Origin of the sequence: Geodermatophilus dictyosporus, assembly GCF_900115505.1 — a bacterium.
GTDB classification, from domain to species: Bacteria; Actinomycetota; Actinomycetes; order Mycobacteriales; family Geodermatophilaceae; genus Geodermatophilus; species Geodermatophilus dictyosporus.
The window spans coordinates 171,456-283,154 of sequence record NZ_FOWQ01000002.1 but is presented as its reverse complement, the minus strand read 5'-3'; the positions used below and the strand labels follow the sequence as shown (position 1 = coordinate 283,154).

The 111,699-nt window shown below is 75.2% G+C and carries 118 protein-coding genes and 2 tRNA genes (2 of these 120 running past the window's edge); 65 read left to right on the top strand and 55 right to left on the bottom strand.

Translation table 11 applies throughout. The annotated features are described in order from the left end of the window. Together BMZ33_RS04920 and BMZ33_RS04915 are read right to left on the bottom strand one after the other, a co-directional pair. Window positions 1-369 carry the 5' end (the start) of a DUF4386 domain-containing protein gene (locus BMZ33_RS04920; RefSeq protein ID WP_091108437.1) on the bottom strand. Its footprint begins 435 nt before the window's first position, so only the first 369 of its 804 coding nucleotides appear in the window; its start codon is at window positions 367-369; its stop codon lies off the left edge, out of view. A 76-nt stretch (window positions 370-445) separates the two neighbouring features. Then, window positions 446-1,252, bottom strand: coding sequence for a DUF4389 domain-containing protein (locus tag BMZ33_RS04915; RefSeq protein ID WP_091108435.1), 807 nt, complete (start codon window positions 1,250-1,252; stop codon window positions 446-448). Window positions 1,253-1,550: 298 nt separating this feature from the next. Here BMZ33_RS04915 and BMZ33_RS04910 point away from each other — a divergent pair, with 298 nt between their 5' ends. Beyond that, a complete protein-coding gene (locus BMZ33_RS04910) occupies window positions 1,551-2,168 on the top strand; it encodes a TetR/AcrR family transcriptional regulator (RefSeq protein WP_169063901.1) in 618 nt (205 codons plus the stop codon). 75 nt (window positions 2,169-2,243) lie between these two features. On the opposite strand, the gene BMZ33_RS04905 is transcribed toward BMZ33_RS04910, so the two are convergent. Next, window positions 2,244-2,810: a hemerythrin domain-containing protein gene (locus tag BMZ33_RS04905; protein WP_091108431.1), complete on the bottom strand. Its 567-nt coding sequence runs from the start codon at window positions 2,808-2,810 to the stop codon at window positions 2,244-2,246. 142 nt (window positions 2,811-2,952) lie between these two features. Here BMZ33_RS04905 and BMZ33_RS04900 point away from each other — a divergent pair. The 4 genes from BMZ33_RS04900 (at window position 2,953) to BMZ33_RS04885 (ending at window position 5,490) form a co-directional block, all read left to right on the top strand. Then, window positions 2,953-3,026 (top strand) — tRNA-Met (locus BMZ33_RS04900). Window positions 3,027-3,129: 103 nt separating this feature from the next. Continuing rightward, window positions 3,130-3,417, top strand: a complete 288-nt coding sequence (locus BMZ33_RS04895; RefSeq protein ID WP_091108428.1) for a GNAT family N-acetyltransferase — start codon at window positions 3,130-3,132, stop codon at window positions 3,415-3,417. 604 nt (window positions 3,418-4,021) lie between these two features. Then, window positions 4,022-5,299 carry a cytochrome P450 gene (locus BMZ33_RS04890; RefSeq protein ID WP_091108426.1) on the top strand — a complete coding sequence of 426 codons (1,278 nt, stop codon included), beginning with the start codon at window positions 4,022-4,024 and terminating at the stop codon, window positions 5,297-5,299. Then, a complete protein-coding gene (locus BMZ33_RS04885) occupies window positions 5,299-5,490 on the top strand; it encodes a ferredoxin (protein ID WP_091108424.1) in 192 nt (63 codons plus the stop codon). Before BMZ33_RS04890 ends, BMZ33_RS04885 begins: the two co-directional genes overlap by 1 nt. Here the strand turns inward: BMZ33_RS04885 and BMZ33_RS04880 are convergent. Both BMZ33_RS04880 and BMZ33_RS04875 read right to left on the bottom strand, forming a co-directional pair. Further along, window positions 5,487-6,626, bottom strand: a complete 1,140-nt coding sequence (locus tag BMZ33_RS04880; RefSeq protein ID WP_091108422.1) for a cystathionine gamma-synthase — start codon at window positions 6,624-6,626, stop codon at window positions 5,487-5,489. The genes BMZ33_RS04885 and BMZ33_RS04880 overlap by 4 nt on opposite strands. Then, window positions 6,623-8,008: a cystathionine beta-synthase gene (locus BMZ33_RS04875; protein ID WP_091108420.1), complete on the bottom strand. Its 1,386-nt coding sequence runs from the start codon at window positions 8,006-8,008 to the stop codon at window positions 6,623-6,625. The genes BMZ33_RS04880 and BMZ33_RS04875 overlap by 4 nt, the downstream gene beginning before the upstream one ends. Before the next feature lie 246 nt (window positions 8,009-8,254). On the opposite strand from BMZ33_RS04875, the gene BMZ33_RS23060 reads away from it, so the two are divergent. Both BMZ33_RS23060 and BMZ33_RS23055 read left to right on the top strand, forming a co-directional pair. After that, window positions 8,255-8,563, top strand: coding sequence for an aldo/keto reductase (locus BMZ33_RS23060; protein ID WP_169063900.1), 309 nt, complete (start codon window positions 8,255-8,257; stop codon window positions 8,561-8,563). Beyond that, the gene (locus BMZ33_RS23055) at window positions 8,560-8,883 is read left to right on the top strand and encodes an aldo/keto reductase (RefSeq protein WP_169063899.1); all 324 of its coding nucleotides are present in this window, start codon (window positions 8,560-8,562) and stop codon (window positions 8,881-8,883) included. Before BMZ33_RS23060 ends, BMZ33_RS23055 begins: the two co-directional genes overlap by 4 nt. Here BMZ33_RS23055 and BMZ33_RS04865 read toward each other — a convergent pair. Then, complete coding sequence (locus BMZ33_RS04865; protein ID WP_169063898.1) at window positions 8,880-9,380, bottom strand: hypothetical protein; 501 nt, start codon at window positions 9,378-9,380, stop codon at window positions 8,880-8,882. The genes BMZ33_RS23055 and BMZ33_RS04865 overlap by 4 nt on opposite strands. A gap of 97 nt (window positions 9,381-9,477) precedes the next feature. Here BMZ33_RS04865 and BMZ33_RS04860 point away from each other — a divergent pair, with 97 nt between their 5' ends. The 4 genes from BMZ33_RS04860 to BMZ33_RS04845 are packed head-to-tail and all read left to right on the top strand — an operon-like array spanning window position 9,478 to window position 13,152. After that, on the top strand, window positions 9,478-10,500 hold the full coding sequence (locus BMZ33_RS04860) for an aldo/keto reductase (RefSeq protein WP_091108419.1): 1,023 nt from the start codon (window positions 9,478-9,480) through the stop codon (window positions 10,498-10,500). Beyond that, entirely contained in the window at window positions 10,497-11,288 is a 792-nt protein-coding gene (locus tag BMZ33_RS04855) for an alpha/beta fold hydrolase (RefSeq protein WP_091108418.1), read from the top strand. The genes BMZ33_RS04860 and BMZ33_RS04855 overlap by 4 nt, the downstream gene beginning before the upstream one ends. Next, window positions 11,285-11,791, top strand: a complete 507-nt coding sequence (locus BMZ33_RS04850) for an XdhC family protein (RefSeq protein WP_091108417.1) — start codon at window positions 11,285-11,287, stop codon at window positions 11,789-11,791. The genes BMZ33_RS04855 and BMZ33_RS04850 overlap by 4 nt, the downstream gene beginning before the upstream one ends. Beyond that, a complete protein-coding gene (locus BMZ33_RS04845; protein ID WP_091108416.1) occupies window positions 11,788-13,152 on the top strand; it encodes an FGGY family carbohydrate kinase in 1,365 nt (454 codons plus the stop codon). Before BMZ33_RS04850 ends, BMZ33_RS04845 begins: the two co-directional genes overlap by 4 nt. Window positions 13,153-13,333: 181 nt before the next feature. On the opposite strand, the gene BMZ33_RS04840 is transcribed toward BMZ33_RS04845, so the two are convergent. Both BMZ33_RS04840 and BMZ33_RS04835 read right to left on the bottom strand, forming a co-directional pair. Beyond that, a complete protein-coding gene (locus BMZ33_RS04840) occupies window positions 13,334-14,140 on the bottom strand; it encodes an inositol monophosphatase family protein (RefSeq protein WP_091108415.1) in 807 nt (268 codons plus the stop codon). A 22-nt stretch (window positions 14,141-14,162) separates the two neighbouring features. Beyond that, window positions 14,163-14,339, bottom strand: coding sequence for a DUF2795 domain-containing protein (locus tag BMZ33_RS04835; RefSeq protein ID WP_091108414.1), 177 nt, complete (start codon window positions 14,337-14,339; stop codon window positions 14,163-14,165). 54 nt (window positions 14,340-14,393) lie between these two features. On the opposite strand from BMZ33_RS04835, the gene BMZ33_RS04830 reads away from it, so the two are divergent. Together BMZ33_RS04830 and BMZ33_RS04825 are read left to right on the top strand one after the other, a co-directional pair. Next, window positions 14,394-14,930 carry a DUF2087 domain-containing protein gene (locus BMZ33_RS04830; protein WP_091108412.1) on the top strand — a complete coding sequence of 179 codons (537 nt, stop codon included), beginning with the start codon at window positions 14,394-14,396 and terminating at the stop codon, window positions 14,928-14,930. A gap of 101 nt (window positions 14,931-15,031) precedes the next feature. Next, a complete protein-coding gene (locus BMZ33_RS04825; protein ID WP_091108410.1) occupies window positions 15,032-15,670 on the top strand; it encodes a hypothetical protein in 639 nt (212 codons plus the stop codon). Here BMZ33_RS04825 and BMZ33_RS04820 read toward each other — a convergent pair. From BMZ33_RS04820 to BMZ33_RS04805, 4 genes are all read right to left on the bottom strand, one after another. Further along, on the bottom strand, window positions 15,667-16,098 hold the full coding sequence (locus tag BMZ33_RS04820; protein WP_091108408.1) for a VOC family protein: 432 nt from the start codon (window positions 16,096-16,098) through the stop codon (window positions 15,667-15,669). The genes BMZ33_RS04825 and BMZ33_RS04820 overlap by 4 nt on opposite strands. A gap of 8 nt (window positions 16,099-16,106) precedes the next feature. Beyond that, entirely contained in the window at window positions 16,107-17,030 is a 924-nt protein-coding gene (gene rsgA, locus BMZ33_RS04815; RefSeq protein ID WP_169063897.1) for a ribosome small subunit-dependent GTPase A, read from the bottom strand. An 89-nt stretch (window positions 17,031-17,119) separates the two neighbouring features. Next, complete coding sequence (gene aroA / locus BMZ33_RS04810) at window positions 17,120-18,400, bottom strand: 3-phosphoshikimate 1-carboxyvinyltransferase (RefSeq protein ID WP_091108407.1); 1,281 nt, start codon at window positions 18,398-18,400, stop codon at window positions 17,120-17,122. 42 nt (window positions 18,401-18,442) lie between these two features. Continuing rightward, window positions 18,443-19,906: an NAD-dependent succinate-semialdehyde dehydrogenase gene (locus BMZ33_RS04805; protein WP_091108405.1), complete on the bottom strand. Its 1,464-nt coding sequence runs from the start codon at window positions 19,904-19,906 to the stop codon at window positions 18,443-18,445. A gap of 162 nt (window positions 19,907-20,068) precedes the next feature. Here BMZ33_RS04805 and BMZ33_RS04800 point away from each other — a divergent pair, with 162 nt between their 5' ends. Both BMZ33_RS04800 and BMZ33_RS04795 read left to right on the top strand, forming a co-directional pair. Further along, window positions 20,069-20,815 (top strand): SOS response-associated peptidase, encoded by a 747-nt coding sequence (locus tag BMZ33_RS04800; RefSeq protein WP_091108403.1) that lies wholly within the window; start codon window positions 20,069-20,071, stop codon window positions 20,813-20,815. 74 nt (window positions 20,816-20,889) lie between these two features. Continuing rightward, entirely contained in the window at window positions 20,890-22,371 is a 1,482-nt protein-coding gene (locus BMZ33_RS04795) for a fused MFS/spermidine synthase (RefSeq protein ID WP_169063896.1), read from the top strand. Here BMZ33_RS04795 and ybaK read toward each other — a convergent pair. Beyond that, window positions 22,368-22,841, bottom strand: a complete 474-nt coding sequence (gene ybaK / locus BMZ33_RS04790; protein ID WP_091108401.1) for a Cys-tRNA(Pro) deacylase — start codon at window positions 22,839-22,841, stop codon at window positions 22,368-22,370. The two genes, BMZ33_RS04795 and ybaK, sit on opposite strands and share 4 nt — an antisense overlap. A 219-nt stretch (window positions 22,842-23,060) precedes the next feature. Between ybaK and BMZ33_RS04785 the strand changes: the two genes are divergently transcribed. Both BMZ33_RS04785 and rsrA read left to right on the top strand, forming a co-directional pair. Next, window positions 23,061-23,771: a sigma-70 family RNA polymerase sigma factor gene (locus BMZ33_RS04785; RefSeq protein WP_169063895.1), complete on the top strand. Its 711-nt coding sequence runs from the start codon at window positions 23,061-23,063 to the stop codon at window positions 23,769-23,771. Next, window positions 23,768-24,106 carry a mycothiol system anti-sigma-R factor gene (gene rsrA / locus BMZ33_RS04780; RefSeq protein ID WP_091108395.1) on the top strand — a complete coding sequence of 113 codons (339 nt, stop codon included), beginning with the start codon at window positions 23,768-23,770 and terminating at the stop codon, window positions 24,104-24,106. The genes BMZ33_RS04785 and rsrA overlap by 4 nt, the downstream gene beginning before the upstream one ends. 131 nt (window positions 24,107-24,237) lie before the next feature. Here the strand turns inward: rsrA and BMZ33_RS24630 are convergent, their stop codons facing one another. Beyond that, the gene (locus BMZ33_RS24630; RefSeq protein ID WP_014377707.1) at window positions 24,238-24,312 is read right to left on the bottom strand and encodes a 50S ribosomal protein bL37; all 75 of its coding nucleotides are present in this window, start codon (window positions 24,310-24,312) and stop codon (window positions 24,238-24,240) included. A gap of 122 nt (window positions 24,313-24,434) precedes the next feature. Between BMZ33_RS24630 and BMZ33_RS04775 the strand changes: the two genes are divergently transcribed. Then, window positions 24,435-25,535 (top strand): biotin carboxylase N-terminal domain-containing protein, encoded by a 1,101-nt coding sequence (locus BMZ33_RS04775; protein WP_169063894.1) that lies wholly within the window; start codon window positions 24,435-24,437, stop codon window positions 25,533-25,535. Window positions 25,536-25,593: 58 nt separating this feature from the next. Then, window positions 25,594-25,818, top strand: coding sequence for a biotin/lipoyl-binding carrier protein (locus BMZ33_RS04770; RefSeq protein ID WP_091108393.1), 225 nt, complete (start codon window positions 25,594-25,596; stop codon window positions 25,816-25,818). A gap of 13 nt (window positions 25,819-25,831) precedes the next feature. On the opposite strand, the gene BMZ33_RS04765 is transcribed toward BMZ33_RS04770, so the two are convergent. After that, a complete protein-coding gene (locus BMZ33_RS04765; RefSeq protein ID WP_169063893.1) occupies window positions 25,832-26,632 on the bottom strand; it encodes an esterase/lipase family protein in 801 nt (266 codons plus the stop codon). 134 nt (window positions 26,633-26,766) lie between these two features. Between BMZ33_RS04765 and BMZ33_RS04760 the strand changes: the two genes are divergently transcribed. After that, window positions 26,767-28,287: a WS/DGAT/MGAT family O-acyltransferase gene (locus BMZ33_RS04760; RefSeq protein ID WP_169063892.1), complete on the top strand. Its 1,521-nt coding sequence runs from the start codon at window positions 26,767-26,769 to the stop codon at window positions 28,285-28,287. Here BMZ33_RS04760 and BMZ33_RS04755 read toward each other — a convergent pair. Continuing rightward, window positions 28,262-28,720 carry a GNAT family N-acetyltransferase gene (locus BMZ33_RS04755; protein WP_169063891.1) on the bottom strand — a complete coding sequence of 153 codons (459 nt, stop codon included), beginning with the start codon at window positions 28,718-28,720 and terminating at the stop codon, window positions 28,262-28,264. The genes BMZ33_RS04760 and BMZ33_RS04755 overlap by 26 nt on opposite strands. A 122-nt stretch (window positions 28,721-28,842) precedes the next feature. On the opposite strand from BMZ33_RS04755, the gene BMZ33_RS04750 reads away from it, so the two are divergent. Further along, window positions 28,843-30,348: a sensor histidine kinase gene (locus BMZ33_RS04750; RefSeq protein ID WP_091108386.1), complete on the top strand. Its 1,506-nt coding sequence runs from the start codon at window positions 28,843-28,845 to the stop codon at window positions 30,346-30,348. An 86-nt stretch (window positions 30,349-30,434) separates the two neighbouring features. Here the strand turns inward: BMZ33_RS04750 and BMZ33_RS04745 are convergent, their stop codons facing one another. Together BMZ33_RS04745 and BMZ33_RS04740 are read right to left on the bottom strand one after the other, a co-directional pair. Continuing rightward, entirely contained in the window at window positions 30,435-30,683 is a 249-nt protein-coding gene (locus tag BMZ33_RS04745) for a WhiB family transcriptional regulator (RefSeq protein ID WP_091108384.1), read from the bottom strand. A 302-nt stretch (window positions 30,684-30,985) separates the two neighbouring features. Then, window positions 30,986-32,008 (bottom strand): diacylglycerol/lipid kinase family protein, encoded by a 1,023-nt coding sequence (locus tag BMZ33_RS04740; RefSeq protein WP_091108382.1) that lies wholly within the window; start codon window positions 32,006-32,008, stop codon window positions 30,986-30,988. A gap of 71 nt (window positions 32,009-32,079) precedes the next feature. On the opposite strand from BMZ33_RS04740, the gene BMZ33_RS04735 reads away from it, so the two are divergent. Beyond that, complete coding sequence (locus tag BMZ33_RS04735) at window positions 32,080-32,553, top strand: hypothetical protein (protein ID WP_091108380.1); 474 nt, start codon at window positions 32,080-32,082, stop codon at window positions 32,551-32,553. 14 nt (window positions 32,554-32,567) lie between these two features. Here BMZ33_RS04735 and BMZ33_RS04730 read toward each other — a convergent pair whose 3' ends face one another. From BMZ33_RS04730 to sodN, 6 genes are all read right to left on the bottom strand, one after another. Further along, a complete protein-coding gene (locus BMZ33_RS04730; protein ID WP_169063890.1) occupies window positions 32,568-33,350 on the bottom strand; it encodes an HAD-IIA family hydrolase in 783 nt (260 codons plus the stop codon). Window positions 33,351-33,354: 4 nt separating this feature from the next. Next, window positions 33,355-33,846: a GNAT family N-acetyltransferase gene (locus BMZ33_RS04725; RefSeq protein WP_091108378.1), complete on the bottom strand. Its 492-nt coding sequence runs from the start codon at window positions 33,844-33,846 to the stop codon at window positions 33,355-33,357. Next, the gene (gene pssA, locus BMZ33_RS04720) at window positions 33,843-34,670 is read right to left on the bottom strand and encodes a CDP-diacylglycerol--serine O-phosphatidyltransferase (protein ID WP_091108376.1); all 828 of its coding nucleotides are present in this window, start codon (window positions 34,668-34,670) and stop codon (window positions 33,843-33,845) included. Before pssA ends, BMZ33_RS04725 begins: the two co-directional genes overlap by 4 nt. Before the next feature lie 10 nt (window positions 34,671-34,680). Further along, on the bottom strand, window positions 34,681-35,370 hold the full coding sequence (locus BMZ33_RS04715; RefSeq protein ID WP_091108374.1) for a phosphatidylserine decarboxylase: 690 nt from the start codon (window positions 35,368-35,370) through the stop codon (window positions 34,681-34,683). A 73-nt stretch (window positions 35,371-35,443) separates the two neighbouring features. After that, complete coding sequence (locus BMZ33_RS04710; RefSeq protein ID WP_091108371.1) at window positions 35,444-35,872, bottom strand: VOC family protein; 429 nt, start codon at window positions 35,870-35,872, stop codon at window positions 35,444-35,446. Window positions 35,873-36,008: 136 nt separating this feature from the next. After that, on the bottom strand, window positions 36,009-36,413 hold the full coding sequence (gene sodN / locus BMZ33_RS04705; RefSeq protein ID WP_091108369.1) for a superoxide dismutase, Ni: 405 nt from the start codon (window positions 36,411-36,413) through the stop codon (window positions 36,009-36,011). A 51-nt stretch (window positions 36,414-36,464) separates the two neighbouring features. On the opposite strand from sodN, the gene BMZ33_RS04700 reads away from it, so the two are divergent. Next, entirely contained in the window at window positions 36,465-36,866 is a 402-nt protein-coding gene (locus BMZ33_RS04700; RefSeq protein WP_169063889.1) for a S26 family signal peptidase, read from the top strand. Here the strand turns inward: BMZ33_RS04700 and BMZ33_RS04695 are convergent. Continuing rightward, on the bottom strand, window positions 36,833-37,444 hold the full coding sequence (locus tag BMZ33_RS04695) for a dTDP-4-dehydrorhamnose 3,5-epimerase family protein (protein ID WP_091108367.1): 612 nt from the start codon (window positions 37,442-37,444) through the stop codon (window positions 36,833-36,835). The two genes, BMZ33_RS04700 and BMZ33_RS04695, sit on opposite strands and share 34 nt — an antisense overlap. 84 nt (window positions 37,445-37,528) lie before the next feature. Between BMZ33_RS04695 and BMZ33_RS04690 the strand changes: the two genes are divergently transcribed. Further along, window positions 37,529-38,749 carry an NAD(P)-dependent malic enzyme gene (locus BMZ33_RS04690; protein WP_091108365.1) on the top strand — a complete coding sequence of 407 codons (1,221 nt, stop codon included), beginning with the start codon at window positions 37,529-37,531 and terminating at the stop codon, window positions 38,747-38,749. Window positions 38,750-38,975: 226 nt separating this feature from the next. Beyond that, on the top strand, window positions 38,976-39,278 hold the full coding sequence (locus tag BMZ33_RS04685) for a hypothetical protein (protein WP_169063888.1): 303 nt from the start codon (window positions 38,976-38,978) through the stop codon (window positions 39,276-39,278). A 16-nt stretch (window positions 39,279-39,294) separates the two neighbouring features. On the opposite strand, the gene BMZ33_RS04680 is transcribed toward BMZ33_RS04685, so the two are convergent. The 6 genes from BMZ33_RS04680 to BMZ33_RS04655 all read right to left on the bottom strand — a co-directional run bounded on the left by BMZ33_RS04680 (window position 39,295) and on the right by BMZ33_RS04655 (window position 46,927). Then, a complete protein-coding gene (locus tag BMZ33_RS04680) occupies window positions 39,295-40,008 on the bottom strand; it encodes a metal-dependent hydrolase (protein ID WP_091108363.1) in 714 nt (237 codons plus the stop codon). A gap of 113 nt (window positions 40,009-40,121) precedes the next feature. Next, entirely contained in the window at window positions 40,122-40,307 is a 186-nt protein-coding gene (locus BMZ33_RS04675; protein ID WP_091108360.1) for a DUF6104 family protein, read from the bottom strand. A 6-nt stretch (window positions 40,308-40,313) separates the two neighbouring features. Beyond that, a complete protein-coding gene (locus tag BMZ33_RS04670; protein ID WP_091108359.1) occupies window positions 40,314-44,267 on the bottom strand; it encodes a multifunctional oxoglutarate decarboxylase/oxoglutarate dehydrogenase thiamine pyrophosphate-binding subunit/dihydrolipoyllysine-residue succinyltransferase subunit in 3,954 nt (1,317 codons plus the stop codon). Window positions 44,268-44,396: 129 nt separating this feature from the next. After that, window positions 44,397-45,197, bottom strand: coding sequence for an ankyrin repeat domain-containing protein (locus BMZ33_RS04665; RefSeq protein ID WP_091108356.1), 801 nt, complete (start codon window positions 45,195-45,197; stop codon window positions 44,397-44,399). A gap of 42 nt (window positions 45,198-45,239) precedes the next feature. Continuing rightward, window positions 45,240-46,007, bottom strand: coding sequence for an ABC transporter permease (locus BMZ33_RS04660; RefSeq protein WP_091108354.1), 768 nt, complete (start codon window positions 46,005-46,007; stop codon window positions 45,240-45,242). After that, on the bottom strand, window positions 46,004-46,927 hold the full coding sequence (locus BMZ33_RS04655; RefSeq protein WP_169063886.1) for an ABC transporter ATP-binding protein: 924 nt from the start codon (window positions 46,925-46,927) through the stop codon (window positions 46,004-46,006). The genes BMZ33_RS04660 and BMZ33_RS04655 overlap by 4 nt, the downstream gene beginning before the upstream one ends. Before the next feature lie 275 nt (window positions 46,928-47,202). On the opposite strand from BMZ33_RS04655, the gene BMZ33_RS04650 reads away from it, so the two are divergent. Further along, window positions 47,203-48,318, top strand: a complete 1,116-nt coding sequence (locus BMZ33_RS04650; protein ID WP_169063885.1) for an adenylate/guanylate cyclase domain-containing protein — start codon at window positions 47,203-47,205, stop codon at window positions 48,316-48,318. 82 nt (window positions 48,319-48,400) lie between these two features. Next, window positions 48,401-50,038, top strand: a complete 1,638-nt coding sequence (locus tag BMZ33_RS04645) for an ABC-F family ATP-binding cassette domain-containing protein (RefSeq protein WP_091108352.1) — start codon at window positions 48,401-48,403, stop codon at window positions 50,036-50,038. 94 nt (window positions 50,039-50,132) lie between these two features. On the opposite strand, the gene BMZ33_RS04640 is transcribed toward BMZ33_RS04645, so the two are convergent. The 3 genes from BMZ33_RS04640 to BMZ33_RS04630 are packed head-to-tail and all read right to left on the bottom strand — an operon-like array spanning window position 50,133 to window position 52,115. Continuing rightward, window positions 50,133-50,690: a GNAT family N-acetyltransferase gene (locus BMZ33_RS04640; RefSeq protein WP_091108350.1), complete on the bottom strand. Its 558-nt coding sequence runs from the start codon at window positions 50,688-50,690 to the stop codon at window positions 50,133-50,135. A 2-nt stretch (window positions 50,691-50,692) separates the two neighbouring features. Then, window positions 50,693-51,781 (bottom strand): alpha/beta fold hydrolase, encoded by a 1,089-nt coding sequence (locus BMZ33_RS04635; RefSeq protein WP_091108348.1) that lies wholly within the window; start codon window positions 51,779-51,781, stop codon window positions 50,693-50,695. Next, entirely contained in the window at window positions 51,702-52,115 is a 414-nt protein-coding gene (locus BMZ33_RS04630) for a hypothetical protein (RefSeq protein WP_091108346.1), read from the bottom strand. Before BMZ33_RS04630 ends, BMZ33_RS04635 begins: the two co-directional genes overlap by 80 nt. 127 nt (window positions 52,116-52,242) lie before the next feature. Here BMZ33_RS04630 and BMZ33_RS04625 point away from each other — a divergent pair, with 127 nt between their 5' ends. Beyond that, entirely contained in the window at window positions 52,243-53,013 is a 771-nt protein-coding gene (locus BMZ33_RS04625; RefSeq protein ID WP_169063883.1) for an SDR family NAD(P)-dependent oxidoreductase, read from the top strand. A 39-nt stretch (window positions 53,014-53,052) separates the two neighbouring features. On the opposite strand, the gene BMZ33_RS04620 is transcribed toward BMZ33_RS04625, so the two are convergent. The 3 genes from BMZ33_RS04620 to BMZ33_RS04610 all read right to left on the bottom strand — a co-directional run bounded on the left by BMZ33_RS04620 (window position 53,053) and on the right by BMZ33_RS04610 (window position 56,807). Further along, window positions 53,053-53,946, bottom strand: coding sequence for an alpha/beta fold hydrolase (locus tag BMZ33_RS04620; RefSeq protein ID WP_091108344.1), 894 nt, complete (start codon window positions 53,944-53,946; stop codon window positions 53,053-53,055). A gap of 78 nt (window positions 53,947-54,024) precedes the next feature. Further along, window positions 54,025-56,208, bottom strand: coding sequence for an MMPL family transporter (locus tag BMZ33_RS04615; RefSeq protein ID WP_091108342.1), 2,184 nt, complete (start codon window positions 56,206-56,208; stop codon window positions 54,025-54,027). A 5-nt stretch (window positions 56,209-56,213) separates the two neighbouring features. After that, window positions 56,214-56,807 (bottom strand): TetR/AcrR family transcriptional regulator, encoded by a 594-nt coding sequence (locus tag BMZ33_RS04610; protein WP_091108862.1) that lies wholly within the window; start codon window positions 56,805-56,807, stop codon window positions 56,214-56,216. 168 nt (window positions 56,808-56,975) lie between these two features. Here BMZ33_RS04610 and BMZ33_RS04605 point away from each other — a divergent pair, with 168 nt between their 5' ends. The 3 genes from BMZ33_RS04605 to BMZ33_RS04595 all read left to right on the top strand — a co-directional run bounded on the left by BMZ33_RS04605 (window position 56,976) and on the right by BMZ33_RS04595 (window position 59,923). Next, window positions 56,976-58,577, top strand: a complete 1,602-nt coding sequence (locus tag BMZ33_RS04605; protein WP_091108340.1) for a multicopper oxidase family protein — start codon at window positions 56,976-56,978, stop codon at window positions 58,575-58,577. A 34-nt stretch (window positions 58,578-58,611) separates the two neighbouring features. Further along, window positions 58,612-59,052, top strand: a complete 441-nt coding sequence (locus BMZ33_RS04600) for a VOC family protein (protein ID WP_091108339.1) — start codon at window positions 58,612-58,614, stop codon at window positions 59,050-59,052. Between the two features lie 196 nt (window positions 59,053-59,248). Then, the gene (locus BMZ33_RS04595; protein ID WP_136697193.1) at window positions 59,249-59,923 is read left to right on the top strand and encodes a hypothetical protein; all 675 of its coding nucleotides are present in this window, start codon (window positions 59,249-59,251) and stop codon (window positions 59,921-59,923) included. A 160-nt stretch (window positions 59,924-60,083) separates the two neighbouring features. Here the strand turns inward: BMZ33_RS04595 and BMZ33_RS04590 are convergent. The 3 genes from BMZ33_RS04590 to BMZ33_RS04580 form a co-directional block, all read right to left on the bottom strand. Next, a tRNA-Arg gene (locus tag BMZ33_RS04590) sits at window positions 60,084-60,155 on the bottom strand. Window positions 60,156-60,206: 51 nt separating this feature from the next. After that, window positions 60,207-60,908 carry a DUF305 domain-containing protein gene (locus tag BMZ33_RS04585; protein ID WP_091108337.1) on the bottom strand — a complete coding sequence of 234 codons (702 nt, stop codon included), beginning with the start codon at window positions 60,906-60,908 and terminating at the stop codon, window positions 60,207-60,209. 10 nt (window positions 60,909-60,918) lie between these two features. Continuing rightward, window positions 60,919-61,707 (bottom strand): thioredoxin-like domain-containing protein, encoded by a 789-nt coding sequence (locus BMZ33_RS04580; RefSeq protein ID WP_091108336.1) that lies wholly within the window; start codon window positions 61,705-61,707, stop codon window positions 60,919-60,921. 221 nt (window positions 61,708-61,928) lie between these two features. Between BMZ33_RS04580 and argS the strand changes: the two genes are divergently transcribed. The 23 genes from argS (at window position 61,929) to BMZ33_RS04465 (ending at window position 84,595) form a co-directional block, all read left to right on the top strand. Next, a complete protein-coding gene (gene argS, locus BMZ33_RS04575; RefSeq protein ID WP_091108335.1) occupies window positions 61,929-63,590 on the top strand; it encodes an arginine--tRNA ligase in 1,662 nt (553 codons plus the stop codon). Window positions 63,591-63,622: 32 nt separating this feature from the next. Beyond that, entirely contained in the window at window positions 63,623-65,077 is a 1,455-nt protein-coding gene (gene lysA / locus BMZ33_RS04570; RefSeq protein WP_169063882.1) for a diaminopimelate decarboxylase, read from the top strand. Beyond that, a complete protein-coding gene (locus BMZ33_RS04565; protein ID WP_091108330.1) occupies window positions 65,074-66,363 on the top strand; it encodes a homoserine dehydrogenase in 1,290 nt (429 codons plus the stop codon). The genes lysA and BMZ33_RS04565 overlap by 4 nt, the downstream gene beginning before the upstream one ends. Continuing rightward, complete coding sequence (gene thrC / locus BMZ33_RS04560) at window positions 66,360-67,439, top strand: threonine synthase (RefSeq protein WP_091108328.1); 1,080 nt, start codon at window positions 66,360-66,362, stop codon at window positions 67,437-67,439. Before BMZ33_RS04565 ends, thrC begins: the two co-directional genes overlap by 4 nt. Beyond that, window positions 67,436-68,359 (top strand): homoserine kinase, encoded by a 924-nt coding sequence (thrB, locus tag BMZ33_RS04555; protein WP_091108326.1) that lies wholly within the window; start codon window positions 67,436-67,438, stop codon window positions 68,357-68,359. Before thrC ends, thrB begins: the two co-directional genes overlap by 4 nt. A gap of 248 nt (window positions 68,360-68,607) precedes the next feature. Further along, window positions 68,608-70,875, top strand: coding sequence for a transcription termination factor Rho (rho, locus tag BMZ33_RS04550; protein WP_091108324.1), 2,268 nt, complete (start codon window positions 68,608-68,610; stop codon window positions 70,873-70,875). A 201-nt stretch (window positions 70,876-71,076) separates the two neighbouring features. Continuing rightward, the gene (rpmE, locus tag BMZ33_RS04545; protein WP_091108322.1) at window positions 71,077-71,301 is read left to right on the top strand and encodes a 50S ribosomal protein L31; all 225 of its coding nucleotides are present in this window, start codon (window positions 71,077-71,079) and stop codon (window positions 71,299-71,301) included. A gap of 117 nt (window positions 71,302-71,418) precedes the next feature. Beyond that, on the top strand, window positions 71,419-72,498 hold the full coding sequence (gene prfA, locus BMZ33_RS04540) for a peptide chain release factor 1 (protein ID WP_091108320.1): 1,080 nt from the start codon (window positions 71,419-71,421) through the stop codon (window positions 72,496-72,498). Then, complete coding sequence (gene prmC / locus BMZ33_RS04535; protein WP_091108861.1) at window positions 72,495-73,358, top strand: peptide chain release factor N(5)-glutamine methyltransferase; 864 nt, start codon at window positions 72,495-72,497, stop codon at window positions 73,356-73,358. The genes prfA and prmC overlap by 4 nt, the downstream gene beginning before the upstream one ends. A 6-nt stretch (window positions 73,359-73,364) precedes the next feature. Beyond that, window positions 73,365-74,006, top strand: a complete 642-nt coding sequence (locus BMZ33_RS04530; protein ID WP_091108318.1) for an L-threonylcarbamoyladenylate synthase — start codon at window positions 73,365-73,367, stop codon at window positions 74,004-74,006. A 134-nt stretch (window positions 74,007-74,140) separates the two neighbouring features. Further along, window positions 74,141-75,472 carry a glycosyltransferase family 4 protein gene (locus tag BMZ33_RS04525; protein WP_169063880.1) on the top strand — a complete coding sequence of 444 codons (1,332 nt, stop codon included), beginning with the start codon at window positions 74,141-74,143 and terminating at the stop codon, window positions 75,470-75,472. Between the two features lie 89 nt (window positions 75,473-75,561). Continuing rightward, entirely contained in the window at window positions 75,562-76,008 is a 447-nt protein-coding gene (locus BMZ33_RS04520) for a Cg1360 family ATP-synthase-associated protein (RefSeq protein WP_091108316.1), read from the top strand. Further along, window positions 76,005-76,328 carry a hypothetical protein gene (locus tag BMZ33_RS04515; protein WP_091108314.1) on the top strand — a complete coding sequence of 108 codons (324 nt, stop codon included), beginning with the start codon at window positions 76,005-76,007 and terminating at the stop codon, window positions 76,326-76,328. The genes BMZ33_RS04520 and BMZ33_RS04515 overlap by 4 nt, the downstream gene beginning before the upstream one ends. Window positions 76,329-76,425: 97 nt before the next feature. Next, window positions 76,426-77,199: a F0F1 ATP synthase subunit A gene (gene atpB, locus BMZ33_RS04510; RefSeq protein ID WP_091108860.1), complete on the top strand. Its 774-nt coding sequence runs from the start codon at window positions 76,426-76,428 to the stop codon at window positions 77,197-77,199. Window positions 77,200-77,286: 87 nt separating this feature from the next. Beyond that, window positions 77,287-77,493, top strand: coding sequence for an ATP synthase F0 subunit C (locus BMZ33_RS04505; RefSeq protein ID WP_091108312.1), 207 nt, complete (start codon window positions 77,287-77,289; stop codon window positions 77,491-77,493). A gap of 23 nt (window positions 77,494-77,516) precedes the next feature. Then, on the top strand, window positions 77,517-78,137 hold the full coding sequence (locus BMZ33_RS04500; protein ID WP_091108309.1) for a F0F1 ATP synthase subunit B: 621 nt from the start codon (window positions 77,517-77,519) through the stop codon (window positions 78,135-78,137). Next, window positions 78,137-78,955 carry a F0F1 ATP synthase subunit delta gene (locus BMZ33_RS04495; RefSeq protein WP_091108308.1) on the top strand — a complete coding sequence of 273 codons (819 nt, stop codon included), beginning with the start codon at window positions 78,137-78,139 and terminating at the stop codon, window positions 78,953-78,955. Before BMZ33_RS04500 ends, BMZ33_RS04495 begins: the two co-directional genes overlap by 1 nt. Window positions 78,956-79,017: 62 nt before the next feature. Next, window positions 79,018-80,646: a F0F1 ATP synthase subunit alpha gene (gene atpA / locus BMZ33_RS04490; protein ID WP_091108306.1), complete on the top strand. Its 1,629-nt coding sequence runs from the start codon at window positions 79,018-79,020 to the stop codon at window positions 80,644-80,646. Window positions 80,647-80,650: 4 nt separating this feature from the next. Then, complete coding sequence (locus BMZ33_RS04485; protein WP_091108304.1) at window positions 80,651-81,622, top strand: F0F1 ATP synthase subunit gamma; 972 nt, start codon at window positions 80,651-80,653, stop codon at window positions 81,620-81,622. An 81-nt stretch (window positions 81,623-81,703) separates the two neighbouring features. Continuing rightward, a complete protein-coding gene (gene atpD / locus BMZ33_RS04480; protein WP_091108302.1) occupies window positions 81,704-83,149 on the top strand; it encodes a F0F1 ATP synthase subunit beta in 1,446 nt (481 codons plus the stop codon). 247 nt (window positions 83,150-83,396) lie between these two features. Beyond that, window positions 83,397-83,585: a hypothetical protein gene (locus BMZ33_RS04475; RefSeq protein WP_091108300.1), complete on the top strand. Its 189-nt coding sequence runs from the start codon at window positions 83,397-83,399 to the stop codon at window positions 83,583-83,585. A 187-nt stretch (window positions 83,586-83,772) separates the two neighbouring features. Then, window positions 83,773-84,162 (top strand): F0F1 ATP synthase subunit epsilon, encoded by a 390-nt coding sequence (locus BMZ33_RS04470; RefSeq protein WP_091108297.1) that lies wholly within the window; start codon window positions 83,773-83,775, stop codon window positions 84,160-84,162. Window positions 84,163-84,193: 31 nt separating this feature from the next. Next, the gene (locus BMZ33_RS04465) at window positions 84,194-84,595 is read left to right on the top strand and encodes a DUF2550 domain-containing protein (RefSeq protein ID WP_091108295.1); all 402 of its coding nucleotides are present in this window, start codon (window positions 84,194-84,196) and stop codon (window positions 84,593-84,595) included. Here BMZ33_RS04465 and BMZ33_RS04460 read toward each other — a convergent pair. After that, window positions 84,592-85,197, bottom strand: a complete 606-nt coding sequence (locus BMZ33_RS04460) for a cob(I)yrinic acid a,c-diamide adenosyltransferase (protein ID WP_091108293.1) — start codon at window positions 85,195-85,197, stop codon at window positions 84,592-84,594. The two genes, BMZ33_RS04465 and BMZ33_RS04460, sit on opposite strands and share 4 nt — an antisense overlap. 87 nt (window positions 85,198-85,284) lie before the next feature. On the opposite strand from BMZ33_RS04460, the gene murA reads away from it, so the two are divergent. Then, entirely contained in the window at window positions 85,285-86,571 is a 1,287-nt protein-coding gene (gene murA, locus BMZ33_RS04455) for a UDP-N-acetylglucosamine 1-carboxyvinyltransferase (RefSeq protein ID WP_091108291.1), read from the top strand. On the opposite strand, the gene BMZ33_RS04450 is transcribed toward murA, so the two are convergent. Beyond that, the gene (locus BMZ33_RS04450; protein ID WP_169063878.1) at window positions 86,568-86,897 is read right to left on the bottom strand and encodes a hypothetical protein; all 330 of its coding nucleotides are present in this window, start codon (window positions 86,895-86,897) and stop codon (window positions 86,568-86,570) included. The two genes, murA and BMZ33_RS04450, sit on opposite strands and share 4 nt — an antisense overlap. A gap of 129 nt (window positions 86,898-87,026) precedes the next feature. Here BMZ33_RS04450 and BMZ33_RS04445 point away from each other — a divergent pair, with 129 nt between their 5' ends. Beyond that, complete coding sequence (locus tag BMZ33_RS04445) at window positions 87,027-89,060, top strand: protein meaA (RefSeq protein ID WP_091108290.1); 2,034 nt, start codon at window positions 87,027-87,029, stop codon at window positions 89,058-89,060. A 4-nt stretch (window positions 89,061-89,064) separates the two neighbouring features. Here BMZ33_RS04445 and BMZ33_RS04440 read toward each other — a convergent pair whose 3' ends face one another. Next, window positions 89,065-90,252: a sensor domain-containing phosphodiesterase gene (locus BMZ33_RS04440; RefSeq protein ID WP_169063877.1), complete on the bottom strand. Its 1,188-nt coding sequence runs from the start codon at window positions 90,250-90,252 to the stop codon at window positions 89,065-89,067. Window positions 90,253-90,311: 59 nt separating this feature from the next. Continuing rightward, window positions 90,312-91,034 (bottom strand): YqjF family protein, encoded by a 723-nt coding sequence (locus BMZ33_RS04435; RefSeq protein WP_091108288.1) that lies wholly within the window; start codon window positions 91,032-91,034, stop codon window positions 90,312-90,314. Between the two features lie 51 nt (window positions 91,035-91,085). Between BMZ33_RS04435 and BMZ33_RS04430 the strand changes: the two genes are divergently transcribed. Continuing rightward, window positions 91,086-91,859 carry an enoyl-CoA hydratase-related protein gene (locus BMZ33_RS04430; protein WP_091108286.1) on the top strand — a complete coding sequence of 258 codons (774 nt, stop codon included), beginning with the start codon at window positions 91,086-91,088 and terminating at the stop codon, window positions 91,857-91,859. Here BMZ33_RS04430 and BMZ33_RS04425 read toward each other — a convergent pair. Then, window positions 91,856-92,692 carry a hypothetical protein gene (locus BMZ33_RS04425; RefSeq protein ID WP_091108284.1) on the bottom strand — a complete coding sequence of 279 codons (837 nt, stop codon included), beginning with the start codon at window positions 92,690-92,692 and terminating at the stop codon, window positions 91,856-91,858. The two genes, BMZ33_RS04430 and BMZ33_RS04425, sit on opposite strands and share 4 nt — an antisense overlap. A gap of 65 nt (window positions 92,693-92,757) precedes the next feature. Here BMZ33_RS04425 and nucS point away from each other — a divergent pair, with 65 nt between their 5' ends. The 3 genes from nucS (at window position 92,758) to BMZ33_RS04410 (ending at window position 95,644) form a co-directional block, all read left to right on the top strand. Beyond that, the gene (nucS, locus tag BMZ33_RS04420; RefSeq protein WP_091108281.1) at window positions 92,758-93,441 is read left to right on the top strand and encodes an endonuclease NucS; all 684 of its coding nucleotides are present in this window, start codon (window positions 92,758-92,760) and stop codon (window positions 93,439-93,441) included. A gap of 108 nt (window positions 93,442-93,549) precedes the next feature. After that, entirely contained in the window at window positions 93,550-95,331 is a 1,782-nt protein-coding gene (locus tag BMZ33_RS04415) for a 3-hydroxyacyl-CoA dehydrogenase family protein (RefSeq protein ID WP_091108278.1), read from the top strand. 1 nt (window position 95,332) lies between these two features. After that, a complete protein-coding gene (locus BMZ33_RS04410; protein WP_091108276.1) occupies window positions 95,333-95,644 on the top strand; it encodes a hypothetical protein in 312 nt (103 codons plus the stop codon). Window positions 95,645-95,661: 17 nt separating this feature from the next. On the opposite strand, the gene BMZ33_RS04405 is transcribed toward BMZ33_RS04410, so the two are convergent. The 7 genes from BMZ33_RS04405 to BMZ33_RS04375 form a co-directional block, all read right to left on the bottom strand. After that, window positions 95,662-96,237 carry a class F sortase gene (locus tag BMZ33_RS04405; RefSeq protein ID WP_091108274.1) on the bottom strand — a complete coding sequence of 192 codons (576 nt, stop codon included), beginning with the start codon at window positions 96,235-96,237 and terminating at the stop codon, window positions 95,662-95,664. Between the two features lie 74 nt (window positions 96,238-96,311). After that, on the bottom strand, window positions 96,312-97,199 hold the full coding sequence (locus BMZ33_RS24395; protein ID WP_091108272.1) for a DUF4397 domain-containing protein: 888 nt from the start codon (window positions 97,197-97,199) through the stop codon (window positions 96,312-96,314). Between the two features lie 112 nt (window positions 97,200-97,311). After that, complete coding sequence (locus BMZ33_RS04395) at window positions 97,312-98,133, bottom strand: hypothetical protein (RefSeq protein WP_136697192.1); 822 nt, start codon at window positions 98,131-98,133, stop codon at window positions 97,312-97,314. Between the two features lie 202 nt (window positions 98,134-98,335). After that, window positions 98,336-99,724 (bottom strand): hypothetical protein, encoded by a 1,389-nt coding sequence (locus tag BMZ33_RS04390; protein ID WP_091108268.1) that lies wholly within the window; start codon window positions 99,722-99,724, stop codon window positions 98,336-98,338. A 145-nt stretch (window positions 99,725-99,869) separates the two neighbouring features. Next, a complete protein-coding gene (ccrA, locus tag BMZ33_RS04385; RefSeq protein ID WP_091108266.1) occupies window positions 99,870-101,201 on the bottom strand; it encodes a crotonyl-CoA carboxylase/reductase in 1,332 nt (443 codons plus the stop codon). 110 nt (window positions 101,202-101,311) lie between these two features. Beyond that, window positions 101,312-101,773 carry a methylmalonyl-CoA epimerase gene (mce, locus tag BMZ33_RS04380; protein WP_091108265.1) on the bottom strand — a complete coding sequence of 154 codons (462 nt, stop codon included), beginning with the start codon at window positions 101,771-101,773 and terminating at the stop codon, window positions 101,312-101,314. A gap of 114 nt (window positions 101,774-101,887) precedes the next feature. Beyond that, window positions 101,888-102,736, bottom strand: a complete 849-nt coding sequence (locus BMZ33_RS04375) for an alpha/beta fold hydrolase (protein WP_091108264.1) — start codon at window positions 102,734-102,736, stop codon at window positions 101,888-101,890. 196 nt (window positions 102,737-102,932) lie between these two features. Between BMZ33_RS04375 and BMZ33_RS04370 the strand changes: the two genes are divergently transcribed. The 3 genes from BMZ33_RS04370 to BMZ33_RS04360 are packed head-to-tail and all read left to right on the top strand — an operon-like array spanning window position 102,933 to window position 106,629. Beyond that, window positions 102,933-104,123 (top strand): acetyl-CoA C-acetyltransferase, encoded by a 1,191-nt coding sequence (locus BMZ33_RS04370; RefSeq protein ID WP_091108262.1) that lies wholly within the window; start codon window positions 102,933-102,935, stop codon window positions 104,121-104,123. Next, window positions 104,120-105,166, top strand: coding sequence for a methylmalonyl Co-A mutase-associated GTPase MeaB (gene meaB / locus BMZ33_RS04365; RefSeq protein WP_091108260.1), 1,047 nt, complete (start codon window positions 104,120-104,122; stop codon window positions 105,164-105,166). The genes BMZ33_RS04370 and meaB overlap by 4 nt, the downstream gene beginning before the upstream one ends. After that, on the top strand, window positions 105,163-106,629 hold the full coding sequence (locus BMZ33_RS04360) for a phytoene desaturase family protein (protein ID WP_091108258.1): 1,467 nt from the start codon (window positions 105,163-105,165) through the stop codon (window positions 106,627-106,629). The genes meaB and BMZ33_RS04360 overlap by 4 nt, the downstream gene beginning before the upstream one ends. 63 nt (window positions 106,630-106,692) lie before the next feature. On the opposite strand, the gene BMZ33_RS04355 is transcribed toward BMZ33_RS04360, so the two are convergent. Further along, window positions 106,693-106,989, bottom strand: a complete 297-nt coding sequence (locus BMZ33_RS04355) for a PDDEXK family nuclease (RefSeq protein WP_091108256.1) — start codon at window positions 106,987-106,989, stop codon at window positions 106,693-106,695. Window positions 106,990-107,443: 454 nt separating this feature from the next. On the opposite strand from BMZ33_RS04355, the gene BMZ33_RS04350 reads away from it, so the two are divergent. Both BMZ33_RS04350 and BMZ33_RS04345 read left to right on the top strand, forming a co-directional pair. After that, entirely contained in the window at window positions 107,444-107,977 is a 534-nt protein-coding gene (locus BMZ33_RS04350; protein WP_091108254.1) for a MarR family winged helix-turn-helix transcriptional regulator, read from the top strand. Window positions 107,978-108,012: 35 nt separating this feature from the next. After that, window positions 108,013-108,981 carry a tetratricopeptide repeat protein gene (locus BMZ33_RS04345; RefSeq protein ID WP_091108857.1) on the top strand — a complete coding sequence of 323 codons (969 nt, stop codon included), beginning with the start codon at window positions 108,013-108,015 and terminating at the stop codon, window positions 108,979-108,981. 62 nt (window positions 108,982-109,043) lie between these two features. Here the strand turns inward: BMZ33_RS04345 and BMZ33_RS04340 are convergent, their stop codons facing one another. Next, a complete protein-coding gene (locus BMZ33_RS04340; RefSeq protein WP_091108252.1) occupies window positions 109,044-110,444 on the bottom strand; it encodes a neutral zinc metallopeptidase in 1,401 nt (466 codons plus the stop codon). A gap of 114 nt (window positions 110,445-110,558) precedes the next feature. Beyond that, window positions 110,559-111,699: the 3' end of a 1,4-alpha-glucan branching protein GlgB gene (gene glgB / locus BMZ33_RS04335; RefSeq protein WP_091108250.1), read on the bottom strand. It continues 1,628 nt past the right edge of the window; only the last 1,141 of its 2,769 coding nucleotides appear in the window; its start codon lies beyond the right edge, outside the window — the gene reads right to left on this strand; it ends in the stop codon at window positions 110,559-110,561.

Sequence of the window (111,699 nt, the reverse complement as noted above, 5' to 3'; positions counted from 1 at the left end):
GGTGCGCAGGGTGAGCAGGGTCAGCACGCTCACGACGCCGACGATGATCAGCGCGCCCTCCACGACCCGGGAGGCCACGAAGCCGAGAGCGGCCGTCTCGCTGACCCGCTTCGCCACCGGGAACAGCACCACGGCGGTGCCGATGCCGGCGAGGGCGACGACGACCTCGGAGAAGGCCGCGACCAGCACGCCGGCGTCACTGCCGGCGCCGAGGACGAAGTCGGCCTCGTCCCGCGCGTCCTGGTACAGCGCGAGGGTGGGCATGGACACGAACGTGAGCAGGTAGAGGATCCCGGCGGCGAGGGAGGTGCGCCGCATCGGGTCCGTCGGCGGTCGTGCCGCGGCCGGAGGGTGCACGGGGGCGCTCATGTCGCCGTCCTTCGGGGGGTCGGGGCGGGTGGTGGACGGGCGCGGACCGGCCGGTCACCAGCTCCGCACGGGTCGGCTAGGTGCGGACGCCGGCGGTGTGGCCGGTCGCACCCGGGGTGGCCGCCGCGGGGGTCGGCGGGCCGCCGGGTGCGACCGGGGCTCCGGACGGCGGCGGGGGCGTGGGGACGGCCGGTGCCGATCCCGGGTCGGTCCCGCCGGTGTCCAGCCGGAACGGCGGATAGCGGTCGGTCATCAGCGCGGCGTACGCGGCCACCCGCAGCGCCCAGCGCTGCATGCCCATGACGAAGTCGTACAGCGGCCTTGGGTAGCGGCCGGTGAAGAGCAGCGCGATCGCGGCGATGAACACCAGCAGGCCGACCAGGCTCACGCCGGCGCCCCAGCCGCTGTCCCAGCCGTCGTCGGGGTCACCCGCCCGGGTGCCCAGCCAGATCCCGCCGCCGACGAAGACGGACAGGACCAGGTAGTGCGGGATGGCCAGCAGCCACGACTTCACCAGCACCAGCCCGCGGGAGAGCCGCTCGGGATAGGCGACGTCGAGGTGGGCGGGGTAGTCCGGCACGTCGGCGAGCGTGAACGGCGGGTAGCGGTCGGTGCCCAGCGCGCCGTAGCCGTAGTAGTGCACTCGCCAGCTCCAGCGCAGCACGCCGACGGCGAAGTCGAACAGCGCCCGCGGGTAGCGGCCGGTGACCAGGATGGCGAAGAACGCGACCACGCTGACCGCCAGGAACGCCAGCCAGAGGAAGAACAGCACCACGTAGTGCGGGACGAGCAGCAGCCACTTCACCAGCCACAGCCCCCGCGAGGCCGCCGCGTCCTCCGACGCGTCCACGCGCACCGGATACGGCGTTCGGTTCTCCGTCACGGTCTTCTCCTCGCACGGCAGGCGCTGCGCCGTTGTGGCGCGGCGCCGGGATGGGCGCCCGTCAGGCCACGGGAGGTCGCCGGCCGGGTGCTGGGCCGGCGGACGCGGAGGTGCGCGGGGACCCCGCGCCCCTCCGGGAGCAGGAGGGCCCTCAGCTCGGGCCGCTGCGTCGAGACCGAACCATAGCTCCACCATCCCACCAACGCAACCGTCGGTCGCGTAAATGAAGCCGATCGGTGTCCGGTCGCCTCCTGATCTGCATAGACTGTGCCGTCCGGTTACGACACCGGGGGTTGACATGGAGAAGGGGGTCGGCCTGGGATCGCCGACGCGCCGGCGCGGACGGCCGCGGGACGCCGCACTGGACGAGCGCATCCTCGAGCAGGTCGTCGTCCTGCTGGGCGCGCGCGGCTACGCCGGCCTGACCCTCGACGAGCTGGCCGCCCGCAGCGGCGTCGCCAAGACCACGATCCTGCGCCGGTGGCCGTCGAAGGCGGCGGTCGCCGCAGCGGGCGTGGAGCGGCTGGCGCTGCAGAGCGTCGACGTCCCCGACTCGGGCGCCCTGCGAGGCGACCTGCGCGCGCTGCTGCACGGCGCCGTGGAGACCTTCGTGCGCGGCCGCGGGCAGTTCGTGCCCCGGCTGCTGCGCGAGGCCGGCCACCACCCGGAGATCGCCGACCTGCTCTACACCGTCATCCACACCCGCCGGCAGGCCTACCGGCGGGTCCTCGCCCTCGCCGTCGCCCGCGGCGAACTCGCCCCGGCAGTCGACCAGGACCTGCTGATCGACCTGCTCATCGGCCCCACCTGGACCCGGCTGCTGATCACCCGGGACCCGATCACCCGCGAGTACGTCGACGCCAACGTCGACGCCGTGCTCACCGCCTTCGACGTGGGACCGGCGCGAGCCCGGTGAGGGCGGCTCGCGGCTCCGGACCCCGGTCCTCCTGCGGGCGGGCCGGGGTCCGGTGCGTCCACGGGGTCGTGCGGCTCAGCGCTGGTTCTGCCGGCCGGTCAGGCTGTCGCGCAGCCGGTCGACCATCCCCACGCCGGGCCCGACCAGCTTGTGGAACAGCTCGCTGTGCGGGGCCGAGGGGTGCGGGCGGGTCGGCGCCGCCTTCTTCGCGGTCTGCACCTTGCCGCCGATCTCGACGAGCTGCTCGCGGGTCAGGCGGGCGCGCAGGGCGGGGAACTGCTCGTTCTCCTCGTCGGAGACGTGGTCGCGCAGCAACGCCTCCAGCCGGCCGAGCACCTCCAGGAAGCGCGGGTCGGCCGAGTCGACGCTCTCGAGCTCCTTCATCCGCTCGACGAGCTGCTGGTGCTCCTCGACGTCGTGCTGCACGGCGGCCTCGCCGTCGGGCAGGTGGTCCTTCATCGCCGGGTAGACGTACATCTCCTCGGCCACGGAGTGCCGCATCAGCTCGGCGATGACGGTGTCGGCCATGTCCCGCCGCTGGGCGGGGTCGGCCGCCGGGATCTGCTGCACGAGCTCGAGGACCTCGTGGTGGTCGGTGGTGAGGATGTCGACGACGTCCTGCTGTCCGGTGTTCGCGGTCATTGCGTCCTCGCTGACGAGACGGACGGGCCGGTGCAGCTGCTCGCACCCCTGCTCCCGCCGTCCTACCGCGCCGCCGCACCGCGCGCACCCGGGGGGGCCGGCGGCACGGCTTCCGGCGGGCGTGTACAGTCGTCCTCACCGACGCGGGGTGGAGCAGCTCGGTAGCTCGCTGGGCTCATAACCCAGAGGTCACAGGTTCGAATCCTGTCCCCGCTACTGGCACGAGGGCCCCGGAGCACGCGCTCCGGGGCCCTCGTCGTGTCCGCGGCAGGGCCGCCACGGGCGGAACAGCCCCGGCGGCCGGACGGTTGGCCCCGGCATGGAGCCGACCGTGCACGACGCCCCCGACGCCGAGCGCTACGAGATCCGCGACGGCGACCGCCTGCTGGGCCTGGCCGCCTACCAGCGCCGCGGCGAGCAGGTGGTGTTCACCCACACCGAGATCGACCCCGACGCCGAGGGCTCGGGCCTGGGCGGCACGCTCGTCCGCGGCGCCCTCGACGACGTCCGGCAGAAGGGCGGCCGGGTGGTGCCGCGCTGCTCGTTCGTGCGCGGCTGGATCGAGCGCCACCCGGAGTACGGCGACCTGGTCGACCACAACTCCTGACGCCCGTTCCTGCAGCGCGGGGTGGATCGGCGCGACGCCGACCCGGCCGACCACACGCACCTGGTCTTCGTCGCCGGCCCCGTCCGGGACGCGCCGCTGCTGCTGCTGCTGCGCGAGCTGACCGGGGCCTTCGCCGGGTGCCGGCGGTGGGCGGTCGACGTCTCCGTGGTCGACGAGGCGGGGCGGGCGGGGCCGAGGGGATCGCCCGGCCCGACCCTCGCGGTCGACGGGCCGGCCGACGCCGCCCCGGTGGTCGCCGTCGCCTTCGCGCCGGTGCACGGCGAGTACGGCGACCGCAGCCGGGCCGACGGCGTGCGCGGCGCCGAGGTGACCCGCCAGGCCGGTGCCCTCGGCTGGCCACGGGTCGTGCCCGCCGAGGAGGTTACCGCCCCGGCCCTGGACGCCGCACCCGGGCGCTGCCTGTCCGGCGAGCTCGACGGGGCGGTCGCCGCGGCCCCGGGGGCGGGGCCGGGCGGGCAACGCGGCGGCCCGGGCGTGGCTGTCCCGTCCGTTCGGGTGCTGACGACGTGGTGTGTTGCCGGTCACAGGGCGTGGTCTCTAGCGTGGCCTGACCGTCCCCGCGCCCGCTCCAGGAGGCCCGCCCGTGACCGTCGCACCCGAGGACGTCGACCTCTCCACCGTCGACCTCTCCGACCGGGACTGGTGGGCCCGCCCGCCGCAGGAGCGGCACGCGGCGCTCGACCGGCTGCGCGCCGAGCGGCCCTTCGCCTTCTTCGCCGAGCCCGACCTGCCGGGCATCCCGGCCGGGCCCGGCTACCACGCGGTCACCCGCTACGCCGACCTGGAGACGATCAGCTCGCAGCCGGGGCTGTTCTGCTCCGGGAGGGGCGCGGTGTCCATGCAGGACGTCCCGGCCGAGCTGCACGAGTTCTACGGCTCGCTGATCAGCATGGACGACCCGCGGCACGCCAAGATCCGCCGGATCGTGTCGAAGACGTTCACCCCGCGGATGCTCGAGCGGACGCTGGACTCCGTCCGCGCCGTGGTCGACGACGTCCTGGCCCGCGCCCGGGTCACGGCCGAGGCGCACGGCGGGGTTCTCGACGTCGTCCCCGACCTCGCCGCGCCGATCCCGCTCCGGGTCATCTGCGACATGATGGGCGTCCCCGAGGAGGACCGGTCCCGGGTGCTCGCGTGCTCCAACATCGTCCTCTCCGGTGGCGACCCGGACCTCATCGAGGACGACGACCCGCTGACCGCCTTCCTCACCGCGGGCATGGAGATGGCCGCGCTCATGGAGCGGCTGGCCGCCGAGCGGCTGGCCGACCCGCGCGAGGACCTCACCACCGCGCTGGTCACCACCGAGGTCGACGGCGAGCGGCTCACCTCCCAGGAGATCGCCTCGTTCTTCATCCTGCTGCTGGTGGCCGGCAACGAGACGACCCGCAACGCCATCTCCCAGGGCCTGCTGGCGCTGTCGGAGTGGCCGGAGGAGCGGGCGCGGTGGGCCGCCGACCCGTCGCTGGACCGCACCGCCGTCGAGGAGGTCGTGCGGTGGGTCAGCCCGGTCACCTGGATGCGCCGCACCGCCACCCGGGACGGCGAGGTCGGCGGGCACCGGTTCACGGCCGGTGAGAAGTTCCTGCTGTTCTACAACGCCGCCAACCGCGACCCGGCCGTCTTCGCCGACCCCCAGCGCTTCGACGTCGGCCGCGACCCCAACCCGCACGTGGGTTTCGGCTCCCGGGGGCCGCACTTCTGCCTGGGCGCACACCTGGCCCGCCGGGAGCTGCAGGTGACCTTCCGGGCGCTGTTCGACCAGCTGCCCGACCTGGAGGTCACCGGCCCGCCCGACCGGCTGCGCTCGTCGTTCGTCAACGGGCTCAAGCACCTGCCGGCCCGGCTGACGGGCGTGCGCTGATGCGGGTCGCCGTCGAGCGGGAGCGCTGCGTCGGGTCCGGGCAGTGCGAGCTGCTCGCGCCCGACGTCTTCGAGGTCGACGACGACGGCGCGGTGCGGCTGCTCCAGGACGACCCCGCCGACGACGGCGCCGTCCGGGACGCCGTGCAGCAGTGCCCGACCGGCGCGCTCGCCCTGCTCGACGGGGACTAGGCGAGCGCCTGCTCGAGGTCGGCGAGCAGGTCGTCGACGTCCTCGATGCCCACCGACAGCCGCACCAGGTCGGCCGGCACCTCCAGCGGCGACCCGGCCGCGCTGGCGTGCGTCATCCGGTGCGGGTGCTCGATGAGCGACTCGACGCCGCCGAGGGACTCGGCCAGCGTGAACAGCTGCGCGCGCTCGCACGCCCGCAGCGCCGCCTCCTCGCCGGCAGCCAGCCGGAACGACAGCATCCCGCCGAAGCCGGACATCTGCTTCGCCGCGACGTCATGGCCGGGGTGGTCGGGCAGCCCGGGGTAGAGCACCCGGGAGACGGCCGGGTGCTCCAGCAGGTACTCGGCGATCCGGCCGGCGTTGTCCTGGTGGCGGTCCATGCGCACGCCGAGGGTCTTGATGCCGCGCACCACCAGCCAGTCCGACAGCGGCCCGGACACCGCGCCCATCGCGTTCTGGTGGTAGGCAAGCTGCTCGGCGAGGTCGTCGTCGCCGACGACCAGCGCGCCGCCGACGACGTCGGAGTGCCCGCCCAGGTACTTCGTCGTCGAGTGCACGACGACGTCGGCGCCGAGGGTCAGCGGCCGCTGCAGGTACGGGCTGGCGAAGGTGTTGTCCACGACCAGGATCGCGCCCGCCTCGTGCGCGACCTCCGCGGTGAGCGCGATGTCGGCGACGTTGAGCAGCGGGTTGGTCGGCGTCTCGCACCAGACCACCCGCGTGCTCCCGGGCCGGATCGCCGCGCGCAGGGCGTCGGGGTCGTTGAGGTCGGCCGGGGTGTGCTCGACGCCCCAGCGCGAGACGACCCTCGAGATGAGCCGGTAGGTGCCGCCGTAGGCGTCGCCGCCGAGGACGACGTGGCTGCCGGGCTCGCAGACGGTGCGCAGCAGGGTGTCCTCGGCGGCCAGCCCCGAGGCGAAGGCCAGCCCCGCGACGCCCTCCTCGAGCGAGGCGAGCAGCTCCTGCAGCGCGGCGCGGGTCGGGTTGCCGCTGCGGGCGTACTCGTAGCCGCCGCGCAGCCCGCCGACGCCGTCCTGCTTGAACGTCGTGGCCAGGTGCAGCGGGACGACCACGTCCCCGGTGGCCGGGTTCGGGTCCTGCCCGGCGTGGATCGCCCGGGTGTCGAACCCGCTCACCGGGTCACCCCCGCCAGGTGGCCGAGCACGTCCTGCCGCGTGACGACGCCGGCGGGCTTGCCGTCGACGTGCACCACCAGGGCGTCGGCGTCGCCGAACTCGGCGACGGCGGCGCTCACCGGCTCGCCGGAGCCGATGATCGGCAGCGGCCCCGACATGTGCTTCTCGACCCGGTCGGCCAGCGACGCCCGGCCGGCGAACAGCGCGTCGAGCAGCACCTTCTCGTCCACCGAGCCCACCACCTCGCCGGCGGTCACCGGCGGCTCGGCCTTGACCACGGGCATCTGGCTGACGCCGTACTCGCGGAGGATGTCGATGGCGTCGCGCACGGTCTCGTTGGGGTGGGTGTGCACCAGCTCCGGCGTGGCCCCGCCCTTGGCCGACAGCAGCTCGCCGACCGTCTCGCCGGTCCCCGTCACGTCCAGGAAGCCGTAGTCGGCCATCCACTGGTCGTTGAAGATCTTGTTCAGGTAGCCGCGGCCGCCGTCGGGCAGGAGCACCACGACGACGTCGTCCCTGCCCAGTCCCTCGGCGGCCCGCAGCGCGCCGGCGACGGCCATGCCGCACGACCCGCCGACGAGCAGGCCCTCCTCGCGGGCCAGCCGCCGGGTCATGTGGAAGGAGTCGGCGTCGGACACCGGGACGATCTCGTCGGCGATGCCGCGGTCGTAGGCCTCGGGCCAGAAGTCCTCGCCCACGCCCTCGACGAGGTAGGGGCGGCCGGTGCCGCCGGAGTAGACCGAGCCCTCCGGGTCGACGCCGACCACCTTCACGCGGCCGTCGGAGACCTCCTTGAGGTAGCGGCCGATGCCGCTGATCGTGCCGCCGGTGCCGACGCCGGTGACGAAGCAGGTCACCTTCCCCTCGGTCTGCTCCCAGATCTCCGGGCCGGTCGTCTCGTAGTGCGACCGCGGGTTGGCCGGGTTGGCGTACTGGTCGGGCTTCCAGCCGCCGGGTGTCTCGCGGGCCAGCCGGTCGGAGACCGAGTAGTAGGACCGGGGGTCCAGCGGGTCGACGGCGGTGGGGCAGACGTGCACCTCGGCCCCGTACGCCCGCAGCACGTTGATCTTGTCCTGGCTGACCTTGTCCGGACAGACGAAGACGCACCTGTAGCCGCGCTGCTGGGCGACCAGCGCCAGGCCGATCCCGGTGTTGCCGCTGGTCGGCTCCACGATCGTCCCGCCCGGCTCCAGCTCCCCGCTGGCCTCGGCGTCGTCGACCATGCGCACGGCGATGCGGTCCTTCACCGAGCCGCCGGGGTTGAGGTACTCGACCTTCGCCAGCACCAGCGGCGCGTCCGGGCCGAGGTCGGCGGTGACGCGCGACAGCCGGACCAGCGGGGTGCCGCCGATCAGGTCGACGACGGACTCGGCGTACTGCACGCGGACCTCCTCGCACCGGCACCCGGGACGGGCGCACTGCCCCCATCCCACCACCCGCGATGAGTCCCGGCCGCGCGCGCCGTCCCGTCCGCCGTGACGACGACGGGCCTGCGGGCCGACGAGGGGTGCGCACCGGCGCCGGGGGGCGCGCGGGTGTACCGGCGCGGCCCGTCGTCGACGGGTTCCCGTCCTCGTCCGTCCGCCGGCGGCGGTGTCGTGCGCGGCGGACCCGGGCAGGGCACGGGCATGACCGCGCCCCTCCCCACCGCGCCGCTGCCCGGCGGCGGCGCCATGCCGCTGCTCGGCTTCGGCACCTGGCAGATGACCGGCCCCACCTGCTACGACGCCGTCCGGACGGCCCTGGACGCCGGCTACCGGCACCTGGACACCGCGACGGTGTACCGAAACGAGGCCGAGGTGGGCCGGGCGCTGCGCGACTCGGGGCTCGACCGCGACGAGGTCTTCGTGACGACGAAGCTGCCGCCGCGCGAGGCCGGCCGGTCAGCCACCACTCGCTGGAGCAGGTCGACCGGCTCACCGCGGCCACCGGGGTGACGCCGGAGGTCAACCAGGTCAGCTGGGCGCCGTCGCGGTACGACGCGGCCGTCGAGGCCGGGCACCGCGAGCGCGGCGTGGTGCTGGAGGGCTACAGCCCGTTCAAGAACACCGACCTCGCCGACCCCGTGCTGCGCGAGGTCGCCGACGCCCACGGCGTGACCCCGGCGCAGGTGGTGCTGCGCTGGCACGTCGAGCACGGCGTCGTGGTGATCCCGAAGTCGGCGACCCCGGAGCGGATCCGGGCCAACCTGGCCATCGCCGGCTTCGCGCTCTCGGCGGACGAGGTGGCCCGCGTTGACGCCCTCGCCCGGGGCTAGGCGCCGGCGGCGGCGGGCGGTGCGGTCACCGGCCGCCGCGGCTCGCCGGCGAGGGCCGGGCGGACGTCGACCATCGGCGCGACCAGCCCCGTCGTCGGCCGCCGCACCGGGGTCAGGGAGGGTGCCGACGACCGCCGCCGCGAGCGCAGGGCGGTGAGCAGGTCCAGCGCCGCCAGGGCCGCGGCGCCGCCGATGACGGTGCGCAGCTGCTCGTACCGCCGGCCGCGCCGGTTCGACAGCGCGACGCCCATGACGGTCAGGTCGACCGCGTCGCCGAGGACCCGGGTCCACGCCCAGCCGGGGCGCCCGGCGAGCAGGCCGGCGGCGTGCGCCAGCTCCCGGGCGCCGACGGCGGTGATCACCGGCACCGCGACGGGGGAGTCGTCGACGCCGGCGAACCGGGCGACGCCCGCGGGTGAGGCCAGCATCGAGGTCCCGAGACCGAGGCTGGCCAGGCCGAGCAGGCGGGCGGTGCGGCGGGCGGGGCGCGCGCTCATGGGTCCTCCCGGGGGATCGCTGCCCGGGCGGCTACCCGGGCTCCCGGCCCGGAAACGGCGGTGGCGGCGCCGCGCGCGCCGGGACGAGACTGCGGGCATGACCTCTCCCGTCGGTACCCGCACGCTCGGCCGCGACGGTCGGGGCGGTGGCCTGACCGTCTCCGCCCTCGGCCTCGGCTGCATGGGCATGAGCCAGATGTACGGCGCCGCCGACCGCGACGAGTCCCTCGCCACCGTCCACCGCGCGCTCGACCTCGGCGTCACCTTCCTCGACACCTCCGACGTCTACGGCGACGGGCACAACGAGGAGCTCGTCGGCGAGGCGATCCGCGGCCGGCGCGACGAGGTGCAGCTGGCCACCAAGTTCTCGCTGTCGCGCAACGACCGCGGGGGGATGGACATCGACGGCCGGCCGGAGAACGTGCGGGCCCGCGCCGAGGCGAGCCTGCGCCGGCTGCGCGTCGACGTCATCGACCTCTACTACCAGCACCGGGTGGACCCGCGGGTGCCGATCGAGGACACCGTCGGCGCGATGGCCGAGCTGGTGGCGCAGGGCAAGGTCCGCCACCTCGGGCTGTCGGAGGCGTCGGCCGCCTCGATCCGCCGCGCCGCCGCGGTGCACCCGATCGCCGCACTGCAGAGCGAGTGGTCGCTGTGGACCCGCGACCTGGAGAACGAGGTCCTCGGCGTGGCGCGCGAGCACGGGATCGGCATCGTGCCGTTCAGCCCGCTGGGCCGCGGCTTCCTCACCGGCGCCATCCGCGGCCCCGAGGACTTCGCCGAGGACGACTGGCGCCGCGGCCACCCGCGCTTCACGGGCGAGGCGTTCGCGGCGAACCTGCGGCTGGTCGACGCCGTCCGCGCGATGGCGGAGGAGCGAGGCTGCACGCCCGGCCAGCTCGCGCTGGCCTGGGTGCTCGCGCAGGGCGACGACGTCGTGCCCATCCCCGGCACCAAGCGGCGGCCCTACCTGGAGGAGAACGTCGTCGCCGCCGCCGTCGGGCTGACCGGCGACGACCTCGCGCGGCTCGGCGAGATCGCCCCGCCCGGGGTGGCGCAGGGCGGCCGCTACGCCGACGCCTCCTATGCCTACGGCGACAGCCCGGAGCGCGCCGCGTGACCGTGCCGGCGACGCGACAGCGGGTGCCGGGGGCCGACGGCGTCGAGGTCGCCGTGCACCGGTGGGATGCTCCCGGTGACCGGCCGCCGGTGTACCTCCAGCACGGCTTCGTCGCCGACACCCGGCTCAACTGGGTCGGCACCGGCGTCCTCGGGGTCCTCCTGTCGGCCGGGCGGGAGGTCGTCGGCGTCGACGCCCGCGGGCACGGGAGGTCGGACAAGCCGCACGACCCCGGCGCCTACGGAGAGCTCCGGATGGCCGACGACCTGCGCCGGGTGGCCGACGCGCTGGGCCACGACTCGTTCGACCTGGCCGGCTTCTCGATGGGCGCGACGGTCGCGCTGCTCACCGCGGCCGCCGACCGGAGGGTGCGCCGGCTGGTGGTCTGCGGCGTGGGCGCCCCGCTCGTCGAGCCCGGTGGGGCCGAGCGCCACCGCGTCCTCATGGCGGGGCTGGCCGCGGCGTTCGAGGCGGTCGACGTCGCCGAGGTGCGCGATCCCGTGACCGCCCCGTACCGCCGGCTGGCCGACGCCCTCGCCGCCGACCGGCACGCCCTGGCCGCGCACGCCCGGGCGGTGCACACCCGGGAGGCCGACTGGGGGGCGATCACCGCGCCCACGCTCGTCCTCGCCGGTGACGCCGACCCGCTCGCGGCCCGCCCCGAGGTGCTCGCCGCGGCCATCCCCGACGCCCGGGTGGCCGTCGTCCCCGGTGACCACTCGAGCGCGCTCCGGGCGCCGGCCTTCGCCGAGGCGCTGGTCGGCCACCTCGAGGAGGAGGAGCGGTGAGCACCGACCCGAACTGCGGCGTCGCGCACGGCGCCCCGGCGCCGGCCTCCACCGGCCGGGTGCTGGTGGCCGTCTTCGCCTCGCCCGTGGCCGAGGTACTGCAGCGCTGGGCGCCCGAACTCGGCTTCCGCACCGTGCTGCTCGACCCCGACCCGGCGCGCGGGGCCGGCCTGGTCGCGCTCGACGACCTGACCGGGGACCTCTCGGACGCCGACGTCGTGGTCACCGACCACCACCGGCCCGAGCTCGGCGAGGTGCTGCGGGACGCCCTGGCCCGCCGGGTGCGCTGGGTCGGCGTCATGGGCAACCCTCGGCACGAGGGCCCGCACGTGGCGGCGCTGGCCGCGCTCGGCGTCCCGCCGGAGGAGGTCGCCCGGGTGCACCGGCCGATCGGGCTGGACATCGGCTCCCGCACGCCGGCCGAGATCGCGCTGAGCACGCTGGCCGGGCTGCTCGCCGACCGCAACGGCCGCGGCGGCGGGCCGGCGCACGGCCCGCGGTGACCGCCGTGCTGCTCGGCGCCGACCTCGGCACCAGCGGCCTGAAGCTGGTGGCCCTCGACGGGGAGGGCCGGCTGGTCGCCGAGACCGAGGCCGGCTACCCCGTCGAGCGCCCGGCGCCCGACCGCGCCGAGTGCGCCGTGGCCACCTGGCGGCAGGCGTTCGACGACGCCCTCGCCCGGCTGCTGCCCGCGCTGGGCGGCCGGCCGGTCGCCGCGCTGGGCCTGTCCGGGCAGATGCACGGCGCGGTCCTCGTCGACGGGGCCGGTGCGGCGCTGGCGCCCGCGGTGCTGTGGCCCGACCGCCGCGCCGCCGCCGAGGTGGCCCGGTGGCGCGCCCTGCCCGCCGCCGACCGGGCGGCGCTGGCCAACCCGCTGGTGCCCGGGATGACTGGCCCGGTGCTGGCCTGGCTGGCTGCCCACGAGCCGGACCTCGTGGCCCGAGCGGCGGCGGTGCTGCTGCCCAAGGACGCGCTGCGCGCCACCCTCCTGCCCGGCGCCGACCCGCGGGTCACCGACCGCAGCGACGCCTCGGCCACGCTGCTGTGGGACGTCGTCGCGGACGGCTGGTCCGGCGCCGCCCGCGCCGCCGCCGGGGTGCCCGCGGAGCTGCTGCCGGCGGTGCGCCCGTCGGCGGAGGTCGCCGGCGTCGCCGTCCTCGGCGGGGCGGAGGTGCCGGTGGTCGTCGGCGGCGCGGACACCCCGCTGGCGCTGCTGGCCGCCGGCACGGCCGACGGGCTGCTGGTCAACCTCGGCACCGGCGCCCAGGTGCTGAGCCCGGGCGTGGTGCCCGCGCCGGCCGACGACCCGCCGGTGCACGCCTACGCCGACACCGGCGGGAGCTGGTACGCCATGGCCGCGCTGCAGAACGGCGGGTCGGCCTGGACGTGGGCGGCCGGCGTCCTCGGCGTGGCACCGGGGGAGCTCTTCGAGCTCGCCGCGCAGTCGCCGCTCGGCGCCGGGGGTGCGGTGTTCGCGCCGTACCTCACCGGCGAGCGGGGCGGCGTGGCCGGGCCGGACGACCGGGCCGGCTGGACGGGGCTCACGGCCGCGACCACCCGCGCCGACCTCGCCCGCGCCGCGGTCGAGGGGGTGCTGTCGGCGACCGCGGCCGCCGTCGGCCTGCTGGGCGGCCCGGGGGCGGGACCCGTCGTCCTCACCGGTGGCGGCGGGCGCTCGCCGCTGGTCCGGCAGGGCCTCGCCGACGCACTCGGCCGGCCGGTGACGTACCTGCCGCTGCGCAGCGCGTCCGCGGTCGGCGCGGCGGTGCTGGCCGGGCGGGGGACCGGCACCCCGGTGGAACCCCGGCGGACGCCGGAGCCGCCGGTGGCGCCCACGGAAGGGCGTGGGCGCGGGGGCCGTTGACCCGGTGGCGGGGTCCGGCGCGGACCCCACCTCGGAAGGGAGGACGCCCCGTGGCGCTGTTCGACGAGGTGGCCCAGCTCGCCCGCACCGGCGGCCGCGGGACCGGCGGTCCCCGCCCGACGGCCTGAGACCACGGCGGCCCCTCCCCGGACCCGGGGAGGGGCCGCCGTCGCGTGCGCGGCTAGGCCGGGGGGTCGGGCAGGCGCAGGTGGGCCAGCGCGGCGTCGTGCAGGTGGCCGTTGGTGGCCAGGGCGCTGCCACCGGCCGGCCCGGGGGCGCCGGAGAGGTCGGTGAACCGGCCGCCGGCCTCGCGCACGATGACGTCGAGCGCGGCGAGGTCCCACAGCGACACCTCGGGCTCGCAGGCGACGTCCACCGCGCCCTCGGCGAGGAGCACGTAGCTCCAGAAGTCGCCGTAGGCGCGGGTGCGCCAGACCGACCGGGTCAGGTCGAGGAAGCCGTCGAGGACCCCGCGCTCCTCCCAGCCCGACAGGCTGGAGAAGGACATGCTCGCGTCCCCGAGGTCGGAGACGCCCGAGACCCGGCAGCGGGTGGCCGACTCCAGCCGCCGCCCGGTCCAGGCGCCGACGTCCTTGGCCGCCCACCAGCGCCGGTTGAGCGCCGGGGCCGACACCAGGCCGACGACCGCCTCGTCGCCGTCGAACAGGGCGATGAGCGTGGCCCAGACCGGCACGCCGCGGACGAAGTTCTTCGTCCCGTCGATGGGGTCGAGCACCCAGCGCCGCGGGCCGTGCCCCGTGACGCCGAACTCCTCGCCGAGGACGGCGTCCCGGGTGCGGGCCCGCGCGAGGGTGATCCGCAGCTGCTCCTCGACGGCGCGGTCGGCGTCGGTGACCGGCGTCAGGTCCGGCTTGGTCTCGACGGCGAGGTCGAGGGCCTTGTAGCGGTCCATGCTGATGGAGTCCGCCTGGTCGGCGAGCACGTGTGCCAGGTGCATGTCCCCCGTGAAGTCCCGGCCCGGTGTCATGGGCACCGAACCTAGCGGGGCGTCAGTCGAAGACCGCGGCACTGACCCCGCTGGGACCCTCGTACTCGCGGTCGTCGATCTTCTGCAGCGCGTCGAGCACGTCCTTCCCGCCGCCCTTGGCGTGCTCGAGGATCTGCTCCTTGGTCGCCGGGTAGTCCATGCCCTTGAGGGCCTTCTGGATGTCGATGGGGCTCACCATGGAATCCCGCCTACCCGGGCCCATGCAGGTCGATGCGCGGATACCGTCGCTGGGGTGGAGGCGGCGAGGATCGTGGGGCTGCTGGCCGACCCCACCCGGTTGAAGGTGGTCGCGGCCCTGGCTCTGGGTGCCGGGACGATCGAGGAGGTCGCCGCCGCGTCCGGGCTGGAGCTCAAGGACGTCGCGCTGGCCGCCCGGCGGCTGGCACGCGGGGGCCTGGTGCGCCGCGACGGGCACGTGCTCGAGCTGGTGACCGACCGGTTCGCGGCTGCCGCCCGGGCCGCCGCCGAGGCCGCGCCGGCGCCCGAGCCGCTGTCGGAGGACCCCGCGGAGTCCGCCGTCCTGGCCGCGTTCGTCCGCGAGGGCCGGCTGGTGTCCATCCCCGCACAGCGGAGCAAGCGGCGGGTGGTGCTCGAGCACCTGGTGCGGGTCTTCGACGTCGGCGTCCGCTACCCCGAGCGGGAGGTCAACGCGCTGCTGGCCGTCTGGCACCCCGACACGGCGGCGCTGCGGCGCTACCTGGTCGACGAGGGCCTGCTGAGCCGCTCCGCGGGCCTGTACTGGCGCTCCGGCGGCTGGGTCGACGTCTAGACCCGGCACCTCCCCGGGAGTGGTCGTGCTCTGACCACACCCGTGGTCAGAGCACGACCACTCGCAGGACAGGTGTCCGCCCGGGGGGCCACACTCCGGACGTGCCCAGCGCCGACGCCTTCCGCGCGCTCGCCCGCTCCTCGCCCGAGCGCTGGTCGACGCTGCGGTTCACCGAGCGCCGGCGCCGCGACGGTGCCTGGTCGGCACCGGTCCGGGCGTGGCTGCGCCGGCCCGACCTGCTGCGCGTCGAGGACGCCGGGGGCCGGCTGCTCGGCGTCGTCCGCGAGACCGGCGCCGACCACGACCCGATGTGGCAGGACTACCGCTGGGTGGCCGAGCTGCGGCCGGAGGAGCTCGCCGACGGCCTCGACCCGGACGCGCGGGCACCTGCCGCGGGGGCGGCGCTGGAGCTCGACGGCCTGCGCGAGGTCGAGCACGCCGGCCGCCCGGCGTGGGAGGCGCTGGCCGTGCCCACCGACCGGTACGAGCCGCGCTGCGGCTGCTGCCCCCTGCTCCGGAGCCGGCGGGTCGACGAGCTCGAGTGGGGCAGCGTCCCCGAGGGCGTGGAGTACCCGACCGCACACCTCGTCCGGCTCGACGTGCGGACCGGCGTCTGCGTGTGGGCCGAGGCGCTCGACGGCACCTACGCGGGCGAGACCCACGACCTGCGCATCGAGGCGGTCGACGAGCCCGTGCCCGACGACCTGTTCCGCCGCGCGCGGCGCCGGGGCGCGGTCTAGCCGAGCCGCACGGTCCCGTCGGCGTCGACCGACCAGCCGGGGTTGTGCGCGACCTCCCAGACGACGCCGTTGGGGTCGCGCACCAGCGCGTGGAACACGCCGCCGAACGCGCCCTCCTCCGGGGCGGTGAGCACCGTGCCCCCGGCGGCGGCCATCGCGTCGGCCAGTGCCCGGACGGCGTCGCGGTCGCCCACGTTGTGCGCCAGCGTCACGCCGGAGACGGCCGGGCGTTCCGGGCCGGTGCCGAGGTCCTGGCCGAACTGCGCCGCCTCGAAGAAGGCGAGCACCGTGCCCGGTGCGACCTGGAAGAAGACGATCTCGCCGGGCACGTCGAGCAGGGGCGTCCAGCCGAGGCCGTCGACGTAGAACCGCCGCGCCGCATCGAGGTCCGGGGTGGCCAGGGTGGTGAAGTGGACCTGTTGCTCCACGGAGCCTCCTAGTAGCCGGGGCCGAGCTGGCCCACCGCGTCGAGCAGCCGCCGCACGCTGGCCAGCCGTTCGGCGCGGCCCGGTGGCCCGGCCGTGGCCCAGGCGTCCAGCGCGCAGTCGGGGTCCTCGGCGGAGTGCCCGCAGCCGGGCGGGCAGTCGACGGCGCCCTCGGCCAGGTCGTCGAACGCGCCGACCACGTCGTCGGCGGTGACGTGCGCCAGCCCCAACGAGCGGATGCCCGGGGTGTCGATGACCGTGCCGCCGCCGGGCAGGTCGAACAGCACCGCCGACGACGAGGTGTGCCGGCCCTTGCCGACCTTGCTCACGTCGCCGGTGGCCCGGTCGGCGTCGGGCACCAGGCGGTTGACCAGCGTCGACTTGCCCACCCCCGACTGCCCGACGAACACGCTCGTGCGGTCGGTCAGCCGCGCCAGCAGCGGGTCCAGCGGCGCCTCCCGCGACATGGGCACCGCGTCGACGTCGAGCCCGGCGTAGCGGTCGAGCAGGGGCCGCGCGCTGGCCAGGTCGGTCTTGGTCAGGCAGAACAGCGGCTCCAGGCCACCGGCGAACGCCGCCACCAGACAGCGGTCGAGGAAGCCGAGCGCCGGGTCGGGGTCGATCACCGAGGTGACGACGACGAGCAGCTCGGCGTTGGCCACGACCACCCGCTCGGTGGGATCGGTGTCGTCGGCGGTGCGCCGCAGCGACGTCGTCCGGTCCTCGATGACGACGATGCGGGCCAGGGTGTCGGGCCGGCCGCTGGTGTCGCCGACCAGCCGCACCCGGTCGCCGACCACCACGCCGTGCCGGCCCAGCTCGCGGGCGCGCATCGCGGTCACCTCGACCGGCGCGCCGTCGGCACCCTCGACCCGCACGGTCATGCGGCCGCGGTCGACGGCGACCACCAGCCCCGGGACGGCGTCGGCGTGCACCGGGCGGGTGCGGGTGCGCGGCCGCGAGCCACGCCGGTTGGGCCGGACGCGGATGTCGTCCTCGTCCGACCGGCTGTCGTGCCGGCGGCTCAGGAGGGCACCTCCGCGGTCGCCGCGAGCATGCCCGCCCAGCGCTCGCGGAAGTCCGGCAGCGTCTTGGCGACCGCCTCCGGCCCCGACACCCGCACCCCGTCGACCGCCAGGCCGAGGACGGCGGCGGCGTGCACCATGCGGTGGTCGGCGTAGGAGTCGACCAGCGCCGGGCGGCCCGGGCCGGGGGTGACCACCAGCCCGTCGGGCAGCTGCTCGACCCGGGCGCCGACGGCGGTGAGCACCTCGTCGAGCGCCTGCAGCCGGTCGGTCTCGTGGCCGCGCAGGTGGCCGATCCCGGTGAGCCGGGAGGGGCCGTCGGCGAGCGCGCACAGCGCGGCCAGCACCGGCGTCAGCTCGCCCACCTCGTGCAGGTCGGCCACCAGCGGCGCGATCCGGCCGGTGCCGGTGACCCGCAGCCCGCCGGGGGTGCGCTCGACGTCGGCGCCCATCCCCGCCAGCAGCCGGTCCAGCTGCGCGCCGGGCTGGGTGGTGACCTCCGGCCAGTCGGGGACGGTGACCCGCCCGCCGGTGACCAGCGCGGCGGCGAGGAACGGCGCGGCGTTGGACAGGTCGGGCTCGACCACGCGGTCCCGCGCCGCGACCGGCCCGGGGGCGACCCGCCACCCCCGCCCGGTGGCGACGACGTCCACCCCGTGCTCGCGCAGCGCCGTCACGGTCATCTCCACGTGCGGCATCGACGGCACCCCGCCGGCCAGGGCCAGGTCGAGGCCCCCGGCGAAGCGGGCGGCGGCCAGCAGCAGGCCCGAGACGATCTGGGAGGACTCGCTCGCGTCCACGGTCACCGCGCCGCCGCGCACCCCGCCGGTGCCGTGCACGGTGAACGGCGCCCGGCCGCGGCCGTCGTCGTCGACCCGGACGCCGAGGTCGCGCAGTGCCGCGACCAGGCCGGCGTTGGGCCGCTCGTGCAGCCGCGGGTCGCCGTCCACCCGGACCGGTCCGTCGGCGAGCGCGGCCACCGGCGGGAGGAACCGCAGCACGGTGCCGGCCAGCCCGGCGTCGACCTCGGCCGGGCCGCGCAGCGCGCCGGGCGTCACCCGCCAGTCGGGGCCGTCGTCCTCGACGCGCACGCCGAGGGCGCGCAGCCCGGCGGCCATGAGCTCGGTGTCGCGCGCCCGCAGCGGGCGGACGACCCGGCTCGGGCCCTCGGCGAGCGCGGCCAGCACCAGCGCCCGCGCGGTGATCGACTTCGACCCGGGCAGCGGGACGACGGCGTCGACGGGCGTCGGGCTGTGCGGTGTCGTCCAGACCTCGGTCACGGGTCCATCCTGCCCGGGAGGCGACACCGCACCGCCCACCGCTCAACCGCCGACCGGCGGCTTCGGCTTCTTCACCGGCACCGTGCGGACCAGCCGCCGGTTGGCGAACTCGAACATCGCCAGCTCGGAGAGCTCGCGGCCGTAGCCGGAGCGCTTGATCCCGCCGAAGGGCAGCTCGGGGGAGGAGCCGGTGGGCTGGTTGATCCACACCATGCCGGCCTCGAGCCGCTCGGCCACCGCCCGGGCGCGGTCGAGGTCGCTGCTCATGACCGTGGCGCCGAGGCCGAAGTCGCTGTCGTTGGCCAGCGCGACCGCCTCGTCGGCGTCCTTGACCTTGTAGACGACGGCCGCGGGGCCGAAGAGCTCCTCGCGGTAGGCCCGCATCTCCGGGGTCACGTCGGTGAGGATCGTGGCCTCGACGAAGGCGCCCGGGTGCTCGGGCCGCTTGCCGCCGGCCACGACGGTGGCGCCCTTGTCGACGGCGTCCTGGATCTGCGCGTGCAGGTCCTGCGCGGCCCGCTCGCTCGACAGCGGGGCCAGCGACGTCGAGGGGTCGGCCGGGTCACCGGGGGAGAAGGTGGAGAACGCCTGCTTGAGGCCCTCCACGAACGGCTCGTAGTTCTCCTCGGTGACGATCAGCCGCTTGGAGGCGGTGCAGGCCTGGCCGGTGTTCTGCATCCGGCCCATGGTGGCGGCCTTGACCGTGGCGGCCATGTCCTCGGCGTCGAGCACGATGAACGGGTCGCTGCCGCCGAGCTCGAGCACCGACTTCTTGAGGTGCTTGCCGGCCAGGGCGCCGACGGCGGAGCCCGCGCGCTCGCTGCCGGTGAGGGTGACGCCCTGGATGCGGGGGTCGGCGATGACCTGCTCGACGTCGTCGATGCGCAGGAAGGTGTTGGTGAAGACGCCCTCGGGGGCGCCGGCGTCGGTGAACAGCTGCTCGATGGCCACCGCGCACTGCGGGGTGATCTCGGCGTGCTTGAGGATCACGGTGTTGCCCAGCACCAGGTTCGGGCCGGCCACGCGGACCACCTGGTAGAAGGGGTAGTTCCACGGCTCGATGGCCAGCAGCACGCCGACCGGCTGCGTCTCGACGACCGCCTCGCCCTTGCCCATCAGCGGCGTGATCTGCGTGGGCTCGAGGAAGCCGGGGCCGTTGTCGGCGTAGTACTTGAGGATCATCGAGCACAGGAAGAGCTCGCCGGTCGCCTCCTCGTGCCGCTTGCCCATCTCGGTGGTGATGAGCCGTGCGAGGTCGTCGCGGCGCTCGTCCATGAGCTCGGCGGCCCGCCGGACGACGGCGGCGCGCTCCTCGACCGGGCGCTGCCGCCACTCCTGGTAGGCGGCGTGCGCCTTCCCGACGATCCCGTCGATGGCCTCGGTCGGCGTGAAGTCGAACTCCTTCTCGACCTCGCCGGTGAAGGGGTTGACCGTCGCGTAGCGCCGCTCGGCGGACTCGCTCGCGGTCTTCGGCTGCTGGTGCGGTGGGTTCTGGGTCGCGGTCACGGGTCGATCCTCGCGCCTGGACGGCTCCCGTGCAGGGTCCCGCCGCGGGCCTGCGGGTGGTGGGGGCACGGGGGTCCTTCCACGGTCGCGCTGTCCCCGGTCCCGCCTAGAGTCGGTCGCGCGGGCCCGTCCGGGCCGGCCCGACAGCCGGGAGGACCAGCCATGTGCGGTCGCTACGCCGCCACCCGCCGTCCCGAGGACCTCGTGGTCGAGTTCGAGGCGGTCCCCGCCGAGGGGCAACAGCCGCTCCGGGCGGACTACAACGTCGCGCCGACCAAGGACGTCTACGTGGTCCGCACCAGGCGCGAACGCGACGCCGAGGGCAGCCCCACCGGCGCCGGGCACCGCGAGCTGCGCGCCGTCCGCTGGGGGCTGGTGCCCTCCTGGGCCAAGGACCCCGCGGTGGGCAACCGGCTGCTCAACGCCCGCGTCGAGTCGCTCACCGAGAAGCCGGCCTTCCGCTCGGCCGCCCGCTCGCGGCGCTGCCTGGTGCCGGCCGACGGCTGGTACGAGTGGCAGAAGAAGCTCGACTCCCCGGGCAAGCAGCCCTTCTTCATCACCCCCGCCGACGGGTCGGTGCTCGCCATGGCCGGCCTGTACGAGGTGTGGGGCAAGGGCGAGGACCGGCTCTACACCTGCACCGTGGTCACCGCCCCCGCGGTCGGGACCCTGACCGAGATCCACGACCGGATGCCCCTGGTGCTGCCGCGCGAGCGGTGGGCCGACTGGCTCGACCCGGCCCGCGACGACGTCGACGCGCTGGCCGAGCCGACCCCGCCGGAGCTCGTCGAGGCGCTGGAGCTGCGCCCGGTGGGCACCGCGGTGAACAACGTCCGCAACAACGGCGCCGAGCTGCTGGCCCGGGTGGAGGGCACCAGCGCCCCCGCCGACCAGCCGGCGCTCTTCTGAGGGGTCCCGTCCTGAGCGAGCGCGCGACCGTCGACCGCACCCCCACGCCGACGGGTGGCGCGCTGCCCGGCTGGGTGGCGGCCGGCGTCACCTTCCTGTCCTCCGGCGCGGTGCTGGTGCTCGAGATCGTCGGGCTGCGGCTGATCGCGCCCTACGTCGGCATCACGCTGCAGACCAACACCGCGGTCATCGGGTTCGCGCTGGCCGCGATCGCCATCGGCGCCTGGGCCGGCGGCGCGGCGGCCGACCGCACCGACCCGCGGCGGCTCATCGCCCCGCTGATGGTGGCCGGCGGGGCGCTGGTGGTCGCCGTCCTCCCGCTGGTCCGCTTCACCGGGTCGCTACTGACCGGCACCGACGCCGGCGGCGTGCTGCTGCTGGCCGCCGTCGCCGTCGTGGTGCCCGCGGCGCTGCTGTCGGCGGTGCCGCCGATGGTGGTCAAGCTGCAGCTGGCCACCCTCGACGAGACCGGCGCGGTGGTCGGGAAGCTGTCGGGCATCGGCACGCTCGGCGGCATCGCGGCCACCTTCGTCACCGGGTTCCTGCTCATCGCCGTGTTCCCCAGCAGCGGCATCCTGGTGGGCACCGGGCTGGTCACCGTCGTCGCCGGGGTCGCGGTCGGGGTGCTGCTGCGCCGCAGTGCCGCGGGCGGGGCCGGCCGGGTCCCGGCCGGGCTGCTCCTGCTCGCCGTCGCCGGGTCGCTGCTCGCGGCGGTCGCGCCGACGCCGTGCGAGGAGGAGACCGCCTACCACTGCGCCCGCGTGGTGGCCGACCCCGAGCGGGACGGCGGCCGGGTGCTGGTGCTCGACACGCTGCGGCACTCCTACGTCGACCTCGACGACCCCACGCACCTGGAGTTCGAGTACGTGCGGGCGATCGCGGCGGTGACCGACGCGATGGCACCGGCGGGCGAGCCGCTGTCGGCGCTGCACCTGGGCGGCGGCGGGGCGACCGTGCCGCGCTACCTGGCGCAGGTGCGCCCCGGCACGGTCAGCCGCGTGCTGGAGGTGGACCCCGGGGTCGTCGAGATCGACCGCGAGCAGCTGGGGCTGGTGGAGTCCGCCGACCTCGAGGTGCGGATCGGTGACGCCCGCGTCGGGCTGGGCGCGGAGGCCGGGGACACCCGCGACCTGGTCGTCGGCGACGCCTTCGGCGGCCTGTCGGTGCCCTGGCAGCTGACCACCGTGGAGGCGCTCGGCCTGGTCGACCGCGCGCTCACCGACGACGGCGTCTACGTGGCCAACCTCATCGACCACCCGCCCCTGGGCTTCGTCCGTGCGGAGCTGGCCACCATGCGGCAGGTCTGGCCGCACGTGCTGCTGCTGGCCCGCGCCCCGGTGCTCGCCGGGGAGGACGGTGGCAACCTGGTCGCCGTCGCCTCCCACCGGCCGCCCGACGAGGCGGCGCTCGCCGCGGCCCTGCTGGCGCAGGACTCCACCTGGCAGGTGGCCTCGGCCGAGGAGGTGGCCGCCCTCGCCGGCGACGCGCAGGTGCTCACCGACGACAGCGCCCCGGTCGACCAGCTGCTCACCCCCTACGGCGCCCCGGATCGCTAGCGCGCGATCGGGGCGGTGCGGGCGCAGGTGAGGCGGACGAGGTCGGCCGGGGACAGCTCCACCTGCAGACCGCGGCGGCCGGCGCTCACCATCACGGTCCCGAACGCCAGCGCCGACGCGTCGACCACCGTCGGCAGCGCCTTGCGCTGCCCCAGCGGGCTGATGCCGCCGACGACGTAGCCGGTGGTGCGCTCGGCGTCGGCCGGGTCGGCCATCGCCGCCTTCCGCCCGCCGGCCGCAGCGGCCAGGGCCTTGAGGTCGAGGCTGCCGCTGACCGGGACGACGGCCACGGTGAGCGCGCCGTCGACCCGGGTGACCAGGGTCTTGAACACCTGCCGGGGGTCGGCGCCGAGCGCGGCCACCGCGGCCTCGCCGTGACCCTGGTCGCTCGGGTGCTCGGGGTCGTAGGGGTGCAGGGTGTGCGCCACACGGGCCTTCTCCAGGGCCCGCACCGCGGGGGTCGCCGCCACGGCCGGGCACTGTATCCAGCGGGCCCGGCGGCCGCCGCCGACTTCCCGCGGCGGGGAATGACCCTCGCGGCGGGCACCGTTGCAGGGACCGTGAGCAGCACCGTCTCCAGCGCCCGCACCCGGGCCCCGCGCCGGCGGCCCCCGGGCCGGCCCGACGCCGCGCGACTAGGATCGACCGATGTGGCAGCCCGCCTCCGGGTGCCGCAGAGAGGACGGTCGGTGCCTGAGGAGTCCGCAGGCGGGAACCCCGCCGTCGAGCCCGCCGAGACCCCGCAGGTCGCGGGCGCGCCCGTCGAGGTGCCCGAGGCCCGCGAGGGCGGCAGCCGCACCGAGGTCGCCGAGACGCGCGCCGAGCGCGACGCCCGGTTCGAGCGCGACGCGCTGCCCTTCCTCGACCAGCTCTACCCGGCGGCGCTGCGGATGACCCGCAACCCCGCCGACGCCGAGGACCTGGTCCAGGAGACCTTCGTCAAGGCCTACTCCGCGTTCCACCAGTTCGCCGAGGGCACCAACCTCAAGGCCTGGCTGTACCGGATCCTGACCAACACCTACATCAACAGCTACCGCAAGAAGCAGCGGCAGCCGCAGCAGTACCCCACCGACCAGGTGCAGGACTGGCAGCTCTACGCCGCCGAGGAGCACAGCTCCAGCGGCCTGCGCTCGGCCGAGATCGAGGCGCTGGACCACCTGCCCGACTCCGACATCAAGGACGCGCTGCAGCAGCTGCCGGAGGACTTCCGGCTGGCGGTGTACCTCGCCGACGTCGAGGGCTTCGCCTACAAGGAGATCGCCGAGATCATGGGCACGCCCATCGGCACGGTGATGTCCCGTCTGCACCGCGGCCGGCGGGGGCTGCAGAAGCTGCTGGCCGACTACGCCCGCGAGCGCGGCTTCGTCCGCGCCGGCGCCGGAGAGGGGGCCGGGTCGTGAGCACCGGGCAGGAGCACCCGCTCGAGATCTCCTCCTGCGACGACGTGCTGTCGCACGTCTTCGAGTTCCTCGACCACGAGACCGACGACGCCCGCCGCGAGGTCATCGCCGAACACCTCGAGGACTGCTCGCCCTGCCTGCGGCAGTTCGGCATCGAGCAGGAGTTCAAGGCGCTGGTCCGGCGCCGCTGCGGCGGGGACAAGCCGCCCATCGGGCTCAAGGACCGGATCAAGCTGCAGCTGACCCACGTCTCCTTCGAGGAGGACGGCACCCAGGTCAGCGTGGAGCAGGTGCGCACCGAGGTGGTCCGCACCGACTGGTCCACCGAGGACTAGCAGCACACGCGACGGCGCCCCGCACCGATCCGGTGCGGGGCGCCGTGCTGTCTGTGGTCTCGTGCTGGAACGGCCCTCTGCAGGGTCCCGCCCCGAGCGTCAGCCAGGGGTGGGGGCAGAGGGGTCCTTCCTCAGGCGTTGGGGCGCTTGCCGTGGTTGGCCTTGTTCCCCTTGCGGGAGCGCCGCTTGCGTCCACGCTTGGACATCGCTGCCCTCCTCTCCTCGTCGTCGGGTGGTCGGCGGGGACCGCCGGGACTGGCCCCAGGGTCCCACAAGAGGGTGGGACACACCCCGGCCGGTGGGGCAGGTGTCGGTACCGCGGGGGACCATGGCCGGGGACGGGGACGACGGGGACCCCGCCAGGGACGAGGGGATCGGCGTGGCCCAGCACGGGATCGAGAGCGTGCTCGTGGCGGGCCGGGGGCCCGCGGCGTGCGCGGTCATCGCGGCCTGCTCCCGGCTCGACGTGAAGTCGGTGGCCGTCTACTCCGAGGCCGAGCGGTCGGCCCGGCACGTGCGGCTGGCCGACGACGCGGTGCTGCTCGGCGCGGCGCCGGCGGTGGAGTCCTACCTCGCCGTCGACCGGATCGTCGAGGCCGCCCGCCGCAGCGGGGTGGCCGCCGTCCTGCCGGTGCCGCCGGCGCTGGCCGGCAACGCCGCGCTGGCCGGCGAGGTGGCCGCTGCCGGGCTGACCTGGATCGGCCCGCCGGCCGAGGTGCTCGAGCGGCTCGGCGGGGACGGCGTCGAGCCGGCCAGCGAGCACGGCCTGCTGGCGCTGGTCACCGACGAGGGCCTGCGCTACCCGACCCCGGTGGCCCGCGACCGGGCCGCCGGCACCGCCCGGGTGTCCTGGACCCCCGAGCCGCCGCTGGAGGTGCCGCCCGGCGCCAAGCGGCTGGCCGAGGTGGGCTGGCGCGGCCTGGTCACCGTGGGCGTCTCCGAGGACGGCGAGCTGGGCGAGATCGCGGCCGGCTTCTCCCTCGACATGGCGGTGCTCGAGCGCGCGCACCGGGTGGACGCCGTCGACCTGGCGCTGGCCGCGGCTGCCGGCGAGCGCGGGCCGCGCCGCCGCACGCCCGAGGAGCACCCGCCGCGGGCCGCCGTCGCCGTCCAGCTGCGCGCCACCCTGCCGCCGGGCCGCGCCGGGCGGGTCACCGGGTGGCTGCCGGACTCCGGCCGGGTGCGCGGCACCGCCGGCCGCACCGAGGTGGTCGCGGTGAGCGGCTACGAGCCCGGCGACCGCCTCGACGCCTGGTACGACGCGCTGCTGGCCACCGTCAGCGCCGGCGGCGACGACACCGCCACCGCTGCCCGGGCGGCCGCCGCGGCGCTGTCGGGACTGCCCGAGACCGGGGTCCCGCACGACGGGGACGAGGTGCGCGCGGTGCTCGGCCGGCTGGCCGACGGCGACCCCGCGCCCGGCAGCTGAGCCGCCGCCCGCTGCGGGTCACCTGCTTGGATGGGACCCGACCCGAGGGAGGTGCCGCGTGGCGGTCGAGGAGATCCACGCCGAGATGGTCTCGAGCGTGTGGCGGGTCCTGGTCGCGCCGGGAGCCCAGGTCGCGGCGGGGGACACGCTGGTGGTCCTGGAGTCGATGAAGATGGAGATCCCCGTCCTCGTCGAGCGCGCCGGCGTGGTGCAGGAGCTGCACGTCGTCGAGGGCGAGGTGCTCCAGGAGGGCGACCTCATCGCCACCGTCGCCGGCGACTGAGCCGCGGTCCCCGTCAGGCCGGCGCCGCGGTCGGCGCCGCCAGGGCGGCCAGCCGCCGGCCGAGCAGCCGGTAGACCTCCGGGTGGACGCTCATGCCGATGTGGCTGGAGTCGACCTCGACGTTGTCGGCGGCCGGGTCCAGGCACGCGTGCCAGTCGACCACCCAGTCGCTGCGGGAGTACACCGACACGTAGGGGACGTGGGCGGGGAAGGGCCGGTCGAGCTCCGCGGCGAGGTCGTCGGCGCAGCCGCCCCGCACGCAGTCGTCGCGGAACAGCCCCGGCACCCCGGCGGTGCCGAGCGCCGCGACCAGCCGGACCTGGGCGGCGACCACCGGGTTGATCGCCAGGTGGTCGACGTTCGGGCTGCCCAGCGTCACGATCCCGCGGACGAGGTCGGGCCGGCGCACCGCCACCAGCTTGGCGAACAGCCCGCCGCGGCTCTGCCCCACGATCGCCGCCGGGCGCCCGGCCCGGTCGGTGAGCTCGACCAGCCGGCGCTCCAGGCGCTCGACCGCCAGGCCGGTGCAGTCGACGTTGACGCGGATCTGCGAGGTGCACGTCCGGTAGCCCCGGGCCCGCAGCCAGCGGTCGAGCAGCGACAGCGACGGGTCGCCGGCCAGGAACCCGGGCACCAGCAGGACCGGCAGGCCGCCGCCGTCGGGCACGCCGTGCCCGCGCCACACGGGGGAGCGCACCAGCGCGGCCGCCTCGCGCCACGGCCGCTGCGCCGCGAGCAGGGCGGCGACCGGGGAGGCGCCCAGCCACGGGGGAGCCTCACCGGCCGGGGTGCGGGGGAGCGCCGCAGTGCGCATCGCGTGTCCTCGTCTCCGGGGGGCCGGGGCGGGTGCCGGCCCTCTCGCAGCCGAGTGTGGGGCCTGACACACTCGGCCACACCCCGCGGGGTGCCGGTCGGTCCCCGTGTCGCGCCCCGAGGAGGCCAGCGGCCGTGAAGCAGCTGTCGGGTCTGGACGCGGCGTTCCTGCACCTGGAGACGTCCGCGCAGTTCGGCCACGTCTCGAGCCTGTCGGTCTACACGCGCCCGGACACTCCCGACTACCGGCCCTACGACGCGTGGCGGACCCAGCTGCAGCAACGGCTGCACCTGCTCGAGCCGCTGCGCCGGCGGCTGGCCGAGGTGCCGCTGGGCCTGGACCACCCGTACTGGGTGGCCGACCCCGCCTTCGACCTCGACTTCCACGTGCGGCACACGGCCGTCCCGCCGCCGGGCACCGACGACCAGCTCGCGGCGCTGGCCGGCCGCCTGGTCTCCCGGCCCCTCGACCGGCGCAAGCCCCTGTGGCTGTCCTACGTCATCGAGGGGCTGGCCGACCGCCGCTTCGCCGTCCTGACGATCGTCCACCACGCCACCATCGACGGGGCGTCGGGCGTGGAGCTGATGACGCTGATGCTCGACGACAGCCCGGAGGGCGGCACCGTGCCGCCCGAGGGTGACGCGTGGACGCCCGAGCGGCCGCCCGGCGACCTCGAGATGCTCGCCCGCGGCGCGCTCGGCCTGGCCCGCAAGCCGGCGCGCGGGGTGCTCCTGGCCACCCGCACCGCCCGCGAGATCGGCCGGGCGACGCGCAACCCGGTGCTGGTCCGGGCCGCCAACGACGTCCGCCGCAGCCTGCGCGGCCCGCTCGGCACGGTGCTCAACCTCGGCCGCACCCGCCCCGAGGAGCCCGACCGGCCGGCGTCCCTGCCGAGCGTCCGGCCGCCGCGCACGCCGTTCAACGGGCCGATCACGCCGCACCGCAGGCTCGCCATCCGGTCGACGTCGCTCGACGTCGTCCGCCAGGTGAAGTCGGCACTGGGCGCCACGGTCAACGACGTCGTCATGGCCGCGTGCGCCGGGGGGCTGCGCACCTTCCTCGACCGCCGCGGCGTGCTGCCGGACGACCCGCTCGTCGCGCTGGTGCCCGTCTCGGTGCGCACGGGGGAGGAGACCGACCGCTGGACCAACCGGGTGTCGATGCTCTCGGCGGTCCTGCCCACCGACGAGCCCGACCCGGTGCAGCGGGTCCGGCGCGTGCACGAGTCGATGACCAGCAGCAAGGAGCTGTTCTCCGCGCTGCCCGCCGAGCGGCTCACCGACTTCGCGGAGTTCCCGCCGCCGGCGGTGTTCGCGCGGGCGATGCGGCTGAGCGCGCGGCTGCGCCTGGGGTCCCGGCTGACGCCGGGCAACCTCGTCATCTCCAACGTGCCCGGCCCGCGCACCCCGCTGTACGCCGCGGGAGCCCGCCTGGAGCACTACTTCCCGGTGTCGACGATCGTGGAGGGCCAGGGCCTCAACATCACGGTGCAGAGCTACCTCGACCGCCTGGACTGGGGCCTGGTCTCGTGTGCCGAGCTGCTGCCCGACGTCGCCGTGCTGCTGGCCGACGTGCTCGACGAGCTCGACGCCCTCGCCGCCGCCGCGGGGGTCGCCGCGCCGGCCGGGGTCACAGGTCGAGCGCGTACACCATGAGGTCGATGCCGGGCACCGGGGACCAGTCGCGCGCCGGCAGCCGGGTGAAGCCGAGCCGCCGGTAGAGGCGGTGCGCGGTGGCCATCCGCGGGTCGGTGGAGAGGACCACGCGCCGCTTGCCCGCCGCCCGGGCGCGGTCGAGGCACTCCTGCACGAGCAGCTCGCCGATCCCGCGGCCGCGCGCCGCCGGGTCGACGACGAGCATCCGGAACGCCGCCTCGGCGTCGGACTCGGTGACCTCGCCGAAGTCGCCCTCCAGCACCAGCGCCACCGCCCCGACCACCGCGGCGCCGTCCCGGGCCACCAGGAGGGTCGAGCGCGCGGCCCGTCCCGCCACGTCGGCCAGCGCGGGCAGGTAGTGCTCGGAGGCGAGGTCCTCGTCGCGGTAGACCCCGGCGGTCAGCGCGCCGATGCGCGCGAAGTCGGCGGGCACGGCCTCCTCGACCGGAACGGGAGGGAGGGGGGACGGCGCGGCCACGGCTCCCGAGCCTAGGAGGACGCCGCCGTACCGGTACCGCGGGTGCGCCGGCGCCCCGACCTACCCTCGACAGCACCATGAGCACCCTCTCCGAACGCCTGCACCGCGGCTCGGCGTCCGCCCCGTCGCAGGTCGACCACGCCCGCCGACTGGTGGCCGACTGGCAGCTGCTGGCCGACCTGGCCTTCGCCGACCTGACGCTGTGGGTGCCGCTGCGCACCGGTGCCTGGTGGTGCGTGGCGCAGGTGCGGCCGCTGACGGCGCCGACCAGCCAGCCCGAGGACCTCGTCGGCAGCGAGGTGCAGGACGCCGACGCCGACGCCGAGCCGTTCCGCCTGGCCTACCGCGAGGGCCGGCCGGTGACGGAGGGGGACCCGGACTGGTCGGGCGCCAGCCCGCGCCGGCGGGAGGTCATCCCGGTGCGGCACGACGGCGTCGTCGTCGCGGTGCTGGCCAAGGACACCAACCTGGCCGTCACCCGGTCGCCGTCGACCCTGGAGCTGACCTACCTCGACATCGCCGCCGACCTCTGCCTCATGGTGTCGGCCGGCACCTTCCCCCCGGAGAAGCTCCTCGACGGCGAGCTGACCCCGCGGGTGGGCGACGGGCTGGTGCGCCTGGACGCCGCCGGCCGCGCCGTCTACGCCAGCCCCAACGCGCTGTCGGCCTTCCGGCGGCTGGGGGTGACCGGTGACCTGGCCGGCGCCGACCTCGCCCGGGTGACCCGGTCGGCGGCCTCCGACGGGGTGGCCGGCGAGGCGGTCGCGGCGAACATCTCGGCGGCGGTGGCCGGCCGCTTCCCCGACCCCACCGACGTCGAGGGCCGCAGCGCCACGCTGCTGGTGCGCGCGCTGCCGCTGCAGGCGCCCGGTGCCGAGGAGGGCGCGCTGGTGCTCGTCCGCGACGTCACCGACCTCCGCAGCCGCGACCGGGCGCTGCTCACCAAGGACGCGACCATCCGCGAGATCCACCACCGCGTGAAGAACAACCTGCAGACGGTCGCCGCGCTGCTGCGGCTGCAGGCCCGGCGGATGACCGAGCCGGCCGCGCGGGCCGCGCTGGAGGAGTCGGTGCGCCGGGTGGCCTCGATCGCGGTGGTGCACGAGACGCTGGCCGGCAGCCGCGAGGACGTCGTCGACGTCGACGGCGTGCTCGACCAGGTGCTGCCGATGCTCGGCGACCTCACCTCGATCGGCCCGGCCGCGCGCACCCGCCGGGTGGGCGCCTTCGGCGAGCTGCCCGCGGCCACCGCCACCCCGCTGGTCATGGCCGTCACCGAGCTGCTGCACAACGCCGCCGAGCACGCCTTCCCGGCCGACGGCCAGCCCGGCTCGATCGAGCTGGTGGCCGAGCGCGACGGCGACGACCTGGTGGTGCGGGTGCGCGACGACGGCCAGGGGCTGCCCGAGGGCTTCGACCCGGCGCTCAGCGACGGCCTGGGCCTGCAGATCGTGCGGACCCTGGTCACCAGCGAGCTGGGCGGGAGCCTGCACACCGCGACGCCGGCGCAGCCGCCCGGCCCCGGCCGTCCGGGCACCGAGGTCGTGCTCGACCTCCCCGGCGCCGGCCGTCCCCGCCGGTAGCGGCCTGCGACGCCGAGAGGCCGGCACCCGGGTGGGTGCCGGCCTCTCGGCGTCGTGCGGGCCGGTTCGGGCCGGCCGCGGATCGGTCAGGCGCGGATGCGGGTGCGGGACTGACGGCGCTTGAGAGCGCGCCGCTCGTCCTCGGACAGCCCGCCCCACACGCCGGAGTCCTGACCGGAGCTCAGGGCCCAGTCCAGGCAGGACGAGACGACCGAGCAGCGGCCGCAGATCGCCTTGGCCTGCTCGATCTGCACGAGGGCGGGGCCGGTCGTCCCGATGGGGAAGAACAGCTCGGGGTCCTCGTCCCGGCAGAGCGCGCGGTGGCGCCAGTCCATGTCGGTGTACTCCTCGGTGTCGGCTACGGTCGTGCTGCAGAGCGCTGACGTCGGGCCACTCGCGCAGGCGACACCGGTGTCCCAGCGTCTCGTCCCAGCGACCACCCACCGCGTTGTTACCGGCAGGTTGCGTTCCTCTCGCGATGTTTTCACCTGAGGACCGCGTGTCAAGCGCAGGCAGGGCCTGTTCCGACCCCTCGTGAGCAAGCTCACCACGGCCGTGCTAAGGACGCCACTCGGCCCGGCCGGGGTGGTTGACACGGGGCCCGTGACGTGCGAAAGCGCAGGTCGCGCGACCGCCCTCAGACGACGACGGAGAGGGCGTCCCGCACCGACCGCACGCGCAGCCCGGTCGCCGTCCCGAGGTGGTCGCCGTCGAGCTGCCACCCCTGCGGCCGCGACGCCGTCAGGGTCAGCCCGGGCAGGTCGTGGCGGCGGTGCACACCCCGGCCGCGCGCGTCGGGACGGCGGGCGAGCACCTGCCGCGAGTGGTGCAGCATCCGCAGCACGCCCATGCGGCCCAGGGCGAAGACGTCGAGGTCGGCGTCGAAGGAGGCCTCGGGGCTCGGGTTGACCGGCCGGGCGCCCAGGTAGGTCCACGGGCTGACGTTGGAGACCAGGCACAGGAACAGGCCGTCGAGGTCCGGCTCGCCCGGCAGGGCCAGCGTCATGGCCGGACGGCGGCGCTCCCGGCCGAGCACGAAGGTGCGGGTGGCCTCGCGGACGTAGAGCGCGCCGGTGGAGCGCCGCCCCCGGGCCCGCTGCGCCTCGACGCGGGAGATCACGTCGGCGTCGAACCCCATCCCGGCGGCGAAGACGAACCAGCGCGGCGGGGACCACCCCGGGTCGGCCGCGGCATCCACGGTCGCGGCGGCCGCGGCCACCGCGGGGTCGGGCTCGCGGACCGGGGCGCTGCTGGTGCCGCTGGCGCTGGCCGTCCCCAGCGACACCCGGCGGGTCCGCCCGGAGCGCAGCGAGTCGAGGATCTCGCCGGTCGCCTCGACCGGGTCGCGGGAGCGGCCCAGCGCGCGGGAGAACACGTTGGTCGAGCCGCCGGGCACGACGGCCAGCGTGGGCACGCGCGCGCCCGGGCCCTCGGCGAGCAGCCCGTTGACCACCTCGTTGACGGTGCCGTCCCCGCCGAGCGCGACGACCACGTCGACCCCGTCGTCGAGCGCCTGGCGGCCGAGCTCCCGGGCGTGGCCGCGGTGGGTGGTCTCGGCGAGGTCCACCTTCAGCTCGCTGGCCAGCGCCCCCAGGAGGACGTCGCGCACCCGGCCGGTGGTCGTCGTCGCCGCGGGGTTGGCCACCACGAGCGCGCGCATGGGGTCAGGCTAACCAGCCCGACCGGTCGGGGCGGGGCCTGCCGTGGCCGGTGACGCGTAGCCTCGCTGGTGTGACGGACGAGGACGCGACACGCCGCCCGACCAGGGCCGAGCGGCTCTTCGGCGCGGCCGCGCAGCCCTCCACCCGCCCGCCGCGCGCACCCGGTCCCGAGGCGCCGGTCGCCGTCCGCCGGGCGGCGCTGGTGGCCGCCGTGGAGGCCGCGCTGCTGCTGGGCACCGCGCTGGTCGTCCTGTGGCTGACGCTCACCAGCGATCCCGACAGCGTGGGCCGGGCGCTGGCCGAGGTGGTCTACGTCGGGGGCTTCGGCGTCGCGCTCGCGGTCGCGGCGGCCGGGCTGCGGCGGGTCGCCGGCTGGGCGCGGGGACCGGTCGTCGTCCTGCAGATCCTGCTCGGCCTGTTCGGCTACAGCACCGCCTTCCCGGGGCAGCAGCCGCTGCTGGGGATCCCGCTGATCGTCCTCGCGCTGACCGAGCTGTACCTGCTGGCCACCCCCGAGGCCCGGCTGGCGTTCGCCGACCGCTGACCGGACGAGGCTGACTAGACGAGGTCGATGACGTCGGCGATCGAGTCGAGCACCCGGCCCGGCCGGAACGGGAAGCGGGTGACGTCGGCCGCGGTGGTCGACCCGGTGAGCACCAGGATCGTGTCCAGCCCCGCCTCGATGCCGGCGACGACGTCGGTGTCCATCCGGTCGCCGATCATCACCGTGGACTCCGAGTGCGCCTCGATCCGGTTCATCGCGCTGCGGAACATCATCGGGTTCGGCTTGCCGACGAAGTAGGGCTTGGCGCCGGTGGCCTGGGTGATCATCGCGGCCACCGACCCGGTCGCCGGGAGGGGGCCCTCCGGCGAGGGCCCGGTGACGTCGGGGTTGGTGGCGATGAACCGCGCGCCCGCGCCGATGAGCCGGATGGCCCGGGTGATCGCCTCGAACGAGTAGGTGCGGGTCTCGCCCAGGACGACGTAGTCGGGGTCGGTGTCGGTCAGCGTGTAGCCGGCCTCGTACAGCGCCGTGGTCAGCCCGGCCTCGCCGATGACGTAGGCCGACCCGCCGGGCAGCTGGGAGGACAGGAAGTCCGCCGTCGCCAGCGCCGAGGTCCAGATCGACTGCTCGGGCACCTGCAGCCCGGAGCGCGACAGCCGGGCGGCGAGGTCGCGCGGCGTGAAGATCGAGTTGTTGGTGAGGACGAGGAAGCGCCGCCCGGTGTCGACCAGCCGGGCGAGGAACTCCGCCGCGCCCGGGAGGGCCTGCCCCTCGTGCACCAGGACGCCGTCCATGTCGGTCAGCCAGCACTCCGCGGGGCCGCGCTCGGTGGTCACCGCGTCAGCCTGCCCTACCGCCCGCGTCGGCGGCGAAGCCGGCCAGGGCCTCGTCGGTGAGCCGGAACACCGTCCACCCGTCCATCGGGAGGGCGCCGGCGGCACGGTAGAAGGCGATCGAGGGCTCGTTCCAGTCGAGCACCGACCACTCCAGCCGGTCGTAGCCGCGCTCGACGCAGGTGGCCGCCAGCGTCCGCAGCAGCTCCCGGCCCAGGCCGGTGCCGCGGTGCGCGGGCTGCACGTAGAGGTCCTCGAGGTGGATGCCGTGCGTGCCGCGCCACGTGGAGAAGTTGAGGAACCACAGCGCCGTGCCGACGACGGTCCCGGCGGCGACCGCGACGTGGCCGAACAGCGCCGGGGACGGCCCGAACAGCGCGGCGGTGAGCTGCTCACCGGTCAGCCGCACCTCGTGCGCGGCCTCCTCGTAGTCGGCGAGCTCGCGCACCAGGCCCACCACCGCCGGGACGTCGTCCGGCCGGATCGGGCGGACCGTCACGTGAGCACCTCCCGCACCCGCTCGGGCACCAGCCGGCCCAGCGGCGAGACCAGGGGCACCAGCACCGGCGCGAACAGGTACCCGTAGGCCAGCACGCAGCCGGTGACGACCGGGACGGTGACGAACCCGGCCACCAGCGCGATCGCGGCGGCGACCAGGCCGTAGGGCCGCCCGCTCTTCGGGCTGACCAGCGAGCGGAACGAGCGGAACCGGACGGTGCTGACCATGAGCAGCGCGGGGACGGCGACGATGAGCAGCACCCACAGCCGGTCGCGGCCCTGCATCTGGTCGCCGAAGGCGAACACCGAGGCCAGCACCACCCCGGCCGCACCGGGACTGGGCATGCCGGTGAAGTACCGCTTGTCCGCCGTCGGGTCGATGGTGGTGTTGAACCGGGCCAGCCGGATGGCGGCGCAGGCCACCCACAGGAAGCAGACCACCCAGCCCAGCGGGTCCCACTCGTCGCGCCCCTGGGAGAACAGGGTGAACGCCAGCAGCGCGGGGGCCAGGCCGAAGGACACCAGGTCGGCCAGCGAGTCGAACTGCAGGCCGAACGAGCTCACCGCGCCCACGAGCCGGGCGACCGCGCCGTCGGTGATGTCGAAGAGCACCGACAGGCCGATGAGCACCGCGGCGAGGGTGTACTGGCCGCGGATGGACACCAGGATGGCGGCGAAGCCGCACAGCATGTTGCCGAGGGTGAACAGGCTCGGGAGCGTCGCCAGCGCCCGGCGGCGGCTGCCGCGCACCGAACCCCGGACGAACTCGACGGTGGCGGTGCGCCGGGTCTGCGGGCGGCCCTCGCCCGAGGCGGAGCTGGGCACAGCGGGCCCCTCAGCCGGCGGCGGGCCAGCGGGCGATGACGGTCTCCCCGCCGCGCACCCGCTGCCCCTTCGACACGGTGATCGTGCACTCGCGCGGGAGGAACACGTCCATCCGCGAACCGAACTTCATCAGCCCGAACCGCTCACCGGTGGCCAGCCGCTGCCCGACGCCGGTGCGGGTGACGATGCGGCGGGCGAGGACGCCGACCAGCTGCCGGAAGACGACCGTGCGCTCGCCCTCCGGGTGGTCCTCGCGCAGCCACAGCTCGCTGCGCTCGTTGCGGTGCGCCGACTCCGCGCGGTAGGCGGCCAGGAAGCTGCCCTTGCGGTAGGAGCTCTCCACCACCTCGCCGCGGTAGGGCGAGCGGTTGACGTGCACGTCGACCACGGACAGGAACACGCTCACCTGCTGCCAGCCGCCCTCGGGTGCCGGCTCGGGGGCCACGCCCTCCTGCGGCTCGCCGGCGACCATCACCATCCCGTCGGCGGGGGACAGGACGACGTCGGCCGGGGGCTCCTCGCGGTCGCAGTCGCGCTCCGGGTCGCGGAAGAACAGCAGCATGTAGGCCGACAGGGCCAGGAACGGCCAGGCGGCCCGGCGGAGGCCCCGGCGTCCGGTGGACCGTCCGGCGGCGGCGAGCAGAACGGCGGGGGCCAGCGGCCCGGTGACGAGGGGCCACCCGGCGGGGTCGATGCGCATCGCTGTCAGACGGTACCGGTCCGCAGTGGACCGGTCCGGTCGCCGGCAGGTCCACCGGCGACCGGCCGGGAGGTCAGCCGGTGGTGCCGGCGCCGGGGCTCGTGGAGAGGTTGACCAGCCACCGCACGCCGAAGCGGTCGGTGACCTGGCCGAAGGTGTCGCCCCACACCTGCTGCTCGAACGGCACGTCGACCGCGCCCCCGTCGGCGAGCGCCTCGAACCACCGGGTGAGCGTCTCGGCGTCGTCCCCGGACAGCGACAGCGACAGCTTGTCCGGGCCGCCGGCGTCGGGGTCGTGCCCGTCGGAGGCCATGATCTCCAGGCCGTGCTCGGTGCGCAGGAAGGCGTGCATGACGCCGTCGGCCGGGAACTGGTCGCCCCCGCCGCCCACGTCGCCGAAGGTCATGACGTCGAGCTGCCCGCCCAGGACGGAGCGGTAGAACTCCATCGCCTCGCGGGCGTTGCCGGAGAAGTGCAGGTAGGGGTTGAGCCGGATGGCCATCGGGTCTCCTCGGTCTCGGAGGGGTCGCGGATGGGGACCGTGCCGTGCGGCGGAACCCACCGCCCGGGGGAGCCGACGGCAGCGGCCGGTGGACACCTGGTGTCCACCGGCCGCTGCCGTCGTGCGGGGGCGTCGCCTATGCGGCGGCCTTGGTCTCCCAGAAGATCCGGTCGATCTCGGCGATGTGGTCGAGCAGCTTCTGGCCCTCGGCGGGGTCCATGCTGCCCTTGCCGCCGGAGGCGCCGGCCTGCTTGGTGGCCTTGTTGAACAGCTCGTGCAGCTGCGGGTACTTCTCGAAGTGCGGGGGCTTGAAGTAGTCGGTCCACAGCACCCACAGGTGGTGCTTGACCAGGTCGGAGCGCTGCTCCTTGATGAGCACGCAGCGCATCCTGAAGACCTCGTCGTCGCTGCCCTGGTACTTCTCCTGGATGGCCTTGACGGACTCCGCCTCGATGCGGGCCTGGGCCGGGTCGTACACGCCGCAGGGGAGGTCGCAGTGCGCGGTGGCCTCCACGGCGGAGAACACGCGGCTGAACAGCATGCTCTTTCCTCCGGATGTCGCGGGATCTGGTCGTCTGCGACCCTACTCGCGGTGATCAGGTCCGACACGTCCGAGCGACCGGCACCCGAGCCGGTCCCGCCGCTGCTCAGCGCCTGGGTGCTGGCCCGGGTGAGCGGCCCGTCGATGTCGCCCACGGTGCGCCACGGCGACCGGCTCCTGGTGCGCCGGCTGCGCGCCGGGCGGGCCCGGGCCGGCGACGTCGTCCTGGCGCGGTTCCCGGCCCGGCCCGGCCTGCTGGTGGTCAAGCGGGTGCAGCGGACCCTCGACGGCGACCGGGTGTGGGTCGTGGGCGACAACCCGCTGGTCACCGACGACAGCCGCGCCTACGGGCCCGCCGTCGCCGTCGGCCGCGTCGTCGCCCGGCTGCGGCCCCGGCCCGGCCGGCTGGCCCCGCCGCCTCACCCTCCGGGCCGGGCGCGCAGCTCGGCGTAGCGCGCGGCGCACTCCGCCATGGTCGGCAGCAGCCCCCGGTCGCGCGCCTCGCCGAGGGTGGGCGCGCCGCGGTCCTTGTCCGACAGCACGAACTCCACGTCGGCCGGCCAGGGCAGGTCCAGGTCGGGGTCCAGCGGCGAGACGCCGAACTCGCGGCCGGGGGACCAGCCCGAGGAGACGAGGTAGGTCACCGAGGACCGGTCCTCCAGGGACAGGAAGGCGTGCCCGAGCCCCTCGGCGAGGAACACCGCGCGCGGCCGGTCGGCCTCGAGCAGCACGCTGTCGCAGACGCCGAAGGTCGGCGAGCCGACCCGGACGTCGACGACCACGTCGAGCACGCGGCCCGCGGGGCAGTACACGTACTTGGCCTGACCGGGCGGCACGAGCGCGAAGTGCACGCCGCGCAGCACCCCGCGGGCGGAGACGCTGTGGTTGGCCTGCGCCAGCGGCAGGGCCCACCCGGTGGCCGCGGCGAGCACGTCGGCCCGGTACCACTCGGTGAACCGGCCGCGCTCGTCGCCGTGCGGCACCAGATCGAGCACGTAGCCGTCCGGCACGGCGAGCGGGGCGATCTCCACGGGCGGCACGGTAGCGAGGCCCGGGTCGGCAGCCGCGGCCGCGCCGAACGGCGAGGGCGCCCACCCGGCTACCCTCTCGGGTCCATGGGCGCAGAGACCGGCTCGACCGGGACCACGGACGACCGCACCCCGCAGGACCCGGTGGCCGACCGCTTCACGCAGGACCCCGCCTTCGCCGTGCACGAGGGCGGCAAGCTGGCGGTCCGCCCGCTCCGGGGGATCGAGTCGCAGCAGGACCTCGCGCTCACCTACACCCCCGGCGTGGCCCGGGTCTCCAGCGCGATCGCCGCCGAGCCGGCCCTGGCGCGCCGGTTCACCTGGGCGTCGCGGGTGGTGGCGGTGGTGTCCGACGGCACCGCCGTCCTCGGCCTGGGCGACATCGGCCCGGCCGCGGCGCTGCCGGTCATGGAGGGCAAGGCCTGCCTGTTCAGCGAGTTCGCCGGGCTCTCCTCGGTGCCGGTGGTGCTCTCGACCACCGACGTCGACCAGATCGTCGAGACGGTCGCCGCCATCGCGCCGTCGTTCGGCGGCATCAACCTCGAGGACATCAGCGCGCCGCGCTGCTTCGAGATCGAGGACCGGCTGCGCGAGCGGCTCGACATCCCGGTCATGCACGACGACCAGCACGGGACGGCGATCGTCGTGCTCGCCGCCCTGCGCAACGCCGCGCGAGTCACCGGCCGGGAGCTCGGCGACCTGCGGGTGGTGGTCTCCGGCGCCGGTGCGGCCGGCATCGCCTGCACCAAGATCCTGATCGGGGCGGGGGTCGGCGAGGTCGCCGTCGCCGACTCGCGGGGCGTCGTGCACGGCGGCCGCGAGGACCTGACGCCGGTCAAGCGGTGGGTCGCCGAGAACACCAACCGCGCGGGGTACGCGGGCACGATGGCCGGCGCGCTCGAGGGCGCCGACGTCTACCTGGGCCTGTCCGGCGGCTCGGTGCCGGAGTCGGCGATCTCGACCATGGCGCCGGGCTGCATCGTCTTCTCGCTGGCCAACCCCACCCCCGAGGTCGACCCGGAGATGGCGGCCCGCCACGCGGCGGTGGTGGCCACCGGCCGCAGCGACCTGCCCAACCAGATCAACAACGTGCTGGCCTTCCCCGGCGTCTTCCGCGGCGCCATCGACGCCGGTGCCACGGCGATCACCGAGGCGATGAAGCTGGCGGCCGCCGAGGCCATCGCCGGCGTGGTGGGCGAGGACCTGGCGCCGGGCCACATCGTGCCCAGCCCGCTCGACCGGCGGGTGGCCACCGCGGTCGCCGAGGCCGTCGGCACCTGCGCCCGGGAGCAGCGCGTCACGGTGTAGTCGGGGCGGCGCGCACCGATGAGGCGGTGCTCGCCGGCCGGTCCTCCCGGTGTGGCCCGCCTCCCCGCCGGGCCCCGTCCGGGCAGGAGCACACCATGACCACCGACACGGGCACCCCCGGGCCGGCGACGCCCGCGCGGCCGCGCTGCGCACGCTCGACCGCCGCGTCGGCACCAGGGCCGTCTCGGACCCCGGCGGCCTGGGCGGCGAGGTCCGCTACGAGTGGATGGCGGGCGGGTGCTGGCTGGTGCAGCACGTGGACCTGCGCCACGGCGACGAGCACGACCGCGGGGCCGAGTGCACCGGCTGGGACGAGAGCAGCGGCGAGCTGCGGTCGCACTCCTTCGGCTCCCGGGGGGAGCTCCTCGAGTACACCTACCGGATCGAGGGCGACCTGCTGACGACCTGGTTCGGCGGCACCGACTCCCCGGCGCGCTTCGAGGGGCGCTCCAGCGCCGACGGCACCGTCAACGAGGGGGCCTGGCAGTGGCCGGGCGGCGGGTGCGCGTCGACGATGACCCGTTGCTGAGGCCGCGTGGGGCGCGCTACCCGAGGTCCATCAGCGCCTGCAGGTAAGGGTCCAGCGCCGACCGGGCGCCGGTGTTGGCGTAGCAGAACCACAGCGCGACGCCGAGGAACAGCGGCGCCAGCACGGCCTTCTCCAGGGTGGTGCCGGTGCGCATCGGCGTCAGGGCCAGCCGTCTGCGCCGGAGCAGCCAGAGCACCGGCACCGGCACGCCCTGCGTGGTGACCAGGTCGCCGGCGACGTGGGTGAGGACGCCGAGCGCGACTGCCCACGGCAGCCAGGTCGGGTGCGGTGAGTGCTCCAGCAGCAGCCAGGCGGCGGCGAAGGAGAGCACCAGGTTGCCGACGACGGTGTTCTCCGCGCGGCCGGGGATGACGAAGTGCAGCGCGCGCAGCGCCAGCCCGATGGCCAGCGCCACGACCAGCAGGCTGGACCAGTAGAGGCTGGCCGCGGCCAGCGCGACCGCGCCGAACGCGAGCGGGGCCAGCAGCGCGTCGTGGGTGCCCCAGCGGTGGCCACCGGCGAGCCGGCCGATCGCGCCGGAGGGGACGTCGGTCACCGGCCCCCACATGTCCGAGACCGTGGAACCGCTGTGGTCGAGGTCGGGCAGCATCGCGAACCCGCCGACGGCGGCGACCCAGGCCACCTGGGCGACGCCGCCCTCGACGGGCGCCCAGGGCAGGGTCGCCGCGCCCACGGCGAGACCGGAGAGGGCGTGCGAGTGACCGAGCACCTGCGCAGCGTGCCGCCGGAGCGGACGGGGGCGGGGGAGGCGCGCCCCGGGAGCCGACGAGCCGTGGCCCCCTCGCAGGATCCGGCCCCGAGCGTGCGAGGGGGGGTCCTTCCTCAGTCGTCGTCGACGTCGTCGGTGCCGCCGCGCGCCAGCCAGGTGGCCAGCCGCTCGACCGGTACCTCGAACTCCGGGTTCTGGTCGACGAAGGCCTGGAGCTGGTCGGCCAGCCAGGCGAGGGTGACCTGCTCCTCGCCCCGCCGGTCGGCCAGCTCCTCCAGCCCCCGATCGGTGAAGTACACCGGTGCTCAGCCCGCGAAGGCCTGTGCGACCAGCTCCCGCTGCTCTCCCTCGTGCACCTTGGCCGAGCCGACGGCGGGGCTGGCCGAGGCCCGGCGGCTGACGCGGCGCAGCGCCCGGCCGTCGAGGTGCTCGGGCAGGTTGCAGGCCATGAACTGCCAGGCACCCATGTTCGCCGGCTCCTCCTGCACCCAGACCAGGTCGTCGGCGTTCGGGTAGCGCCCGACGGCCTGGCGGATCTCCTCGGCCGGCAGCGGGTAGAGCTGCTCGACGCGCACGACCGCGGTGTCGGTGCGCCCCTCGGCCTCGCGCTGGGCGAGCAGGTCGTAGGAGACCTTGCCGCTGCACAGCAGCACCCGGCGGACGGCGGGGTCCTCGAGTGGCTCGCCGCCCACGCCCGGGTCGGCGAGCACCGGCCGGAAGCCCTCGTCGGTGAAGTCCGCGACCGGGCTGACGGCGGCCTTGGCGCGCAGCAGCGACTTCGGCGTGAACACGACCAGCGGCCGGTGCACGTCGGAGAGCGCCTGCCGGCGCAGCAGGTGGAAGTAGTTCCCCGGCGTCGAGCAGTTGGCGACGGTGATGTTGTTCTCCGCCGACAGCTGCAGGAACCGCTCGATGCGGCCGCTGGAGTGGTCCGGTCCCTGGCCCTCGAGGCCGTGCGGCAGGAGCAGCACCACGCCCGAGCGCTGCCCCCACTTGGCCTCGCCGGAGGAGATGAACTCGTCGATGACCATCTGCGCGCCGTTGACGAAGTCGCCGAACTGCGCCTCCCAGAGGACCAGTGCCCGGGGGTCGGCCACCGAGTAGCCGTACTCGAACCCGAGTGCGGCGTACTCGCTGAGCAGCGAGTCGTAGACGAAGAACTTCGCCTGGTCGTCGGACAGGTGCGCCAGCGGCGTGTACTCCCCGGCGGTCTCCCGGTCGATGAGCACCGCGTGCCGCTGCACGAACGTGCCGCGGCGGGAGTCCTGGCCGGCCAGCCGCACCGGCACGCCCTGCATGAGCAGCGACCCGAAGGCGAGCAGCTCGCCCATGGCCCAGTCGATGTCGCCCTCGCTGACCATCGCCGCGCGCCGCTCGAGCAGCCGCTTGAGCTTCGGGTGCACGGTGAAGTCCTGCGGCAGCGACACGTGCGCGTCGCCGATCGCCTTCATCACCTCGGCCGAGACGGCGGTGGTGACCGTCGAGACCTGCTGCGCCGGCTGGTCCATGACCGGCTGGGGCTTCGGGCTCTCGGTGATGTCGTGCGTCTCGGCGAAGGCCCGCTCGAGCTGCCCGCGGTAGTCCTTGAGGGCCTCCTCGGCCTCCTGCAGCGTGATGTCGCCGCGGCCGACCAGCGCCTCGGTGTAGAGCTTCCGCACCGAGCGCTTGCGGTCGATGATCTCGTACATCAGGGGCTGGGTCATCGACGGGTCGTCGCCCTCGTTGTGCCCGCGGCGGCGGTAGCACACCAGGTCGATGACGACGTCCTTCTTGAACGCCTGCCGGTACTCCACGGCCAGCCGGGCCACCCGCACGCACGCCTCGGGGTCGTCGCCGTTGACGTGGAAGACCGGCGCGTTGACCATCCGCGCGACGTCGGTCGAGTAGAGGCTCGACCGGGACGAGGCCGGGCTGGTGGTGAAGCCGACCTGGTTGTTGACGACGACGTGGACGGTGCCGCCGGTGCGGTAGCCGCGCAGCTGGGAGAGGTTCAGCGTCTCGGCCACGACGCCCTGGCCGGCGAAGGCCGCGTCCCCGTGCAGCAGGACCGGGAGGACGGTGAAGCCCTCCTCGCCCTTGTCGATCATGTCCTGCTTGGCGCGGACGACGCCCTCGAGGACGGGGTTGACCGTCTCCAGGTGCGAGGGGTTGCTGGCCAGCGAGACGTCGATCCGCGCACCCGGGCGGAAGGGGTTCTCGAAGGTCCCCTCGGCGCCGAGGTGGTACTTGACGTCGCCGGAGCCCTGCACGGTGCCGGGGTCGATGTTGCCCTCGAACTCGCCGAAGATCTTGGCGTAGCTCTTGCCGAGCACGTTGGCCAGCACGTTGAGCCGGCCGCGGTGCGGCATGCCGATCGCGACCTCGTCGAGGCCGTGGTCGGTGCCGGCGATGAGCACCTCGTCGAGGACCGGGATCAGCGACTCGCCGCCCTCGAGGCTGAACCGCTTCTGCCCGACGTACTTGGTCTGCAGGAAGTTCTCGAACGCCTCGGCGGCGTTGAGCCGGCCGAGGATGTGCTTCTGCTTCTCCCGGTCGGGCTGCTCGGCCTTGACCTCGACCCGCGACTGGAGCCACTCGCGCTCCTCGGGGTCGGTGATGTGCATGTACTCCACGCCGACGGTGCGGCAGTAGGAGTTGCGCAGCACGCCGAGGATGTCGCGCAGGGCCATGACCCTCTCGCCGGCGAAGCCGCCGACGGGGAAGGTGCGGTCGAGGTCCCACAGCGTGAGCCCGTGCTGGAGGATGTCCAGGTCGGGGTGGCTGCGGACCTTGAACTCGAGCGGGTCGGTGTCGGCCAGCAGGTGGCCGTTGCGCCGGTAGGACTCGATGACCTCGATGACCCGGGCTTCCTTGTCGATCTCCCCCTCGCGGCTGACCCGGACGTCGGGCATCCAGCGCACCGGCTCGTAGGGGCAGCGCAGCGACCGGAAGACGTCGTCGTAGAAGCCGTCCTCGCCGAGGAGCAGCTGGTGCAGCCGGCGCAGGAAGTCGCCGGACTCGGCGCCCTGGATGATCCGGTGGTCGTAGGTCGAGGTCAGCGTGATGATCTTGGAGATGCCGAGCTCGGTCAGCGCCTCGGCGCTCATCCCCTGGAACTCGGCCGGGTACTCCATGGCCCCGACGCCGATGATCGCGCCCTGACCGGCCGTCAGCCGCGGCACCGAGTGGACGGTGCCGATCGTGCCGGGGTTGGTCAGGCTGATGGTGGTGCCCTGGAAGTCCTCGAGGGTCAGCTTGCCGGCGCGGGCGCGGCGGATGACGTCCTCGTAGGCGCCCCAGAACTGGGCGAAGTCCATCTGCTCGGCGCCCTTGATCGAGGCGACGACGAGCGAGCGGGAGCCGTCGGACCTGGGCAGGTCGATGGCCAGGCCGAAGTTGACGTGCTCCGGCTGCACGAGGGTCGGCTTGCCGTCGACCTCGGCGAACGCCGCGTTCATGTTCGGGAAGTCGTCGAGCGCCCGGACCAGCGCGTAGCCGATCAGGTGGGTGAACGACACCTTCCCGCCGCGCGAGCGCTTCAGGTGGTTGTTCAGGACGATGCGGTTGTCGGCGAGCAGCTTGGCCGGCACCGCGCGCACGCTCGTCGCCGTCGGGACGGTGAGCGAGGCGTTCATGTTCTTGACGACGCTGGCCGCGGCACCGCGCAGCGGCGTCCGCCGGGGGCCGTCGGAGGCGGGGGCGGGGGCCGGGGCCGGCCGGGCCGGGGCCGGCGCGGCCTTCACCTTCTGGTCGGCGCGGTCGGCGGCCTGGTCGACGACGGTGGCCTCGGTGCGCTCGGGGACCGGGGTGGACCGGGGCGCGGGCTTGGGTGCGCCCGGCGCGACGGCGGGGCTGCCGGGCCGGGTGGCCGAGCCCTCGGCGTCGGCCCCGGCCGGACGCTCGGGGGAGGTGGCGGCAGCCGGGGGCGCCGGCTGCGGTGCGGGCCGGGCGGCCGGGGCGGGCTGCGACGCGGCCGGCGAGCCGTTGCCCGAGGGAGCGGGGGTCGAGGGAGCCGGGGCCGCCGGGGTCGAGGTGGCCGGGGTCGAGGCGGTCGAGGCCGGGGTCGAGGGGGCCGAGGCGGACCCGCGGTCGTCGCTGGCGGCGACCGGGCTGCCGGGCCGGTAGTCGGCGAAGAACTCGTGCCAGGCCTGGTCCACGCTGGACGGGTCGGCCAGGAACTGCTGGTACATCTCCTCGACCAGCCACTCGTTGGTGCCGAATCCGGCCACCGCGGACGAGGAGGCGGTGGAGGACGGCCGGGATGCGTTGTCGCGTGACACGGGTCGAGTGCCTTCTTCGTCGTCGGTGGGCGTCTCTGGACCGGGGACGGAGTCTACGCCCGCCGGCAGGGCTCCTCGGCGTGCAGCGGCCTGCGCCCGAGGGTCGGGGACCGGCCCGCCGGTGGTGGGTCAGTCGGTGGCGCCGGAGGCCACCAGGAGGTCGACGAGGGCGTCGCGGGCACCGGCCCCACCTGCGTCGTCACGCCGGTGGCGGGCCGCGGCGACCCGGCTGATGTCCAGCGCGCTGGCCCCGTCGCTGGTGGTGGCGTTGACGTCGGCGCCGGCGGCCAGCAGGACGCGGACCACCTCGGGCGCGTCGCCGGCCGCCACGGCGTCGTGCAGGGGGGTGCGGCCGGTGTCGGGGTCGCGCCGGTCGACGGCGGCGCCGGCGTCGACCAGCGCCCGCACGAGGTCGGCCCGGCGGCCGGCCGCGGCGGCGTGCAGCGCCCCGGCGTCGGGGTCGGCGCCGCGGTCGAGCAGCAGCCGCAGGGTGCCCGCCGCGCCGCCGATCGCGGCCACGGTCAGCAGGTCCAGGCCGGTGCGCGGGTCGGCGAGGGGCGCGCCCGCGTCCAGCTCGCGGGCCAGCTGGGTGGCGTCGTCGAGGTACGCGGCGGCCGGCGCGTCGACCGTGGCGCCCAGCGCGCACAGCAGCCCGACCAGCCCGGGGGCGTGCTCGATCGCCACGTGCAGCGGCGTCCGCCCCGACTCGGTGCGCGCGGACAGGTCGGCGCCCGCGGTCACCAGCTCGCGGACGACGTCCTCCCGGCCCGCCGACACCGCCAGGTGCAGCGGTGTCCAGCCGTCCTCCCCGCCGTGCTCGACGGTGCCGCCGAGCAGGTGCGGTGTGTCGGCGACCGCGCTGCGCACGGCGGCCACGTCCCCGTCGCGCACCAGCCGGCCGAGGCGCGGCACGGTCATGCGGGTCGTCATCCGGGTCCCCCTTGTCGTGGGTGGCGGTCGTCCGGGTGCTCCTCAGACGACGTCGCGGCGGACGGCGAGGACCGTCCCGAGGAAAGCCGTGAGCAGACCGTAGCCGAGCAGCAACAGGGCGCCCTGCCACGGCTCCAGGAGGTCGGGGGCCTGGAAGTCGGAGGTGACCGCCTGCACCGCGCCGCCGGGCAGCCACTTGTAGGCCGGCTGCAGCACGCCGATGGAGGAGACGATCGGCTCGACCACGTACAGGTACACCAGCGCCCCGACGATGGCGCCCACCTGGTTGCGCAGCAGCGCCCCGACGCCGACGCCGATCACCGCGAAGACGACCAGCACCAGCCCGGCGGCGCCCAGCGTCTGCAGGTTGTCGGCGTCCAGCGACGGGGCCGCCCCGCGCGCGCCCGCGAACAGCAGCACGACGACGACGTCGACGGCGAGCACGAGCAGCGCGATCGGCACCGCCGCCAGCGCGTAGGCGACGAGCTTGGCGGCGACCACCCGGCCGCGGCGGGGCGTGGTGAGGAAGGTGGGCGTCGCGGTCCGGTGCCGGTACTCCTGCGTCGTGCCGATGATCCCGAGGATCAGCAGCAGCACGCTGGCGTTGGCGGCGACCGAGAAGACGACCTCCTCGTACTGCGGCGTGCCCACCGCCGGCAGACCTGGCTGGCCGCCGTCCGGCTCGGCGCCGGCCAGGCCGGTGAACAGCGCGGCGAACCCGCCGACCATGACGCAGGCGCCGAGCACCAGGCCGATCCAGACCCGGGTGGTCAACAGCTTCGTCCACTCGGCGCGCACGAGGCCGGTCACCGGGCGGCTCCCTCGGGGGTGGGGGAGGTGGCGGCGAACTGCTCCTGCCCGGCGGTGAGCCGGAAGTAGAGGTCCTCCAGGCCGGTGGTCTCGGCGCGCAGCTCGTGCAGCTCGACGCCGGCGTGGAAGGCGCGGGCGCCCACCTCGGCGGGCGTCGCCCCGGTCACGGTGACCAGGCCGTCCGTGCCGCGGTCGGCCGACATCCCCGCGTCCCCGAGCACGGCGGCCAGCCGGTCGGCGTCGGGGGTGCGGGCGAGCACCGTGCCGGCGCCCTGGGCACCCGAGCGCAGCTCGGTGATCGAGCCCTGCCGCACCAGCCGGCCGGCACCGACGATGACCACACGGTCGGCGGTCTGTTCCATCTCCGACAGCAGGTGGCTGGACACCAGCACCGTGCGGCCCTCCTCGTGGGCCAGGTGCCGGAGGAAGCCGCGCAGCCAGAGGATGCCCTCGGGGTCCAGGCCGTTGGCCGGCTCGTCGAGCACCAGCACCGGCGGGTCGCCGAGCAGCGCGGTGGCCAGGGCCAGGCGCTGGCGCATGCCCAGCGAGTAGCCGCCCGCGCGGCGCCGGCCGGCCGTGGCCAGGCCGACGGCGGTGAGCACCTCGTCGGCCCGCGAGACCGGCAGCCCGGCGGCCCGGCAGTACACGCGCAGGTGGTCACGGCCGGAGCGGGCCGGGTGGAAGGCGGTCTCGAGGACCGCGCCGACGGTGCCCACCGGGTCGGGCAGCGCCGCGTAGGGGACCCCGTCGAAGGTCGCGCTGCCGGCGTCGGGGGTGATCAGCCCGAGCACCATGCGCAGCGTCGTGGTCTTGCCCGCCCCGTTGGGACCGAGGAAGCCGGTCACCGAGCCGGGCTCCACGGTGAAGCCCAGGTCGCTGACCGCACGCACGGTGCCGAAGCTCTTGGTCAGGCCTGACACCTCGACCCGCACGGGTCGGTGCCCGGCCGGGCCGCTGGCCGTCGTCGCGATGACGTGTCCCCCTCGTCGTGCACCCCCGTGCGGTGCCCATCCTGGCGCACCCGGCCGGGCGCGCGGCACGTCCGGCCCGCGCGTCGCCGGTCGTCCACCGGCCGTCCACCGGCCGTCCACCGGACGCCGGTGGCGCCGCCCGCTGCGACGGCGGTCACTACAGTGCGCGACGTGGTCCGCCTGCCCGACGTCCGTACGACGGACTGACCCGGGGGCCGGTCGCCGTGCACCCCGACGGACTGGAACCCGGCGGACCGGACCCCGCCGGCGCCGACCCGCGCGCGGACGTCCGCGACGCGCTGGAGCGGCTGCTGCTCGGCGGGCCGCGCCGGCTCACCCGGATGCAGGTGGCCGCCGCGGCCGGCATGCCGCCCGAGCGCACGCAGCGGCTGTGGCGCGCGCTGGGCTTCCCCGACGTCGCCGACGACGACCCCGCCTTCACGCTCTCCGACGTCGGGGCGCTGGCGACCCTCTCGGCGCTCATCGACTCCGGTTTCGTCGACCTCGACACCGAGGCCTCCATCGCCCGCGCCACCGCGCAGGCGCTGTCCCGGCTGGCCGACTGGCAGACCGACATGCTCGCCGAGGTGCTGACCCGGCAGGCCGAGGAGCACGGCCGGGCCGACGCCGTCGCCGCGGCCGAGACGCTGCTGCCGCTGCTGGCCCGCACCCAGGACTACGTGTGGCGCCGGCACCTGGCGGCCAACGTCGACCGGCTGCTGTCCTCCGGCGGGCCGGGTGACCGCCGGGAGCTGGCCGTGGGCTTCGCCGACCTCGTCGGCTACACCTCCCGCTCCCGCGGCATGGACGGCCGCGAGCTCGGCGCCATGGTCGAGGCGTTCGAGGCCACCGTGGCCGAGGTCATCGCCCGCTCCCACGGCCGGGTGGTCAAGACCGTCGGCGACGGCGTCCTCTACACCGCCGCGTCGGCCGTGGACGCCGTCGAGATCGGGCTGACGCTGCCCGACGTCTGGGACGACGACGACCGCCCGCAGCTGCGGGTGGGGGCCGCGCACGGCGTGGTGCTGACCCGGCTGGGCGACGTCTACTCGCCGGTGGTGAACCTGGCCAGCCGGCTGTGCTCGCTGGCCCGGCCCGGGACCGTGCTGGTCGACCGGGCGCTCGCCGGGCACCTGCGCGGCCTGCCGCAGTACCGGGTGCGGCCGATGCGCCGGGTCTCGGTGCGCGGCTACGACGACCTGCAGCCGTGGCTGGTGCGCCGCCGCCCGCCGGAGCGGACCGACACCCCGCTCGAGGAGATGCTCGACGAGATGGCCGACGAGGTGCTCGCGACCGAGCCGGACGCCGACGACGCGGGCGCGAACCCGGGCGACGGCTGAGCCGGTCGCGCGCTACCGTGGGTGCGTGCTGTGAGCCCGGACGACGTCGCACCCACCGGTCCGTCCTCCCGGGAGCCCCTCCATGAGTGCCACCCTCGTCGCGCGCGGCCTGGCCGCCGGCCACGGCGCCCGCGTGCTGTTCGCCGACCTCGACCTCGTCGTCGCCCCCGGTGACGTCGTCGGGCTGGTCGGCGTCAACGGCGCCGGCAAGTCCACGCTGCTGCGCACCCTCGCCGGTGAGCTGCCGGCGGAGTCCGGCTCGATCACCCTCAGCCCGCCGACGGCGACCGTCGGGCACCTGCCCCAGGAGCACGAGCGCCGCGCGGGCGAGACCGTCGCCGCCACGCTGGCCCGCCGCACCGGCGTCACCGCCGCGCAGGCCGCCCTCGAGGCGGCCACCGCCGACCTGACCGCCGGGGTGCCCGGTGCCGACGACGCCTACGGGGAGGCGCTGGAGCGGTGGCTGGCCCTCGGCGGCGCCGACCTCGACGAGCGCCTGGAGCAGGTGCTGGCCGAGGTGGCGCCCGGTGTCGCCCCGGACGCCGCGGTGGCCGGGCTCTCCGGCGGGCAGGCGGCCCGGGTCGGGCTGGCCGCGCTGCTGCTGTCCCGCCACGACCTGCTGCTGCTCGACGAGCCCACCAACGACCTGGACCTGGCCGGCCTCGAGCAGCTGGAGGCCTTCGTCGCCGGCAACCGCTCGGGCATCGTGCTGGTCAGCCACGACCGGGAGTTCCTCGCCCGCACGGTGACCCGCGTCGTCGAGCTCGACCTCGCCCAGCAGCTCGTGCGGGTGCACGACGGCGGCTACGAGAGCTACCTCGCCGAGCGCGAGGTCGCCCGGCGGCACGCCCGCGAGGAGTACGAGGAGTACGCCGAGACGAGGGCCGACCTCGAGGCGCGGGCCCGGATGCAGCGCAACTGGCTGGCCAAGGGCGTCCGCGACGCGGTCAAGAAGCAGCGGGACCCCGACAAGTTCATCAAGGCGCACAACCGGGCGACCGCGGAGAAGCAGGGCGCCAAGGCCAAGCAGACCGAGCGGCGCATCGAGCGGCTGGAGGTGGTCGAGGAGCCCCGCAAGGAGTGGGAGCTGCGGATGACGATCGCCGCCGCGCCGCGGGCCGGGGCCGTCGTGGCCACCCTGCGCGACGCCGTCGTCCGCCGGGGTGGGTTCACCCTCGGGCCGGTGAGCCTGCAGGTGGACTGGGGCGACCGGGTGGCCATCACCGGGCCCAACGGGTCGGGCAAGACCACGCTGCTGGGCGCGCTGCTGGGCCGGGTGCCCCTGGACGAGGGGACGGCGAGCCTGGGCCCGTCGGTGCGGCTGGGGGAGGTGGACCAGGCCCGCGGGCTGTTCGTCGGCGAGCGGCGGCTGCTCGAGGCCTTCGCCGCCGAGGTGCCCGACTGGCCCACCGCCGAGGTGCGCACCCTGCTGGCGAAGTTCGGCCTCACCGCCGAGCACGTGCTGCGGCCGGCCGGGTCGCTGTCCCCGGGCGAGCGCACCCGCGCGGCGCTGGCGCTGCTGCAGGCCCGCGGGGTCAACGTGCTGGTGCTCGACGAGCCCACCAACCACCTCGACCTGCCGGCCATCGAGCAGCTGGAGTCGGCGCTGGCCGCCTACCCGGGCACGCTGCTGCTGGTCACCCACGACCGCCGGATGCTCGAGGCGGTGGCCACCACCCGCCGCCTCGCCGTCGACCGCGGCCGGGTGACGGAGTGCTAGGGCCCGCCTGGCCCAGTCGAAGGACCTCCCCGCACCCCACCGCTCGCAGGCTCGCGGCGGACCCCTGCAGGGAGGCCGGGAGACGGAACCGGACTCAGCTCAGGTCTGGGCCGAGGGCCTCGTCGAGGCCGACGGTGGCCATGCCCGACCAGGTCTCGTCGACGTGGTGGGCCAGCACCATGAGGTCGCGCAGCTCCCCCTCGCGGTCGCGGACGTGGTCGCGCAGCAGCGCCTCCCCGGTGAAGCCCAGCGCGGTGAACAGAGCCAGCGCCGAGCCCTGCTCGGCGACGACCTCCACGACCAGCTTGCCCAGCCCGTCGCCGACCGCCGACACCAGCGCCTGGCGGGCCAGCCGGCGGCCCAGCCCGGAGCCGCGCCGGGTGGGGGAGACCACCAGCCGCACCTCGCCCACGTGCGAGGACCAGCCCGGCAGCGGCCGGACGGCGACGTAGCCGGCCACCTCGCCGCCGTCCGCGGCGTCGCCGTCGAGGGCGACCCACCGCCGTCCCGGCGCCTTGCCCGCCGCCCACGAGCGGACGACGTCGGGGTCGGTGACCTCCTCCTCGATGAAGGTCAGGTCGCCCTCGGGCAGCCCTCCGAAGAAGCGCAGCAGCGCCTCGCAGTGCGCGGCCTGCAGCTCGACGACCTCCACGTTCAGTCCTCCCCGACCTCGTCGCTGCGCTTCCGGAGGAAGCCGATGATCTCCGGCACCGTCGTCTTCGCCGCCGTCCGGCCGACGACCAGTCCCATGTGCCCGGCGTCGAGCCGCAGCTCGTGCTTGTCCTCGGAACCCACCAGGTCGATCAGCGGGGCGGTCGCCTCCGGCGGGACGATGTGGTCGCGCTCGGCGCGCACGGTGAGGAACGGCAGCCGGATGTCGGACAGGTGCACCGGGTCACCGGCGACGGTCAGCCGGTCGGTGACCATCGCGTTGTCGCGCACCAGCATCTGCACCGTCTCGCGCGCCGCCGCGCCGGGGAACGGGATGTGGTCGTCCGACCAGCCGGTCATCGCCTGGTAGGCCGAGACGTACTCGTCGTTCCAGAGCCGTTCCCACAGCGTCACGTAGCGGGTGACCTCCGCGGTGGGGGTGAGGGTCTTGAAGCCCTGCACCACCACCCGGGGCGGCACGTTGCCGTCCTCGTCGACGACGTCGTCGACCTCCAGCCCGCCGCGGAAGACGTCGGCCATCGGCCCCATCTTCGCGAAGTCGACCGGGGTGGCCAGCACGGTGAGGCTGCGCAGCGGCGCGTCGGGGTGGTGCGCGGCGTAGAGCAGCGAGAGGTCGCCGCCGAAGCAGTAGCCGAACAGGTTGACCTGGTCGGCGCCCGAGAGCTCGCGCACCCGCTCGACGGCGGCCGGGACGTAGTCGTCGACGTAGTCCTCGAGGCGGTTGTGGGCGTCCCGCTCGTCGGGCTCGCCCCAGTCGACCATGTAGACGTCGAAGCCGGCGTCGAGCAGCTGCTCGACGAAGCTGTTGCCCGGCGTCAGGTCGAGGATGTAGCTGCGGCTGACCAGGCTGAACACGATCAGCAGCGGCGGGGAGTACCGCACCTTGTCGCTGCGGTAGTGCCACAGCTGGGTGCGGCCGCGCTCCCAGACGACGTCCTTGGGCGTCAGCCCGACGCCGGGCCGGTCGACGCCGGCGACGAGCTTGATGCCGTTACGCGCGCGGAGGGCGTTGCGCTCCACGTCGCGCCGGACGCGGTCGAGCACCGCCTGGGGACTGGGCACCGTCGGCATCGGGTTCCTCCCGGGGGACGTCGGTCGGCCGCGGACGGCGGCGCTCGTTCTCCAGCTGCACGGTCAGCCGCCGGACCTCGCGGTCCAGGGCGCCGACCTGGGCGCGCAGGCGGGCGACGTCGGTGCCCGCCGGCAGGTTGACCAGGTGCCAGGCGCGGGCGGAGACGCCGCGGGCGGTGTCCTTGGCCAGGTTCTGCACCCGCTTCACCAGCGCGACGCCGGTGGCGAAGCCCGGCGTGCGCACCAGGCTCTCCGCGTGCGGGGTGACCCGCTTCTCCGCCGCGTCGAAGGCCTGCCGCCACAGGGGCGGTCCTGCTGGTGTCCCCGACGTCATCGTCCGACCTCCTCGCCGGGCCCGGCTGCCCGCGTCCGGCCCCTACCCGCCCGGCCGGTGATCCACCCCACAGTCGTGCCGGATACCGTCCGGGCAGGAAGACGGCGACGAGCGAGGGAGTGGGCGCGTGGCGGACAGGACGGTCCTGGACATGTTCCGGCTCGACGGCAGGGTGGCGATCGTGACGGGGGCGTCCTCGGGTCTGGGCGTGGTGTTCGCCCGGGCCCTGGCCCAGGCCGGCGCCGACGTCGTCCTCGGGGCCCGGCGGGAGGAGAAGATGGCCGCCACGAAGGAGGCGGTCGAGGCGGCCGGTCGGCGGGCGATCACCGTGCGCACCGACGTCGCGAAGGTCGAGGACTGCCAGGCCCTGGTCGACGCGGCCATGGCGGAGTTCGGCCGGGTCGACGTCCTGGTCAACAACGCCGGCATCGGCACCGCCGTCCCGGCGACGCGCGAGAAGCCGGAGGAGTTCCGGGCGGTCATCGACGTCAACCTCAACGGCTGCTACTGGATGGCGCAGGCGTGCGGGCGGGTCATGCAGCCGGGCAGCTCGATCGTCAACATCTCGAGCATCCTGGGGCTGACCACCGCCGGCCTGCCGCAGGCGGCCTACGCGGCCAGCAAGGCGGGGCTGATCGGCCTGACCCGCGACCTGGCCCAGCAGTGGACCGGCCGCAAGGGCATCCGGGTCAACGCGCTGGCGCCGGGCTTCTTCGCCTCGGAGATGACCGACCAGTACCCCGAGGGCTACCTCGACCAGCAGATGGCCCGGGTGCTCGTGGGCCGGGCCGGCGACCCGATGGAGCTCGCCGCGGCCCTGGTGTTCCTGGTCAGCGAGGCCGGCGGCTACGTCACCGGGACGACGATCCCGGTCGAGGGCGGCATGCTCACCAGCTGACCGGGCTCCCGGTGCCCGGCCGCGGCGGGGCACCGGGGCTCAGCGGCTGTCGGCGCGGGCGGCCAGCGCGGTGATCCGCTCGACCAGCTGCGGCCACACGTCGCGCGGCAGGTCGTGGCCCATCCCGTCGACGACGAGCAGCTCGGCGCCCGGGATCGCGGCCGCCGTGGCCCGGCCGCCGGACACGTCCACCAGCGCGTCCTGCTCGCCGTGCACCACGAGCGTCGGGACGGTGACCCGCCCGAGGTCGGCCGTGCGGTCGGGGCTGGCCAGGATCGCGGCGAGCTGCCGGGCCACACCGGCCGGGTTGTACGCCCGGTCGTAGGACAGCCCGGCCCGCTCGCGCAGGGCGTGCTCGTCGAACTCGAAGCCGGGGGAGCCGATCACCCGGTAGGCGTCGACGGCGCGCTGCACGGCGGCGTCGCGGTCGGCGGCCGGGGGAGCGAGGAGCACCCCGATCGCTGCCTCGGCCGGGGCGCCGACCGCCGGGTCGCCGGTCGTGGACATGATCGAGGTGAGGCTGCGCACCCGGTCCGGGTGCCGGACCGCCAGCAGCTGGGCGATCATCCCGCCCATCGAGGCGCCGACCACGTGGGCGCTGTCGATCCCGAGCGCGTCGAGCAGGCCGGCGGTGTCGTCGGCCATGTCGGCCAGCAGGTAGGGGACGCCCGACCGGTCGCCGCCCATGACGGCCAGGACGTCCGGCTTGCCGGCGGCGTCGAGGTGGGTGGACAGGCCGATGTCGCGGTTGTCGAACCGGACCACGTACGTGCCGCGCTCGGCCAGCATCCGGCAGAACTCGTCGGGCCAGCCGATCATCTGCGTGGCCAGGCCCATGACCAGCAGCAGCGGCGCGTCCTCCGCCGAGCCGAAGGTCTCGTAGGCCAGCTCGACGTCCCCGACGCGGACGGTCCGCACCCCGGTGTGCTCCATGGCCGGACGGTAACCCGCCGTTCCGGACGGTCGCGTGCCGGCCTGGCCGGTGACTCCGGGCACCGGCCGGGCACCGCGTCAGTCCCGGGTGGCCCCGACCAGCTCGCCGCTGTCCTCGCGCGCCGGGGACCGCTCGAGCGCGGCACCCTCGACGTCGAGCACCGGCAGCCAGCGCAGCCAGCGCGGCAGCCACCACGCCCGGCCGCCGAGCAGGGCCAGCGCCGCCGGCACCAGCACCATCCGGACGACGAAGGCGTCGAAGAGGATCCCGGCGGCCAGGGCGAAGGCGATCGACTTGATGGTGGCCTCGCCGGCGGGGACGAAGCCGGCGAAGACGCTGAACATGATCAGCGCGGCGGCGACGACCACGGGGGCCGCCTGGCGGAAGCCGGTGCGGATGGCCTCCAGCGGCGCGGTGCCGTGGGCGTGCGCCTCGTGCATCCGCGAGACCAGGAAGATCTGGTAGTCCATCGCCAGGCCGAACAGGATGCCGATGACCAGGATCGGCGTGAGGCTGATCAGCGGGCCGGTGGCGTCGAGGTTGACCACGTCGGCCAGCCAGCCCCACTGGAACACCGCGACGGTGGCGCCCAGCGCCGCGCCCACGGTGAGCACGAAGCCCAGGACGCCGACCAGCGGCACCAGCAGCGAGCGGAAGACCAGCACCAGCAGCACCAGCGCCAGCCCGACGACGAGGGCGAGGTAGACGGGCAGCGCCTCGTCCAGGCTCCGCGCGACGTCCACGCTGACCGCCGTCTGGCCGGTCACCGAGGCCTGCACCCCGTCGGTGCCGGGGAGCAGGTCGCGCAGGTCGGCGACCAGCTGCTCGGTGGCCGGGTCGGTCGGCCCGGACTCCGGGACGACGGTGAGCAGCGCGGCGGTGCCGTCGGCGTTGGGCACCGGCGGGGTGACCAGGGCGACGTCGTCGAGCTCGCCCACCCGGCCGCTGAGGCCGGCTGCCGTCCGCGGCGCGCCGTCGCCCTCGAACAGCACGGTGATCGGGCCGTTGAACCCCTCCCCGAAGCCGTCGGCGAGCAGCTCCTGCGCGCGCTCCTGCGTGCTGTCGGCCGGCGGGGCCTGCACCAGCGTGGTCTGCATGGAGGAGAACGGGACCGCGACCGTCCCGAGGGCCGCGACCGCCAGCAGCAGCGTGACCACGCGGTGGCGGGTGACGGTGGCGACCCAGCCGGCGAGGAAGCCGGGCCGGGCGGCTCCGTGCGCGCCGTGCCGGGCCGCGCCGGGCCGCTGCCGGCGCGGCAGCGCCCGGACGCCCAGGAAGCCCAGCACGGCCGGGACCAGGGTCAGGGCGACGAGCACGGCGACGACGATCGTGGCGGCGGCGGCCACGCCCATCTGGGTCAGGAACGGGATGCCGACGACGGCCAGGCCGACCAGCGCGATGACCACGGTGAGCCCGGCGGTGACCACGGCCGACCCGGCGGTGCCGGTGGCCACGGCGACCGCGGTGGGCACGTCGGCGCCCCCGCGCAGCTCCTGGCGGAAGCGGGTGACGATGAACAGCGCGTAGTCGATGCCGACGGCCAGGCCCAGCATCGCGGCCAGCGTGGGCGTCGTCGAGGACAGCTCGGTGAAGCCCGTGGCGATCGTGATGCCGAGGACGCCGATGCCGACGCCGACCAGCGCGGTCAGCAGGTTGAGCCCGGCCATGGCCAGCGCGCCGTAGGTGACGGCGAGGACCATGAGCGCGACGACGACCCCGATCGCCTCGGCCGGGCCGCCGACGTGCGGCGGCTCCTGCACCGCCTCGCCGCCGACCTCCACGGTCAGGCCGGTGCCGCGGGCGTCGTCGACGGCGGTCAGCAGCGCGTCCTGCTGCTCGGGGGTCACCTCGCCGGGGGCGGCGTCGTAGGTGACGGTGCTGTAGCCGGTGGTCAGCCGGGGGTCGACCGCGGGCGCGGCCGGGTCCAGCGGGTCGGTGGCCGAGGCGACGCCGGGCAGCTGCGCGAGCTCGCCGGCCAGGCCGGTGACCGCGGCGGCGTTCTCCGGGGTGGCCAGCGTCTGGCCGTCGGGGGCCTGGAGCACCACGCGGGCGGTCGCGCCGCCGACGCCGCCGAACTCCTCGCCGATGCGCTCGAGCGCGGTCGTCGACTCCTGCCCGGGGATGGAGAACGAGTTGGTGGTCTCACCGGCCAGGGTGACCGCGCCGACGCCGCCGCCCACGAGGACGAGGAGCCAGACGAGGACGACCGGCAGCCGGTGGCGGTGCGACGCGGCACCGAGCCGGGACAACGAGACAGCCATGCAGATCAGGCCTCCGCCTGTTCGGGGTGGGGACGGGCGGCGCCGGGGCTGCGGTGGCCCAGCGCGTCGGTGCAGGTGGCGACGACGTGCGGCCGCCACGCGGTGGTGCGGTCCTGCTGGTGGGCCGCGAGGGTCAGGACGGCGAGGGCGGCCAGCGCCCCCAGGACCCGGACCACCCGCTGCGGCTCGGTGGTCGCGAGGTCGACGTCGAAGGCGCGCAGGACCAGCTCGGAGGTGGCCGAGGACCGGTCGTCCTCGTCGCCGGGGCGGGTGGCCGGGGCGAGCAGCAGGGCGACCATGCCGGGGTGGGCGAGGGCGACGTCGACGAGCACCTCGACGGCGCGGACGTCGCGCGCCGCGCCCGCCGGGAGGTCGCCGACCTCGGCGAGCACCTGCCGTCCCAGCGTGTCGGCCTGGGCCAGGACGGCCTCGTGCAGCGCGTCCTTGCTCCGGAAGTGGTGCAGCAGGCCCGCCTTGGACAGGCCGACGGCGCCGGCGACGTCCTGCACGGAGGTCTTGGCGAAGCCGCCGCGGGCGAACAGCGCCGCAGCGCGGTCGAGGATGCCCTCGTCGACCTGGTGCCGGAAGGGGCGCGCCACGCGGACCACGATAGCCCGCACCGACCGATCCGGTCGGTGGACCGACCGGATCGGTCGGTGGCGTCGGGCACACCCTCATCCTTTACGGACGGAAGGGGCTCGACTCTCGAGTGTGACGGTGCGGCAAGGTGTACCCCGGCGTGACCGTCGACACAGTCAGGACGTCCCATGAGAGAACCCGCCCTCACGCGCCGCAGCGTGCTCAAGGCCACCGCGGTGGGGGCGGCGGCCCTCGTCCTGCCCTCCGCCGCCGGCAGCAGCGCCCGCGCGGCCGGGGTCTCGGAGCTGGCACCGGATCGCCTGCCGCGGCCGTACACCCCCTACGACCGGTTCGTGCAGCCGCCGGTGCTGCGGGTGCCGGACGCGCCGGGCAGCCGTCCGGTCGTCGAGGTGGTGCAGGCCCCCACGTCGGTGCGGCTGCTGCCGCAACCGGGACCCGAGACGGCGATGTGGGTCTACGGCGGCTCCTATCCCGGCCCGACGATCAAGGTGCGGCGCCACCAGCCGGTCACCGTGCGCCAGGTCAACCGCCTGCCCGCGGCCCACCCGCTGTTCGGGTACGGGTTCCACACCTCCGCGCACCTGCACGGGTCACCGTCGCTGCCCCCGTTCGACGGCTACGCCAACGACCTGAGCCACCCGGGCTTCCTCAAGGACCACGAGTACGACAACGAGGAGGACGCGCGGACCCTCTGGTACCACGACCACGCCGCGCACCACACCGCGCCGAACGTCTACACCGGGCTGGCCGGGCAGTACCACGTGCTGCCCGAGGCGGGCGCACCCGACCTGGGCCTCCCGGTGGACGACGAGTTCGACGTGCCCGTGACCATCAGCGACGTCGCCTTCCGGGCCGACGGCCAGCTGCTCATGGACCCGCACAGCGTCGACGGGGTCCTCGGCGACGTGGTCCTGGTCAACGGGGTGCCGTGGCCGGAGGTGCCGGTGCTGCCGCGCACCTACCGGTTCCGGCTGCTCAACGCCTCGATCGCCCGGGGGTACCTGCTCCGGCTGACCGGCGGGCTGCCCATGACGGTGGTCGCCACCGACGGCGGGCTGCTCCGCCGGCCGGTCACCGTGGACCAGCTGCGGGTCGGCATGTCCGAGCGGTACGACGTCCTGGTCGACTTCGCGCCGTTCGCCGGACAGCGGGTCGAGCTGCGCAACCTCGGGGTGCCCAACGCCACCGACCACGAGCACACCGGTGAGGTGATGGCCTTCCGCGTCGGCACCGACCCGGGTGGACCGGACACCGTCCTGCGCGAGGACGAGTGGCCGGGCGCGGACGCGGCGGGGACGCTCGCCATCGACCCCGCCGAGGCGGTGGCCACCCGGCGGCTGCGCTTCGTCAGCCGGGGCGGGGTGATGACCATCAACGGGCAGACCTGGACCGACGTCGAGAACTCGGGGTTCCGGCTGGCCGTCGCCGAGCCGCAGCGCGGCACCGTCGAGGTGTGGGAGCTGGAGAACCCCTCCCGGCGCTGGTTCCACCCGGTGCACCTGCACCTGGTCGACTTCCGGGTGCTCGACCGCGACGGCCGCCCACCCGCCCCGTACGAGGACGGGCCCAAGGACGCCGTCTACCTGGGGGAGCGGGAGCTGGTGCGCATCGCCGTCCGGTTCGGGCCGCACACCGGCCGGTACACGATCCACTGCCACAACTCCGGGCACGAGGACCACATGATGATGCACCAGTTCTGGGTCAGGGACGGCGCCGACGAGGGCCTGGACCCCCTCGACCCGCGCTTCGCCCCGAGGCCGGCTCCGTAGGTCCCGCCCCGGACGGGCACGGGAGGACACGGCGATGGTCCAGGTCCGACGCTTCGACCACGTCGGCATCACGGTCGCGGACCTCGACGCGGCGACGGCGTTCTTCGCCGGGCTGGGTCTGGAGGTCGAGGGGCGCACCTTCCTCGAGGGGGAGTTCGTGGACACCGTGATCGGCATCCCCGGTGCCCGTGCGGAGATCGTCGTGCTGCGGCCGCCCGGCGGGGGGACCGGGCTGGAGCTGTCGCGCTTCGTCCGGCCCGACTCCGAGCCGGGGTCGCCCGCCGCGATGGCCAACCGGCTGGGGCTGCGCAACGTGACCTTCGAGGTCGACGACCTCCGGGGGGCCGTCGACCGCCTGGCCGCCGACGGCTACGGCCTGGTCGGCGGCGTCGGCGAGTACGAGCAGGCCTGGCTCATGGCCCACGTGCGCGGCCCGGAGGGGATCGTCGTGTCCCTGACCCAGCGGACCGGCTGACGCCGCCGGGTCGAGGCTGCACCGCTGTCTCCGTGAACGACCACCTGCTGGTCGTGACGGCTGGCGGGTCCACGGCGCCGGTGACCTCAACGTCCGCCGCGAGGCCCCTGGACATCGACTGTGACACGGCCCACGGTCTGCGCGGGGTCAGGGGGAGGCTCATCAGGGCCCTGTGTCGGTCACGAGACCGACCTCCGTGTTGACACCGCTCGGTGAGGAGCCCCCCATGAACCGTCTCGCACGTCTCGGCGCCGTCCTGGTCGCCGGCGGAACCATGGCGCTGACCGCGTCACCGGCAGGGGCTCACCCCGCTGCAGCGGCGCCTGGCGACGACGCCGGCTGGGTACCCATCGAGGAACTGCGCCCCGGCTACTACGACCCGATCGACATCTCGGCGTGCGGAACGACCGTCACCATGACCACCGGCGACGTCGCCGACATCGAGGGTCGCGAGACGCCGCTGCCCGACGGTGGCCTCCTCTTCGAGGTCCGTGGCGACGTGACGGTCGACCTGACGCGTCACGACACGGGTCAGGTGATCGATGAGCTCGACGTCTCCGGGCCGTACACCGAGCAGGTCTCCGCAGATGGCACGCAGATCGTCGGCGCCTACCACGCGCCGTCGATCCTGTTCCCGTACCCGGAACTCGGGCCGGTGGACGCCGCGGCCTTCGAGGCGGCAGGCATCCCCGACCTGGCCTACGTCGAGAAGGGCGTCGTCACGTTCGACCTGGTCATCGACCCGGACACCGGTGAGGCCGTCACCGAGGAGGCCGACGTGGATGGCCGGATCATCGACCTGTGCACGTGGTTCGACGGTGACCGCGGCCAGGCGCACGGACACGCCTACGCCTACGCCGACCACAGGTGAGCCGCGCGGCCGTTCGCCGCGCGACGTCGCCGTCCTCGCGGCCGGCGTCCTCGGGCTGAGAGACCCGGCGGCGGACCGTCTGCGGAGCGGAAGCCGGAACGGCCCGGACGACAAGACCGTCCGGGCCGTTCCGGTGAACCGCTGACCTGCGGCTCCTGGGTGCCCCCGGCAGGATTCGAACCTGCGCACCCGCCTCCGGAGGGCGGTGCTCTATCCCCTGAGCTACGGGGGCCCGGGCAGGGGAGAAGCTACCAGCCCGCCCCGACCCGTCCGACGGCGGGACTCAGGGCGCCGGCAGGGGCGTCCCGCCCCGCGCGGTGAGCATGCCGACCATGGTGGTGACCTCGGCGCCCTGCGTGTCGGCGATCGAGCGGGCCAGCGTGCGCACCGCGGGCTCGTCGGCGTGCTGCGCGGCGTACTCGGCCATGTCGAAGCCGCCCTGGTGGTGGCGGGTCATCAGCCGCAGGAACTCGACGTCGAACGCCGTCCCCGACAGCGACCGCAGGCCGGCCAGCTCCGCCTCGGTGGCCATGCCCGGCATCACCGCGCCGTCCGTCCCCGCCACCGAGCCCGTGTCGTGCCCGGCGTGCGCGCCGCCCATCCACGCCATGTGCTCCCCACCGGAGCGGGGCAGCCCCCACAGCGACAGCCAGCCCTCCATCCGGCCGGCCTGGTTGGTCTGCGTGCTGGAGATGTCGAAGGCCAGCTGCCGCACCTCGGGATCGGGGCTGCGCTCGAGCGCCAGGTTGGCCATCTCCACGCCCTGCCGGTGGTGCAGCGCCATGTCCCGGGCGAAGCCGGCGTCGACCGAGTCCGCCGTCGGCGCCGGGTCCCGCCCGATGCCCAGGCCCACCGCCAGCCCCCCGCCCAGGGCCACGAGCGCCACGGCGATCAGCGCCAGCAGCGCGGCGCGCAGGCCCCGCCCCCGCGGACGGGGCGCCGGGGCGGGCGCGTCCTGGCCGGGACGGACGGCGGTGGCGGTCATCGCGGGCCCCTCAGGAGGTCGGCGTGGTCGGGGCGTCGGTGGTCGTCGCGCCCGCGCCACGGCTGCCGTCGTCGACGGTGAGCGGGTCGGCCACGAACGTCGGGTTCTCGCAGCTGGCGCCGATCTCGGGGTAGTGGCCCTCGACGTCGCCGTTGAAGGTGAGGAAGTCGGCGAACTGCTCGATGCGCGGGTCGTCGACCGAGTCGACCTTCAGCTGGTGGTTCCAGGACTGCAGGCTCACCGCGGAGTCCAGCCCGGCGTAGGGCGAGAGCAGCCGGCCGGAGACGCCGTCGACCAGCTCGGCCAGCGTGGCCACGTCGTCGCCGGAGACCCGCTCGGGGTCGTAGGCGATCCACACCGCGCCGTGCTCCATCGAGTGGACGGCGTTCTCGTGCCGGACGTCGACGTCGTAGACCGTGCCGGTGCAGTCGGCCCACTCGCCGTCGTGCGGGCCGCCGACCGGCGGCGACTGCTCGTACTGCACGGGGGTGGTCACGTGCTCCTGGCCCGCGGCGTAGTCGAAGCTCTCGATGCCGGCGATCTCGTCGATCGCGTCGATCTGCTGGGCGTCGGCCTCGCGCACCTGCACCACCGCGTAGGTGATCGCGGCGGCGGCGAAGACGACGACGGCGACGGCCGCGGCGATCAGGCCCCACGGCCGGCTCTGGGTGACCACCTGCGTCGGCGGCCGGGTGCGGCCGCGGCCGCCACCGCGGGGGGCCGCCGGACGGGCGCCGGACCCCGACCGGCTCGCCCCGCCTCCGGCACGGCCGGCGTCGGGCTTGCGGTCCTTGGCCACGGGCTCTCCTCGTCTCGCTGTCGCGCTGCTCTGGTGCCGGCTCCGGTGTCGCCGCCGGGCTCCCGGTGGTGCTCCCGCGCGGGGGAGGCCACGATGGGGCCTCCTGGCCCGCGCGCCCGGCACGTCTGCTCGCCCACGAGTCTAGGTCGGGCGGCTGTGTGCTCCCTGACAGCTGTGGTGCGGCGGGTGGTCGTGTGGTGCGCGCTGCCTACGATGACGCGGTGACACCCGAGCAGTTGCGCGACCTCGTCCGGACCGCGGTGGGGGCGGTCGTCGAGCGCGGCACGCTCGCCGTCGCCGTCCCCGACGACGTCGTCGTCGAGCGCCCCAGGAACCCCGAGCACGGCGACTACGCCACCAACGTGGCGCTGCGCCTGGCCAAGCCCGCCGGGCGGCCGCCGCGCGAGGTCGCCGAGGCCGTGGCCGCGGAGCTGCGCGCGCAGCCGGGCGTCGCCGCGGTCGACGTCGCCGGTCCCGGGTTCCTCAACATCCGGCTCGCGCAGGGGGCGCTGGGCCGCATCGCGGTCGAGGCGGTCACCGCGGGGGAGGCCTACGGCCGCACCACCACGCTGGCCGGGCAGCGGCTGAACCTGGAGTTCGTCTCGGCCAACCCGACCGGCCCCGTGCACATCGGGGGCACCCGCTGGGCCGCCGTCGGCGACGCGCTCGGCCGGCTGCTCGAGGCCAGCGGCGCCGAGGTGACGCGCGAGTACTACTTCAACGACGCCGGCGCGCAGATCGACCGGTTCGCCCGGAGCCTGGTGGCCGCCGCGCACGGCCGGCCGGTGCCCGAGGACGGCTACGCCGGCGACTACGTCGGCGAGATCGCCGGCCAGGTCGTGGCGGCCGAGCCCGGCGTGCTCGAGCTGCCCGAGGACCAGCAGCAGGAGCGCTTCCGCGCGCGCGGCGTCGAGCTGATGTTCGCCGAGATCAAGCAGACGCTGGCCGAGTTCGGCGTCGTCTTCGACGTCTACTTCAGCGAGCGCACGCTGCACGAGACCGGCGCGCTGGAGAAGGCCGTCGCCCGGCTGCGGGAGAACGGCCACGTCTACGAGGCCGACGGCGCCGTCTGGCTGCGCACCACCGACTTCGGCGACGACAAGGACCGCCCGCTGGTCAAGAGCGACGGCGAGCCGACCTACTTCGCCGCCGACTGCGCCTACTACCTGGACAAGCGCACCCGCGGCTTCGACAAGGTCGTGATCATGCTCGGCGCCGACCACGCCGGCTACGTCGGCCGGTACCGGGCGCTGGTGGCCGCGGTCGGCGACGACCCCGACGCCAACCTGGAGATCCTGCTCGGCCAGCTGGTCAACCTCGTGCGCGACGGACAGCCGCTGCGGATGAGCAAGCGGGCCGGCACCGTCGTGCGGCTCGACGACCTGGTGGACGCCGTCGGCGCCGACGCCGCCCGCTACGCCCTGGCCCGGGCCTCGGTCGACCAGCAGATCGACCTCGACCTGGACCTGTGGAGCCGGCAGTCCAACGACAACCCGGTCTTCTACGTGCAGTACGCGCACGCCCGCATCGCCTCGGTGCTGCGCAACGCCGCCGACCTCGGCCTGACCCTCGGGGAGGTCGTCGACGTCGACGTCGCACAGCTCAGCCACGAGCGGGAGAACGACCTGCTCCGGGCGCTCGGCGAGTTCCCGCGGGTGCTGACCTCCGCCGCGGAGCTGCGGGCCCCGCACCGGGTGGCCCGCTACCTCGAGGAGCTGGCCGGCACCTACCACCGCTTCTACGACGTCTGCCGGGTGCTGCCCCGCGGCGACGAGGAGGCCGGCCCGCTGACCACCGCGCGCCTCTGGCTGTGCGCCGCCACCGCCGTGGTGCTGCGCAACGGCCTCGCCGTGCTCGGCGTCTCCGCCCCGGAGCGGATGTGAGGGCGCACCCGGCCGGCCCGCTGCACGGGGGCATGACCCCGCCGCCGTCGGTCGGCCTGCCCCCGGCCGACCTCGGCGCGCTCGACCCGGAGGTGTGGCCGCGCTCGGCCCGCCGGGTCGACGGCGAGCTGCACCTGGGCGGCCGGCCCGTCACCGAGCTGGCGCGCGCGCACGGCACCCCGCTGTTCGTCCTCGACGAGGACGACTTCCGCGGTCGCGCCGCCGACTTCGCCACCGCGTTCACCGGCGCCGACGTCCACTACGCGTCCAAGGCCTTCCTCTGCGGCCAGGTGGCCCGGTGGCTGGCCGACGACGGCCTGCACCTGGACGCCTGCAGCGGCAACGAGCTCGCCGTCGCGCTGGCCGCCGGGTTCCCCGCCGGGCGCATCGCGCTGCACGGCAACAACAAGTCGCTGGTCGAGCTGCAGCTGGCCGTCGACGCCGGCATCGGCCACGTCGTCCTGGACTCCTTCGACGAGATCGACCGGCTGGTGCCGATGGCCGCGGCGCGGGTGGCCGCCGGCGGCTCCCCGGTGCCGGTGCTCATCCGCACCACCGTCGGCATCGAGGCGCACACCCACGAGTTCATCGCCACCGCCCACGAGGACCAGAAGTTCGGTTTCTCGCTGGCCACCGGCGACGCGCTGACCGCCGCCGTCCGGGTGATCCGCGAGCCCGCGCTGCACCTCTCCGGGCTGCACAGCCACATCGGCTCGCAGATCTTCGACACCGCCGGCTTCGAGGCGGCCGCGCACCGCGTCGTCGGCCTCATGGGCCAGGTGCACCAGGCGACCGGCGAGGTGCTCGGCGAGCTCAACCTCGGCGGCGGCTTCGGCATCGCCTACCTGCCCGACGACGACCCGGTCACCCCCGGCGACGTCGCCCGGCGGCTGCGCACCGTCGTGGCCGCCGAGTGCGCGGCGCTGGACCTGCCGGTGCCGCGGCTGGCCGTCGAGCCCGGCCGCGCGATCGCCGGCCCCGGCACGGTCACCCTCTACGAGATCGGCACCATCAAGCCGGTCCGGCTGGGCAGCAGCGGGCACGGGGCGCCGCAGGTGCGCAACTACGTGTCGGTCGACGGCGGGATGAGCGACAACATCCGCACCGCCCTCTACGACGCGAGCTACACCTGCGTGCTGGCCAACCGCACCTCCGACGCCCCACCGGCGCTGTGCCGCGTCGTCGGCAAGCACTGCGAGAGCGGCGACGTGCTGGTGCGCGACCTGTGGCTGCCCTCGGACGTGCAGCCCGGCGACCTGCTCGCCGTCGCGGCCACCGGCGCCTACTGCTGGTCGATGGCCAGCAACTACAACTACCTGCTCAAGCCGCCGGTGGTCGCCGTGCGCGACGGCGCGGCCACCGAGGTCGTCCGGCGCCAGACGCTGGCCGACGTGTTCGCCCTGGACGCCGTCCTGGCGGACGTGCCGGCGCCCTCGCCGGCGATCGACCAGCCCGCCCCCGAGCACCCCGTGGGAGCCCGTTCGTGAACCCCCTCAAGGTCGCCCTGCTCGGCTGCGGCACGGTCGGCGGTGCGGTGCTGCGGCTGGTCGCGGAGCAGGCCGCCGACCTCACCGCGCGGGTCGGCCGCCCGGTCGAGATCGCCGGGGTCGCCGTCCGCCGGCCCGACCGGCACCCCGAGGTGCCCGCGCACCTGCTCACCACCGACGCGCTGGGCCTGGTCACCCGCGACGACGTCGACCTCGTCGTCGAGGTCATCGGTGGCATCGAGCCGGCCCGCTCGCTGATCCTCGCCGCGATCGAGGCCGGCAAGTCGGTGGTCAGCGCGAACAAGGCGCTGCTGGCCGAGGACGGCGTCGCGCTGCACGCCGCGGCGGCCAAGGCCGGCGTCGACCTCTACTACGAGGCCTCGGTGGCCGGGGCCATCCCGCTGCTGCGCCCGCTGCGCGAGTCGCTGGCCGGCGACCAGATCCGGCGGGTGGTCGGCATCGTCAACGGCACGACCAACTACATCCTGTCCCGGATGGCCGAGACCGGCGCGGGGTTCAGCGAGGCGCTGGCCGAGGCGACCGAGCTCGGCTACGCCGAGGCCGACCCGACCGCCGACGTCGACGGCTTCGACGCCGCCGCCAAGGGCGCGATCCTCGCCTCGCTGGCCTTCCACAGCGCCGTCACCGCCGCCGACGTGCACCGCGAGGGCATCGCGTCGGTGACCGCCACCGACGTGGCCCGCGCCGCGGAGATCGGCTGCACGGTGAAGCTGCTGGCCATCTGCGAGCGGGTGCCGGGGGAGGAGGGCGAGTCGGTCGCCGTCCGCGTGCACCCGGCGATGATCCCGACCAGCCACCCGCTGGCCGCCGTCGGCGGGGCGTTCAACGCCGTGTTCGTCGAGGCCGAGGCCGCCGGGCAGCTGATGTTCTACGGCCAGGGCGCCGGTGGCGAGCCGACCGCCAGCGCCGTCCTCGGCGACCTGGTCGCCGTGGCCCGCAACCGGGTGGCCGGCGCCGCGGGGGCGGGCCCGAGCGCCTACGCCGACCTGCCGGCCCGGCCGATCGCCGAGACGCCGACGCGCTACCACGTCAGCCTCGACGTCGCCGACGTCCCGGGGGTGCTGGCCACCGTGGCGACCGAGTTCGCCCGTCACGAGGTGAGCATCGCCACCGTCCGCCAGGACGGGCACGGCGACGCCGCGACGCTGGTCATCGTGACGCACAGCGCCCCGGACGCGGCGCTGTCGGCGACGATCGCGGCGCTGCGGGAGGTGCCCGCGGTCCGCGGTGTCACCAGCGTGCTGAGGGTGGAGGGGCTGTCATGACCGGGACGCTGCGCGGGACCGTCTCCCCGTTCTGGCCGGGGCTGATCGAGGCCTACCGGTCGCGGCTGCCGGTCAGCGCGAGCACACCGGTGGTCACCCTGCACGAGGGCGCCACCCCGCTGGTGCCGGCCGTCGAGCTGTCGCGGCGCACCGGCTGCGAGGTGTTCCTCAAGGTCGAGGGCGCCAACCCGACCGGGTCGTTCAAGGACCGCGGCATGACGATGGCCATCACCAAGGCCAAGGAGGAGGGCGCGCAGGCGGTCATCTGCGCCTCCACCGGCAACACCAGCGCGAGCGCCGCCGCCTACGCCGCGCGCGCCGGCATGGTCTGCGCCGTCCTCGTGCCCCAGGGCAAGATCGCGCTGGGCAAGCTGGCCCAGGCGCTGGTGCACGGTGCCAAGCTGCTGCAGGTCGACGGCAACTTCGACGACTGCCTCGCCCTGGCCAGCAAGCTCGCCATCGACTACCCGGTGAGCCTGGTCAACAGCGTCAACCAGTTCCGCATCGAGGGGCAGAAGACCGCGTCCTTCGAGGTCGTCGACGTCCTCGGTGACGCCCCCGACGTGCACTGCCTGCCGGTCGGCAACGCCGGCAACATCACCGCCTACTGGCAGGGCTACCGCGAGTACACCGACGACGGCCCGGCCACCCGGCGACCGCGGATGTGGGGCTTCCAGGCAGCCGGCGCCGCGCCGATCGTCACCGGCCAGGTCGTCGAGCAGCCGAGCACCATCGCCACCGCCATCCGCATCGGCAACCCGGCGTCGTGGACCAAGGCGCTGGCCGCCCGCGACGAGTCCGGCGGGCGCATCGACGCCGTCACCGACCGCGAGATCCTCGCCGCCTACCGGCTGCTCGCCCGCAGTGAAGCCGTCTTCGTCGAGCCGGCGTCGGCCGCCTCGGTCGCGGGGCTGCTCAAGGTCGCCGCCGCCGGCGAGCTCGAGCCGGGACAGCGGGTCGTCTGCACGGTGACCGGCAACGGGCTCAAGGACCCCGACTGGGCCATCTCCGGTGCGCCCGCCCCGGTGACGGTCCCGGTCGACGCCGCCGCGGCCGCCGCGAAGCTCGGTCTGTGAACGGCCGCGCCGTCCGCGTCCGGGTCCCCGCCACCAGCGCGAACCTCGGCCCCGCGTTCGACTGCGCGGGCCTCGCGCTGACCCTGCACGACGTCGTCGAGTTCGCCGTCGCCGACACCGGCCTGGCCGTCGAGGTGTCCGGCGCCGGGGCCGGCGAGCTGCCCACCGACGCCTCGCACCTGGTCGTGCGCGCCTTCCGCGCGGCCTGCGGCGTGCTCGGCTGGTCGCCGCCCGGCCTGCGCGTGCGCGCCCGCAACGGCATCCCGCAGGGGAGGGGGATGGGCTCGTCGGCCGCGGCCGTCGTCGCCGGCGTCGTCGGCGCCTTCGAGCTGTGCCCCGACGTCGACGTCCGCGACGACGACGCCGTGCTGCGGCTGGCCACCGAGCTCGAGGGCCACCCCGACAACGTCGCCCCGTGCCTGCTCGGCGGGGCCACGCTGTCGTGGATGGGGGAGGCCGGTGCCCGCGCCGTGCGGCTGCCGGTCGCCGCCGGCGTCCGCCCCCTCGTCCTCGTGCCGGGCGCGACGCTGTCGACGCACGTCGCCCGCGGGCTGCTGCCCGACGCCGTCCCGCACGCCGACGCCGCGCACGCCGCCGGCCGCGCCGCGCTGCTGGTGCACGCGCTGACCTGCGACCCGGGGCTCTTGGTCGAGGCCACCGAGGACCGGCTGCACCAGCGCCAGCGCGCCGCCGCGATGCCCGGCTCGGCCGCGCTGCTCGACCGGCTGCGCGCCGCCGGCCACGCCGCGACGGTCTCCGGCGCCGGACCGAGCCTGCTCGTCCTCGGCGCCGGGGACCCCGCCGCGGGGACGGACGACGTGACGTCACTCACCCCGGACGGGTGGGACGTGTACCCCCTGGAGGTGGACTGCGACGGAGCCCGGGTGGTGCGCGAGGCTCCTGGGGTATCGTCTCCATAACGAGGAACACACTGCGAGCCAGCGGTGTTGTCCCGGTCGTGGGGCGAGTCTAGTCTTCGGGCGTAGCCGTCCTTCTCGGGCGAGCCTCGCGCGGGGCGTTGCAGACGTTCTCACCGTCGGCGCCGATCCGTCCCGCACCCACTCGATCCGCGGTCTGTCCTGCTGTCCCGCCACACCGGCCGGACGGGCAGCCGTCGGGTCACCCCCTGCGCTGGTAGGCGCAGGTCACCGCAGGGAAGGACCTGTACGTGAGCGAAACCACCGACCTCACCACCGTCGGTGCCCCCGAGGGCGCCGCGGGTGAGGCACCTGCTGCTCCGGGGACGGCGGGCCGGTCGCGCCGCCGCGGCAGCGGGCTGGCCGGGATGCTGCTCCCCGAGCTCCAGCGGCTCGCGTCCGAGCTGGGCATCTCCGGCACCGGCCGCATGCGCAAGGGCGACCTCGTCGCCGCCATCTCCGCCCGCCAGGTCGGCGGTGAGCAGGGCGGCGGTGCCCCGGCCCCCGGTGCCCCGGCCGCCGGCGCGCTGGCCGCCGAGGACTCCGGCGCGCCCGCCGCGCGCGGCGTCGCCGCCACCGCCGCGCCGCTCGAGGCCCCCGTCAGCGGAGGCGCCAACGGCGGCCCCCTGACCACCCCGGCCGCCGACGGCGCCGGGAGCGCGCCGCGCCGCCGCCGCGCCGCCAGCCGTCCCGCCGGCGCGCCGGCCGCCGAGGACTCCGGCGCGCCCGCCGCGCGCGGCGTCGCCGCGACCGCCGCGCCGCTCGAGGCCCCCGTCAGCGGAGGCGCCAACGGCGGCCCCGTCACCACCCCGCCCGCCGAGCGCACCGAGGACGAGCGCACCGACGGTGAGCGCACCGACGGCGAGCGCAGCGAGGGTGACCCCACCGAGGGCGACCGCCCGCGCCGCGACCGCACCCGCACCCGCGACGGCCGGGACAACCGCGACGGCGAGCGCGCCGAGCGGACCCGCGACGGCAACGGCACCGCCCGCGACGGCGAGCGCGCCGAGCGCGGTCGGGACGGCAACCGCGACGGCGAGCGCAGCCGCGACGGCGGCCGCGACGGCAACCGGGACGGCGGCCGCGAGGGCACCCGGGACGGCAACCGCGTCCCCGACCGCGGCGAGCGCACCGACCGCGGTGGCCGGCCGGACCGCACCGAGCGCAACCGCACCGACGAGCGCAACCGCACCGACGAGCGCAACCGCACCGACGAGCGCGGCCGGACCGACGACCGCAACCGCACCGACGACCGCACCGACGAGGACGACGACGACTTCGAGGGCGGCCGCGGCCGCCGCGGCCGCCGCTACCGCGACCGCAACCGCCGCAACGGCCGGGAGCGCTTCGACCAGCCGACCGAGCCCACCGTCAGCGAGGACGACGTCCTGCTGCCCGTGGCCGGCATCCTCGACGTCCTCGACAACTACGCCTTCGTCCGCACGTCGGGCTACCTGACCGGGCCGAACGACGTCTACGTGTCGCTGTCCCAGGTGCGCCGGCACGGCCTGCGCCGCGGCGACGCCATCACCGGCGCCGTCCGGCAGCCGCGCGAGGGCGAGCGCAAGGACAAGTACAACGCGCTGGTCCGCCTCGACTCGGTCAACGGCCTGGACCCCGAGCAGGCCCGCAACCGGCCGGAGTTCACCAAGCTGACGCCGCTCTACCCGCAGGAGCGCCTGCGGCTGGAGACCGAGCCGCACCAGCTGACCACCCGGGTCATCGACCTGGTCATGCCGATCGGCAAGGGGCAGCGCGCCCTCATCGTCTCGCCGCCCAAGGCCGGCAAGACGATGGTGCTGCAGGCGATCGCCAACGCGATCACCACGAACAACCCCGAGTGCCACCTCATGGTCGTCCTCGTCGACGAGCGGCCCGAGGAGGTCACCGACATGCAGCGGTCGGTGAAGGGCGAGGTCATCGCCTCGACCTTCGACCGGCCGCCGTCGGACCACACCACGGTCGCCGAGCTGTCGATCGAGCGCGCCAAGCGCCTGGTCGAGATGGGCCACGACGTCGTCGTCCTGCTGGACTCGATCACCCGACTGGGCCGCGCCTACAACCTGGCCGCGCCCGCCAGCGGGCGCATCCTCTCCGGTGGTGTCGACTCCACCGCGCTCTACCCGCCCAAGCGCTTCCTCGGCGCCGCCCGCAACATCGAGAACGGCGGCTCGCTGACCATCCTCGCCTCGGCGCTGGTCGAGACCGGGTCGACGATGGACACGGTCATCTTCGAGGAGTTCAAGGGCACGGGGAACGCGGAGATCAAGCTCGACCGCCGGCTGGCGGACAAGCGGGTCTTCCCGGCGGTCGACGTCAACGCGTCGGGCACGCGCAAGGAGGAGATCCTCCTCTCGCCCGACGAGCTGGCCATCGTCATCAAGCTGCGCCGGGTGCTCGCCGCGCTCGAGCCGCAGCAGGCGCTGGAGCTGCTGCTCGACAAGCTGCGCAAGACGCGCAACAACATCGAGTTCCTCATGCAGATCCAGAAGACGACGCTGGGCCCCGAGCGGGACTGAGGAAGGGACCCTGCTGCCCCCACCGCTCGCACGCTCGCGGTGGGACCTCGCAGCGGGGCCACCAGGGCAGCGGGGCCCGGCCGTCTGGGACACTCGACGGCCGAGCCCCCGCGCCGTGGCCGCGCGGCCGGTCGGAATGACCGGCCGGTGGCCCGCGTTCAGACAGACAGCACCGAGACGTCCCCGGAAGAGGCCCGCATCATGAAGCCCGGTATCCACCCCGACTACCACACCACCACGGTCACCTGCGGGTGTGGGAACACCTTCACCACCCGCAGCACCGCGCCCAGCGGCCAGCTGACCGTCGAGACCTGCTCGGCCTGCCACCCCTTCTACACCGGCAAGCAGCGCATCCTCGACACCGGTGGCCGCGTGGCCCGCTTCGAGAAGCGGTTCGGCAAGCGCGGCGCGAACGCCGGCAAGTAGTCCCCCCGACGGCGCCCGTCCCACCTCGCGTGGGGCGGGCGCCGTCGTCGTGTCCGCCCCGCCCCACCGGGCACTTCCGCGGAAGTGCACCGCACCGTCCCGCCCGAGAGGTCCCAGATGAGCAGCCCCACCGACACCGCGCCCGACCGGCTGGGCGGGCTGCTCGAGGAGCACGCCGCGCTGGAGACCGAGCTCGCCGACCCCGCGGTGCACGCCGACCAGGCCCGCGCCCGCCGGCTGGGCCGCCGCTACGCGCAGCTCGCGCCCCTCGTGGAGACGGCGCGGGCGCTGGACGCCGCCCGCGACGACCTGGCCGCCGCCCGCGAGCTGGCCGCCGAGGACCCCTCCTTCGCCGAGGAGGCCCGCGGCCTCGAGACGCGCATCGAGGAGCTGACCGACCGGCTGCGCTCCTTGCTGTTGCCCGAGGACCCCGACGACGACAAGGACGTCATCCTCGAGATCAAGGCGGGGGAGGGCGGCGCGGAGTCGGCGCTGTTCGCCGGCGACCTGCTGCGCATGTACCTGCGCTACGCCGAGCGGCGGGGCTGGGCCACCGAGGTGCTCGACGCCGTCCCCGCCGAGCTCGGCGGCTACAAGGACGTCTCGATCGCGGTGAAGTCCCGCACCGACGAGGGCATCTGGTCGCGGCTGAAGTTCGAGGGCGGCGTGCACCGCGTGCAGCGGGTACCGGTCACCGAGTCGCAGGGCCGCATCCACACCTCCGCCGTCGGCGTCCTGGTGCTGCCCGAGGCCGAGGAGGTCGACGTCACCGTCGACCCGAACGACCTGCGCATCGACGTCTTCCGCTCGTCGGGGCCCGGCGGGCAGAGCGTGAACACCACCGACTCCGCCGTGCGCATCACCCACCTGCCCACCGGCATCGTGGTCAGCTCGCAGAACGAGAAGAGCCAGCTGCAGAACCGGGAGTCGGCGCTGCGCGTGCTGCGCTCCCGGCTGCTGGCCGCGGCCCGCGAGGAGGCCGCGGCCACCGCCAGCGACCAGCGGCGCAGCCAGGTGCGCACCGTCGACCGCAGCGAGCGGGTGCGCACCTACAACTTCCCGGAGAGCCGCATCTCCGACCACCGGGTGGGCTTCAAGGCGCACAACCTCGACGCCGTGCTCGACGGCGAGCTCGACCCGGTCATCGACGCGCTCACCCGCGCGCACACCGCCGAGCTGCTGGCGGCCGGCTCCTGAACCCCCGGGCGCTGCTGACCGACGCCGCGCGGCGGCTGGCCGCGGCCGGCGTCGGGTCCCCGCGCGTGGACGCCGAGCTGCTGCTCGCCCACGCCCTCGGCCGCCCGCGCACCGCGCTGCTCACCCTCGACGACGTGGACGACGACGTCGCCGCCCGCTTCGCCGCGCTGCTCGACCAGCGGGCGCAACGGGTGCCGCTGCAGCACCTCACCGGCCGGGCGCCCTTCCGCCACCTCGAGCTCGCCGTCGGCCCCGGTGTGTTCGTGCCCCGCCCGGAGACCGAGCAGCTCGTCGAGTGGGCGCTCGGGCGGCTGGCCGGCGTCCCCGAGCCGGTCGTCGTCGACCTGGGCAGCGGGTCGGGCGCCATCGCGCTGTCGATCGCGCACGAGCACGCCGGCGCGCGCGTCACCGCCGTCGAGCGCGACCCGCAGGCCCTGGAGTGGACCCGGCACAACGCCGTGCTGCGCGCCGGCGTCGGCGACCGGCCGGTGACCGTGCTGGCCGGCGACATGACCGACGCGGGCCTGCTGACCGGCCTCGACGGCACCGTCGACCTCGTCGTCTCCAACCCGCCCTACGTGCCCGACGGCGCCCGCGTGCCCCGGGAGGTCGCCGACCACGACCCGCCGCTGGCGCTGTGGGGCGGTCCCGACGGCCTCGACGTCGTCCGCGGGCTGCTGCGCACCGCCGCGCGGCTGCTGCGCGACGGCGGCGCGCTCGGCATCGAGCACGCCGACCAGCAGGGCGGCGCGCTGCCCGCGCTGGTGCGGGCGCACGGCGCGTTCGGCGACGTCGCCGACCACCCCGACCTGGCCGGGCGCCCCCGCTTCACCACCGCCCGCCGGGCCGCGCGAGACTGACCCCTCGTGGCCGACCTGTACGACTGCACCGACCCGGAGGCGCGCGCCGCGGGTCTGGACGCCGCCGCCGCGGCGATCGCCCGCGGACAGCTCGTCCTGCTGCCCACCGACACCGTCTACGGCGTGGGCGCCGACGCGTTCTCACCCGCCGCGGTCGCCGGGCTGCTCGCCGCCAAGAACCGCGGCCGGGCCATGCCGGTGCCCGTGCTCATCGGCGAGGCCTCGACGCTGGGCGGGCTGACGCTGAGCGTGCCGCCGGTCGCCTCGCGGCTCGCCGAGGCGTTCTGGCCCGGCGGGCTGACCCTGGTGGTCGAGCACGCGCCGTCGCTGGCCTGGGACCTCGGGGACGCCGAGGGCACCGTCGCCGTCCGCCTCCCCGACGACGACGTCGCCCGCGACCTGCTGCGCCGCACCGGTCCGCTGGCGGTCTCCAGCGCCAACCGCTCCGGCCGGCCGGCCGCGACGACGGCGCAGGAGGCGCTCGCCCAGCTCGGCGAGCGCGCGGCGGTGGTCCTCGACGGCGGACCCCGCGCCGGGGCGGCCCCGAGCACCATCGTCGACTGCACGGGCCCGGTGCCGCGGGTGCTGCGCGTCGGCGCGGTGCCGGTCGACCGGCTGCGCGAGGTCGTGCCCGACCTCACGGACTGACGGCGGGACCCGGTCGCTCGCGGTCCTGCTCGGTGCCAGGTGGGGGCGATACCGTGGGGCCGAACGTCTTGTCGTCTGGCCCCGGGAGCACCGTCGCGATGAGCACCTCCGCCGGTCCCCGCCGAGGCTGATCCGTGCGCGAGTACGCCGTGGTCCTGCTGACCGCCGGGCTGGTCACCTTCCTGGCCACCCCGGTCGTGCGGCTCGCCGCGGTGCGGCTGCGGATGATGGCCGCGCCCCGCGAGCGCGACGTGCACGTCATCCCGACCCCGCGCGGCGGCGGCGTGGCCATGTACCTCGGCGTGGCCGCGGCGATCATGGTGGCCACCAGGCTGCCCGCGCTGCAGCGCACCTTCGACGACTCGCAGACCGCCGCCGTCCTCGTCGCCGGCGGGCTCATCTGCCTGCTCGGCGTGCTCGATGACAAGTTCGGCCTCGACGCGCTCACCAAGCTCACCGGCCAGATCGCCGCGGCCGGCGTCATGGTGCTCGTCGGCGTCCAGCTGGCGTTCCTGTTCGTGCCGGTGGCCGACATCGGCACCATCTCGTTCGGCCCGGACGTCGGCGTGCCGCTGACCATCCTGCTGACCGTCCTCACCGTCAACGCGCTCAACTTCATCGACGGCCTCGACGGGCTGGCCGCCGGCGTCTCGGCGATCGCCGCGCTGGCCTTCTTCGCCTACAGCTACAACCTCAGCCGGGTCGGCTACGACGACGTCGCCAGCGCCCCCGCCCTGGTGACCGCCGTGCTCGCCGGTGCCTGCCTGGGGTTCCTGCCGCACAACTTCAGCCCGGCCCGGATCTTCATGGGCGACTCGGGGTCGATGCTGGTCGGGCTGATGCTGTCGGCGGCCGCCGTGAGCGCCACCGGCCGCGTCGACGCCCAGTCCTTCGACTCGGCGGCCAGCCTGCTGCCCCTGGCGCTGCCCCTGCTGGTGCCGGTGGCGGTGCTCTTCATCCCGTTCATCGACCTGGTGCTGGCCGTCGTCCGCCGGACCCGGCGCGGCCAGTCGCCGTTCTCCCCGGACAAGATGCACCTGCACCACCGGCTGCTGGCGATCGGCCACTCGCACCGCCGCGCGGTGCTCACGATGTACTTCTGGGCGGCCCTGCTGTCCTTCGGTGCGGTGGCCCTGTCGGTGACCGGCGGCAAGGCGGAGCTGCTCGTGCTGATCGCGGCGCTGCTGGTCGTGGGCGTCGTCGTCGTCCTCGCCCCGCACACCCGGCGGACGGCCCGGGAGGCCCGGGCGGCGGAGATCGCCGCCCAGCGGCGGCGCAGCCGCGCCGCCCACCCCAGCGCGCGGGCCACCCCCGGCGCGACTCGCGGTCCGGTCGCCGCGCAGGGGCCCGCCGCCGAGCGCGGCGTCACCGCCGCGCAGACGCCCCCGTCGGAGGCCTCCCCGCCGACCCCGCCGCCCGGCACGGCCGCGCCGCGGGCCGCGGGCGCCGGTCAGGGCCTGCGCTGACCCCTCCGGCACCGACCCCGGCGCCCCGGGACGGTGACCGGCCCACTCGTGACCGACTGCGGGCCAGGTGGCGGCGGTTATCGTGAGTCGTGCACTCCGGAGACCAGAACACGGCACCCCGCGATCCCTACGCCGCCATGTTGCGCGGGGGCCTGGTCCCCGCGGCCGCGGCGGGCGTGGTCGCGCTCGCCGTCTCCACCGCCGTCCAGGGCGGCCTCGGTGCCGCGGGCAGCGCACTGGCCACCGCCGTGGTCCTGCTGAGCTCGGCCTCGACGTTCCTGTTCCTGCGGCGCATGGCCGGACTGGACCCGCGGGTGATGTTCCTGGGCGCGATGGTCGGCTACTTCTTCAAGGTCGGCCTGCTGGGGGTCTTCCTCCTCGTCTTCCGCAACGCGGAGTGGCTCTCGCCCACGGCCTTCGCGGTGACCGCGGTCGTCGTGTCGCTGGTGGGCACGACCGGCGAGATCCTCGCCTTCACCCGGGTGAAGACCTACATCTACGACCAGCCGACGACGCCGCCCGTGGCGGGGCGTTGACCGACCCCCGGACCGGCGCCGGTGCCGCCGGCCGCCCCGGCGAGGACACGGGTGACGGCACGGGCGGCGGCCCCGCCCACGACACCGGCGAGGGCCGGCGTCCGGCGCCGGTGCACGCGCAGATGGTGACCGGGGCGCACCTCGACCAGGGGTGGCACGCCCTGTCCACGATGCTGTCGGCGATGCTCGTGTTCGGGCTGCCGTCGTGGTGGCTGAGCGAGGCCCTCGACCAGGTGTGGATCATCCCCGTGGGACTGGTCCTGGGGATGGCCACTGCGATCGCCACCATCTGGGTCCGTTACGGTGTCCACGGCCCGTGAGCAGCGCCTGCACCACGGGTCTCGCGCGACTGCTCCCCGGTCCGCAGCAACGCACCAACCCGACGCAGTCCACGACGGAGGCTGAGTAGTGACGACCATGGTGTCGGCCGCCGAGGAGTTCGTCCCACCGAGCGCCCCGGACTTCTGGCAGCCGCTGGTCGGCACCGGTGCCTTCGCGGTGACCCGCTCGATGATCGTCATGCTGCTGGTGACCCTGGTCCTCGCCGTGGTGATGGTCGCCGCCACCCGTCGGCTCTCGGTGGTGCCCGGTCGTGGGCAGTACTACCTGGAGGGCGTCTACGGCCTGGTCCGCAACTCCATCGGCCGCGACATCATCGGCAGCGCCCACTTCCGGCCCTACGTGCCGCTGCTGTTCACCCTCTTCACGCTGATCCTGCTGAACAACCTGATGGGCATCGTCCCGCCCGTCCAGTTCCCGACGATGAGCCGGATCGGCTTCCCGCTCGCCCTGGCGCTCGGCGTCTACGTCGTCTACCTGGTGGCCGGCGTCCGGCGGCGCGGCCTCGGTGGCTTCCTGAGGAACCTGGTGCCCAGCGGCCTGCCGTTCTGGGTCGTGCCGGTGGTGTTCCTCCTCGAGCTGGTCACCTTCCTCATCACCCGTCCGGTGACGCTGACGCTGCGGCTCTTCGGCAACATGTTCGCCGGCCACATCCTGCTGCTGCTCTTCGCCCTGGGCGGGGAGTACCTGCTGCTGCACGGCGAGGGCCTGCTGAAGCTGGTGTCGCTGCCGGCCTTCCTGATGTTCTTCCTGTTCACCGCGTTCGAGATCCTGATCGCGTTCCTGCAGGCCTACGTCTTCATCCTGCTCGCCTCGGTCTACATCGCCGAGGTGTACGCGGACGACCACTGACGTCCGCGGCTCCACCCAGCACCGCCCCGCACGACCGTCGTGGGCCACCCGGCCGCACAGACCCACTGAGAGGAACGGACACACTCCATGGAAGGCAACCTTGCGATCATCGGCTACGGCCTCTCGGCCATCGGGCCGGGCGTGGGCATCGGCCTGATCTTCGCGGCCTACGTGGCCGGGGTGGCTCGTCAGCCCGAGACCCGCGGGGTCCTGCAGACCATCGCGATCCTCGGCTTCGTGCTCTGTGAGCAGCTGGCCATCTTCGGCATCGCCCTGGCGTTCGTCTTCTCCTGATCGAGGGACGAGAGGAGCACACGATGAGCGCGCTCAGCGACGTGACCGCCGCAGCCGAGGGTGGCGACGGCGGTTTCTGGGAGGACGCCTACCCGGTCATCCCGCACCCGGGTGAGCTGATCGTCGGCATCATCTCCTTCCTCGTCCTGTACGTCGTCTACCGGCGGCTCGTCGTCCCGCGGCTGGAGAAGCTGCTGGCCGAGCGCCGGAAGGGCATCGAGGGCGGCATCGAGCGGGCCGAGGCCATGCAGGCCGAGGCCAAGGCCGCGCTGGAGCAGTACCGTGCCCAGCTCGCCGAGGCCCGGACCGAGGCGGCGCAGATCCGCGACCAGGCCCGCGCCGAGGGGCAGCAGATCCTGGAGGAGCTGCGCGCCCAGGCGCAGGAGGAGTCCGCGCGGATCGTCGCCCGCGGCGAGGAGCAGCTGGCCGCCAACCGGCAGTCGGTGGTCAACGAGCTGCGCGGCCAGATCGGCGCGCTCGCCGTCGACCTCGCCGGCCGGGTGGTGGGCGAGTCCCTCGAGGACGACGCGCGCCGCCGCGGCACCGTCGACCGCTTCCTCGACCAGCTCGACGGCATGGCCCCCGGCACCCCCGGTGACGGGCGGACCGGCAGCAGCGTGTTCGTGCCCGGGGGCGACCGCTGATGGACGCCTCCAGCCGGGAGGCGCTCACGCTCTCGCGTGAGCGCCTGGCGGAGACGACGCGCGGGGCCGCGGGCCCGGGGCTGCTGGCCTTCGCCGACGAGCTGTTCGCCGTGGCGCGGCTGCTCGACGGGCAGGTCACGCTGCGCCGGGCCCTGTCGGACCCGGCGGCCAAGCCCGCCGACCGCGCCGGGCTCGCCGCGCGGATCCTCGGCGGGCGGGTCTCCGAGGCCACCGTCGACCTCGTCCAGACCGTCGCCCGGCAGCGCTGGTCGCGGCCGCTGGACCTGGTCGAGGCCATGGAGGCCCTGGCCACCGAGGCCTCGCTGGACGCCGCGGAGGCCCGCGGCGAGCTCGAGGGCGTGGAGGACGAGCTCTTCCGGTTCGGCCGGATCGTCGCCGGTGACGCGGAGCTGGCCCGCATCCTCTCCGACGACAAGGCGCCTGCCGAGGGCAAGACGGCGCTGCTTGACCGGCTGGTCTCCGGCCGGGTCAGCCCGGTCAGCGAGCAGCTGCTGCGGAACTCGCTGACCGTCCGGCACGTGGGTAACGCGGAGAACCGGGTCGAGCGCCTCTCGGAGGCCGCCTCCGCGCGGCGCGGCCGGTCGGTCGCCCACGTGACGAGCGCCGTGCCGCTGACCGCGCAGCAGGAGCAGCGGCTGCGCGACGTGCTCGGCCGGGTCTACGGACGGGCGATCGGCCTGCAGGTCACCGTGGACCCCTCCGTCCTCGGTGGGCTCGTCGTCCGCGTCGGCGACGAGGTCATCGACGGCAGCATCGCCAACCGGCTCGAGACCGCGGGCCGGCGGCTCACGGGCTGACCGCCCACCCCACCCCAGACACCACCCAGCAGCACCACCCAGCAGGGAAGAGGACGCGAGCCATGGCCGAGCTGACGATCTCCGCAGACGAGATCCGCAGTGCCATCCAGAACTACGTCACCGAGTACTCCCCGGACGTCTCCCGGGAAGAGGTCGGGATCGTCACCGAGGCCGGCGACGGCATCGCCCGTGTCGAGGGCCTGCCCTCGGTCATGACCAACGAGCTGCTCGAGTTCGAGAGCGGCGTCCGCGGCCTGGCCCTCAACCTCGACGTGCGCGAGGTCGGCGTGGTCATCCTCGGCGACTTCGCCGGCATCGAGGAGGGCCAGCAGGTCCGCCGCACCGGGGAGGTCCTCTCGGTGCCGGTCGGCGACGGCTACCTCGGCCGCGTCGTCGACCCGCTGGGCAACCCCATCGACGGCGCCGGCCCGGTCGCCACCACCGGTCGCCGGGCGCTGGAGCTGCAGGCGCCCACCGTGGTGCAGCGCCAGTCGGTGCACGAGCCGCTGCAGACCGGGATCAAGGCCATCGACGCCATGACGCCGATCGGCCGCGGCCAGCGCCAGCTGGTCATCGGTGACCGGCAGACCGGCAAGACCGCCATCGTCACCGACACGATCATCAACCAGAAGCAGGCCTGGGCCACCGGGGACCCGGCGCAGCAGGTCCGCTGCATCTACGTCGCCGTCGGCCAGAAGGGCTCGACGATCGCCGCCATCCGCGCCTCCCTCGAGGAGGCCGGCGCGATGGAGTACACGACCATCGTGGCCGCCCCGGCGTCGGAGTCGGCCGGCTTCAAGTACATCGCCCCCTACACCGGCTCGGCCATCGGCCAGCACTGGATGTACGAGGGCAAGCACGTCCTGATCGTCTTCGACGACCTGTCCAAGCAGGCCGAGGCCTACCGCGCCGTGTCCCTGCTGCTGCGCCGTCCTCCGGGCCGCGAGGCCTACCCCGGCGACGTCTTCTACCTCCACTCCCGCCTGCTGGAGCGCTGCGCCAAGCTCTCCGACGACCTGGGTGCGGGCTCGATGACCGGCCTGCCGCTCATCGAGACCAAGGGCAACGACGTGTCGGCCTACATCCCGACCAACGTCATCTCGATCACCGACGGGCAGATCTTCCTCGAGACCGGTCTGTTCAACTCCGGTGTCCGCCCGGCCATCAACGTCGGCATCTCGGTGTCCCGCGTCGGTGGCTCGGCGCAGATCAAGGCCATGAAGTCGGTCGCCGGCCGCCTGCGGCTGGACCTGGCGCAGTACCGCGAGCTCGAGGCCTTCGCCTCGTTCTCGTCGGACCTCGACGCCTCGAGCCGCGCCACCCTGGACCGCGGCCAGCGGCTGGTCGAGCTGCTCAAGCAGGGCCAGTACCAGCCCTACCCGGTCGAGCGCGAGGTGGTCTCGCTGTGGCTGGGCACCACCGGCAGGCTCGACCGCGTCCCGGTCGGGGACGTCCGCCGCTTCGAGTCGGAGTTCCTCGACCACATCGGCCGCAACGAGACCGGCGTCTACGACGAGATCCGCACCTCGAAGAAGCTCGGGGACGACGCCGTGCAGAGCCTGGAGCGGGCGGTCGAGGCGTTCTACGGCACCTTCACGACGTCCGACGGCAGCTCGCTCAACGAGCAGGAGGCCGAGGCCATGGACGCGTCCGAGCGTGGCCAGGAGCGCGTCCAGGTCAAGAAGGGCTGAGGCGGTGGCCGGTTCGCTCCGCGCGCTGCGGCGCCGCATCCGCTCCACCCAGTCGACGAAGAAGATCTTCTCGGCGCAGGAGCTGATCGCCGGCGCCCGCATCGTGCGCGCCCAGGCCCGGGTGGAGGCCTCCAAGCCCTACGCCCGGGAGATCACCCGCGTGCTGTCCGCGCTGGCGTCCTCCGCGTCGCTGGAGCACCCGCTGCTCACCGAGCGGCAGGACGCCCGCCGCGCGGCGGTCCTGGTGATCACCTCCGACCGCGGGTTCGCCGGCTCGTACAACGTCAACGTGCTCCGGCGCACCGAGGAACTGCTGTCGCTGCTGCGGCAGGAGGGCAAGGAGCCGGTCCTCTACGTCGTCGGACGCAAGGGGGAGACCTACTACTCCTTCCGCGACCGCCCGATGGCGGGGACGTTCACCGGCTTCTCCGAGCAGCCGGGCTACGCCGACGCGCAGGCGGTCGGTGGCGCCCTCATCGACGCGTTCACCGCCGGTGAGGACGACGCCGACGGCGGCCCGGGCGCGGACGGCGTGGAGGGCGTGGACGAGCTGCACATCGTCTACACCGAGTTCCGGTCGCTGCTGGCCCAGGTCCCGGTCGCCAAGCGGATGGCTCCGCTGGAGGTCGAGGAGGTCGAGGAGTTCGACTACGAGCGCGAGGACCGCGAGGCCGGCCGCACCGGCGACGGCGGCGCCGCGACCTCCTACGAGTTCGAGCCCTCCGCCGAGGCACTCCTCGACGCGCTGCTGCCCAAGTACGTCACCACCCGCATCTACGCGGCGATGCTCGAGGCGGCCGCCTCGGAGTCGGCGTCGCGGCGGCGGGCGATGAAGTCGGCGTCGGACAACGCCGAGGAGCTGGCCAAGAACCTGTCCCGCCAGGCCAACCAGGCCCGGCAGGCGGAGATCACGCAGGAGATCAGCGAGATCGTCGGCGGCGCCGACGCGCTGGTCTCGGCGGGCGCCGACGACTGACCGACCGTCCCCGCCGTCGCCGCGGACGGGGACACTGGAACTGAGACACCACCGAAGCCCGAGGGCAGGAGAGCACTCCCCATGACCGTCACCGAGGACCGTCTCAACCCCCCGTCGACGCAGGGCACCGGCCGCGTCGTCCGGGTCACGGGGCCGGTCGTCGACGTCGAGTTCCCGCGCGACGCGATGCCGGACCTGTTCAACGCCCTGAAGGTGGAGGTCACCCTCGCCGACCTGGGCAAGACCCTGACCCTCGAGGTCGCCCAGCACCTGGGTGACAACGTGGTGCGCACCATCTCCATGGCGCCGACCGACGGCCTGGTCCGCGGTGCCGCCGTCACCGACACCGGTGCCGCGATCTCGGTACCCGTCGGCGAGGCCGTGACCGGCCACGTCTTCAACGCGCTCGGCGAGTGCCTGGACACCCCGGGCTACGGCGCGGACGCCCAGCGCTGGTCGATCCACCGGCACGCGCCGCGGTTCGACCAGCTCGAGGGCCGCACGGAGCTCCTCGAGACCGGCATCAAGGTCATCGACCTGCTGACCCCGTACGTGGCCGGCGGGAAGATCGGCCTGTTCGGCGGTGCCGGCGTGGGCAAGACCGTGCTGATCCAGGAGATGATCCGCCGCGTCGCCCAGGAGTTCGGCGGCGTGTCGGTGTTCGCCGGCGTCGGTGAGCGCACCCGAGAGGGCAACGACCTCATCACGGAGATGACCGAGTCCGGCGTCATCAACTCGACCGCGCTGGTCTTCGGCCAGATGGACGAGCCGCCGGGCACCCGCCTGCGGGTGGCGCTGTCGGCGCTGACGATGGCGGAGTACTTCCGGGACGAGCAGAACCAGGACGTGCTGCTCTTCATCGACAACATCTTCCGGTTCACCCAGGCCGGCTCCGAGGTCTCCACGCTGCTGGGCCGCATGCCCTCCGCCGTGGGCTACCAGCCGACCCTGGCCGACGAGATGGGCGAGCTGCAGGAGCGGATCACCTCGACCCGCGGCCACTCCATCACCTCGCTGCAGGCGATCTACGTGCCCGCCGACGACATCACCGACCCGGCGCCGCACACCACCTTCGCCCACCTCGACGCGACGACCGTGCTCTCGCGGCCGATCTCGGAGAAGGGCATCTACCCCGCCGTCGACCCGCTGGACTCCACCAGCCGGATCCTCGACCCGCAGTACGTGGGTCAGGAGCACTACGCGACCGCCCAGACGGTGAAGCAGATCCTGCAGCGCTACCAGGAGCTGCAGGACATCATCGCGATCCTCGGCATCGACGAGCTCTCCGAGGAGGACAAGGTCACGGTCAACCGGGCCCGGCGCATCGAGCGCTTCCTCTCGCAGAACATGTTCGTGGCCGAGGCCTTCACCGGTCAGCCCGGCTCGTTCGTGCCGCTGTCGGAGACCCTCGAGGCGTTCAAGGCGCTCACCGAGGGCAACTACGACCACGTGCCCGAGCAGGCCTTCTTCATGTGCGGTGGCCTCGAGGACCTCGAGCGCAACGCCGAGAAGCTCAAGCGCGGCTAGCGCCACCCCGGCACGAGACGCTCGACGGCCGGGTCCCCGCCACGGGGACCCGGCCGTCGAGCGTCCGGGTCGTGCGCGGTCCCTCACGCAGCGTCGGGACCGGCCAGGAGTGCACCCGGCCGGGTGGTTCGTCTCCGCCGTCCGTGGGCATCGGGGCTGGCGGATGCGCCCTCAAGCACGGGAGTCTGCCTGCCGATCGAGCAGGTGGCGCCCGGAGGGACCGGACGCTCGGTTGTGGGAGACGACGATGGACTGGCTGGATGCCACGAGCAGGGCCGGTGGCCCCGACCCGGGCTGGACCTGGCCACCGTCGGCCCCGGTGCCGCACGTCGACGCCCGGCGCTTCGACACCGAGGACTGGGCGCCGGCCTCCACGGTCCGCCACCCGTGGGTGCGCGTGGGCCGCTGGACCCTGCTCTACCGCCGCGCGGCCTGACGAAGGACCACCCTTCCCCCACGCCTGGCACGCTCGGCGCGGCCCCTGGAGGGTGACCGTTCCAGCACGTCACCCGGCCGCCACCGGGTGCCGGGGCGCCCGCCGCTAGAGTGGGGCCGACCGTCGCCGTGCCCGCTTCCCGGCCGGCGTCCTGAGCACCGTTCGTCGGTGGACCCGGAGGAGTGTCGTGGCGACCCTGCAGGTCGAGTTGGTGGCCGTCGAGCGGACGATCTGGTCCGGCGAGGCCAGCATGGTCATCGCCCGGACCACCGAGGGTGATCTCGGCGTCCTACCCGGCCACACCCCGCTGCTCGGGGAGCTCGCCCCGGGCGGCGTCGTCACGATCCGCACGGTCGAGGGCGAGGACCTGGTCGTCGCCGCGCACGGCGGCTTCCTCTCGGTCACCCCGGACAAGGTGTCGATCCTCGCCGAGACCGCCGAGATCTCCTCCGAGATCGACGTCGAGCGCGCCCGTGAGGCGCTGCGCCGGGCCGAGGAGGGCGGCGACGACCCGGAGGCGCTGGCCGCCGCCCGTCGTGCCCAGTCACGGCTGCAGGCCGCCGGCCAGTCCAGCTGAACCGACCGGACCCACCCGCACGATCCCGCCGGTGACCACCGCCCTCCTCGTCGTGGCCGCCGCGCTGGTGGTCGCCGTGGTGGTCGCCTTCCTGCTGCGCCGGCGGCTGCTGCTGACCGGCCTGGGCGCGGTGACCATGTGGCTGCGCCCGGCCGGGAGCTCCCGCTGGTCGGTGGGCGTGGCCTGGTACGGCGGGGACGCGCTGCTGTGGTACCGCGGCCTGTCGCTGTCCGTGCGGCCCCAGCAGCGGCTGTGCCGCCACGAGGTGCGTGTGGAGAGCCGCCGCGGCGCCGGCCGGGACGACGTCGCCCTGCCCGACGACGTCGTCGTCCTCACCTGCGCCACCGGCAGCGGGCGCAAGGAGCTGGCCATGGAGCCCTCGACGGTGACCGGGTTCCTCTCCTGGGTGGAGTCGGCCCCGCCGGGCAGCTAGCTGTCGCGGGCCGCCCGCTGGGCGTGGACGCCGCTGTGCGCGCCGGGCTCCCAGAGCACGTCGCCGTCCGGGTTGGCCTCGCGGGCGAGGATGAACAGCAGGTCGGAGAGCCGGTTGAGGTAACGGGCGGTCTCGGGGTTGGTGCGCCCACCGTCGGCCTGCAGCAGCGCCCACACGCTGCGCTCGGCCCGCCGGACGACCACCCGCGCCTGGTGCAGCAGTGCCGCCAGCGGGGTGCCCCCGGGCAGCACGAAGCTGGTCAGCGGAGGCAGCGTCTCGTTGTGCTCGTCGCAGGCCGCCTCCAGCCGCTCGGTGTAGGCGGCGGTCACCCGCAGCGGCGGGTGCGCGGGGTCGGGCACCACCGGCGTGGACAGGTCGGCGCCGACGTCGAACAGGTCGTTCTGCACGCTGCGGACCAGCTCGGTGAGCTCCGGCGACGGCGACCCGAGGGCCAGGGCGATCCCCAGCACGCTGTTGGCCTCGTCGACGTCGGCGTAGGCGACCAGCCGGGGGTCGGTCTTGGTCACCCGGCTCATGTCGCCCAGGTGCGTCTGGCCGGCGTCACCGGTCTTCGTGTAGATGCGCGTCAGCCGGACCGTCATGCCGGCGAGCCTAGAAGGACCCCGCTGCCCCCCACCGCTCGCAGGCTCGCGGCGGGGCCCTGCAGCGGGGCCAACTAGGGTGTCCCGGTGCAGTGCTTCGAGGTGACCGGCGGCACGGCCCTGACCGGCCGGGTGCGCGTCACGGGGGCGAAGAACAGCGCCCTCAAGCTCATGGCCGCCGCGTTGCTGGCCTCCGGACGGACCACCGTCGAGGAGGTGCCCGACATCCTCGACGTCTCGATCATGAGCGAGGTGCTGCGCCGGCTCGGCTGCGGCGTCACCTACGAGCGGTCGGGTCTGTCCGGTGGCGGCGGGCGGGTGGTCGTCGACGTCCCCGACGACCCGGCCACCGAGACCGACTACGACCTGGTGCGCCGGATGCGCGCGTCGATCAGCGTGCTGGGCCCGCTGGTGGCGCGCTGCGGCAGCGCCCGGGTCGCCCTGCCCGGCGGCGACGCGATCGGCTCCCGCGGGCTGGACATGCACATCTCCGGCCTGGAGCGGCTGGGTGCCTCGATCCACAGTGAGCACGGCTTCCTGGTGGCCAGCGCCCCGCGACTGCGCGGCACGTCGATCTGGCTGGACTTCCCCTCGGTGGGGGCCACGGAGAACCTGCTCATGGCGGCCGTGCTCGCCGAGGGCACGACGGTCATCGACAACGCCGCCCGCGAGCCGGAGATCGTCGACATCTGCTCGATGCTCGCCGCGATGGGGGCGCGCATCGACGGTGCGGGCACCTCCACGCTCACCGTCGAGGGCGTCACCGAGCTGGCGCCGGTCACCTACACCACCGTCCCCGACCGGATCGTGGCCGGCACCTGGTGCATCGGGGCGGTCATGACCCGCGGGGACGTCGTCGTCGAGCGGGCCGTTCCCGAGCACCTCGCCGTCCCGCTGGACAAGCTGGTCGGCGCCGGCGCCACGGTGGAGGTCGTCGACGGCGGCGTGCGGGTGGCCATGGACGAGCGGCCCCGCGGGGTCGACGTCGTCACGCTGCCCTTCCCGGGGTTCCCGACCGACCTGCAGCCGATGGCCGTCGCGCTGGCCGCCGTCTCCACCGGCACCGCGCTCATCACCGAGAACGTGTTCGAGGGCCGGTTCATGTTCGTCAACGAGCTGGTCCGGCTGGGCGCCGACGTCCGCATCGACGGCCACCACGCCGTCGTCCGCGGCCGGGAGCGGCTGTCGAGCGCGCCCGTGGTGGCCACCGACATCCGCGCCGGCGCCGGCCTGGTGCTGGCCGGGCTGGTCTCCGACGGCGTGACCGAGGTGCAGGACGTGCACCACGTCGACCGCGGCTACCCCGACTTCGTCGACCAGCTGCGCGGCCTGGGCGCGGAGGTCACGCGGGTCGACCGCGCCGACGCCGGCTAGGCCGCCGGGAAGGAGGCCGCGATCTCGCGGGCGCGGGAGGCGTCCTCGGGGAACACCAGCACGTCGGCGCGGTGGGGCGAAGGACAGCGGACCGTGGACCGGATCCCGGCGTCGGAGAGCACCGCGCGGAAGGCCAGCGCCGACTCGCGGCGGGAGAGGGTGGCCACGCGGGTGAGCAGGCCGTCGTCGGACGGCGCCGGACGGCGGCGCACGCTGCCGGACCCGCCGGTGCCGAAGGCCCAGCGCATGAAGAGGGCCAGCAGCACCATCACCACGACCGCGACGACCGGTCCGGCGATGTAGCTGAGGCTGCCCGGCTGGAGCACCCCGACCTCCTTCGGTCACCGGCGGCAGAGCCCAGGTCGGCCCGGCCGTGCGCGATCGAGTGTGCCACCACCGACGTCCCCCCGACGGGTCTGCTACTGGCGGGTAGCCGGGCCCTACACTCCGCGGGCATGCCGTCCTCTTCACCGTCGAAGGACCGCGACCGTCCCTGGGTCATGCGCACCTACGCCGGCCACTCGTCACCGGCAGAGTCCAACGCGCTCTACCGCCGCAACCTGGCGAAGGGCCAGACCGGCCTGTCGGTCGCCTTCGACCTGCCGACGCAGACCGGCTACGACCCCGACGACGAGCTGGCGGCCGGCGAGGTCGGCAAGGTCGGCGTGCCGGTCGCCCACGTCGGGGACGTGCGCGCGCTGTTCGACGGCATCCCGCTGGACGAGATGAACACGTCGATGACGATCAACGCCACGGCGATGTGGCTGCTGGCGCTCTACCAGGTGGTCGCCGAGGAGCAGGGCCACGACGTCGCCGCGCTCGCGGGCACGACGCAGAACGACATCGTCAAGGAGTACCTGTCGCGGGGGACCTACGTGTTCCCGCCCGGGCCCTCGATGCGGCTGATCACCGACGTGGTCGCCCACACCGTGACGGCGATGCCGAGGTGGAACCCGATCAACATCTGCAGCTACCACCTGCAGGAGGCGGGAGCGACGCCGGTGCAGGAGATCGCCTACGCGATGAGCACCGCGATCGCCGTCCTGGACTCGGTGCGCGACTCCGGCCAGGTGCCGCAGGAGCGCTTCGGCGAGGTGGTCGCGCGCATCTCCTTCTTCGTCAACGCGGGCGTCCGCTTCGTCGAGGAGATGTGCAAGATGCGCGCCTTCACCCGGCTCTGGGACGAGCTGACCGAGGAGCGCTACGGCGTCCAGGACCCGAGGCTCCGGCGCTTCCGCTACGGGGTGCAGGTCAACTCCCTGGGCCTGACCGAGGCGCAGCCGGAGAACAACGTGCAGCGGATCGTGCTGGAGATGCTCGGCGTCACCCTGTCCAAGGACGCCCGCGCCCGGGCGGTCCAGCTGCCGGCCTGGAACGAGGCGCTCGGCCTGCCCCGCCCCTGGGACCAGCAGTGGTCGCTGCGGCTGCAGCAGGTGCTCGCCTACGAGACCGACCTGCTCGAGTACGACGACCTGTTCACCGGGTCGGTCGTGGTGGAGCGCAAGGTCGCCGAGCTGGTCGAGGGCGCCCGCGCCGAGATCGCCCGGGTGCAGGAGATGGGCGGCGCGGTGGCCGCCGTCGAGTCCGGCTACATGAAGGGCGGGCTGGTCGCCTCGCTGGCCGAGCGCCGCCGCCGGATGGAGCGCGGCGAGGACGTCGTCGTCGGCGTCAACCGGTTCGAGGGCACCGAGCCCAACCCGCTGACCGCCGACCTCGACGCCGCCATCCAGGTCGTCGACCCCGCCGTGGAGTCCGCGGCGCAGGAGGCGGTGCGTCGGTGGCGCGCCGGGCGTGACCCGGAGCCGGTGCGGCGCACGCTCGCCCGGCTGCGCGAGGTCGCCGGCACCGACGAGAACCTCATGGCCGCCACCCTCGAGTGCGCCCGCGCCGGCGTGACGACGGGGGAGTGGGCCGGTGTGCTCCGCGAGGTGTTCGGCGAGTACCGGGCGCCCACCGGCGTGGCCGCGGCGACCGGGAGCGGGGAGGCCGACGAGATGCTCGGGCAGGTGCGCGAGCGGGTGCGGGCCACCGGCGAGGAGCTCGGCGGGCGGCTGCGGTTCCTGGTCGGCAAGCCCGGTCTCGACGGGCACTCCAACGGTGCCGAGCAGATCGCCGTCCGCGCCCGCGACGCCGGCTTCGAGGTCGTCTACCAGGGGATCCGGCTCACGCCCGCGCAGATCGTGTCGGCGGCGGTCGAGGAGGACGTGCACGTCGTCGGGCTGTCGGTGCTGTCCGGCTCGCACCTGCAGGTGGTCCCGGCGGTGCTGCGGGGACTGCGGGAGGCCGGCCTGGACGACGTCCCGGTGGTCGTCGGCGGGATCATCCCCGACAGCGACGCCCGGCGGCTGCGCGAGCAGGGCGTGGCCCGCGTCTTCACGCCGAAGGACTTCGGGCTCACCGACATCATGGGCCAGGTCGTCGACGTGGTCCGCAGTGCCCACGGACTCGAGGCGCACGGGCTCGACGAGCGGGTGCCGGCTCCCGCCTGAGCCCTCAGGTCGGCGGCACCGCCGGCCGGCCGAACAGGTGACCCTGGCCGAGCCGGACGCCGCGGGCGAGCAGCGCGTCGCGCTCGCCGGGTGTCTCGACGCCCTCGGCGACGAGCGCGGCGCCGGTCTCGCCCGCGAAGGCCACCAGCGCCGCGGTCATCGCCTGCCGCGCGGGGTCGGTGTCGACCCGGCTGACCAGCGCGATGTCGAGCTTGATGGTGTCCGGGCGCAGCCGCAGGATGTGCCGGAGGCTGGCGTACCCGGCGCCCGCGTCGTCGACGCCGAGCAGGACGCCGGCCCGGCGCAGCGGCTCGAGGGCGGCGAGCACGGCCGGGTAGTCCTCGATCGGGCTGTGCTCGGTGACCTCGACGGTCAGGGCCGTGCCGGCCGCCCCGCGCAGCAGCAGCTCGCCGACCTCCGGGGCCAGCAGCGCCTGGGGGGAGAGGTTGACCGCCAGGGGCAGGTCGCGGGGCAGCCGGGCCGCCGTCTCCAGCGCCGTGCGCACGGCCAGGATCTCCAGTTCCACGCCCAGGCCGACGGCCGCCGCGTCGGAGAACAGGGTCGCGGGCCCCTGCTCGCGGCCCGGGAAGCGGGACAGCGCCTCGTGCGCCACGACCTCGCCGGTGGCCATGTCCACCACCGGCTGGACGGCGGTGGTCACCGTCCGCCGGTGCAGCACGTCGAGGACGCGGGCGCGCCGGGCGGCGAGCTCGCGCTCGGCCAGCTGCTCGGCGGCGAGGTGGTCGCCGAGCAGCTCGGCGAGCAGCTCGACCGTGCGCACCGACGACCCGTCGAGCTGCTCGCCGGGGTCCCGGCTCAGGCAGCACAGCATCCCCACCGGACGGCGGTCGGGCGCGCGCACCGGGGCGCCCACGTAGGAGCCGATCCCCAGCTTCCGGGTGACCGGCAGGTCGCGGGTGACCGGGTTGCGGTCGGCCGCGGTGACCACCGGCGGCAGCTGGCCGGACAGCACCCGCACGCAGAAGGACTCCTCCAGCGGCAGCGACATGCCCTCCGCGACGTGCATCGAGGCCAGGTCGCCGGTCGCCCGGGTGAGCTCCTGGCGGTCCTCGGTGAACACCGACAGCCAGGCGATGTCCATCCCGAGCCGGTCGCGGGCCAGGTCGAGCAGCCGGTGCACCCAGTCGCCGTCGTCGGTCGTGGTGGGCCGGGCCGCCGGGGCTGCTGTCACCGGGGCATCCTCCCGGCTGCGGCGGCCCCGCCCAAGGGGTTGCGGAACGACTCGGTGCGTCAGGTCGGCGGGCCGAAGCGGACGTCGACGCCGGGGGAGAACAGCACGCTGTCGGGCGGGCCGCCGATCCCGGGCAGCCCGGCCGCGGCGAGCAGGTCGCCGTCCCAGGTCAGGAGCTCGGCGCGGTACAGCGGCCAGGCGGGGTGCTCGTTCGGCCAGTAGTACGTCCGGCCGAGCACGGTCTCGTGCAGGCCCCAGCGGCCGGTGAGGAACCGCTCCAGCGGGCCGGGGTCTGCCAGCCGGGGTCCCACCCGCACCTCGATCCGGCCGCCGGCCCCCCGGGGACCGGGCCAGCGCCGCCGGGAGGTGTAGGTCAGCCGGTCGCCGTCGCGGGTGAACCGCATCCGCGACCACAGGTAGGGCAGGCCGGCGGCGCGGGCGACCAGGACGGGCAGCAGCCGGTCGGCGTCCAGGGACCGGAAGACGACGCCGCGGCGGCCGCGGGCGTCGACCGAGTACAGCCGGACGTTGGTCTCCAGGAACGACCCGACCCAGGGCAGGCCGGGGGAGCCGAGCAACCCGAGCCGGCGCATGCGGAAGGGCACCAGTCCCACCCAGCTGCGGCCCTCGTGGAGGTCCGGCTCGGTCCCCGGCGGCAGCAGCGGGGCGACCAGCGCGGGGTCGACCGACCAGTGCAGGAAGGCGACGTCGCGCCAGCCCTGGCTGAACAGCGTCCGGCCGGCGGCGCGGGGTGCGGTGTCGGTGACGTCCTCGGGCTGCACGTCCCCAGCCTGCGTTGCCGGACGGGCGGCGGGCGTGGTGAGGTCGCTCACATGAGTGCCGAGGGAGCTCCCCGCGTCGAGCGCGACGGCGACGTCGTCCGCATCACCATGTGCCGGCCGGCCCGGCGCAACGCGCTGTCCCGGGAGCACCTGGGCCAGCTGCTCGAGGCCGTCACCGGCGCCGGGCGCTCGGACGCGGCCGGCATCGTGCTGGCCGCCGAGGGGCCGGTGTTCAGCGCCGGCCACGACTTCGCCGACGTCGTCGACCGGCCACTGCCGGAGGTGCGCAGCCTGCTGGCGCTGTGCACCGAGCTGGTGGGCACGATCCAGACGGTGCCGCAGGTGGTCATCGCCCGGGTGCACGCCCTGGCCACCGCCGCCGGGTGCCAGCTCGTCGCCTCCTGCGACCTCGCCGTCGCCGCCGAGTCGGCTGGGTTCGCCGCCCCCGGCGGCAAGGGCGGCTGGTTCTGCCACACGCCGATGGTCGCCATCGCGCGCAACGTCGGCCGCAAGCGCGCCATGGAGATGGCGCTGACCGGTGACGTGATCGACGCGCGCACGGCGCTGGACTGGGGCCTGGTCAACCGGGTGGTCCCCGACGACGAGCTCGACGCCGCCGTCGACGAGCTCCTGGGCCGGGCGATCCGCGGCTCGCGGGCGAGCAAGGCGATCGGCAAGCAGACGATGTACGCGCAGCTCGACCGGCCCGAGCGGGACGCCTACACCACCGCCGTCGAGGTCATGGCCGCGACCAGCCAGCTCGACGGCGCCCGCGAGGGCATGCACTCCTTCCTGGAGAAGCGCGCGCCGGTCTGGACGGACTAGGCCAGGTCGGCGCAGCCGGACTCGTGCGGCAGCACGGGCCGGAAGGCGATCGACCAGCGGCTGCCGTCGGGCGTCACCCACGGGGTGAGCGCGTTCGCCATCCCGGCGGCGGCGAGCACGTCGGCGGCCTGCTGCCCCGTGGCGCTCACGCAGGTCAGCCCGGCGCCGACCGGGACGCCGGGCAGCTGCGGGCCGGGCCAGGCGACGTCGGGCTGCGGCAGCTCGGGGTCGCCTCCGGTGTACGGCCGGACGACGGCGGCCACGGTCTGCGGCACGTACGGCTCCGCGGTGGCGGGCAGCCCGGTGAGCGCGTCGACCAGGTCGCGCAGCCGGCCTCGCGCCTCGGCCTGCTCGGGGGTGACCGTGTCGTCGGGCGTCTCGGCGAGGGCGTAGACCTCCCGGACGGCGGTGCCCTCGTCGGTGACCAGGGTGAAGCGGGTCGTCGTCGCATCGGCCAGCGGCGGCTCGCCGAGGTCGCCGTCATCGGTCACGCCCGCGGCCACCGCCTGCTCGACCAGGTCGCGGACCGTCTCGGTGCCGACCTGCTGTACCTGCACGTTCGGCAGCGCCGGCGCCGGCCAGATCGCGATCTGCGGACCCTGGGTGAACACCCGCCCGTCGCCGTGGACGGTGACCACCGGCAGCCGGGTGGCCAGCGCCTCCGGCGTGGTGAACCCGCCGGTCTGCGCCACCTCCAGCACCAGCCCCGCCGGCAGCGGCGCGGGACCCGGGGACGGCGCCGTCCCGCCGCTGCCGGAGCTCGTGGCGCAGGCCGCGGTGAGCACCAGCAGCAGGACGGCGGTGACGACCGGACCGGGACGCGTGCTCCTCACGGTCCTGCGACGCCCGGCCCGGCTCGGCGGTTCCCGCCGTGACCCGACCGGTACCGTCGGCGCCCGTGCGTCTGGTCATCGCCCGCTGCTCGGTCGACTACATCGGGCGGCTGACCGCCCACCTGCCCATGGCCAACCGGCTGCTGCTGGTCAAGGCCGACGGCTCGGTGTCGGTGCACGCCGACGACCGCGCCTACAAGCCGCTGAACTGGATGACGCCGCCCTGCACCCTCAAGGACGAGCTGGTCGACACCCCGGACGGCAGAGCGGGTACCTGGACGGTCACCAACAAGGCGGGTGAGCAGCTGGTCATCACCATCGAGTCGGTCGAGCACGACTCCTCCCACGAGCTCGGCGTCGACCCCGGCCTGCAGAAGGACGGCGTCGAGGCCGAGCTGCAGCGGCTGCTGGCCCTGCACGTGGAGACCTTCGGCGCGGGCTGGTCGCTGGTGCGCCGCGAGTACCCCACCGCGATCGGCCCGGTCGACCTGCTCTGCCGCGACGCCGACGGCACCACCGTGGCGGTCGAGGTCAAGCGGCGCGGCGAGATCGACGGCGTCGAGCAGCTGACCCGCTACCTCGAGCTGCTCAACCGCGACCCGCTGCTGGCGCCGGTCAAGGGCGTGTTCGCCGCGCAGGAGATCAAGCCGCAGGCGCGGGTGCTGGCGCACGACCGGGGCATCGACTGCGTGACCGTCGACTACGCCGTCCTGAAGGGCACCGACGACCCCACCCAGCGCCTGTTCTGACGAAGGACCCCGTCCTCCTCACCCCTCGCGAGCCCGGGGCGAGCCTCTGGACGGGGCCGGCGTGGTGAGAGACTCGTCGCCGACGATCCGTTGTGGAGGGATGGCAGCGTGGCCAGAGAACTGACCGAGGTCGGCGTGGTGGGGCTGGGCACGATGGGTGCCGGCATCGCCGAGGTGCTGGCCCGCGCGGGCCTGTCGGTGACCGCCGTCGAGATCAGCGGGGACGCGCTGGCCCGGGGCCGGGCACACGTCGAGCACTCCACCGGGCGCGCGGTGGCGCGCGGCAAGCTGGAGCCCGCCGAGCGGGACGCCATCCTCGGGCGGATCCGGTTCAGCACGGCGCTGGAGGACCTCGCCCAGGCCGAGCTGGTCGTCGAGGCGGTCCCCGAGCGGATGGAGCTCAAGACCGACCTGTTCGCGCAGCTGGACAAGATCTGCCCGCCGGACACCATCCTGGCGACCAACACCTCCAGCCTGTCGGTGACCGAGCTGTCGGTGGCCACCGGCCGGCCGAGCAAGGTCATCGGGATGCACTTCTTCAACCCCGCGCCGGTCATGAAGCTCGTCGAGGTGGTGCGCACCGTCGTCACCGAGCCCTCGGTCATCGAGGACGTCGAGGCGCTGGCCGCCCGGCTGGGCAAGGTCGACGTCACGATCGGCGACAAGGCGGGCTTCATCGCCAACGCGCTGCTCTTCGGCTACCTCAACCACGCCGTGGCCATGTACGAGAACCGCTACGCCAGCCGCGAGGACCTCGACGCGGCGATGCGGCTGGGCTGTGGCCTGCCGATGGGCCCGTTGGCGCTCATGGACCTCATCGGCATCGACACCGCCTACGAGATCCTCGACACGATGTACAAGCAGTCGCGCGACCGGCTGCACGCACCGAGCCCGGTCATCAAGCAGATGGTGACCGCGGGCCTGCTGGGCCGGAAGTCCGGCCGCGGCTTCTACACCTACGCGGCCCCCGGCTCGGCCGAGGTCGTCGCCGACGAGCAGACCCCCGTCCCCGGCGGGACCACCGAGGGCGCCCGCCCGGTCGCCACCGTCGGCGTCGTCGGCTCGGGGACCATGGCCACCGGCATCGTCGAGGTGGTCGCCAAGGGCGGGTACGACACGCTGTTCCAGGCCCGCTCCCCGGAGAAGGTCGAGGCGGTCCTCACGGCGCTGCGCCGCTCGCTGGACAAGCAGGTCGCCCGCGGGCGGCTCGACGAGGCCGGCCGCGACGAGGTCATGGGCCGGGTCCGCGGGACGACGTCGCTCGACGAGTTCGCCGACCGCGACCTCGTCGTCGAGGCGGTCGTGGAGTCGCTGCCGGTCAAGCAGGCGCTGTTCGCCGCCCTGGGCGAGATCGCCCGGCCCGGTGCCGTGCTCGCCACGACGACCTCCAGCCTGCCGGTCATCGAGTGCGCCAAGGCCAGCGAGCGCCCGGGCGACGTGGTCGGCCTGCACTTCTTCAACCCCGCGCCGGTGATGAAGCTGGTCGAGGTGGTGAGCACCATCGCCACCGCGCCCGACGTCGCGGCCACCGCGCACGCCGTCTGCGGGCAGCTGGGCAAGCACGCGGTGTCCTGCTCGGACCGGGCCGGGTTCATCGTCAACGCGCTGCTGTTCCCCTACCTCAACGACGCGGTGAAGATGCTCGAGGCGCACTACGCGACCGCCGACGACATCGACGCGGCGATGAAGGTCGGCTGCGGCTACCCGATGGGCCCCTTCGAGCTGCTCGACGTCGTCGGCCTGGACGTGGCGCTCGCCATCGAGCGCGAGCTCTACACCGAGTTCCGCGAGCCCGGTTTCGCGCCCGCGCCGCTGCTCGAGCACCTGGTGACCGCCGGGTACCTCGGCCGCAAGGCCGGCCGCGGCTTCCGGGACTACTCCGGCCGCTGAGGTGCCCCGCCGGGGACGACGCAGCAGCGGGGGGCGGCCGGCCGGCCGCCCCCCGCTGTCGCGTCGCCGCGAGGACGTCGAGGAGGCCGCCGACGGCGACTGGGTGGTCCGCACGCTGACCGGTGCGGCCAGCACCAAGCCCTACCGCTGCCCGGGCTGCGACCAGGAGATCCGGCCGGGGACGCCGCACCTGGTCACCTGGCCGGCCTACCCGCGCGACTCCGACCACGACCCGTGGGACACCGACTCCGCCGCCGACCTGCGCCGGCACTGGCACACCGCCTGCTGGCGGGCCCGCGGCCACCGGCGGTAGGAGGAGGCCCCGCTGCCTCACCCCACCAGCGTCGCGAAGACCACCACGTTGTCCTCGTAGCTGCGCGCCGCGCGGTCGAAGTCGCCGCCGCAGGTGACCAGCCGCAGCTGGGCGTCGGCCGTGGGGCCGTAGACCGACGCGGTCGGGAAGGCGTCCTTGGGGTGGCGCTCGACGTCGGTGACCCGGAAGCGGGCCGTCGTCCCGTCGGCGCGGTCGACGAGGACCTCGTCGCCGGCGGCCAGCTCGCGCAGCCGGGAGAAGACCGCGGGGCCGTCGACGGAGTCCACGTGACCGGCGAGCACGGCGGGGCCGACGTCGCCGGGCACCGTGCCGCCGGCGAACCACCCGGCCCGGCCGAAGTCGGCCGGGGCCTCGAGGGCGCCCGCGGCGTCCAGGCCGAGGTCGACCAGCGGGGTGTCCACGCCGATGGCCGGCACCCGGACGCGGGTGGGCGGCGCCGAGGGCGCCCGGGTCTGCTGGACCACGACCACGGGTGGCGGCGTCTCGCGGGCCTGCGCGGCCGCCGGGGGGGACCCGGCCGGCGCGAGCAGGGCGAAGCCGCCGGCACCGGCGGCGAGGACGGCCAGGAGCACCCGGAGGGCGGCCGGCCCGCGGCCGCGCGGGGCACGGTGACGCGGCCGCCGGGCAGCACCGTGCCGCAGAGCCCTCACCGCACGCGGGACCGCGCCGCGTGCCGGCCGGGACCGCGTCCCGCGACCGCCCGGGTCGCCACCAGGACCAGCCCGGCGCCGGCGGCCAGCGAACCGGCCACCACGCCGGCCGTCACGGGCAGCGGCGCGCCGTCATCGGCGGTGCCGCCCGCACCCGCCTCCACGCCACCGGCCGGGACGACGCCGGGGCCGGCGGCGTCCAGGGCGGTCTGCACGGTCAGCCCACCGCCGGGGCGGTCGAGCACCAGCACGCTGTACACCGAGCCCGCGGCCACCTGCACCGGCAGCTCGGTGGCCTGGCCACCGGCCGGCGTCACCGTGATGGCCGTGGCGCCGGCCGGGACGTCGACGTAGGGGGTGGTGTCGGCGAACGCCAGGCCGCCGGCCAGCGCCGGCCCACCCGGGACGGCGACGTCGAGGGTCTGCGCGCCGGCGGCCGCGGCGACGACCCGCAGCCGCGCGCTGCCCGGGGCCGGGGGCGTGAGGTCGTCCTCGAGCACCTCGAGGCCGAGGTCGGCGAACGGGCCGACGCCGGCCACCGTGCGGGCGCTGTCCGCGTCGACCTGCACGGTCGTGGACAGCACCGGCGGGGTCCCCGGGTCGGCACCGGCGGGCCGCATGCTGATCGCGTAGCTGCCGGGCGGGACGTCCTGGTACTCCGACACCGTGCCGTAGTCGACGCCGGGGAAGACCTGGCCGACGGCCGGGTCGGCGACCGAGTCGACGTAGACGTCGACGGCCGGGGTGTCGGGGGAGAGGTGGGCCAGCCGTAGCAGGCCGCCCTCGGCGGCGTGCGCCGCCGAGGCCGGGAAGCCCACGACGGCCGCCGTCAGCGCCGTCACCGCCAGGAGCCGGCCGGCTCCCGCACCCCGTGTCGCCGTCACTGGTCCTCCGCTGCTGGGGGATCCGCGGGCGTCGCCGCGGGGAGTGGTGTGGGAACGAGGCACAGTGGACCCCGCCGGCCGTCGGTGCGCACCTCGGGGGGTCCCGGGCGCGTCACCGGGTCGCGGCGGTCACCACCGCGTCGGGGTCCGAGACGTAGCAGAACGACACCAGCACGCCCCCAGGGGTCACCGTCACGTCGTCGGGAGCGAACGGCGGGAGCTGCGCCTCCAACCAGGACACCAGGCGCCGGGTGGCCGCCGGGTCGGCCGGCACCGCCGCGTCGCCGAGCCGGGTCAGCACGGCCCGCCGCGCCGGCGTGCCCGAGCCCTCCTCGCCGGGCAGCCGGGGCAGGCCGCCGATCCCGACGCCGTCCTGGGCGGCCAGGGCGGCGAGCAGGCCGAGCAGCCGCTGGTCGACCTCGGCGCGGGCGAGCACGTCGGCGGTCGCGCCGTCGGCGCCGGTGGTCGGGTTGGCCAGCAGCGCCGCGGCCAGCGCCTGCCGCTGCGCGAACTCCTCCGCGGTCGGCCCGCCCGGCGCCGGGTCGACCACGAGCAGCGTGCTGCCGTTCCCGGACCGGTCGAAGCCGGCCACGACACGCGACCCGCCGGGTGCCGGGCCGACGACGGCGAGCAGCGCCCCGGGCGGCACGCCGTCCTCCGCCGGCCGCAGCCGGTCGGCCGGGACGCCTGCCGCGGCGAGCTCGTCGCGGACCGCGGCGGAGGCGGCCACGTCGGTGCCCACCGGCAGCGCCGCGGCCAGCCAGTCGGCGACCGGCGCGGGCGCGGCCGCCGACGGCGCCGACGACGCTCCGGGGAGCGGGTCCGACGGGGTCGCGCCGGCGACGGGGGCGGAGGCGCCGCCGGCGGCGGACCCGACGAGGACGGCACCTGCGACCACGACGGCCAGCCCGAGCGCCAGCAGGCTGCCGCGCACGGGGGGCGCGGTCAGCAGGGCCGACCGGGCCCGGTGCTGCGCCCGGTGACGGTGCGGTGGCCGGGCGGGGTCGCCCCGGGACGCCGTCGGACCGGTGGGTACCGGGCCGGCGGTGTCGGGCACGGACACTGCCTACCGCGTCACCGGCCGCAGCGCGCGGGGACGGTCGACGCGGCCGGTGTCACCGCGTCCGGGGGAGCGGTCAGCGCTGCCCGGGGACGGCGGGCTGGCCGCCGGTGTCCGACGGGGCGCCCGGGCCGACGGCGGGCTGCACCTTCGTCCGGGGACCGTCGGCGTCGGGGGCCACGGCCTCCTGCTCGGCGGTCACCGTGCGCGTGGCGCCCGTCGGGGGTCCCGCGTGCCGGCCCTGCCCGCCCGTGCCCGCGCCACCCTGGTCCGGCGCGGACACCGGCCGGATCTGCTGGGTCTGGGCGGACGGGGCCTCCTGCGCGGGCAGGGGCTGCACGGCCGGCTGGGTGGGCGGCGCCGACGGCCGGGTCGGCTGGCGGGCGGCCGCGGCCTCCCCGCCTGCTGCGGGGCCCTCGGCCGGCCGCGCCTGCGGCGCCGGGCGCGGCGGCACCGGCTGTCCGCCGGTCTGCGGGCCGACGACCCGCTGCATGCCGGTCTGCGGTCCCGCCACGGGCTGGATCGCCGTCTGGGGGCCGGTGGGCGGGGGTGCGGTCCGGGTGTCGCCGGTGCGCCGGCCCTCGGCCTCCCGGCGCGCCGCGGACGGCTCCTGGGGGGCGCCCTGCGGGGGCGCGGCCGGCCGGCCGGCGGGCTGCTGCTGGGGCCGGTCGGCGAGGTCGGGCAGGGCGGAGAGCACCCGGCGGGCCTCGGTGAGGCGTGCGGTGAGCTCGTCGCGCACCCGCCGGATCGCGGCGGCGGAGGCCTCGGCCTCCCCGACGACGCGGGCCGCGTGCGCCTCGGCCGCGGCGACCCGCTCGCGGGCGGCCTGGACGGAGGCGCGCTCGCGCTCCTCCTCGGCCCGGGCGGCGTCGGCGCGACGGGCGCGCTGGGCGATCTCGAAGTCCTCCTCGACCTTGGCGCGGCGGGCCTGCGACTCGGCGTCGAGCCGGGCGACCTTCTCCTGGGCCTTGGCCACCAGCTCGTCGGCACGGATCTGCGCCTTGCTGGCGATCTGCTCGGCGTTCTGCCGGGCCTCGGCGAGGACGTGCTCCACCTCGGCGCGGCCGGCCGCCTGGCGCTCGAGCATGGCCCGCTCCTCGGCGGCGGTGTGCTCGCGCAGCGCCCGGGCCTCCTGCTCGGCCCGGCCGCGGATGTCGGCGGCCTCCTCCTCGGCCAGCCGGAGCATGTGCGAGATGCGCTCGCTCATGTTCTCGAAGGTGGCGGGGCCGGCGTTGGCGGCCTTGCGGCGCAGCTGCTCGATCTCCGCGTGCATCGCCGAGAGCTGGCCGGCGAGGTCGGTCGAGCGGCTCGCGGCGGCGTCCCGGTCGGCCAGCGCGACGCGGATGTCGGCCTCGAGGCGCTCGATGGTCTCGGCCACCTGGTGACGGTCGTAGCCCCGCAGCACCACGTCGAACGAGTGCTGGGCCTCGCGCATCGGCAGCAGGTCGCGGCGGGGATCGCTCATGCGGCCATCCTCGCAGAGTCGGGGGAGGGGCGTCAGCGTGTCCGGGTGGCGCCCCCGTACCTCCCCCAGGGTGCCCGGGCCCGGCGGCACGGCACCGGACGGCGCGCGGTCCCGGACCCGCGGGCGGGTCCGGGACCGGCACGGCTCAGACGCCGCGGAAGCGGTTGATCGCGGGGAGGTGCTTCTCCCGCTTCTCGCCGTCCTTGACGCCCAGGCCCTCAGTGGGGGCGAGGGTGAGCACGCCGACCTTGCCCTGGTGCAGGTTGTGGTGGACGTCGTAGGCGGCCTGGCCGACGTCGTCCATGGCGTAGGTCTTCGACAGGGTGGGGTGGATGAGGCCCTTGTCGATGAGCCGGTTGGCCTCCCACGCCTCCTTGTAGTTGGCGAAGTGCGACCCGACGATCCGCTTGAGGTTCATCCACAGGTAGCGGTTGTCGTAGGAGTGCATGTAGCCGCTGGTGGAGGCGCAGGTGACGATCGTGCCGCCCTTCTTGGCGACGTAGACCGACGCGCCGAAGGTCTCCCGGCCGGGGTGCTCGAAGACGATGTCGACGTCGTCGCCGCCGGTCAGCTCGCGGATCCGCTTGCCGAGGCGCTGCCACTCCTTGGGGTCCTGGGTGTCCTCGTCGCGCCAGAACTTGTAGCCCTCCGCGGAGCGGTCGATGACCAGCTCCGCGCCCATCTTCCGCACGATGTCGGCCTTCTCCGGGCTGGAGACGACGCAGACGGGGATCGCGCCGCCGTTGAGCGCCATCTGGGTGGCGTAGGAGCCCAGCCCGCCCGAGGCGCCCCAGATGAGCACGACGTCGCCCTGCTTCATCCCGGCGCCGTTGCGGGAGACCAGCTGCCGGTAGGCGGTGGAGTTGACCAGGCCCGGGGCGGCGGCCTCCTCCCAGGACAGGTGCGCCGGCTTGGGCATCAGCTGGTTGGACTTGACCAGGGCGAGCTCGGCGAGGCCGCCGAAGTTGGTCTCGAAACCCCAGATGCGCTGCTGGGGGTCCATCATCGTGTCGTCGTGGCCGGCCGGGTCCTCCAGCTCCACCGACAGGCAGTGCGCCACCACCTCGTCGCCCGGCTTCCACCGGTTCACCCCCGGGCCCACCCGCAGCACCACGCCGGCCAGGTCCGAGCCGACCACGTGGTAGGGCAGGTCGTGCCGCTTGGTGAGGTCGTTCTGGCGGCCGTAGCGCTCGAGGAACCCGAAGGTGGAGACGGGCTCGAAGATCGACGTCCACACGGTGTTGTAGTTCACCGAGGAGGCCATCACCGCCACGATCGCCTCGCCCGGGCCCAGCTCCGGGGTGGGCACCTCCTCCACGTGGAGGGACTTGCGCGGGTCCTTCTCCTTGGCGGTCAGGCCGGTGAACATGTCCTGCTCGTCCTTGCGCACCAGCACCGCCCGGTAGGACTCCGGCACCGGGAGCCCTCCGATGTCGGTGAGCTGGTCGGCGAGGATGGCGTCCCTGATGGCGTCCACGTGTCACTCCCGGGTCTTCGTCGGCTCGGAGGGCGGGGCCGTGCGGCGGCAGGTTACCGACTGGTAACCGGCGCTCCCGCACCGGGGACGGGGCCCCGGCGCCGGGGGTCTCAGGAGGGGGTGCGGGCGGGCTCGACGAGCTCGACGAGGACGCCGCCGGCGTCCTTGGGGTGGACGAAGTTGACCCGGCTGTCCGACGTCCCGCGCCTGGGGGTGTCGTAGAGCAGCCGCAGGCCGCGCTCGCGCAGGGTGGCGCTGACCGCCTCGACGTCGTCGACCCGGAAGGCCAGCTGCTGCAGGCCGGGGCCGGAGCGGCCGATGAACTTCGCGATCGTCGACTCGGGGGTCAGCGGGGCGAGCAGCTGGATGCGGGTGTCTCCGGTGCCGACGGCGAGCATGGCCTCGCGGACGCCCTGCTCCTCGTTGGTCTCCTCGTGCACCGACCGCACGCCGAAGGCCTGCGCGTAGAAGGCGATGGCCTCGTCCAGATCGGGGACGGCGATGCCGACGTGGTCGATGGTGGTGAACAGCTCGGCGGGCAGGCCCGTGGGCGTCGCGTCGTGTGCGGTCACCGCGCCATCGTGGCGCAAGACGTCTGAGACGACCTACAGACTGTGGTGCGCATCACGCGCACGGGGCCCGCCGCCCGCGGTGGTGCGACGGGCCCCCGGGCGGCAGGTCCTCCCTCAGCGGGCGAGGAAGCCCAGCAGCGCCCGGTTGAACTGCTCGGCGTGCGAGGCGTTGACGCCGTGCGGGCCGCCCTCGATCACGACCAGCTCGCTGCCGGCGATCGCCTCGTGTGCCCGCTTCCCGCTGACCTCGAACGGGACGATCGCGTCGCTGTCGCCGTGGATCACCAGCGTCGGCACGGTGACCGCCGCGACGTCGGCCCGGAAGTCGGTCCGGCCGAAGGCGGTGATGCAGTCCAGCGTCCCCTTGGGCGAGGCGAACGCGGCGATCTGCAGGGCGTACTGCCGCTGCGCCTCGCTGACCGCCGGACCCTTGAGCAGGCTGCTGCCGCCCGGGGTGAAGAAGTCCTTGGTGAAGCCGTCGAGGAAGGCCAGCCGGTCGCCGCGGACGCCGGCCCGGAACTGCTCGATGGTGGCGTCGTCGAGGCCGCCGTCGGGGTTGTCGTCGCTCCGGTACAGGTAGGGCGGGACGGCCGCGGCCAGCACGGCGCTCCGGACCCGCGCGGTGCCGTACCGGGAGAGGTAGCGGACCACCTCGCCGCCGCCCATCGAGAAGCCGACGAGGGTGACGTCGGTCAGGTCGAGGCTGCCGAGCAGCGCGTCGAGGTCCGCGGCGAAGGTGTCGTAGTCGTAGCCGGTCCAGGGCTGCGAGGAGTCGCCGAAGCCCCTCCGGTCGTAGGTGACGACGCGGTGGCCGGCCTCCACGAGGGGGCCCACCTGGGCCTCCCAGGAGCGGCCGGACAGCGGCCAGCCGTGGATGAGCACGACGGGGCGGCCGGAGCCGTGGTCCTCGTAGTGCAGCTCGACGGGCCGGCCGTTCTCGGTGCCGACGGTCAGGCGGGGCACGGTGTCTCCTCTGCTGGGGGTGGGGCGTGATCCCTGACGGCCTACCCGGTCGTGCACCATCGAACCCCGGCGCCCGTCGACCCGGTTCGAGAACCGATCTATCCTGATCGGCAGCCCTTTCGCCGCGACCTGCCGTCCTGTGCCGGTGCGGCCCGACCCGCGGTCGCCGGCGGCGGCGACCGGCACTGGAGGCACCATGTCCCGCTCGGTCATCGTCAGCGGCGCCCGGACGCCGATGGGCCGCCTGCTCGGCTCGCTCAAGGACTTCTCCGCGGCCGACCTCGGCGCCGTCGCCATCAGGGCCGCGCTCGACCGCGCCGGGATCTCCGGCGACCAGGTCGAGTACGTGATCATGGGCCAGGTGCTGCAGGCCGGCGCCGGCCAGAACCCGGCCCGCCCCGCGGCCGTCGCCGCCGGCATCCCGATGACCGTGCCGGCCATCACCGTGAACAAGGTGTGCCTGTCCGGCCTGAGCGCCATCGCGCTGGCCGACCAGCTCATCCGCGCCGGCGAGTTCGACGTCGTCGTCGCCGGTGGGCAGGAGTCGATGACCCAGGCGCCGCACCTGCTGCCCGGTTCCCGCAGCGGCACCAAGTACGGCAACGCCACGCTCGTCGACGCCATGGCGCACGACGGGCTGTCGGACACCTTCGACCAGGTCGCCATGGGGGCGCTGACCGAGCAGGCCAACAGCCGCTACGACCTGACCCGCGAGGAGCAGGACGCCTTCGCCGCCGAGAGCCACCAGAAGGCCGCCCGCGCCGGGAAGAACGGGATCTTCGAGGAGGCCATCGCCCCGGTCCTCATCCCGCAGCGCAAGGGCGACCCGATCGAGTTCCGCGACGACGAGGGCGTCCGCGCCGACACCACGGTCGAGACCCTGTCGCGGCTCAAGCCGGCCTTCGCGAAGGACGGCACCATCACCGCCGGCACCGCCTCGCAGATCTCCGACGGCGCCTGCGCGGTCGTGGTGATGAGCGCCGAGAAGGCCGCCGAGCTGGGCATCACCCCCATCGCGGAGATCGGCGCCCACGGCGTCGTCGCCGGCCCCGACGCCACGCTGCAGAGCCAGCCCTCGCGCGCCGTCCAGCGGGCCTGCGAGCGGGAGGGCATCGACCCGAAGGAGCTCGACCTCGTCGAGTTCAACGAGGCCTTCGCCGCCGTCGCGCTGGTCTCCACCCGCGAGCTCGGCATCGACCCCGAGAAGGTCAACCCCAACGGCGGCGCCATCGCCCTGGGCCACCCGATCGGCATGAGCGGCGCCCGGATCGTGCTCGACGTGGCGCTGGAGCTGCGCCGCCGCGGCGGCGGCGTGGGTGCCGCCGCGCTGTGCGGCGGCGGCGGCCAGGGCGACGCGCTGATCCTGCACGTGCCCGCGAAGGCGTGACCCCCGACGGCCTCGCCGTCCGGACCGGCGCCCCTGTCGCCCCCCTCGGGCGCCGGGGGCGCCGGCACGTCGACGTCCCCGACCTGGTCGCCCGCGCCCGCGACGGCGAGGCCCGCGCGGTGGCGCGCCTGATCTCGCTGGTCGAGGACGCCAGCCCGGTGCTGCGCGAGGTCGCCGCCGCGCTGGCCCCGCACACCGGGCACGCGCAGACCATCGGCCTGACCGGTGCCCCGGGCGTGGGCAAGTCCACGACGACGACCGCGCTGGTGCGCGCGCTGCGGGCGGCCGGCCGGCGGGTGGGCGTGCTCGCCGTCGACCCGTCGTCGCCCTTCTCCGGCGGGGCGCTGCTCGGCGACCGCGTGCGCATGCAGGACCACGCCGGCGACCCCGGCGTCTACATCCGCTCGATGGCCTCCCGCGGGCACCTCGGCGGACTGTCCTGGGCCGCGCCCCAGGCGCTGCGCGTGCTCGACGCGGCCGGGTGCGACGTCGTGCTGGTCGAGACCGTCGGCGTCGGGCAGTCGGAGCTGGAGATCGCCTCGCTGGCCGACACCACGCTGGTGCTCGTGGCTCCGGGGATGGGCGACGGCATCCAGGCGGCCAAGGCCGGGATCCTCGAGGTCGCCGACGTGCTCGTCGTCAACAAGGCCGACCGCGACGGCGCCGACCAGACGGTGCGCGACCTGCGCTACGCCCAGTCGCTCGGCGGGCGGCACACCGGGCCGGGCGCCTGGAGGCCGCCGATCCTGCGCACGGTGGCCGCCCGGGAGGAGGGCGTGGAGCGGGTCCTCGCCGAGGTCGAGGCGCACCGCCGCTGGCTGGAGGGGTCCGGCGAGGGCGCGCGCCGGCGGACCGAGCGGGCCGCCCGCGAGATCGAGGCCCTCGCGCTGGCCGGGCTCCGCGAGCGCATGGGCCAGGTGCGCGGCTCGGCGGCGCTGACCGCGCTGGCCGGCGAGGTGGTGGCGGGGGAGACCGACCCCCACCGCGCCGCCGACCGGCTCCTCGCGCAGCTCCGAGGCCCCGCGGGCAGACTGACCCGGTGAACGGGAAGCCGGACGCCGTCGTCGTGGGAGCCGGGCCGAACGGCCTGGCCGCTGCCCTCCGGCTGGCCGCCGCCGGCCTGCGCGTGCAGGTGGTCGAGCAGGCGGACAAGCCCGGTGGGGGGATGCGCACCGAGGAGCTGACCCGGCCGGGCTACCGGCACGACACCTGCTCGATCGTGCACCCCATGGCCGCCGCGGCCCCGTTCTTCCGCGAGTTCGACCTGCCCAGCCGGGGCGTGCGGCTGCTGCACCCGGAGGTCGCCTACGCCCACCCGCTCGACGGCGGGCAGGCCACGGTCTCCCGGTACTCGCTGGACGAGACGGTCGAGGGGCTGGGGGTCGACGGCCCGGCCTACCGCCGCCTCTTCGAGCCGCTGGTCGAGCACGGCCAGGACGTCATCGACTTCTTCCTCACCAGCGAGCTGCGCCGGCTGCCCACGCGCAGCACCACGGCGATCACCCACTTCGCGCTCAACGCGCTGCCCAACGTCCGGTGGCTGGCCCGCCGGTACTTCGAGACCGACGGCGCCCAGGCGCTGGTCACCGGTGCCGCCGCGCACGGCATGCTCGACCTGGCCCGGCCCCTCACCGCGGGCCTGGGCCTGGTGCTCGGGATGCTGGCGCACCACCGCGGGTGGCCGCTGGTCGAGGGCGGCTCGCAGCGGCTGGCCGACGCGATGGTCACCGCGCTGGAGCAGCAGGGCGGCGAGGTCGTCACCGGGCACCTGGTCACCGACCTGCGCGAGTTCGACGGCGTCCCCGCGGTGCTGCTCGACACCACGCCGCGCGCGCTGGTGCAGATGGCCGGCGACCGCGTCCACCCGGGCTACCGGCGGTGGGTGTCGCGGTACGAGCACGGCCCCGGCGTCTTCAAGATCGACTGGGTGCTGTCCGAGCCGGTGCCGTGGGCCAACCCGGAGGTGCGGGAGGCGGGCACCATCCACGTGGCCGGGACGATGGCCGAGACGATGGAGGGGGAGTCGGCGCCGGCAGCGGGGCGGATCACCGACAAGCCCTACGTCCTCGCCGTCCAGCCGACCGTCGTCGACCCGACCCGGGCCCCCGAGGGCGGGCACGTCTTCTGGGCCTACGTGCACGTGCCGCACGGGTCCGACGTCGACATGACCGCCGCCATCGAGGCGCAGGTCGAGCGGTTCGCGCCCGGCTTCCGCGACACGATCCTCGAGCGGGCGGTGAAGAACGCCCCGGCGATGGAGGCGTGGAACCCCAACCACGTCGGGGGCGACATCTCCAACGGCGAGGCGTCGCTGCGGCAGATGCTCTTCCGCCCGGTGCCGCGCTGGAACACGCACAAGACGCCGCTCCCGGGCGTCTACCTGGCGTCCGCAGCCACCCCGCCCGGGCCCGCGGTGCACGGGGCCTGCGGGGACAACGCGGCCAAGGTGGCGCTGCGCGAGGTCTTCGGCATCCGGCGGCCCCCGCCCCTGCGCCCCGCCGTCTGACGTCCCGTCGCCGGTCGCGCCGAGATGCGGCACAGCGTGGTCACCCGGTCCGCATGACGACGCTCAGGCGCATCCCGGTGCGCGGAGGAGGCCGCGCAGGCGCAGCAGCAGCGCATCGGGTCGGTGGAGGTCCGCCGCGGTGGGGAAGACGGCGCGCCGGCCGGCCGCGGTGAGCCGGTCGAGCCGCGCCCGGTCCGCCCGGAACCGGGCCGGGTCGCCGTGCCACACGCCGTCGTACTCCAACGCCAGGCGGTGTGCCGGCCAGGCGAAGTCCACCCGGGCGACGAACCCGCCACCGTCGCGCACGACGTGCTGGGCCGCCGGCGCAGGCAGGTCGGACCGGGACAGCAGCAGGCGCACCCGGGTCCCCTGTGGGGACTCGGCCAGCCCCGTCGGCGAGCGCAGCGACCCGGCGGACGTGTCGGCGGTCCCGCCCGGTCAGGTCAGCAGCCAGGGCCCGCACCTCGCGCACGCCGACCAGGCGACTGCGCAGGAGGCGGTCGAGGTGCACCACGGCCTCGTCGAGCGGGCGGGCCCGGGACGGGTCCAGCGCCGCGCGCAGCGGTGTGGTGAGGCGGGTCGAGCCCCGCGTCGTCACGTCGTCGGGGGCCCGTGCGCGGCGACTCAGGAGGACCCCGTCGACGGCGCCCGAGCGACACGACGGAGGAACGGTGCAGGCGACCGCGTCGGCGCACGGCGTTCGATCCGCGGAACGCCCGGCCGGTCAGCTGGGGTGGACGGATCGGTGGTCGGGGCACGAGCGTGCACGGTGTCGCGGACGGCTGATCCAGCGCACCCGGGTAGCGTCGGCGGCATGGCTCGGGCGCTGGGGCTGCCGTTCGACCCGATCGAGCGCGCGGGGGAGAGCTGGGAGCAGCGCTTCGGGCCGGCCGCGGCGATGCGCGCGGCGACGTCGGTGTTCCGGGTGCAGCAGATCCTGCTGGCCCGCTTCGACGAGGTGCTGCGCCCGCACGGGCTGACCTTCGCCCGCTACGAGGTGCTGGTGCTGCTCACCTTCAGCCGCACCGGGCGGCTGCCGCTGAAGGTGATCGGCAGCCGGCTGATGGTCCACCCGACCAGCGTGACCAACGCCATCGACCGGCTGGTCGCGGCCGGGTTCGTCGACCGCCGGCCCAACCCCGCCGACGGCCGGGGCGTGCTGGCCGGCATCACCGAGCGCGGGCGCGAGGTCGTGGAGGCGGCCACCGGCGACCTCACGGCCCTCGGCTTCGGCCTCGGCGACCTGCCCGAGGCCGAGCTCGACACCCTCTTCCAGGTGCTGCGCCGGGTCCGGCTGGGCGCCGGCGACGTCGCGGGCGTGGAGGCGGCCCCGTCCGCCGAGGGCTGACACCGCGCCCGCCGGCCGGTGGGATCATGGGTGGCATGCAGCCCACCCGTCCCGGACGCCCCGACCCGCGCGCGCAGGCCCAGCAGGCGCAGCTGGCCGCCTCCCTGGCCGGTGCGGTCGACCTCGCCGCCGTCAAGGCGCGCTCCGAGGCCGCCGCGCGGGCCCAGGCCGCCCCGCCGCCGAGCGCCGCGGCCCCCGCGGGCGCGCCCGGCGCGGCGGTCGTCGACGTCACCGAGGCCACCTTCCAGACCGAGGTCCTCGACCGCTCCTTCCAGGTGCCGGTCGTGCTCGACCTGTGGGCCGAGTGGTGCGGCCCGTGCAAGCAGCTGTCCCCGGTCCTCGAGCGCCTCGCCGCCGAGGGCGGCGGCTCGTGGGTGCTGGCCAAGGTCGACGTCGACGCCAACCCCGCGCTCGCCCAGGGGCTGCGCGTGCAGGGCATCCCGGCGGTCAAGGCCGTCTGGCAGGGGCAGCTGGTCGCGGAGTTCACCGGCGCCATCCCCGAGGAGCAGGCCCGCCAGTTCGTCACCGAGCTGGTGCGCGCCACCACCGGCGGCGCGGTGCCCGGCGGCGCCGAGGGCGAGGACGACGGCCTCGACGACCCCCGCCTGGACGCCGCCGAGGCCGCCCTCGAGCGCGGGGACCTGGAGGCCGCCGAGGCCGCCTACGCGGCGATCCTCGAGACCGAGCCCGACCACCCCGTCGCCGGCCTGGCGCTGCGCCAGGTGCAGCTGTTCCGCCGCGCCGACGCCGCCGGGCCCGACGCGCTCGCCCGGGCCGACGCCGAGCCCGACGACGTCGAGGCGCAGACCCGCGCCGCCGACTTCCTGCTCGGCACCGGCGACGTCGAGGGGGCCTTCACCCGCCTGGTCGACGTCGTCCGGCGCACCGCGGGGGAGGACCGCGACCGGGCGCGGCAGCACCTGGTGGAGCTGTTCGACGTCGTCGGCGGCGAGGACCCGCGGGTGGCCGCCGCCCGCCGCCAGCTCACGGCCGCGTTGTACTGAGCGGCCCCCTCGCAGGGGCCCGCCGCGAGCTCGCGAGCGGTGGGGGGCGAGGGGGTCCTTCCTCAGGCGCCCACGTCGCAGGGGCCGGCGCCCTGCAGGAAGCCGGCGCGGAAGACGTCGACCAGCTGGAAGCCGGTGAGCTCGACGTCGGCGAGGACGTCGGGGTCGTTGCCGTACTCCAGCAGGAACTGCACGCTCTCGTCGAGGTCGCCGGGGGAGATGGTCACCGTCGACAGCTGCTGGTTGTAGACCTGCGCGGAGTACCAGCCGGTCAGGCACACGGCCGACTGGAGCGCGCCGGTGTCGCCGGTGGACAGGCCCAGCTGGTCGCGGGCGGCCAGCGCGTAGGGGATGGACACCCCGGTGACCACGGCGAAGTCGCCGAGCTCGTAGGCGTCGCGGGCCAGGCCGCTGTCGTAGGCGACCAGGCCCGCGTCGCCGTCCCCGCCGTCGGCGCAGTACACCAGCGCGACGTCGGCGCCCGCGCACCCCGGCGGGCTGCCGCTGAAGGTGTCCAGCGCCGGCGCGGTGAAGGTGCCGTCGAGCACCTCCTCGAACGCCCGGCTCCAGAACTCGGGCAGCGACGCGGCGAGGATGTCCTGGGTGTCGTCGAAGGGCGCGTTGCCCCGGTTGGCGAAGTCGGTGTCGCTGGTGAACTCGCCCTGGGTGAACACCCGGTCGGGGCCGAAGCGGTCGCGGCAGGCGGTCGGGCCGTCGTCGAAGCCCTCCTGGAACGCCGAGACGCGGTCGAAGTAGGAGCCGTGCGCCTGCTGCTCGCCGCTGCCGGTGCCCACCGGGTCGCGCAGCAGGAAGTAGCCGCGCAGCAGCTGGTCGAGGTCGTCGGTGTCGAGCTGCGCGTACTGGGCGCTGCCGTCGGCGACCCACGCCGTCCAGGCGCCGGCGAGGCAGTCGGCCTGGGTCTCGGTGGCGATCGAGGTCTGCGGGTAGCCGACCCGGCCCTGCACCGCGTGGCCGAACTCGTGCGCCATGACCAGCTGGGGCAGCACCTGGCCGTACTCGGCGGCGAGCTGGCCGAGGAAGGCGCGGTCGTAGCTGATCGAGTCGGAGTTGGGCACGCCCTGCGCCGAGCAGTAGAAGGCGTTGTTCTCCAGGTCGCGCGGGTCGGTGCCGCAGCCGATGCCCTCGGGGTAGGCGCCGGGGTCGACGTCGTTCGGGTCGACGCTGAAGTAGCCGCCGGTCAGCGGCGGGAAGGCCTCCCCGTACACGTCGGGGAAGGTCCCGGCCCAGTAGGTCTCCAGGTCGGCCAGCGCGTTGCGGGCCAGCGTGTCGATCGGCCCGTCGGTCGCGCCGACGATCGGCACGGTGCCGTCGCCCACCGACTGCTGGGGCGCGAGCTGCGAGCTCGGCTGGCCGATGACGACGTAGGAGCACCCCGACGTCGCCAGGACGCCGAGTGCCGACAGCACGACGAGTGCGCCCCGGGAGCGCGAGCGGAGGTCCATCGCAGGCCCCCTACCCGGGACGGGCCTGCGTGAACGCCGGAGCAGACCGCTTACCGGCGGCGGCGCCCGGACGCCCGCGGCCGGCGTCCGGACCCCGGACGCCGGCCGTGCGGGTCACCCCTCGTGCAGCAGCCAGACGGTGCCCAGCGGCGGCGCCGACAGCGTCGCCGAGTACGGCTGGCCGTGCCAGGACTCCTCGACGGCGTCCACCCCGCCGTAGTTGCCGACCCCCGAGCCGCCGTAGCCCTCGGCGTCGGTGTTGAGCACCTCGCGCCACCGCCCGCCGTGCGGCAGGCCGATCCGGTAGCCGTGGTGGGCCTGCCCGGAGAAGTTGCAGACGACGGCCAGCGCCTGCTCCTGCGGGCCGCCGTCCCCGCCGCGGCCGTGGCGCAGGAAGCTGAGCACGTTGCCCGAGGCGTCGTTGGCGTCGATCCACCGGAACCCGGACGGGTCGACGTCGAGCGACCACAGTGCGGTCAGCTCCCGGTAGCGGGCGTTGAGGTCGGTGACCAGCTGCAGGACGCCGCGGTGCGCCGGGTCGTCGAGGTGCCACCAGTCCAGCGAGCGGCTCTCGGCCCACTCGGCGTCCTGCGCGAACTCCGAGCCCATGAACAGCAGCTGCTTGCCGGGGTGGGCCCACATGTAGGCCAGGTAGCTGCGCACGTTGGCCAGCTGCTGCCACCGGTCACCGGGCATCTTCCGCAGCAGCGAGCCCTTGCCGTAGACGACCTCGTCGTGGCTGATCGGCAGCACGTAGTTCTCGGAGTAGGCGTACATCATCGAGAACGTCAGCTGGTTGTGGTGGTAGCTGCGGTACACCGGCTCGCGCTCGACGTAGGACAGCGAGTCGTGCATCCAGCCCATGTTCCACTTGAACCCGAAGCCCAGGCCGCCGAGGTGGGTGGGACGGGTGACGCCGGGCCAGGCGGTGGACTCCTCGGCGATGGTCACCACGCCCGGGACCTCCCGGTAGACGGTGGCGTTGACCTCCTGCAGGAACGACACCGCCTCGAGGTTCTCCCGCCCGCCGTGCACGTTCGGGATCCACTCGCCCTCCTTGCGCGAGTAGTCCAGGTAGAGCATCGAGGCGACGGCGTCGACCCGCAGGCCGTCGACGTGGAACTCCTGGCACCAGAACAGGGCGTTGGCGACGAGGAAGTTGCGCACCTCGGTGCGGCCGAAGTTGAACACGAACGTGCCCCAGTCCGGCTGCTCGCCGCGGCGGGGGTCGGCGTGCTCGTAGAGCGCGGTTCCG

Coding starts and splice junctions, on each gene's coding strand:
- BMZ33_RS04620 (WP_091108344.1), bottom strand. CDS start 53,946: ATGGAGCACACCGGGGTGCGGACCGTCCGCGTCGGGGACGTCGAGCTG.
- BMZ33_RS04745 (WP_091108384.1), bottom strand. CDS start 30,683: ATGGACTGGCGCCACCGCGCGCTCTGCCGGGACGAGGACCCCGAGCTG.
- BMZ33_RS04345 (WP_091108857.1), top strand. CDS start 108,013: ATGCAGCCCACCCGTCCCGGACGCCCCGACCCGCGCGCGCAGGCCCAG.
- BMZ33_RS04615 (WP_091108342.1), bottom strand. CDS start 56,208: ATGGCTGTCTCGTTGTCCCGGCTCGGTGCCGCGTCGCACCGCCACCGG.
- BMZ33_RS04370 (WP_091108262.1), top strand. CDS start 102,933: ATGTCCCGCTCGGTCATCGTCAGCGGCGCCCGGACGCCGATGGGCCGC.
- BMZ33_RS04905 (WP_091108431.1), bottom strand. CDS start 2,810: ATGACCGCGAACACCGGACAGCAGGACGTCGTCGACATCCTCACCACC.
- BMZ33_RS04710 (WP_091108371.1), bottom strand. CDS start 35,872: ATGGCCATCCGGCTCAACCCCTACCTGCACTTCTCCGGCAACGCCCGC.
- BMZ33_RS04740 (WP_091108382.1), bottom strand. CDS start 32,008: ATGCGCGCGCTCGTGGTGGCCAACCCCGCGGCGACGACGACCACCGGC.
- thrC (WP_091108328.1), top strand. CDS start 66,360: ATGACCGGGACGCTGCGCGGGACCGTCTCCCCGTTCTGGCCGGGGCTG.
- BMZ33_RS04605 (WP_091108340.1), top strand. CDS start 56,976: ATGAGAGAACCCGCCCTCACGCGCCGCAGCGTGCTCAAGGCCACCGCG.
- BMZ33_RS04750 (WP_091108386.1), top strand. CDS start 28,843: ATGAGCACCCTCTCCGAACGCCTGCACCGCGGCTCGGCGTCCGCCCCG.
- sodN (WP_091108369.1), bottom strand. CDS start 36,413: ATGCTGTTCAGCCGCGTGTTCTCCGCCGTGGAGGCCACCGCGCACTGC.
- BMZ33_RS04690 (WP_091108365.1), top strand. CDS start 37,529: ATGGGCGCAGAGACCGGCTCGACCGGGACCACGGACGACCGCACCCCG.
- BMZ33_RS04910 (WP_169063901.1), top strand. CDS start 1,551: ATGGAGAAGGGGGTCGGCCTGGGATCGCCGACGCGCCGGCGCGGACGG.
- BMZ33_RS04800 (WP_091108403.1), top strand. CDS start 20,069: ATGTGCGGTCGCTACGCCGCCACCCGCCGTCCCGAGGACCTCGTGGTC.
- BMZ33_RS04475 (WP_091108300.1), top strand. CDS start 83,397: ATGGACTGGCTGGATGCCACGAGCAGGGCCGGTGGCCCCGACCCGGGC.
- BMZ33_RS04835 (WP_091108414.1), bottom strand. CDS start 14,339: ATGGTGAGCCCCATCGACATCCAGAAGGCCCTCAAGGGCATGGACTAC.
- BMZ33_RS04765 (WP_169063893.1), bottom strand. CDS start 26,632: ATGCGCACTGCGGCGCTCCCCCGCACCCCGGCCGGTGAGGCTCCCCCG.
- BMZ33_RS04630 (WP_091108346.1), bottom strand. CDS start 52,115: ATGACGTCGGGGACACCAGCAGGACCGCCCCTGTGGCGGCAGGCCTTC.
- BMZ33_RS04645 (WP_091108352.1), top strand. CDS start 48,401: ATGAGTGCCACCCTCGTCGCGCGCGGCCTGGCCGCCGGCCACGGCGCC.
- BMZ33_RS04445 (WP_091108290.1), top strand. CDS start 87,027: ATGCCGTCCTCTTCACCGTCGAAGGACCGCGACCGTCCCTGGGTCATG.
- BMZ33_RS04685 (WP_169063888.1), top strand. CDS start 38,976: ATGGCGGGCGGGTGCTGGCTGGTGCAGCACGTGGACCTGCGCCACGGC.
- atpB (WP_091108860.1), top strand. CDS start 76,426: ATGGTGTCGGCCGCCGAGGAGTTCGTCCCACCGAGCGCCCCGGACTTC.
- BMZ33_RS23060 (WP_169063900.1), top strand. CDS start 8,255: ATGACCGCGCCCCTCCCCACCGCGCCGCTGCCCGGCGGCGGCGCCATG.
- BMZ33_RS04505 (WP_091108312.1), top strand. CDS start 77,287: ATGGAAGGCAACCTTGCGATCATCGGCTACGGCCTCTCGGCCATCGGG.
- BMZ33_RS04340 (WP_091108252.1), bottom strand. CDS start 110,444: ATGGACCTCCGCTCGCGCTCCCGGGGCGCACTCGTCGTGCTGTCGGCA.
- BMZ33_RS04715 (WP_091108374.1), bottom strand. CDS start 35,370: ATGCGCATCGACCCCGCCGGGTGGCCCCTCGTCACCGGGCCGCTGGCC.
- BMZ33_RS04585 (WP_091108337.1), bottom strand. CDS start 60,908: ATGACCGCCACCGCCGTCCGTCCCGGCCAGGACGCGCCCGCCCCGGCG.
- BMZ33_RS04885 (WP_091108424.1), top strand. CDS start 5,299: ATGCGGGTCGCCGTCGAGCGGGAGCGCTGCGTCGGGTCCGGGCAGTGC.
- BMZ33_RS04460 (WP_091108293.1), bottom strand. CDS start 85,197: ATGACGGTCCGGCTGACGCGCATCTACACGAAGACCGGTGACGCCGGC.
- atpD (WP_091108302.1), top strand. CDS start 81,704: ATGACCGTCACCGAGGACCGTCTCAACCCCCCGTCGACGCAGGGCACC.
- BMZ33_RS04600 (WP_091108339.1), top strand. CDS start 58,612: ATGGTCCAGGTCCGACGCTTCGACCACGTCGGCATCACGGTCGCGGAC.
- BMZ33_RS04390 (WP_091108268.1), bottom strand. CDS start 99,724: ATGAGCGATCCCCGCCGCGACCTGCTGCCGATGCGCGAGGCCCAGCAC.
- BMZ33_RS04895 (WP_091108428.1), top strand. CDS start 3,130: ATGGAGCCGACCGTGCACGACGCCCCCGACGCCGAGCGCTACGAGATC.
- atpA (WP_091108306.1), top strand. CDS start 79,018: ATGGCCGAGCTGACGATCTCCGCAGACGAGATCCGCAGTGCCATCCAG.
- BMZ33_RS04775 (WP_169063894.1), top strand. CDS start 24,435: ATGGCCGGGGACGGGGACGACGGGGACCCCGCCAGGGACGAGGGGATC.
- BMZ33_RS04635 (WP_091108348.1), bottom strand. CDS start 51,781: ATGCCGACGGTGCCCAGTCCCCAGGCGGTGCTCGACCGCGTCCGGCGC.
- BMZ33_RS04865 (WP_169063898.1), bottom strand. CDS start 9,380: ATGAGCGCGCGCCCCGCCCGCCGCACCGCCCGCCTGCTCGGCCTGGCC.
- BMZ33_RS04665 (WP_091108356.1), bottom strand. CDS start 45,197: ATGACGACCCGCATGACCGTGCCGCGCCTCGGCCGGCTGGTGCGCGAC.
- BMZ33_RS04350 (WP_091108254.1), top strand. CDS start 107,444: ATGGCTCGGGCGCTGGGGCTGCCGTTCGACCCGATCGAGCGCGCGGGG.
- BMZ33_RS04430 (WP_091108286.1), top strand. CDS start 91,086: ATGAGTGCCGAGGGAGCTCCCCGCGTCGAGCGCGACGGCGACGTCGTC.
- BMZ33_RS04500 (WP_091108309.1), top strand. CDS start 77,517: ATGAGCGCGCTCAGCGACGTGACCGCCGCAGCCGAGGGTGGCGACGGC.
- prfA (WP_091108320.1), top strand. CDS start 71,419: ATGAGCAGCCCCACCGACACCGCGCCCGACCGGCTGGGCGGGCTGCTC.
- BMZ33_RS04495 (WP_091108308.1), top strand. CDS start 78,137: ATGGACGCCTCCAGCCGGGAGGCGCTCACGCTCTCGCGTGAGCGCCTG.
- BMZ33_RS04840 (WP_091108415.1), bottom strand. CDS start 14,140: ATGACACCGGGCCGGGACTTCACGGGGGACATGCACCTGGCACACGTG.
- rpmE (WP_091108322.1), top strand. CDS start 71,077: ATGAAGCCCGGTATCCACCCCGACTACCACACCACCACGGTCACCTGC.
- BMZ33_RS04860 (WP_091108419.1), top strand. CDS start 9,478: ATGACCTCTCCCGTCGGTACCCGCACGCTCGGCCGCGACGGTCGGGGC.
- lysA (WP_169063882.1), top strand. CDS start 63,623: ATGACCCCGCCGCCGTCGGTCGGCCTGCCCCCGGCCGACCTCGGCGCG.